The sequence below is a fragment of the Exilispira thermophila genome, assembly GCF_055389015.1.
The window spans coordinates 346,028-461,370 of sequence record NZ_AP042476.1 but is presented as its reverse complement, the minus strand read 5'-3'; the positions used below and the strand labels follow the sequence as shown (position 1 = coordinate 461,370).

The window sequence follows — 115,343 nt, the reverse complement described above, 5'->3', positions numbered from 1 at the left end:
ATTTTATCTGAACATTTAATCTGGTCTCTATTTAAAAGAGTTTGAAAAGCACCAGCGCCAAATATTCCAGGCAAATGATTACCTTTAAAAGTAAGAAATTTTTCTCTTGCACCTGTTGTTAAAATTGCATATTTTGTTTTTATTATAAAATAATGTTCTCCATTATATAAACCAACTTTTGAATCATTAAAAGCACCAATAAAATATGTTGAAGACATTATTTTTATATTATTATATTTTTTAACTTCATTTTCAAGAATTTTCGCAATTTCAAATCCTCTTGTACCAGCATAGCAATCCTCTTTTGACCCAAAGAACTTATGAGTCTGCAAAAGTAATTTTCCACCAGGTTTTTGTTTATCATCAACTATTAAAATTTTTATATCACTTTTATTTGATGCAAGTGTAATTGCAGCTGATAACCCGGCAGGTCCACCCCCAATTATAATAACATCAACCTGTAATTCATAAATTTCTGGAAAACTTTCTGGTGCAGATTTAGTTAAATTTGGCAATTCTTCAATTGAATATACTTTCATCCCTTCTGTTACAGGGGTCATACACCCTTTAACAATTTCATTATTTGCTATAACTCTACATTGATTGCACATCCCATTAGCACAAAATAATCCTTGATAATTTTTGTCGTTTGGATTTTTACCAATATTATAAATTCCATATGCAGCTAATGCTGAAGTTATCATTTCACCAGTTCTTGCTTTTAAAGGTTTTCCATTATAATAAAATGTAATAAGTTCTTTTTTGATTGGTTCAAGAATTGGATGAGAAGAAATTAATTCAGGGTTTTTCATATATTCTCCAAAACTAAACTATATTTTTGCCAAAATATATAAAAATATTAATAATTGTCAAATTTTTAATATTTGTCATTTAATTTCAAACAAATATTTTATAAAGATCTTGATATATCCAATAAAAAGAGATAGAACCTTTTTGTTAATAATAAAATTGAAATTATTGAGATATTTAAAAAATAAAGAATAAATTATATCCTAATTAAAATTTCTCTCCTTAGTACAGTTATGAATTTATTATATTTAATCTTTTATTGTATTAAATTAAAATATTTTATTTTTTTCTCTTAAGCCTTTGGCAACTGACATCCACTCGAAAAATTATAATAAGGATAGACATATAAATTTAACTTATTAATCAAATATAAAAAATTTCAATTTTATTATTAACTGCACCTACCACGAGAATTTTTCTCATTAAGACAGTTATATAATCTTTTTTTTAATACATTTAAAACATTTATAAAAGGTCTTGAAAAACCAATTGTTGAAATTTATGCAACATATATGTCTTCATATCAAAAAGAAACACAATATAATTATAAAAATGAAAAAAGTTATTCATGTTTAATGGAGCATATTGGTTCATAAAAAATGATATATAAGCATTTTTTGGTTTAATAAAATATATATGTTTTGCAGTGTGTTTATAAATTTTACTTTTTAAAATTTCTTAATTTTTTATATTTTAAAAAAGCTAAATTAAAGTGAATATTATAATAAAGGATAAATAAAATTGAATATATTATAGAATTTTAATGAAAAAAATTATAAAAACAAGGCAATACTTATAATAATTATCCTATTTTTTAAAATTATTTTAAAAAATAATTAAATTTTATCGATTTTTTCATTTTAAAAAAAGTTGTTTGAAATTTAAACAAAAAATAAACAGGATAATATACTTTGATAAAAAAGCTTTTTTATTTATAAATATCTCACTTCAATTCCATCAGTTTTATTTAATTTAAAAAATGAAACAAATCTCTTTACAGAATCGCTATCTGATTTAATTCTCTTACTTAGCTTCTTGTATTTATTTAGAAGATATTTTTCTAAGTTGCCAGGAAAAGCAAATAATGCACCGGAAGTCATGTTAAAATTTTTAAATGAGACAAGTCTAATAAACAATAAAAAATCTACAATAGCTGTTTTACTTAAGCCAGTATCTATTAGTTTTATGTTATCAGTTTTGTTTAAAATGTCTTTTAAGATTACTGTATTCTGAAGCTTCTGAATAGAAGTAATTTTAAATAAAGAAGTGTGTGATATAAGCAAAGCATCTAATACATTCTTTTCTATCTCATTTTGCCAGCCTATCTTCTCCTGATAAATTTCCAGGATACTTTTATTATCCACTATGTGTTCATTAAGAGTAAAATCCATAAAAGAGCTTATTTCATCCTTGCTATCAAATATAATCTTACCTCCATGAAAAATACCAAGTAACCTTGCTGATTTCTCAAATACATCATGGTTAACAAAGAACTTCATTATTTTATTATTTAGTTCCTTGTTAATCTTTCTATATATTTCATATTTTTCAACAAGTGTCATTGTATTCTCCTATAATAAAGTTTTATTTTGCTATTTTGTATCCTGATTTACTTAAATTTCAAACATATATATAAGAAAATCTTAAATTATGCTATAAATAAAGAGATAAGAGGATTTTTACTAAATTCACCTTTTAGGTTAAATATCCTCTATCTAAAAAAATTTAAGAAAAAATTAATATGAATGAAAAATTTGTAAAGTTTATTTTTGTTAATAATAAAATTAAAATTATTAATATCTTTTAAAATAAATAAAATTATATCCTAATTAAAATTTCTCTCCTTAGTACAGTTATGAATTTATTATATTTAATCTTTTATTGTATTAAATTAAAATATTTTATTTTTTTCTCTTAAGCCTTTGGCAACTGTAATCCAGTCGAGAAATTTTAATTAGGATATATATATTGTTTTTATTTATTTAATCATATACAATAATTTCTAATTTTATCATTAACTGCACCAACCACGGAAAAATAAATATTCTCTTTAGTCTTTGGCAACTGACATCCACTCGAAAAATTATAATAAGGATAGACATATAAATTTAACTTATTAATCAAATATAAAAAATTTCAATTTTATTATTAACTGCACCTACCACGAGAATTTTTCTCATTAAGACAGTTATATAATCTTTTTTTTAATACATTTAAAACATTTATAAAAGGTCTTGAAAAACCAATTGTTGAAATTTATGCAACATATATGTCTTCATATCAAAAAGAAACACAATATAATTATAAAAATGAAAAAAGTTATTCATGTTTAATGGAGCATATTGGTACACAAAGAATGATATATAATTTTGAATTAAGAGAGAGATAAATACAAGCCCAAAAGAAGGCATATATGATATCCTTAATAAATCACTTTCAAAAATAAATAAAATAAATAAAAGATATTGTTTGTCAGTGATTTTTCAGGGTATTAACTAAAAATTATTCATAGATAATTGTTCTGTTTTTATTACCTATTATCATATTTCATAAAGATTTAAAAAAATGTATTTTTTAGTTTGATAATTTTAAATTGATTATAATGTTATAATAGTTATAATTAATATTACATTTTATGTAATAAGAGTTATATCTTTTTTATCTTTTATTATTATAAAAAGTTATAATAATTTCAAAATTGTTCTTACCTATGTTTTGTTTCAAGCTATGATAAAAAATTCTTAAATAGATGATAAGATTTTTGTATTTGAGGTAAAAATGTATTTAGAAAAAACAATGAGACAAGATTATTTATTCACAAAAATTTTTATCTCTTCCTTTTTAATTTTTTCATTTCTTATTTTCTCATCTTGCATGTCAGTTAAAACTCAAATAAAAGATATAAATTTACTTAAACCTTATAAAAATAGCTTTTTTATCAATATTGAAATACCAGATTCAGCAATTGAGCTTCCAAACTTAGAATCTGCATAGGCAAAACCTATATTTATCTGGGTGAAAAAACTTTTGTTGAGAAAAATAATAACAACATCCACAGTAAACCATAGCAGGAAATAAAAGAGCATCATTGTAATCAGTAAAATCAGCTCCTACTTCAATAATCCAGGCAGAATTTGTATTAGAATTACCAGCAAAATGAAAATATTACAAAAATGTTTATGTAATCAAGAATAAAGTAATTAATTCAATATATATGAAAAACAGGAAAATAGAAAAATAGAGTGATTATTAATAAAAAAATAATATGAAGGAAAAAATAGTATATCAATAATTCTTTTAAACATCTAATTGTTGTAATAATAAAATTATTGTATAAGATCTTTTTAGTTTTTTTTCTTTAACTAGATTATTTCATTTATATTTATTTCATCAAACATATCAAATAATCTATCCTGGTCTTTTTTATTATCAAGATTTTTTATTAAATAATCATATTTAATTGCAATTTCCAGTTTACTAATTAAATCGGAATGAATAACATTTATATTAGAATTCCTGTGTTTTTTATCTTTAATAAAATATAGTTTATTAAAATATGGTTTATAGCATAAATTACAAAACTTTTTTAAACTCTTTAAAAAATCTTCAAATTCTTCAATTGGAAATAATTCATATTTTTCCCCTCTTACTTTTTCAAGTATTATTTTTAAATCATTGTGAGCTATTTTTTTATCTACTTCGCCTTTTACATTTTCATTCCTAAATCTATTAGTTTTAGTTTGAATATTTTCTAATTCACTTTTAATATCTACAGGCCAATCTATTTTATCTACTAGATAATTAACAGATAAATTTTCTTTATCTTTATTTCCACTTGGATCAGTAATTTTTCTAACTTCAAGCAATATTCTTTCAACAAGTATATTATTAATTATATAAAAAAAATAATGATCTGATTTTTCAAGTATTTTAGTATTCTTTTCATTTTCAAATAATTCTTTTTGAATAGAATATAATACTTCTAAATAATTAACTTTTTTACAAAATTTTTCTATTAACCTTTTATTTTTTTCACTCATATTAAAAGTAGACATATTAAACTCCTCTAAGAATCAATATTAAATATCAAAAATCTGTTAATTTTTATAAACAAGATAAAACCTATAATTATTGTTTAAGATTTATCTAATCCTCTGCTATTTATTTTTTCTTATATTCTATCCTTAAAACAACTATTTGAATTAAAATTATAAATATTATCATTTGTAAATTAGCAAAATTTAACTTTATTACAAAAAAAGAGATTATTGAAATTCCTAAGATAAGTATAGATAATATTTTGTTATTCTTTTCTTCACTTAATAAAAAAGATAAAATAAGAGGAATTGTAGGAAAAAAATATTCAATTTTACCTTTTATTGTTTTTGGTATTATGTTTTCGTAACAATTTTCACGAATTATTTCACTTATAACTAAAAAAAATTTTGAATAAATAATAAAATTAATTTTTTTCCAGTTTCTTTCTGAAGTATTTTCATATTCCATATTTATTTCTCCAATTTTTTAAAATATTCTAAGCTATTTTTATAGCAATTATTCCAAGAACAATTAAGGTGATACCTATCAACTTTTTTATTGTAAATTTTTCATCTAAATACTTTATACCCAGAACAGCACCAATTGCAACAGAAAATTCTCTTAGAGCAATTACATAACTAACATTGGCTATCTGGTATACAAATAATATTATTAAATATGTTAAAATAGATCCAATTCCAATGATAAAACTATATTTTTTATAATTTTTCCAGGCATCTATTAATTCTTTATGTTTTTTTATAATTATGTATGGGGTCATCCATAAAGCTGAAATAAAAAACATCCCCCAGATGTAAATTTCAAGATGCTTTTTTTGCTGCAAATAGAATAATAAAATGTTTTACAATGTCTATTCAAATAATATTAAAATTGGTTCTCTTTCATAATGTATGGGTAATTATTCTAAGCCACTTGTAATTTGTTATATTTTTAACATAACCTAATCATTATCTTTAAAACTTTATCTTTTTTTAATTATGCTTTTATTATTGTTTTCATTAATTTTTTTATTATATTATTTAAACCTTGTTACTTTATTATTAGATATTGGGTATATCTTTTTTACAAATATTTTTAAATTTTTATATTCACTTAATAAAAACATATTCAATCGGTTTAATAGTATTTTTAATTTTTTTTTAATGTATATATTTTGTTAAAAAAAACTAAAATTTTATTTTATCCACACATTTTGAAATTGAACCTTAAAATTTTAATATAAAAATTTTAATATTAATATTTTATTATATAAAATTAGATAGATTTAAAATTTTACAAATACTTCCCATGGCAATTTTTAAATTTTTTACCAGACCCGCATGGACATGGATCATTTCTTCCAACACCTTTATATGGGTTTTTCAATTTATGCTCAGAAGATTTAAATCTATTAATATTTAAATCTTGAGCTGGAATATTTCTATTAGCTGCTGCATATTTATTATCAAATTGTCCCAATTCATCATGCTTGTAATTAACAGGTTCATATGCATTTTCATTTAGCAATGAAACAGGTTTTTCTTTTATCTCTAATAAAAACAATGTTTTAATGGAATTTTCATGAATTCGTGTCAACATTGATTCAAATAAAGAAAAAGTTTCAAGTTTATATATTGTTAATGGATCTTTACCACTATATGATTGCAATGAAATGGCTTCTTCAAGTAAATCTACATTCTTTAAATGCTCTTTCCATACTTGATCAATTGTATTTAATAAAATTGCTTTTACTATAAATTTAGCATCTTTTTCTTCAAGTCTATTTAATTTTTCATTTAAGTTATTTAAAAGGGTTTCTTTAAGTTTTTCAATAAAATCTTCTGTTTTATATATATTTTTAAATTCTTCAATTTTAAGTTTCAAATTCAAACTATCATTTAAAAAATTAATTAATTCTTCAGCTTCTTCAGGATTTATGTTTTTTCCAATTTCTCTTTCATCAGCTTTATCCCATAAATATTCATTCAGCTGGTCCTGCATAATTTCAAATATTTTATCCTCTTCTTCAAGCACACTATCTCTTAATTGATAAACATAAGTTCTCTGTTTATTTAAAACATCATCATATTCAAGTAAATGTTTTCTTATATCAAAGTTTCTTTGTTCAACTTTCTTTTGAGCTTTTTCAATAGCACCTGAGATCATTTTATGCTCAGGTAGAGGTCCTTCCTTATATCCTATAGAACTTAGAATACTTGAAAGTCTTTCAGACCCAAATAATCTCATAAGGTCATCTTCTAAAGAGATGTAAAATCTTGAAGCACCAGGATCCCCCTGTCTACCAGATCTACCTTTCAACTGGTTATCAATTCTTCTAGCCTCATGTCTTTCTGTACCTAAAACAAAAAGTCCTCCAGCTTTTAAAACCTCTTCCCTTTGTGATTCATCATGACCACCTAATTTAATATCAGTACCACGACCAGCCATATTAGTAGCAATTGTAACCATTCCAGGTCTACCAGCATCTCTAATTATCATTGCTTCTTTTTCATGGTATTTTGCATTTAAAACCTGATGTCTTATTCCTCGTTTTTTCAACATAGCAGAGATTCTTTCAGATTTTTCAACAGAAACAGTACCAACAAGCACTGGTTGCCTTTTTTTATGTAATTCTATAATTTCTTCAACAATTGCCTGCTCTTTTTCTTTAACTGTTCTATAGATTCTGTCTGGGTGATCAATTCTAGCAATTGGTTTATTTGTTGGAATAACAACAACTTCAAGATTGTAAATTTTATAAAACTCTTCTTCTTCTGTTTTTGCAGTACCTGTCATACCAGCAAGAACATCATACATTCTAAAATAATTCTGAAATGAAATTGAAGCTAATGTCTGACTCTCCTGCTGAATAGGAACTCTTTCCTTTGCTTCTAATGCTTGATGCAATCCTCCAGAAAATCTTCTTCCTGGTAAAATTCTTCCTGTAAATTCATCAACAATTTGTACCTGCCTATCTTTTACTAAATAGTCTCTTTCCCTTTGAAACAACATGTGAGCTTTTAAAGCAACTTCAGCATGTGATAACCACTGAATATTTTCTGGAGAATAAATCGAACCATTTTGAGAAATTAGCTTTTTGTTTTTTAATTGCTCTTCAATTAATTTAATTCCATTTTCTGTTAAAATACATGTTTTATTCTTTTCATCAATTCTATAAGCGCCATCATCTAAATATCTTCCATATTCATCTTTTAAATACTCCCCTTCTTCATCTTTAGAACATTCAACAAACTTTTTACTATTCATTAAGTTAACAAGTATAGAATTCATTATTTTATAATTGTCTGTGGAACGTTCAGATGGTCCTGAAATGATCAAAGGTGTTCTTGCTTCATCAATTAATACTGAATCAACCTCATCTACAATTGCATAATAGTGAGACCTTTGAACTTTATCTTCTTTTGATAATACCATATGATCTCTCAAATAATCAAACCCAAATTCATTATTAGTACCATAAGTAATATCACAATCATATGCTTCTCTTTTAGATGTCTGGAAAGTTTTAATTTTAAGATTTTTTTCAATTGAAGAACTATCACTTGATTCAAAATCTAATTTAAAAGCTGATTCTGAAGTTATAATACCAACAGATAAACCCATATATAGATAAATTGGACCCATCCAGCTTGCATCTCTTTTTGCAAGATAATCATTAACAGTAACAAGATGGCATCCTTTCCCTTTTAAAGCATGAATATACATAGGTATTGTTGCTACTAAAGTTTTCCCTTCACCAGTTTTCATCTCAGCAATTTTACCTTCAAAAAGAACCCTGGCACCAATAATTTGAACATCGAAATGTCTTAACCCTATTGTCCTGGAAGAAACTTCCCTTATTGCAGCAGCAGCTTCAACAAATATGTCATCAAGATCTTCCCCTTTTTCTATTCTTTCTTTAAATTGTTGTGTTAAGTTTAAAAAATCCTCTCTTGAATAAGTTTTATATTTATCTTTCAAAGCATTAACCTGTTCAACAACAAGGTTGTACTGTTTAAGTAATTTTTGATTTCTATCACCAAAAATTTTTGTAATAAGACCCATATATTTCCCCTATATCTTATTTTTGTTTCTAATATATTTAAGTTTTATTATATTTAATTTCTAATATATTTAATTCTTAATAAATTTATTCTAATATATTTTATTTTATTCTAATAAATTTTATTTCTTATATATTTCATTTTTAATATATTTTTAAAATTCACTTATATAATAATATCAATAAAAATACAAAAAAAATATTGTTTTTTCAACTGTTTCTTCTTTTAAAATAGTTTATAACTTTTAGAAAAAAATAAAACAGAAAAATCTATACATTTTCAATATTTATTGTATACTTACAACACAGTGGAACAATATTACACATAAAAAGGTTTCATTGTTTGGAGATAAAAATGGGAAAAGTTTTAATTGTAGATGATGAAGCTACTATTAGAGAAGCATTAAAACAATTCTATCTTATGCAGGGGTTTGATGCTCATACTTATGAAGATGGTACAATAGCCTGGGATATTATAAAACAAAAAAGTGATGGAATAGATCTTGTTTTAACAGATCTTGTAATGCCTGGTATGGATGGTAAAACATTATTCTATAATATAAAAAAAGAATTCCCATTTATACCTGTGATAATCATGTCAGGTAAAGCTACAGTTGAAGATGCAATTACTCTTATGAAAGAAGGAGTATTTGATTTTTTTATTAAACCCTTTGATAACATTGATAAATTAATTCTTGTTTCAAAAAAAGCAATTGAATGGTCCCAGATAAAAAAAGAGAATGAAAAACTAAAAATGTTTTCTAAAAAAGAGGAAGCATTCAATAAAATAATTGGTAAATCAAAGGTAATGAAAGATATTTTTGATACTGTAATTCAAATAGCTCCTACTAAGGCTACTGTATTAATTTATGGAGAAACTGGTACAGGAAAAGAACTAATTGCAGAAGCAATCCATGAAAATTCAGGAAGAATTGGGCAACTTGTAAAAGTAAACTGTGCAGCATTAACTGAAACTTTACTTGAATCGGAACTCTTTGGACATGAAAAAGGAGCATTTACAGGAGCAATAAAAACAAAACTTGGAAGGTTTGAACTTGCAAATGAAGGTACATTGTTTCTTGATGAAATTGCTGAAATTTCTCCAACAATTCAGGTTAAACTTTTAAGGGTTTTACAAACAAAATCATTTGAGAGAGTTGGAGGTGAAAAACCCATTAATGTTGATGTTAGAATAATAGCAGCAACAAATAAAGATCTTTTACAACTTGTTAAAGAGGGAAAATTCAGGGAAGATTTGTACTGGAGATTAAATGTAATTCAAATAAAACTTCCTCCGTTAAGAGATAGAAAAGAGGATATTCCACTTCTAATAAGGCATTTTATTGATAAATTTTCAAAAGAAAATAATTTAAATGTTAATGGAATAACCCCAAAAGCATTAAAAATACTACTTACCTATCCCTGGCCTGGAAATGTTAGAGAACTTGAAAATTGTATAGAGAATATGGTTGTTATGTGCAGAAATGATATTCTTGATGTAGAAGATATTCCTTCCTATATTGTATCAGAAATAAAAAATGTTCCAGATTTTATATTTTCTGAAGAAATTGGACTTAAAGAAGATTTTTTACAGGTAAAATTCGGAACCCCATTAGATGAACTTGAAAAACAATATATTTTATTTACATTAAACAAAACAAAAAACAAAGCAAAAACTGCTAAGTTACTCGGTATTGGGAGAAAGACACTTTACAACAAACTAGAAAGGTATGGACTTGATATATGAAAAATGGATTTTCATTATTTATGGCATTTTTAGGATATACTGTCTTATCCTCGGGTTTTGTTCTTATGAAAAAAGGAATTAACTGGATAGGATGGAAAGATAAAAAAGATAAAAAGTATTATGAAAACCTTATTATATGGTTAACAGGTTTTATTTTAACAAATATAGGAGTAATTCCAAATGCTATCGCATTAAACAAACTCCCCCCTTATATTGTTTCATCTGTTGCAGGATGGGGTATAATAATTATTGTTTTTTTATCTTATTTTTTATTAAAAGAGAAACTTTACAATACAGATTTTATCTATTCTACTATTATTGTACTAGGAATATTTTTTGTTAACTTTTTTACAACAGAGTTTGAAACAAATGGATTTAATAATTTTTATTTAATATTAAGTTTTTTAATCCCGGTAGTACTTTTTATTATTGGCTTAATAAAATCATTATCAAAAAAATTAAAAAGTATTATTTTTGCTTCTGCTGGTGGTTTTGCTGCTGGAATGATGATAATATTCATTAAAATTATTGTTACAAAATTTGGATACAACATTGGAGATTATTTTTCTACTATTTATTTTTATGCATATCTTTTTGAGGGATTATTTTCATTTATTTCTTTTCAGCTAGCATACAAAAAAGGGGAAATGATTCTGGTTGGACCTACTCAATACTCCTCAAATATTTTATACCCTTTATTTGTATCTATTTTTGTATTTTCCCAGACAATATCACTAATACAGGGATTTTCAATAACAATTATTGTATTTTCAGTTATAAAAATTTTATTAAAACATTAAAAATTAAATTACAAAAAAAATAATCTAAATAAATTTTAACCTTTATGTTTATCAAGTTTAAAACTAACAAACTGTCTTCCTGATTTGCTAATGATTATTGGTAGCATTCCTAAAAACGCAAATGCAAAACTTATAATCATTACGGTTCTATAAGGTATTATTTCTCCAAGAATACCTCCAAATGCCATTCCTAAAGGTGACAAAGCCATGGATATTGTTCCAATTAAACTGAATATTTTTCCTCTTTTATTTTGCGGTACCATGACACTTAAAATCGAATTTATAATATTATTAATAAAAGCATTGGTAATCCCTACTACAAGGATTATTATTAGAATTAAATACAGTGAATTCATTAATGGAAATAAAACAGAAAATAATCCAAAAATAATTGCACTAATAGTAAAAAAAAGCAATCTTTTATTATCAGAAATATTTACAATTGACATAAAAAGAAACCCTGTAAACATTCCACCTGTCATAACAGCCATTGTATAACCATAGGCTTTTTCACCAAGATGAGGATTTGACTTAAAAAAAGGGATCATTAAAACAAATCCAGTTGCAAAAAAGAAATTTAAAAATGCAGCATTAATAAAAATTAACTTCATTCCAGGAGTATTTTTAACATAACCAAATCCCTCTTTCATATCTTGCCAGAAATTCTTTTTTTCAATTTCTTGAGGGATTTTAGGAATGTATATAAACATTTCTGTAAATGCTGAAAATATATATGAAATACCATTTATAAGAAACATTATAGGAGCACCTAATATCGCAAAAATTACTCCTCCTCCAGCATTTCCAATTATTCCTGATCCAGTATAGATCATAGAAAATATAGAATTACCTTTAACTATTTTTTCTTTTGGAATAATATCAGGAATAGATGAAGAAACTGAAGGATTAAAAAATGAAGCACAAGTACCTAAAATAATAGCTACTCCAAATACCATCCATATTTCCAGCATCCCTTTATAAGCAAGAATAGCAATTAATAAAACAAATAATCCTCTAATAAAATCCATCAAAACAATTATCCACTTTCTATCCATTCTATCAACTAAAACTCCTGCAAAGGGTGAAATTAATATTCTTGGTATTAAAGAAGTTGCCATTAATGTTCCCATTAATGCAGAAGAACCTGTTGTATTAAACACCCAGAATCCTAAAGCTATTTCATAAAAAACATCTCCAATTGCTGAAACAAGTTGCCCTTGCCATAAAAGTAAAAAATTTTTATTCCAGAGTTTGGTAATTTTTTTATTTTTCTCTTTATTTTTTTTTTCAATTTCATTTAATTCATTTTTAGCATTTTGACTATTGGTGATTAATTTACCTTGCTTATTATCATATTCATCTAAATTAGAGGTATCCGATTTTATTTCCATTATCTCTCCTTTTAATATTCTTATATTCTCTATTTTATTCTGTTGTCCAGTACTTATTTATTTTTTTATAATTTTTTTATTTTATTCTATTTTCTATTAATTATTTATTCTTTTATAATTTATTATTTTTTGGATTTAATCAAAATTAATACAGATATTAATTATGTCAATTATTTTATTAATTATTTTAACTTTATTTTCTTCTTTTTTATTATTTTTATATTATCTAATAAATATTATTTGTATTAACATTAAAATATTTTTATTTTTATAAATTTTAAAAAAATAATATTATTTATTTTTTCTTTATTTATTAAAATTTCTTTCTTTTAAAAATTGATGAGTTATAATTAAACAAAGGTAATATTTTTTATTTTTTTTTAAATAAAGACCATAAATATTTTTAAAGTTATAAAAAAGTTAGCAAAACAACTATTAATAAAAAATATAAACAAAAAAATTACAGAAATCTTATTAATAAAAAATATAAATAAAAAAATTTGAATTTTATAAATTTACTAATAAATAACAATTTATAATCAGGAGTTTTTAACAATGAAAAGGAAGAATTTTTTAAATTTTATTTCAATTTATCTTATTTTATTAATTTTCTCTTTTTTAGTATTTTTCATAGTCTCAATAAAAGCAGAAGTTAATAAATTTACTAACACTATAGATTTAAATACAGGTTCATTAAATAATTCAAATACCAATAAGATAGATGCTAAAAAATGGAAATTAATTGAAATAAAAGGTGCAATTGACCCTGCAATTACTGACTTTATTGTATATGAACTTAAAAATGTTGAAGACTACAATACTATTGTAATTAAAATGAATACTCCTGGTGGTTTACTGGATTCAATGCAAAATATAGTTGAAGCTATTTTAAACTGTAAAGTTCCAGTTATAGTATGGGTTGGACCAAGTGGTGCTACAGCAGCCTCAGCTGGTACATTTATAACTTTAGCTTCAGATGTTGCTACCATGGCACCAGCCACAATGATAGGAGCAGCTTCACCTGTTTCATTAATGGGAGGAAGCAATAGTAAAGAAGCAGATAAAACAATGGAAAAAAAAATTATGAATTTTTCTGTTACCTATATAAAAATGCTTGCTAATAAACATGGAAGAAATGCAAAATGGGCAGAACTTGCTGTAACAGAAGCAGCAAGCCTCTCATCTGAAGAAGCATTGAAAAATAAAGTAATAGATTATATTGCAAAAAATTTAGAAGATTTAAAAGTTAAAATTGATAAAAAAGAAATTAAAAAGGGAAATAATATTTTTGTATTTAATAAAAATAATATTGTGATTGAAAATAAAAAAACACCTTTCAATGTAGTTTTAAGGCATATTCTTTCTAATCCAAATATTGCATACATATTTTTAACACTTGGTGTTTTAGCTTTTATTTATGAATTTTCAACTCCTGGGGTGGGATTTGGATTAATTTCAGGCATAGTATTTTTATCTTTAGCTTTTTATTCTTTATCAGTTTTGCCTGTTAATTATGCTGGAGTCATTTTATTTTTGTTGGGAGCTGTAATGATCTTTCTTGATATTACAATTCCTTCACATGGATTATTAACGATAGGAGGGGTTATTATTATGTTTTTAGGTTCAAATTTTTTAATTAAATCAATTAATCCTATTTTTAAAGTATCAACACCTGTAATTATTGCTGTTACTGGTAGTTTTGCATTGTTCACAGCATTTGTTATTAAAAAACTTTTTGATCTAAGAAAAAAGAAAGCAATCACTGGTGATATTGGTATTAAAGGATTGGAAGGTGTTGTAAAAAAATGGGATGATGAAGATAAAATAATTTTTGTAAGAGGTGAGTTCTGGTTAGCTGAATCTAATGATGAATTAAAAACCAATGATAAAGTAATAGTAATTGATAAAAAAGGAAATAAATTGATAGTAAAAAAACAATAAAAACCCTTTCTAAAAGAAAAGTTGAACTTATGCTAATTTGAATTATTCTTTAATATAAAGAAATTAAATAAAACATTAAATTAAAATTATTTTAATAAAAAGAAAATTAAAATTATTTTAAAATATATAAGTATTTAATAATATAATTAATTAATAAAAATTATAATAATCAAATATATCATAATAAATTAAAATTTTTGTCCAGAAGGAAGGAATCAATGAGAAAAATAGGTAAGTTTTATTTTTTAGTTTTGATTGTAATCTTTTTATTTTTATTTCTAAATATTTCCTGTGTTACAACTTCAAATTCTAATACAAATAAAAATGAAAAAGAAAATAATAAACAAACTGAAACAAAGCAGGCTATCCCTGAATGGTTAAACAAATATACTCCTGAGGATGATAAGTTCTATTATTTTGTGGGTTCTTCTTCAGAACAGGATACTGAAAATGAAGCTGATGAGCAAGCTTTTAATGATGTATACAGAAAAATATTTGCATTAATAGGAATAACTGTATCATCTTCAATGGAAAAAAGTGATGTATATAAAACAAGTGAAAATAAAGAAGAATTTAAAAGTGTTTTAAAATCATTATTGAAAACAAGTTCTGAAGGGAAAATTAAAAATATTAAAGTAATTGATAGATATGTAAAAAAACTGGATAATGGGAAAATCATTGTTTACATTTACATTAGTGTTCCTAAAGAAGTTATAAAAAAAGAACAGGAAAGGCTTGAAAAGCTTTATAAAGAAAAAATAAACTCTTTTGTATTGCCTGAGCAAAAAGCAAATATAGCATTAAAAAATGGGGATATATATGAAAGTATTTATAACACAATAGTTTCAATAAAAAATGTTAGTAGTACAGATTATGAAAATAAAGAAATAGTTATTAAAAAAGGGTTGGATAGATTATATTTTTTAAGCTCAAATATAAAAACAGATTTAATTATTCCAGAAGAAAAACTAATAAGAGGAGAAAAACAAAATACCCCTTTTGTATACAAAGTTTATTTTGAATATAATAATGAAAAGATTCCTGTTAAGAATATCCCAGTTAAATTTTTCTATAAAAACTTAAATTCAAAAAATGAAATTCAATCATATGAATATGAAACCTCAACAGATATAAATGGTTTATCTTATTTTAAGTATGATAAAATACCATTTTCAGGAAAAACATTTTTAATTGCATTTATAAACATAAATGAATTGATAAATGATTTACAAGATACACTAGAAAATAATGTTTCAAATTCTATATACATAAATAAAGTTAAATCTATAAAATCAAATTTTAATGATTTAAAAATTAGAAAAGATATTGAATTTATATCCAATACAATAAACTTTAAAACAGAAATTTTTTATAGTTTTCTTGATAACAATAATACACCTATAAATGGAATTATTACTTCAGAATTTGAAGATTATCTTTCAGAAATAGGTGTACCTTTTAATATACAAAATGGAAGCACCAAAATTTATGAAAATATTGATAATTATATATCAAAAAATAAAGATAAGATATTAAAAAATGGATTTAAAAGAGTAATGGTCATTCAAGGAGTTATAACTACATTCAAAGAATATTCTGGAAAAATTGTAGCTGCATCAAACATTACGATAAAAATATATTATCTTAATAATGATACTGTAAAAACATTATCTATAAAATCAAGTGGAAATGGAAATAATAAAATTAATGCTTTTAAAGATGCAATTATTAAAGGATTAAAAAAAGCAGAAACAAAATTACTTTTATATTTGTAATTTATACATATTCAACTTATTTTTATCAAATATAATTAGAAATGGAACCCATATGAAAAAATTGTTACTAATAATATTAACAACTATAATGATTATTATTTTATCTTTATATTCATGTACTACTGAAATAAAAGATAATAGTACAATAAATGTAAACTATAAACAGGAAATGAGAAATTTTGTTAAAAATATAAGTAGTTATGCAAAATCTTTAAATCAAAACTTTATAATTATACCTCAAAATGGTGTTGAACTTATAACCTCTACTGGAGAACAATCAGGAGAAATAGATTATGAATATCTAAATGCAATTAATGGTGTAGGACAGGAAGATCTATTTTATGGTTATTATAATGATGATGAAAAAACACCAACACAGGAACATAATTGGATAGACCATTTTTTAAAATTAGCCAGAGACAATGGGAAATCAATTTTAGTAACTGATTATTGTTCAACTCATACAAATATTGATAATTCTTACATGGAAAATAATAAATCTGGTTATATTTCTTTTGCTGCAAATCATAGAGCACTTGATAATATCCCCGATTACCCTATGCCAATTTTCAATGAAAATTCTAACAACATCAACAATCTTTCTGATGCAAAAAATTTTTTATACCTTATTAATCCAGATAACATTTACCATTCATCTGAAGATTTTATTAATGCTATTAAAAATACTAATTATGATATTATAATTATGGACCTATTCTTTGATGGAAACCCTTATTCATATGACACAATAAATTCTTTAAAACTAAAATCCAATGGGGGAAAACGTTTAGTTATTTGTTATATGAGTATTGGAGAAGCTGAAGATTATAGGTATTACTGGAAATCTGATTGGGAAATTGGAAATCCCTCATTTATTGTTGATGAAAATCCTGATTGGCCTGGTAATTATGTAGTCAAATATTGGGACCCGGAATGGCAAAAAATTATATATGGAAATGATGATTCTTATTTAAAAAAAATAATTAATTCTGGATTTGACGGTGTCTATCTAGACATTATTGATGCTTTTGAATGGTTTGAAAATAATAATTATTAATTTAATTATAAAATAAAATAGATGTTAAATTAAAATTGAAAGTTAGAAATCACAATTTAAATATCACGAATTTTTCAAAAAATTTTAAAATTAAATCTTTTTTAATATGTATAAAAAATTTGTAAAAAAAGGGATTATTTGCTCAACTTCAATAGAATAAGCCCCACTATTATTTGATACTTTTCCTTTAATTATAAAATATTTGAAATATTTAAAAAGAGGATAATATTTACTATATTGATCCGGAAACAAAGTTGCTTCAAAAACCCCTTCCTTATCAATAAAAGTAGCAAAACCCATCATCTTTTTCTGTTTTGTAACTGCAGATCTTCCAATAATATAATATCCAAAGCATGAAACATTTTTATCAATTAACTTGTCAATATTTGTAGAAACATTAGACAATATTTTTGAACTAATAATTTTTTTAAGTTGTTTATATATACCATCAAGCTCTTCTGCATCAACTAAGGAACCTGTTTGTAAATTGCCATCTTCATAATCTTTAACTAACTTAAAAATAATATCCACTGGATTAACACTTATAAATGAACCAAAATATTTAAATTCATAATAAAGTGTATTGTAAAAATTTTTATTATTTTTATTGTTATCGTTGTTAATTTTATTTTTATTTTTATTATTGTTATTGTTGTTATTATTGTTCTCGTTGTTAATTTTATTGTTATTGTAATTTTTATTATTATCCTCATCATTGTTTTTTTTATTTTTTTCCCATTCCTTTACAATAAATTGCTCAATATTAAGCAAGATTCTATAAATGTTTTTTTTACAATTATCACTTTTATTATTTTTTTTGTTATTTTTATCTTTACTGTTTTTATCACTTTTATTATTTCCATCTGTTTTGCAAATTTTGTAATTTTTACCTGAATCTTTCTGTTTTAAACTAACTCCATACTCTTTTATTGTTTCATATAGACTATGAATAAGGATATATATCAATCCATTATCATTATATAAAGAATGAAAAAAATTAAGATCAAACAATTTTAATATTTTTGATTTTTCTATTTTTGTAGATAAAATAAAAGATGTTAAAGACTTAAAAGGACTGTTTTTTGATATTTTATTAATTTGAACCTTATTTAAAAAAGAATACATATCAAGACCAAGGTAAATTTTATTATCTATTACTTTTATAGATTTTGTAGAAAATGAAATATCAGGCTTTTTAATAACTATACCATTAATAATTGCCATAAAAATATATACAGCAGTTGGATAATATCCTCCATAATTATTAATTACAGCAGCAAAAAAGTAAGATGGAAAATGCCTTTTTAAATAAGCAAGTTTAACCGAAAGAATAGCATAAGAAGCTGAATGTGCTTTACAGAATGCATAACCTGCAAAAGACTCTATTTGATTCCACAAAATATTGATATATTTTTGATTAATTCCTTTTCGTAAAGCATTTTTGAAAAAATTTTTTTTAAGTTTTTCTATTTCAGCTTTTGAACGACTTTTACCTGACATTCCTCTTCTTAATACATCTGCTTCTGCTAAACTTAAACCTCCAATTTGGGTCGCAATCTTCATCACATCTTCCTGATAAATCATTATCCCATAAGTATCGGGCAAAATTTTTTCAAGCTCTGGGATAATGTACTTTACTTTATCAGGATTTCTATGATAATAAATATATTTGTTTTTCATACCAGATTCTGAAACACCTGGCCTTATTACAGAAGATGCTGCAACAAGTAATTCAAAATTATCACAATGAAGACTTTTTAAAAGGCCTCTCATTCCTGGAGATTCAATATAAAAACATCCTATTGTATCTCCTTTTGCTATCATTTTCCATGTTTCTTTATCATAAAAAATTGAAATTTTATCAAAACTCTTATTTACTCTATAATTTTCCAGAGTTTTTTGCATAAAACTTATTAAATTTTTTTTCTCTTTAAAATCATTACTTTTATATAAAACATATTGCTGTTCAATATTTTTCAGAATATCATCCAATACACCCAATGCTCTTTGAGATAATATATCTATTTTAATTAATCCAGTATTCTCAATAGAATACATATCAAATTGAGTAACTGCTAAACCTTTAGGTGCAAGTTCAATAGGTGTATAATTTGTTATCTCATCTTTTTTATAAGTATCTGATATACAAAATCCACCTGGATGAACTCCAATTGCAAATGGGAACCCTTTTAATTTTATAGAATATTTAATAATCTTATTTAACAATTCAGTATCAACATTTTCTAATATTTTTTGGTTTATTTGTTCAATAACATCTTTTAAACTTGTTCTAATGAAATGGTGAGGAATATTTTTTGTTATTATAGAAATAAATTCATCAGGTAAACCATAAAACTTTGCAACTTCTCTAAAAGATCTTCTATAACTAAAATGCAAATGAGTTGAAATCATAGCAACAAATCGTTTTTTAGTTTCATTACAAATCTTATATTTATTAACATTTTTATCATTTTTACTGTTTGTATTATTTTTACTACTATTATTATTATATTTGTCATATAAATATTTTAATACCCTATCTCTCTGTTTCCAGGAAAAATCTATATCAATATCAGGGGGGCTTGCTCTTACTGGATTGATAAATCTTTCAAAATAGAGGTTATATTTTATTGGGTCAACTTCACTTATTCCTAAAATATAAGAAATTATTGAAGAAACAGCTGACCCTCTTCCTATAAAAGAAATTTTTTTCTTTTTTGCATATTTTAACATTGAATAAACAAATAAAAAATATGATGAAAATTTCTTTTTTTTAATAATTTCAAATTCAAACAAAAATCTATCTTTTGCTTTTTTTATATTATCATTACTATAAAACTGAGGTAATAATTTTAAAACTATCTCTTTTAATTTACTATTATCGAGATTTTCATTATTAATAAAATCCATCCTTTTTTTTTCTTTTTTATAAAAATCAGGGAAGAAAAAATCATTTTTTTCCCATTTTATATCAATATTTTCAATAAAAGTTATTAGATTATTTATTGATGCTTCAAGATATTGATTGATAAGATCATTATAAGGATTAAATAATTTTTTAATATAATTAGAATCAATTTTATGATACCTTGCATAATACATTGCATCATTATTTAAATACCCTTTTTTGAAATTATGTTTTATTAATTGTTTATTACCTAAATTGCCATAATCACCATTTATATTATTAAGTATTTTTATAAACTCTATATCTTCAGTTTCAGAGTAAAAGAAACGGGAAATAAAAATTAAATCCTCTTTTTTAATCTTAAAATCATCTTTAATCTTATAATCATTATCAATATTAAAAGGGTTACTAGCTTTACTAACTTTATTAAATACTTTTAACCATTGGTCTGTAAATTTTTTAGAGGTAGATAGTTTGTAAAAAGTATAATCAAAAATGCCTAAATATAAATTTGAATAATCAGATCCAAAAATCTGCCTTAATTTCAAATATTCTTTTTTATTTAATGCAATTATTATAACTTTTTCTAAATTTCCATTTTTTTCTTTAGATAATTTTGCAATATATTCATAAGGAATTCTCCCAATATAATTTCTTTCAGTTAAAATTTTAAAAACTATTTTTCTTACTTCCCAGTCTTTAAAAAAGATGAGGATGCCACCTTCTTTTAAATTATCCGTTATTTGAACACCTATAACTGGTTTCAATCCATAAACTTTAGCACTGTTTAAAAACTCCCACAATCCATAAAAGTTATTATAATCACATAGAATAGTTACATTATTTTTATCTTTGATAGAATATTTGACAAGATCATTAACATTTAAACTACTTTTATAAAAGGAATAATATGATCTTGTTAGTATTTTTGGTAATGACTCATATTTTTTGAATATATTTTCTATATTCATATCCACTTCACCCTGCAATCTCAAGAAAAGGTTTACCAAATTTCTTATTGAGCTTATTAATAGCATATAAAATTGAATGCATTTTATTATATCCTACCTGTGCAATATCAAAAAGCGTATTGGTTTTCTTTTTAAACCTGAATTCTATAATTATTTTATCTACATTGACTTTTCGTTTTATATTTCTTTTAAACTCTATATACACTTTCTCGAACCATTTAAAATCATAAAAAAAATTTTGATTTTTAATAACAAAAACGCAAATTTTTTTATCTATATATACAACCGTAAATATAAAAGATTCAATATCGTTTAAAGCATTAATATTATTTGATGAATGATTTTGCACAATGTTAGTAGCTAAATAATTTAAAAGTTTGTTTTTAAAAAAGAGTTTAAATTTTGCTTCGTCTTTAAGATGAAAAGCCCATGGATTTTCAATAATGAGAATATTATTTTGACTACGCTTTTTAATCAAACTATAAAGGATAAAAAATAATTTATAAAACTTTTTTTTCTTTTCAGTATTTTTAAAATATTGAAATATAAATGGAAAAAGTTTGTCAAAATAAAATGCCAACTCAACGAGTTCATTTTTATTAAGTTCAGAAATATAATTTGTAAAAATTGAGATAATTATTCTGGTATCAAGTGATAACAATGTACATAAAGACCTGATGTTAGATTTAAAAAAGAAATCTGAGGAAGATAAAAATAATTTCGCAGGATCAAGTTTATCACAAAAATCATCCTCAGAAAATAGAAAAAATAATCCTTTAAAAGGGAGAAATTTACCCATCCAGAACGCAAGAAGTGGATCAGAAGAAGAAAAAATCTTAAATGAAATCTTTTTGCGGTTAAGAAAATTGCTTAAATCAATAAGTTGTTTCATATCTAAAATCTGCAAATAAAATTCAAAAACTGGATATTCCAGCTTGAAAATAGTATATGAATCATTAATAAAAGAGGATATTGTTCTATCAAACTCCTCTATGTCTTCCTTTAAACTATTAATAGAAATAAAATTGATAGGTTCATTATTGAGAGAATAATGATCTGTTTTAAAAAAAATATTTTTAAATGTATTAATAAGCAATTTTGCAAATGGAAGTGGTTGAGATTTATAAATTACATGGTTAGCAAAAGCATTGGCACTAAAAATTGATTCAATATAGCCAAATTGCTCATCCCCTTTATAAATCACAAAATCAGTATACCCCCTTAATACAGCGAGATCTTTATAGATTTCAGGGAAAGAAATATAGGTAAAATAATTAAAAGAAGACTTTATTCTATCCACATAAGAAATATACCCCAATATTTATTGGGTGTCAAGAACAAAATTATAAATCTTTTTAAATAGTGTATTTATCTTAGATACTGTATTTTAAAAGATGAGCTGATTTCACATTGAATGATATATAAACATTAATTCCTGTTTTATATACCACACTTTCAACAGGATTATGTGAAACAGCTAAGACTGTATATTTTTTATTATCAATTTCTGTTTCAATTTCATAATCAACAGTAGCTCCAAGATACACTTTTTTAACAATTTTACCTTTAATAAAAGAGTTTATATTCTGATTATCATCAATTTTATTATCTATTTTATTGTTTATTTTGTTATTAGTACCATTACTTGACTCAATAATAAGAGATTCAGGTCTTAAAAGTATCAGGGATTTTTCTCCCTCTGAGAACTCACCACTCCAGCTCAATATTTTTAAAAGTTTTCCATTTATTTTTACAATAATCTCTTTTTGATTTATCTTTTTTACTTTACATTCAAAAAAATTTGCTCTACCAATAAAATCTGCAACAAATCTATTAACTGGTCTTGAATAAATTTCAAAAGGAGTCCCGATTTGTTGTAATTTACCAAAATTCATTATTGCAATTCTATCTGATACAGTCATTGCTTCAAGCTGATCATGAGTAACATAAATACTTGTGATTTTAAAAGTTTGCTGGATCCTTCTAATTTCAAGTCTCATCTGTTCTCTTAATTTTGCATCAAGATTTGAAAGAGGTTCATCAAACAACAAAACCTTGGGTTTATTTATAATTGCTCTTGCTAAAGCTACCCTTTGCTGTTGACCTCCTGATAATTGGTCAGGCCTTCTATTATACATATCTGTTAAATTCATAACTTCCATAATATTTTCAACTTCTTTTTTTATTTCACTTTTTTTATGTCCTTTTAGTTCTAAACCAAAACCAATATTTTGTGCTACAGTTAAATGAGGAAAAATTGCATAACTCTGAAATACCATTGATGTATCTCTTTTATTTGGTGGAATCTCATTAACCATTTTATCACCAATCCATACTTCACCAGAAGTTGGTTGTTCAAATCCTGAAACTATTCTTAAAGTTGTTGTTTTTCCACATCCTGAGGGACCAAGCAAAGTTACCATTTCCCCTTCTTTAATATCAATATTAACATTATTGACCGCAACAATTTCTTTTTTTGAATCTGTTAAATTTTTAAAAATCTTTGTTATATTCTTTAATTTAACACTCATGTCCTATCCTTATTTTTTTTAAATCTTTACAAAATTAAAATTATATCAATTTACATTATAAAATATATTATAACTTTATTTACAGTTATTATTATTAATATTATAACTATTATTGATATTATAACTTATTACTATTATTAATATTATCACTATTATTGATATTATTTATATTCAATTTAATCTAAAATTTGTTTTTTATTTATTTTGTTTTTAAATTTTTAAATAAGTTTCACCTGATTGTCCATATTTTGAAACCAAAATAAATCTTATTAAAAATATAGCGAACAATATTATTACCACTAAGATAACACTAAACGCAGCTGCTGCTCCTAGTCTTCCTGATTCAACCTGAGACATTATTTGAACCGTCATAAGGTTCCATTTTGATGATACAAGAAAAATTGCTGCACTAATAGCTGTCATCGCTCTAACAAAAGAATAAATCAAACCTGAAAAAAATGCTGGAACCATTAAAGGTAAAGTAATTTTTGAAAATGTTTTTTTAGAATCAGCACCTAAATCTATAGCCGCTTCTTCAATAGAAGGATCTACCTGTTCAAGTATTGCCACACCTGATTGGATTCCAACAGGAATATATCTGAATATAAAATTTAGAAGTAATATATAGATAGTTCCTGTTAATAAAAATGGTCTTGTATTAAAAGCTAAAATATATCCAATACCTATAACTGTTCCTGGAACAGCAAAACTTAAAACAGAAGTAACTTCCATAAGTTTTTTAAATGGAAATTGTTTTCTTACAATAATAAAAGCTATAATCATACCAAGAATGCCAGAGATAGGTGTAGCTAATCCTGCTATTATAAGAGTGTCTTTTATAGCATAAAAACCAACTTCAAAAACATACTTAAAATGCTTTAAGGTTAATGAATTATCACTACCCCAAACTTTTGCTAAAGCTCCCCATAAAATAGTTGCATATACCAGTAAAATAAACAATGAAATTAAAACTAATGTTATAAATAATACCCATTTCATAAAATTACCAGTTAGTTTTGGTGAAGAAGTTGAAGGTTTTCCTGTAATTGTTACATATTGTTTTTTTGAAACCCAATATTTTTGAAGAAAAAACGCAGTAATAGATGGAATAAGTAAAATAAAAGCAAGACCAGCACCAGTCGGAAGATCAAACATCCCTGTTATCTGTAAATAAGCCTGAACTGATAAAATTGGAAATTGGCTCCCTGCTAAAATTAAAGGATTTCCAAAATCAGCTAATGTTTCAATAAAAAGAACAAGTATTGCACTTGCAATACCAGGAATTGCTAAAGGTAAAGTAACTTTTCTGAATACAGCCCATTTTGAACCACCCAGATCTAAAGCTGCATCTTCTAAAGTGGGGTTAATTGATTCTAAAACTCCCTTTAATGTGATATATGCAACAGGAAAAAATGTTAAAAGTTGTGCTATTAATAATCCTCTAAATCCATAAATTTTAAAATTATTAATTTTTAAAAGATGGGAGGTTATAAATCCATTATTTCCAAAAAGCATTATTATTGATAAAGCTCCTATAAATGGAGGAGATATAATTGGAATAATTGCCATTACATGAAAAAATTTTTTAAATGGAATATTTGTTCTTGTTATTGTAAATGCAAACAAAAATCCCAGTATAGCACCTCCAACTGCTGTTAAAATTCCCATCATTAAACTGTTTAAAAAACCTTTTCTGAAATACCAGTTTGAAACTATATAACCTAAAGTTTTTAAACTAAAAATTCCCTTATCATAGACACTAATAATAATTACTTTTAATAATGGGTAAACAATAAAAATTAGCAATGAAATAAATATAACTAATAGAGTTATAAATAAAAGAGGATCTTTTAATAATTGTCTAATATTAAATAACGACTTTTTAAAATAATTAGATTTCATAGAAAATCCTTGATAAAAATTAAGATAATTCAAACTAATTCAATATAATCCTAATAAAGAATTTATTATTAAAAAAAACACCAAATAAATATAAAAATATTTAATAAAAATATATTAAAAAAATAAATATTATTATAAAAATATTTTAAAAAGATAATCAAAATATTAAATATAAAACATTTAATGCTAAATTATAAATAAACAATAAAGAAATATTAGTATAATAACATCAATATTTAAATTAAGGAGTGCTTTCACACTCCTTAATTTAAACTAATCATTATCGTCAAATTCAAATTATTAACTTATTACAAGTTTAGATTGTCTTAAACAAAAAATAATTTGTGGCAACCAATTTTTTAATAATTAATTTTCTTTAAATTAGAGTACTTTTTTTATTTTGCAGGTAAAACTTCATTTACCCATCTTTCAACCAATCTTTTTTTATTCTGAGCTGCCCATTCACTATCAAATTGAATTATCTTTAATGATGAAAATGGAGGCATACCTTTACCTAATTTAGCAGTTCCTAAAACTGGATAAAAGAAAGTTTTTGCTTCACTTAAAGTATCCTGACCTTTTTGAGAAACCAACCAATCAACCAGAATTTGAGCTGCTTTAAGGTTTTTTGTACCTTTAATAATTGAAACAGCAGGAGATTCATAACCAACACCTTCTGATGGGAAAACAACTTTTAAAGGATAACCTTTATCAATAAATTCAAAAAATGCAGGTGTAAATTGGATACCAATTGCACATTGTCCAACAGCTACTCCCTTTGAAGGGCCTGTTCCTGAAGATGTATAAGTTTGGACATTTGGAGCTAATTTTTTCATATATTCAAATGCAGCATCTTCACCCCATAATGTAACAAGAGTTGCAACTATATTATAAGCTGTACCTGAAGATTGAGGATTTGGCATTTGAATTTGGCCTTTATATGCTGGGTTTAAAAGGTCTTTCCATGATTTTGGTATAGGGGCATTAATTTTATCTAAAGCTTCAGTATTAACTGCAAATGCCATTGGATTCATATAAAAACATCTCCAATAACCATCTTTATCTTTAAATTTAGAATCTAAAGCTTTTAAAGCATCAGAAATATAAGGTATAGTTAACCCTTTTTCTTTTGCAATTATATGATTTTCAAATGGAGCTCCAAGCCAGATGTCAGCTTGAGGATTGTTAGATTCTGCTTCAATTCTTGCTAAAGCAGGGCCAGATGATAAGTGAACAAATTCAACTTTTATTCCAGTATCAGCTGTAAATGCATCCAATATTTTTTTTGCATTTGCCTCATCAACACTTGCATAAATAACCAATTTCATTTCCTTATTCTGACTTTCTCCCTGTTTTCCAGCAATAAAAAGAAAACTAAAAATTAGAACTAAAATTAATATTGCTGAGATTAAGAATCTTTTTTTCATAAATCTCTCCTTTATTTTTTTTAATTTTATTTTTTTAATATATTTAAAAATAAAATTTATTTTATAGTAAAGCTTAAATTTTCTACAGATTTTTCATAATATAAATGATGATTTAATAATAAAACAATAATTGTATAAAAGTTTTTTTTGAATTTAATACAATTTCTTTTATTTAAATTATAATACAATATAATATTTTTATATCAAATAAATATAAGTTATAAATACTATAACTGATATTTATTACAATTAATATTAATGTAGCAATATATAAAATTTTGGTTATGGTGTTATAAAAGAAAAATTTCTTTCTTATTATTTAAATAGTATGAAATTATGTTTTGATTGTGTTTAAAAAAAATTATTTAAATTTATTATTAATTTATAGTTTATCTGTTGTAAAAAGTAATTTGAATTAATTTAATTTTTTATTATTTACTATTTTGTATGGAAGCAAAATAGGCATAAACATAAAATACTCTTCCTCATTATTATAATTTTTATTTATAAATTTTTCAATCATCTTCTTTAATTCTTTTTTAAATTTTTCTATTTCATAATTATTTGACTTTACAATAATTGCTAAATTTTCATGAGGTTTATTTATATTTTTAAGTAAACTATTAATCCCATTATTAAAAATTTTCATATTATTAAAAGAAGAAAAAACGATATTCAATTTCTTCTTATAGTAATCATAGGATTTTACCATTTCATTCAACTTTAATTTATTTAATTTGAAATACACAACTCTTTTATCTTTTATAATTTTCTCTTTACTTATGAGAATAACTCCTAATTCTATTAACTTATAAAGCACTATTTTTAGCTTAATTTGAATCATATTTAATCTATTTTTAAGGTCATCAAAACTTAATTCTCCACCAAGCAATTCAAAAATTACATCCAAAGATTCTTCACTAAAAATAAATTTTATTTCACTACTTATTTTATCAATGTGATTTTTTACCTGTACCATCTTTTCTCCTTTTCTAAATTTTAGTTTATAATTTTTATTATTTTGTCTAACTCAATGGTGTTATATATTACAAGTCCTATGTTATCTAAATTAAATATCTCTTTTGCTTTTTCATTAAATTGATTAAAATTAATAGAATTTAAATCTTCTGCATAATTATTCAAAAAATACATTTTGTTGTTAATTATAAAATTACCTGAAAACAATACTTGAGAAAAAGGATCATTAACTTTTGATTTTATTACTTTTAGCAAATCTAAATAGATTTTTTCAAAATCTTCAAAATTAAATCCATTTTCACCAATAAAATTAATCAATTTAAAAACTGATTTAGTGACTCCTTCTAATTCCTTGTCTTCAATAAAAATAACACAATAACCTAAAGCTCCATTATTGGATAAAATTTCTGTAAAACAAAAAGGATTTTCTTTTATTTCATTATCAGTTCTTTTTAAAAATACAATTTCCTTGTTTTTACTTACAAAATTTTTAAAATTATCTATATCATTAAATAATTTGATTAAATTTTTATTAAATATGTATTTAAAAATATCAGTATAAATAAAACCAGCATCATTTAATGAAAACGATTTAAATCCTAAACCCAGAATAGATTTTATATTATCATTTAACTTCTTTTTTTTTATAAATCCTGGAAAATCACCAGTTCTATTAAATATCATTTTTTTCTTTCCAGAATTAATATTAATAAAATACTTATATAGTAATTTTAAAAGCTTATTTTTATTATAATTTCCAATAATAATCAATACCATATTGTTGGTAATATAGTTATTTTGAAAATTACTCAATACTTTATCATAATTTATATTTTCAAGAGAATAAATTGTTCCATTGATTTTTTTACCGATTCCAATATTACCCCATAAAGTTTGTAAAATATCTTCTTTAATATTAAAAGGGGAAGTTTCATTTTTCTTTATCTCCTCTTCAATCAACTTTTTTTGTGATACAAAATTTTTATACTTAATATTTTCAAATAATAAAAGGGAGGCTACTATTTTTAATATTAAGTGAAAGTTTTTTTTATTAGAGGAGATAACAAAATATGTATTTTCCTTATTTGTCATACTATGAAACTTCCCCCCATCTAATTTAATCTTCTCAATTAGATGCTTTATCAAAATTTCACTACCAATTAAATGACCTTCTAATAAAACACTTCTTAACAGATTGTTTATTCCATTTGTTTTTTCATTTTCAACATTTACTGCTTGATTAACCCACAAACCAATAGCAACTTCTTTTGTATCTGCTATTTGTTTCAAAACAACTTTTAAACCATTTTCTAAAGTTATAATTTCCACATTTTCCATTAAATATCCTTTTCATTTCACACTTAACGAGTTTCAATTTAAAATAATAATTGTAATATAAATTAACCGTTTTTTGATGGTGGAGGTACATCTGGTTCAACAAAATCATCACAGATTAATACAGTACCAACTTGGTTATTTATTTTATTGAATAAATTTAGATTTTTAAAACCTAAAAACAAAGAAGAAACAAATATTGCACTTAAAACCAGCATTATAATTAATTTTTTTTTCATCTTACACTCCTTTTTAAATTAATTAAAATATTTTCTAAAATAAGATTATTTTGAATTGAAATTAAGTCAAAGATTATAATCCATTGAACTTTCAGGGGGGGGTGGTAACAAATTCATTTTTTGTCTTTATATAATTAGGTTAATATAATTATTATTGTATTTTAAAATAGTTTTTTATTTATTTATATTATAATATTTTTATTTCTATATTTATACCTAATTATATTATTTTTAATACTATTTTCAAGTTTTTTTATTCTTTTTACTTGCAATTTGAAAAATAAAAAGAATTAATTACCATAAAAATATATATGAAAAAAAAATTTTACTATTTAAAAAATTATGAAGAAGATATTGATTTATTAAACACCTTAATAAAAAATAATTTAGTGTCTCTAAATTTTGCATCAAATTTATTAAAAATTTCAAAATCCCATTTAAAAAAAATAATTGAGAAAAAAATATCCAAAACAAGTACAAATTTAAATAGAATAAAAAATTTTATTAAAGAAAAGAAATATAATTATTACTGGGAAAACCTTTTCAAACCAATATCTAATAAAGTATATGATGAACTGCATGTTAAAAATATAGATAATAAATTAATCAAAATCTATTCAAAAAAAATATTATTTTATATAAATATTTTAAAAAAAATAGAAAATTATGAACTTTTTTTTAATGAAGTGTTTTACATAAATAACAAATATAAAAGACTTATTATAACTAAAACAATAGATTTTTTAAAAAAAAATCAGTATATATTAATAAAAAAAGATATAATATTTCCAGGATTACACTTCAAAGTTTTTTATTTATCCAAGAAAACTAAGAGTTCATTATTAAACAAAGCACTATATTTATTTGAAACAAAAAAAGATTATTTTAATTGTATGTATATAACACTAATACAAAATAAAAATAAACAAACCGAAAAATATTTAATTTCATATGCATTTACTTTATACATTGAAAATAAATTTGATGAAATAATATTAATATTTAATACTTATTTCAAAGTAATTAAAAAATTAAAAAAGCAAAAATCATATACATTAAAAATTTTTTATCTCTCTATTTTAACAATAATTAATTCAAAAAAATATAAATTTATTAATACTTATATTTATACTTTTTTTTTATTTAAATATTTACCAGTAAAAAAATCTATCTTTTCTAATGTTTTTAATGATAACTATAATATTAATCTACCATACAAATTAGATAGTAAAACTAATTTAACAAATAATGAAATATCTTATACTAGCTTCTTAGCAATAGCATATATTTCAAATATGTTTTTAAAATTTGAACTTTATGAACAAGCAATATTATTTACTGACTTTATAATTTCTAAGCTTCCAAAGGAGGATTATTATTTCCCATATTTTTATCAAATTAAGTATTTATTTTTTACATACTTTGGAGATATTAATAATTTAAAAATGATTATCTATGATTATGATATGAAAAATACACCAACAGTAATAAAAGAAAAATTTCGATACAAGTATATGTTAGGTTTATTAGAAAAAGATTTACCAACACTTGAATTTTTGAATATCTATTTTTATAAAAAAGCTTCAAAAGAAAATTACAATCTAACTTATAAATTAAATGTATTGGAAAAATTTTTTTATTTTAATATTTTAAATAATAATATTAAACGAGCATTTAATTATAATGTTGCATATTTAAAAAATGTGAAAGATGTAACTTTTCACGATACATTATTATATTTCATTTTTATATTTATTTATATCCTTAAAAATAGGATATTTGATATATTTGAAGTTAATTTAAATAATTTTCTTGTAGACTTAAAAAAGGATATATACAGTAAAATTTTTACATTTGAATCAAAATTCAAATACATGACATTTTTATATAACTATTTTTCAGATATTTATTTATTTGATATTTACAAATTTAAAAATTTAACTTTACTAGAATTTTTTATTTTACTTTTTAAAAAAATAAATTTAATTTTTTCGAGGTTGAAAAAAGAATATAAAAAAGACCAAATTAAACTTATACAAAATAAAAAGGAAATATTAAATAATCTATCTATTAAAATAAAAACATTATGCTCTACCTCAAAAGAGATAAATTCTTCTAAGAGTAATCGCAATATCGATATATTAGGGTTAGTAATCGAAAAATATCCTCATGAAGTTGAAATTTTAAAATTATTTTCAGGAATCTCTAAAAATGAAGATATTTTTGCTTACACTATGGTTATTAAGGAATACAACTATATTTTTAATTTGTTAAATGATGTATTTAATGAATTTTTAAAATTCCTATATAAAAATAATATCAATAATAAAAGTCCGTTTAATTTCCAAAATAGTGTTAATAATAAAAATAGGATAGATTTTATAAAGTTACTAGAAAACCAAGAATTTAATAGGATAATAAAACAGACCAACTTTAATTTTAAATTATATATAGAAAAAAGACTTAAAAGTAATCTTGTTAAACTAGAAAATGAAAGAATAAATATACATGAAAATATTAAAAAAAGCAAAAATAACAAGTTAAATATTACAAACCAATTTTTATCAGTTTTCAATGATAATATTGAAAATGAATTTTTAAGATTTGAAAAAGCATATATGTTATATATATTTTAATATCCAGTTTTCCCTTTAACTCCAGTTACTATAGCAACAGAAGAACTAGCGCCAATTCTAGTTGCACCAGCCTGAATCATTGCAACTGCTGTTTCAAAATCCCTTACACCCCCTGAAGCTTTAACACCCATTTTAGAACCCACAGTTCTTCTCATTAAAGCTATATCATGAACAGTAGCTCCACCTTTTCCAAAACCTGTAGAAGTTTTTACAAAATTAGCACCTGCATTTTTAGCAATTTGACATGCAATTACTTTTTCTTCATCAGATAAAAAACCAGTCTCAAGTATTACTTTTAGCACAGTATTTGATCTTGTTGCTCTTCTAACAGCTTTTATGTCCTCTTCTACAAATTTTAAATCCTCTGATTTTAAAGCTCCAATATTCATAACCATATCTATCTCAGAAGCTCCTTCTTCAATAGCATTTCTTGTTTCAAAAGCTTTTGCTCTACTTGTCATTGCACCAAGAGGAAAACCAACTACTGCTGTAACTTTAATCCCTGTTCCTCTTAACTTTTTATAAACATATGGAACCCAGGAAGAATTGACACAAACAGAATAAAAATTATATTCTTTAGCTTCTTCAACTAATTTATCAAAATCTTCCTTTCTTGCATCAGGTTTTAATAACGTATGATCAATGTACCTTGCTAAATCAGCAGGTCTTTTAATTTCTTTTAATAATGGGTTTTCAAAATTTCCAGAATTTGCATCTATATTACTAATTTCTTTGCTAATATTATTTTTTATTGTATTTGCTATATCATTTTTTATATTTTGCAAGGAAGGGTTACTTTGTATCCTTCTTAGTACTTCATTTGTAATAATTTCAATTAATTTATCCTGATCCATTTTTTCCCTCTTTATTTGTTTTTTGTTTTTTAAGTCTATTCAAATAACAAAATTAGTTTTTTTACAAATTTTAAGCTTATAAATATTTTTTTTCTATTGCCATCATCTTATTAATTCTAGGCCAATGTCTACCACCTTCAAACTTTGTTTCAAGCCATGTTTTCACAATCCTTATCAGTTGTTCTGAACTATGCAAAGGACCACCAAGAGTTAATACATTAGCATTATTATGTGCACGACTATTGATTGCTGTTTTTTCATCATAACATAATGAAGCTCTTATTCCTCTCACTTTATTGCACACCATTGATGACCCAATTCCTGCACCATCAATCATAATCCCTCTATCACAATCACCATTTCTAACTTTTAAAGCCACTTTTAAAGCGTAATCAGGGTAATCACATCTTTCTTTTTTTTCAATTCCAACATCAATAACTTTATATCCAAGAGTAGTTAGATATTTTTTCAAAAACTCTTTTGCTTCATATCCACCATGGTCAGAACCTATAGCAATTGTCTTAACATTTTTAAATTCTTCCATTATTACCTCAATCAATATTTTTAATGAATTATTTTTTACTATTTTTTAAAATATTTACAACTATGTTTTTATTATTTGACATTATTTTTTATTAATGCTTTTCTTATTCTAATTTTCTATATCAATTTTATAATATTTATTATATTTAATAAATTTAGCTCCATTTTTTATCAATACTTTCAATTTTTTTATTATTTTTTTATATTTTCATTTAATTTAATTATCTAATTTCATTTAATTATTTATTTTACTTAACCACTTTTTTTTATTTTACATAATTTATTTCATCTACAATACCCACAATTACAGTTCTAATAGTATTTTCAGTATTGTCTAAAATATAATTTGCTGAACCACCTTCATCAACTATTAGCACAATATCTCCAACTCCTGCAGAAACTGTATCAATAGCTAAAATCAATTTATTTTTCTCCCTAAATTCTGGAGTAATAGGTTTAACCATTAATATTTTCCTTTTTTGATAAGGTGAAATAGTATGTGTAGATACAATATTACCAATAACTTTTCCTAATATCATAAGGTCCTCAAAAAATTAATTTACTATCAATTTAGTCAACAAATTTAATTTTTTTAATAATACTTTCTTTTAAAGCAAAAAATATTTTATAATAAAAATTTTTAACATAAATTAGATTTTACAATATTAAAATTAATGCTTATAATTATTAACCTGATCAATTATACCTATTATTGAAGCATCTGCTGGATTAAACCAATTTTTTAAAGTTTTTGCAGCTTCTTTACTTGATTCATAATAGACAATATCACCAACTCCAGCTTGAACTGTATCAACTGCAACTATCGCATCTCCAGCATTTTTTAAATTCTCATCAATAGGTTGTATTAACAAAAATTTTATCCCTTCAAAATCATCAAGTTTATGATCGCATACAACTGTACCAATAACCTTTGCAAGTTTCATATAGTGCCTTTAAACCCTTTTTATTAAATATTTTTTTTAATTATCTATAACCTGTTTTTTCATATTTATTTATTTTTTCATTTTAAAATTTCTATTTTATATTTTTATATTTTATTTTTAATATTATCTAATCTATTTTTTTATATCTTATTTTTAATTTATGTTTTTATATTTTTTATACCTAATTTTTAATTTATGTTTATTTTGTTTATTATATTTCTTATGTTTATTATGTTTTTACATAACTTATTTCTAATTTTGTATTTTTCAAATTTTATTTTTTATCTTATAATTTTTATTTTATAATTTTTATTTTAGAAAAATAAATTTTGATTAAACTATTCTAAAATACCCTTTTAAAGTACATCTTCTTTCTCTTGTAAATGTTCTAGCTCTTGTCATTCCTTCACCAGTTGGACTGGCAATTGTAAGTGTTGTAAAACCAGGGCCTTCATACCCTAAACCTGAGTAACTTGGACCATTCTTAACAAATAATGAACAATTTACTCTTTTTGCCATTTTTGATAAATTTTCAATATTTTTTGAATGCATTATAGCAGTATGTTTAAATCCAAACTCTACATCAACTGCAAAATCTATAGCTTCATCTACATTATTTACTCTAACCAAAGGGATGACAGGCATTAATTGTTCTGTCCAGACAAGGGGATGATCTTTAGGTACTTCCATTAACAAAATTTTTGTAGATTCTGGAATATCAAGGCCAATACTTTTTGCAATAAAAGAAGGATTTTTACCAATGAATTTTTTATTAGGAGCACCTTCAACTCCAGGACTACCTGGTTTTGATAAAATTATAGGTATAAGTTTATCTGCCTGTTCTTTTGTTAATTCATAAGCTCCATTTAGTCTCATATATTCTTTTAATCTATCTGCAATTGATGAAATAGCAATTATCTCTTTTTCTAGAATACAAACCACATTGTTATCAAAACCTGCCCCATTAACAATATCCTTTGCTGCTTTTTCAATATCAGCTGTTTCATCAACTACAACAGGAGGATTTCCAGGTCCAGCTGCAATAACCCTTTTTGGATGTTTCATAGCTTCAGCAACAACTCCAGGACCTCCTGTTACTACAAGTAATCTTACTTTAGGATGACTCATCATAGCTTGAGCAGATTCAATTGTAGGAGATGCTATTGTTGTAATAAGATTTCCTGGACCGCCTGATTCTATAATAGTTTTATTTAATAAAGAAATTGTATATATGGAAACATTTTTAGCAGCTGGATGAGTATTAAAAAATACAGAATTTCCTGCTGCAATCATGCTAATAGCATTATTTATTATTGAGGATGTAGGATTGGTTGAAGGTGTAATTGCACCTATTACTCCAAAAGGAGCTCTTTCAACTAAAGTTAATCCATTATCATCAGAATAAGCTAATGGGACAAGATCTTCAGTTCCAGGAGTTTTAATTGCAGCTAATTTATTTTTAATTATTTTATGTTCAACTCTACCATATCCTGTTTCTTCAACAGCCATTTTAGAAATTATTTCATTGTTTTTTAATACAACTTCCCTTATCTTCTGAATAATTGTTTCTCTATCTTCTAAAGATAATTTAATCCACTGTTTTTGCGCAATTTCAGCTGCTTCAATCGCTGAATTTATATCATTGAATACACCATTATCTGAAGATGAAGAAAACTCTACCCCTGAAGTCTTATTTATTTCTTCTACTACCTGTTTTACAATTTCTCTTATTGTTTGCTCTAAATTATCCATGGGATACACTCCCTTTTTAAAATGTTTTATGCTTTAATAGTTTTTTATTTAACTTTATTAAAATAAAATGGCTTTATTTCTGGATGAGGTCTTGGAATTATTTCACTACTATAATAAAGATTTTTTAATTTAAGCCATTCTACTGCTGTATTGGCTGCTTCTAATACAGCAAAATACTCTCCCATAATTTTAATATATGATCTTCCTCCAAGCTCTACAGACATTTTAATTTCATTTATAGTAATATTTTCAGTTTTAGCAGCAATATCTGCAGCTTGAATTCCAGAAAGTAATGACAATGATTCAATAATTCCAACTGAATCCCAATTCTCAGGTTCAACTACACCTTCTAACGCAGGGATAACCCCTTTATGCAAATTAGGTAAAAACAATTCATCAATAAGTTTGTCTTTTCTTTCCTCTTTCCCTTCTCTCAATGCATACTCAACAGAGGCAACATCACCTTTAATTAAAATTAAATATTTACCTGCAGCAATTGTTGCTGCTTTCATAACAATAATCGGAGCTTTTTTAACCATTGCATCTAATGCTTTAATTCCAGTAGCAACACTATCAAATTCTAATGCTCCCAATACAATTTCACTCATATTTTCTTTTCCATTTTTTTAAAATTTTCCACTTTACTATTCTAATGTCATCTAATATTAATTTTTTTCAATCTTTTTGCTACATCATTGTAATTATTTTCTGTAAACAATTCCACCATTTTCTTCTATTAAATCAATTATACCAATAATTAATGCATCAACTGGTTTATCATTAGTAGCTAAAGTTTGTCTTGTTGCACTTCCCTGGGAAACAAGAACTTTCTCCCTGTAACCTGCACCTAATGGGTCCAATACAACAATATAATTATCTTTAGCACCACCTTTATAGTCAAAAATTTGAATTAATTTTAAAGGATAAACAAGTCCATTATCCTTTTGAGTACTAATAATTGTACCTACAACTTCACCAATAACCATATTAATCCACTTAAAAATAAATTAATTATAACAAAATATATTTATTAATAATAAAAATAAATTAATTATAAATCAAATATATTAGTTATTAATAAAAACTATAACAATTGAGATTTATCTCACTTAGTTATCTTTACTATAGATATATTTTCCATCTTTTTCTATATTATCAACAATACCAACTATAGTAGCATCTGCAGGTTTTCCTTTTGTTGTTTCTGTCATTCTAGCACTACTCCCAGCAACATAAAAAACTATTTCACCAATTCCAGCTCCTACACTATCCATTGCAACAACAAAATCACCAGTTCCTTCCATAGTTGGAATTTTAATTTTTTCTAAAAGTAAAAATTTTATCCCTTCAATTGCTTCTGTTTTCTGTGTGGAAACAACTGTTCCAACAACTTTAGCAAGTATCATTTTTTACCTCTATTTTGTCTGTTTTTTTGACGATTGTCTACCAAGAGGTAAAACTTCATCAACATTTGAATGAGGTCTTGGAATTACATGAACAGCAACAATTTCACCAACTCTTTCTGCTGCTTTGCTTCCAGCATCTACTGCTGCTCTAACTGCTGCAACATCTCCTCTTACTATAGCAGTTACATAACCACCACCAGTTTTTTCATATGCAACAAGTTCAACTTTAGCTGCTTTAACCATAGCATCAGAAGCTTCAACCATAGCAGCAAAACTTTTTGTTTCTATCATTCCTAATGCATCTTGAAATATTTGAGCCATACTTTCTCCTTTAGATTTTCTTTTATTTTAAAATTTAATTTTTATTATTATATTTTACATTATCTTCTTACATTATTAATTTATATAATTAATTTATATTATTTCTCTTTTAATATTCTTCTTTTTTATTTTTTATTACTAGTTTAATTATTATTTTTATTATTTTTCACTATTAGCATTTTTATTGTTATTAAAATTTCCATTAATCTATTCTATATAGTTTCATTTTATATTTATAAAAGTATAATTTTATAATTTTTTTTATTGAATTTCCTTACCACTTATCTCTTCAATTCTTTTTTCAACAATTTTCTTACTTTCTAAAACTTCAGCTTCATCCCCAGCAATATAAACTCTTCCAAATTTTCCAATACCAGCTACATTAATAATATTTATATGAGAAGCTTTTTCTGCTTCATTTGCCACATAATATGCATATCCTGCTGGTTCAATTTCTAAAACATATAATGTATCACCTTTTAATACCATATTTCCGTATCTAGTTTTATTTATTAATTGAGCTTGATGATCATCTATGTTTTTTATAAGCTGGCTTGTAAGTACCCTTGGTTTTAACCTATCCGATTCTTTTAAATTTAAAGCATTTAAAATAGCTTCACCTGCCTGTCTTGTATCAGCTTGATTTGGTGAATGAATTTCTAAAAAACCAAAAGATCTTTCAACGACCTGTAATCCAGGTTTTACATTTGTTGCTTTTAAAGCAATATCAGTTAATCTATTGATTTCAATACCTGGAGCAATCTCAACAACACAACATGCTTCATTAGCAACAGGAAAATAACCTCTAGAAATTGTTGCAATAAATGAAGCCATTTGTTTCTGTAAAGAATCTAAAAATATGTATGTTCTTAATTCAACCATAAAATATCCTTATATATATATTCATTTGCTTAATAATTAAAATATACTATTTAAAATTTGTCAAATAATTAAAAATAAATTATTTATTATGAATAAACTAACTTCTTTTTATAAATATTTATTTATATTATATAAATTTTTATTTATATCATGATATTTAAAAAACATATTAATCAATAATATTTAACTTCATTATTTAATTTTCCAGTTTTCAAATATTCTTTTAAATTGTTAATTGTCTGGATTGCATTTTCTTTTACAGCTTTAGCTGTAAATCCAGCTATATGAGGAGAAAGTACAACATTATTAAGTTCCTGATATGGAAAGTTTGATGGTTCTCCAACAACTTCACCAGAAGAAGGGTATTTAAACCATGCATCAAGAACTGCACCTTTAAGATACCCATTTTTCAAATATTCATATAATGCTTTTTCATCAACACTTCCACCTCTTCCAACATTTACAAAAATTTTACCTTTCATTAATTTTAAAATATCTTCATTTATAATATTTTTAGTTTCAGGAGTTAAAGGTAAAGCAGAAAATACTATTTCAGAATCATTATCAATTGCTTCTTTTATATCATAAAAAATTTTATCATAAAATTCCGGTAATTTATCTATTTTTCTCTTTTTATATCCATAAACCTTTGCATTAAATGCCTTCATAAATTTTGCAATATAATGTCCAATTGCACCTGCACCAAGTATAGTAATGGTTTTATCCTGAATACTTTCCCATGTATCATCTAACCCTCTATTAACCCAAAATCCATGCCATTTAAGTTGCTTTAGGTCATTATGATAATCAATTACTTTATTATAAAAAGCAAGTGTAAGAGCAATCGCATGCTCTGCAACAAACCTTGCGTTCCCGTGTGAATTAGCAATTCTTATTTTCCTGGAAAAAAGGTTATTCAAGGGTAAATGATTTACTCCTGCAAATGGAACAAAAATAACTTTAAGGGATTTTGCTTTTTCTATAAAGTCTAACTGTAATTTACCACCTACAATAATTTCAATATCAGCTAAATTATTTTCAATCTCTTTTTCATCAATTATAAATTCATTTTGAGGAAACTGTTTTTTTAATTTTTCAATTTCCTGAATCCAGAAAGAATTAACTTTTGTATAAAAACCAATTTTCATAAAATATCCTCCATTTTAAATAATTAACTTTTCTTAACTATTATAATTTATTTTTTTATTTTTTCATCTCATAATTATATAATTTATAATTTTTACCTGTTTATATATTTTTATATTCATATTAAAAATATATTTTAAAACAAAACTTTACATTACTTTATATTTTGTTAAATGATTTTATATTCTTACCCAATATATTACTTTATCATTTTTTGTACTTATTTGTTTTATATTTTTTATAAAATAAGATAACTTGGAGTTTTTTGTTATATAATCTAATTTAACTATTTATTATTTTTAAAATTTAGTTAATCTTTATCAAAATTTATTATGGGATTCAGCAATGAGAAAATTTTTAAAAAAAATTTTGTTTATTTCTATATTTTTATTTTTATTATCAATAATTCCAATCTATGTTTTTTCACAGGACGAAAATTCAAATACTTCAAATAACAACAATAATAATAATGACACATCCAACAAAATACTTTCTATAAAAACAATAAATATAACAAATTTAAAAACTGGATATGGTGCAAAATCTATTTTAATAAGCCCTGATTCAAGATATGTATTTTCTATTAATCTTGAAGCAATGAATCTTTATATTTTTGATAGAGAAACAAAAAAATTAAAATATAAATTACAATTTATAGCTCACCCAGGTAAAGGCTATAATTATTCTACTCATAAATGGATAAATTCATATCAGGAAAAACCAGTAGAAGGGTATTTTACCCATGGAGGTAGATTTTTATGGGTTTCATTACATAATGCAGGTGGAATTGTATTAATTGATCTTTTAAAACTAGGTTTGTTTAAACCAGAAGATTACAATGGAACTAACTCTAATGATAAAAATACCACTAATAGTAGCAATAATAACAAGACTTCTAATAATGCTGATACAAATAACAGTACTTCTAATACAACTAAAACAGATTCAGAAAATAATAATAATAATAATAATAAAACAGAAACAAATTTTTCAAAAATAATTGATACATCGTATAATTTTAATAAACAAGCTTATTTTTATGATTTAGAAAATAATAAAAAGATAAAAATAAGTTTACCTTTCTTTAAAACTGGAACAACCCCAAAAATTATCTCTTCTACATCTGATGACAGGTATCTTTTTATTTCCAACTGGCATTCTGCAACCGTTAGTGTTTTTGATATTAGTTCTAATAAAGTAAGTAATTTTAAAAAAATAAAAGATATTAAAAGTGCAAGAATACCAAGAGGACTTGCAGTTTCAAAAGACAACAAAAAACTTTATATTGCTGATATGGGTTCGAATATTATATATATTATTAGCATTCCTGAATTTAAAAAAATTGGATATATAAAAGTTCCAGTAAACCCAAGACACCTAATAATTGATGGAAATTATATGTATGCTTCAATAAACATCAACTCTCAAATTGTCAAAATTGATTTAAATACAAACAAAATAGTTTTAAAAAATAATACAAAAAAATCTGCAAGAACTATTGCTTTATCAAAAGACAAAAAAATTGTATTTGTAACATGTTATAGAGGTGAATATGTACAGGCATTTTCTACTCAATCTTTAAAACTTATTGGAGAATGGAAATCCAGTAAAGGTCCTGTTGGGATAGATGTTTTCCAACAAAAAAATTTAATACAAGCCTGGGTGGTTAATTATAGTACAGGGATAATTAAAGTTATTGAAATAGAAGAACAACAATAATATTTATTCAATATATTTTAAATTAATATAAAAAAATAAATAATATAAAAAAATATATTTTATATTAATAAAAGAATATTAACAAAAAAAATAGGTTATAGGATATAAAATTGATTCATTTAAAAAATATATATTTTGACTATACAGGAATTCCTATTTTCGAAGATGCTAATCTATCCATTTATCGAGCAGATAGAATAGGTATCGTAGGTAAAAATGGTTCTGGAAAAACTACATTACTAAACATTATTTCAGGAAACCTTGAAATTACAAAAGGTCAAATTATAAAAGAAGGAAATATAAAAATTGGAGCTATCCCTCAAGAAATATATTTTGATAAATCTGAAACCCCTTTTTCATTAGCTAAAAAAGCTTTTGAAAAAGAAATTTCTCTGATTAAACAATTTGAAAATATTTCAGAAAAATTAGAAAAGGAACCTGATTCCAAAAAATTACATGAAAAATATGACCTTTTATTAAATGAAATAGAAAAATTAGATGCATTCAATTTTGATTATAAAATTAAGAGAATTCTTTATGCAATGGGTTTTTCACAGCAAGAATTTGAAAAAGAATTAAACAAAGCTTCTGGTGGTTTTAAAGTTAGAGCATATATTGCCTATCTATTATTATTAAAACCTGACCTTTTACTTCTTGATGAACCAACAAATTACCTGGATATTGATTCAAGAATTTTTTTAACAGGTTTTTTAAAAAATTATAATAAAGCATATATAATAATTTCTCACGATAAATATTTTCTTAATGAAGTTGTAGACAAAATTGTTCATGTTGCTAATAAAAAATTATTTACATATACTTCATCCAATTATGATGAATTTGAAAAAAAGAAAGAACTTTTATTGAAACAAGCTTACGAATTTGAAAAAAACAAACAAAAACTGGTAAAACAACTTGAAAGATTTATTGATAGATTTAGAGCAAAGAAAAACTTTTCTTCTAGGGTTAAAAATAAGATTAAACAGGTGGAAAGAATTAAAAATCAAACAATAGAAATTCCTCAAGAAAAAGATATAAATTTTTCTTTAAAAAGTTCAGGGAAAAAATTTTCAAATATCATATCCTTTACAAATGTTTCATTTGGTTACAAAAGTAATTATGATGACTTAGAAAATAATATTGATAATCTTTTACTAAAAAATATAACCTTTTCTATTATTAGAGGACAAAAAATAGTATTAATGGGGAAAAATGGGATTGGTAAAACAACATTATTGAAGTTGGCTAATAATATTTTAAAACCAACTTCAGGAGAAATAATAATACATAATAATTCAACAATTGGTTATTTTGCACAAAATATAATTGAACAACTTGATTTTGAAAAAAGTGTATTAGATGAATTTTCTGAATCTAAAAATACACAAAATATGACTGAAGGGCAGAAAAGAACATTACTCGGTGTATTTGGATTTTCAAATGAAGATGTATTCAAAAAAGTAAAAGTGTTATCTGGAGGAGAAAAAGTAAGACTTATAATTTCAAAAATATTTGTTAATGAACCAGATATTTTAATATTGGACGAACCGACAACACATATTGATATAACAACAAAAGAAGTTTTGAAAGAAAGTCTTAGAAATTTTGATGGTGCTATTTTAACTGTATCGCATGATATTGATTTTATTAAATCAGTAGGGGAAGAATTCTGGACTATAGAAAATAAAAATTTAGTATTTCTAAAATCTTTTGAAGAATATTTAAACCTTTTTCATAAAAAAGATAATATAAACAATAACAAAATACTTACTTTAAAAAACAAAAAGAAAGAATATATAACTGACAAAGTAGATATAAACATAATTAATCAAGACTATAAAAAAAGAAATTATATTGATGATATAAATAAAAAAAGCAATAATAGTCTAATAAATAAAACAAACATTAAAAATAGAAAGCCTAAAAATAATGTTAGTGAGATTAACAACAAAAATTCTACCAACAATAATTTAGACAATATAAACATTTTTAATAATACAAATTCATCAACAACCTTTAATTCTAATACAAATAACAAAGATAAAATATTGAGTAAAAATGAAATATTCAGAAAAAGGAAAGAACTTGAATTAATTGAAAATGAAATTTTACAAATAGAAGAAACTCTAAAAAAAATTACAAAAGAAATGTCAGAACAAAAAGATTTTACCGTATTAAATAATCTAAAAACTAAATATGAAGAATTACAAACAGTTTTAAAAGAAAAAGAAAATATTTATTTTGAATTAAGTGAATTACTTGAACCATATATATAACAATATAACTTTTAATATATCTTTAAAAAGTTTAAAAAAATAATAATTTTGTTTTTTCAACTTAAAAACAGAATCCATTTCTAAAGATATAAATTAAAATAATTGATTTATAAATTTAATCAATTTGGGACCTAATATAATTATACCAATAACAGCTGCAAATAAAGAGGTAATTAAAACAGCTCCTGCAGCAATATCAAGTAGCATCCTTACATAGTAATCTTTTTTTTTAAATATATGTCGTGCATAAATTTCAAACATTGTATTTATCATCTCTGCAACAATTACCAATCCTATAAGAAGTAAAAGTATGGAAAATTCTATATAATTAACTTTTAAAATAATAGCTATTGCAATTACAATAATTCCTGATAATAAATGAAATTTCAATGTATTTTCATATTTAAAACCATCAACTATCCCTCTTATTGCATAACGAAATTTGGAAATTATTTTATTGTTCATGTTTTTTCCTATAATAGATACGATTTATATCTCCAATTATTCTTATAGCATTTTCATTTTGTTTAATTTTTTTAATTAACTTCTTTTTTATCCTTTTTAATTTCGTCATTTTTCTCTATAAAGTTTGAGCCAAATTAAATAAAAAGTCTAAATTTAAAAAAATAGTGTTAATATGTGAATATAATTTAGGTTCAATTTCAAAATGAGTGGATAAAAAAATTTAAAAAAAATAATTTCTCCCCATACTAAAAAAAATAGTACAGAGAAAAAAATGCACTTAGAAAAAATTATAACTGTTTTATTTAAAATTCAAGGATCTTTATTTGACATTATAAAATTAATTGAAAATAAAATTATTATTGAAGTTAATCATAAAAATAAACCTATTTGTCTTGTATGTGGAACAGAATGTTGTATTTATGATTCAAAATATAGAGAAATTAAAATAGGATTTTTGTTGGGAAGAATTATTTATTTAAAATTTAAATTAAGAAGAGTAAACTGTAAAAAATGTAACAAAGTATTAACTGAAAAACTTGACTTTACTGATCCTAAAAAAACTTATTCAATATATTTAGGGGAAGAAATATTAAGATATAGCAAAAAGTTAGATAACAAATCAATATCACAAATAACAGGTATATCAGAATCAAGTATTTATAGGATTGATAAAAATATGCTAACTAAGAAATTTGAAACACATATTTCTAAATTGCCACAAGTAAATAAAATGAGTATAGATGAAGTATCATATAAAAGAGGGCATAAATATTTTACAGTATTTATAGATAATGAAAGGTCAAAAGTTATCTGGTTAGAAAAAGGAAGAAAACACAGTGATTGTATTAGAGGATTAGAAAGTTTAAGTAAAAGAATTGAAAACCTTCAAGTAGTAACAATGGATTTATGGAAACCTTATGAAAGTGCAATAAATAATTATTTTAAAGGGAAAGTTAGTATAGTATTTGATAAATTTCATATATCAAGATTATTAAATAAAGCAATAGAAGAAGAAAGAAGAACCTATCAAAAACAATTATCATTTAAAGAAGGGTTATTTATTAAAAAGCATATGAGATGGATAATATTAAAAAGATATTCAAAACTAGATTTAAATGGGAGACAGTACATAGAAAAATTAAAGAAATTAAATAAACCTTTATATGAAATATATCTTATGAAAGAGGATTTTTTATCTATATTTGGCAGGATATATACATTAAAAGAAGCTTTAAAGATGCTATTAAACTGGTTGAATATGGTATTATCAAGTGAATATAAATATTTAAAAAGGTTTGCAAAAAAGATAGAAAAAAGAATAGATAAATTATTAAATTGGTTTAAATATCCAATATCAAATAGTAAAGCAGAAGGGTTAAATAATGTAATAAAAACATTACTAAAAAGAGGATATGGTTATAAAGATAATAATTATCTTAAATTAAAAATATTACAAATTGCAGGAGATTTAGAATAACTATCCATACATTATGAAAGAGAACCTTTAGTTTTTACTAAAAAATACTATTTTTTAAAATTTATATCCTTAATTTTCACTTTATATTTTATTTTATTTTTATTTTAAGTATTATTTTTATTTTACTTTTAAATTCACCATACTATCAATTTTATTTTTTAATTTATTTTTTATAGTTACTATTAAATCTATATTCTTTGTTCTTTTTTTACTTTTAGCTATTAGTACATATGATGAGAATCTTTTTTTAAACTCTTGTTTATCAATAAAATAAATCCCTACTGATGGATCAACTAAAAAATAATATTGATATTAATTGCCAATACATAATGTAAAATGTTTTTCTGGTTTTTTAAAATGAACTATTATTGGTAAAAATTTATCTTCTTTTGAAATCTGTCTTAATTTATCAATACCTATTTTATAACCTTTTACTTGAAAACCATAACTAAAAAGTATATGTTTTATATCATCTAAACTTATAGTTAAATCTTTTTTTTCTTTTAACTTTTTGAAAAATCTAGCAATAAGAGTTTTTTCATCAAGGTTATAAAAATAAAAATATTTTAAGAATGTTGCAACAGTTGAAATTCCACATGAAGTATCAAAACCCTGTTTATATCCATAACAAAATCTTTTTTCTTCTTTTGATATTATTTTAAGTAATTGATTATTATAATTGACAAGATTCAAGGTAAAATCATTTAATCCTTTGCTTAATTTTTGATTATTTCGTGAAAAAAGGAAATATGATGAATAAATTAATAAAAAAACAATTAACAAAATAAATAAATTTGTTTTTATAATACTTTTTTTTACTTTTAAATACATATTTGAATCCAATACTATATTATTTTAATTTTAATTAATTATTTAATTTACTTAAAAATGATTTTGAAAATTTTTAATAAATGTTAAAAATATGTCAAGTTATTTTTGCATATTAAGAAAGATATTAAAAAAATTTGCAGGGTAAAAAACGAAATTTGATAAATTGGCAGTTTTTTTTAATATTTAAGCAATTTATCCATTTTTTATAAATTTAAATATGCTAGTTAGGTTATATTTAAGATTAAAATTCAAATTATTAATAAACTCATTTTTTTTAACAGCTAAAATTTAGACTCTTAACTTCTATTTCAATATCATTAGTTTTATTCATTTTTTACTCCAGTTTAAATATTTGTTTATTAAAAATATTGAAACAAATAAACAAATAATTATTACCAATAAAGAAATAAGTACATTATTTTCTGGTATATTAGAAAAAGTGCTTAATAACAATTCAGTAGCATAAGTTTGAGGAAAAATAAAAGATGTAATTTTTAATAATCCTGGTAATGTAGATCTCTCTACAAGAATGGGGCTAAAAAACATAGCTCCTAAATACACTATGTTAGATATTGCTGATGCAGTTGATACTCTTCTGCATGAAGTTCCAATAACAGCTCCAATACCTGAAAATGCAAAACCTATAAGTAATATATATACGATAATTAATGGATTTGGAATAATAATAAATTTTGTAAAAATCCAGCTTAGAAAAAATAAACTTATTACTCCAGGAAATCCAATAATAGTGTAAACTAATAAAATGGAAAATACAAAAATAAAAGGATTAATCCTTAAAAAAGCATAATATTCATAAGCTTTAGTTTCTTTTAAATTAGAAATCCATTGAGCTAATGAATTAATGCTTATTCCTGAAATTGAAATTATCATATTTCCTGCAATTATATGTTTTAACCTAGAAACTTCATGGATTCCATTTAAATAAAGCATATATAATATACCTAATGGTATTAAAAAAGAACTTAAAATAAGAAAAAACAGATCAGTTTTAAATCTTGCAATGTTTATTCTAAATAAAGCTTTTAAATCATTAAAAAACATATTTTTTCCTTCTTTATAATATTTTTAATAATTTTGTTTTATAATCTTTTGTATGATATCTTATATTAGTTTATTGGATCAGTTTTTGTATATTATTTCATGTTATTTTTTTGTTATCTTTTATTCTAAGTTTTATTTTGTTTAATTTTTTCATTATTTATTATACGCATATAAATATCCTCAAGAGTAGACTTTTTTATTTCAAAATCTAAAATATTGTTTTTATCGAACCCTTCTATTATTTTTTTTTGTAATTTCAAGTATCTTTCCCTTAAAATATTTACTATTACTGATTTATTTTTTAAGTACACTTCATTGCCATCAAATAATTTTAAAAATTGTTTTTGATTTTCATTATTTATATTAAATTTTATTGTAATCCTATCGTAATATAAATTTTTACATTCTTCAGGTGTTAATAATAATTTTATTTTAGAATTATTAATAAAAGCAATTTTTGTTAATATATCTTCAACATCATTCATTTGATGTGTAACTAAAAGTATTGTTGTATTGAATTTTTTATTCATATTATAAATATAATCTATTACTAATTTTTTATAGCTTATATCCATACCACTTGTTGGTTCATCTAAAATTACTATTTTTGGATTACCAATAATTGCAATTAAAAAACTTACTAATCTTAATAATCCCCCTGATAATTGGTATAAATATTCATTTTTTTTATTTTCTAATTTAAAATAGTTTATTAATTTGCTACTTAATTTGCTAGCAATTTTTTTTTTAAAACCTTTTAATACACATGTTTCTTTTAATGCTTCTTTTATTGTAAGATCCCATAGAGCAAATGAATCCTGGGATTGATATCCGATCAAATTTTTTATTTTTCTGATTGAATCAAGCTGGTTTCCAAATATCTTTATTGATCCATTAGTTGGTTTAATAAATCCAACTATTTGTTTAACTAAGGTAGTTTTGCCTGCTCCATTTGGGCCAAGAATTCCAAAAATTTCCCCTTCATTTATTGATAAGTTTATATTAGAATTTGCAATAACATTATTTTTATAAATTTTTGTTAAGTTTTTTATTTCTATTGCGTTCATAAAACTCCTTTATAATAAAAAAAATTAACTTGATAATCACTTTCAAAAAAGTAAAATAATTATTATTAAAGTTATTTATATTGTTTTTCTCGCCATTTCTAATTATATAAGAAATTTTACCTATAATGTTTTGTTTTTTTATAATAGAAATATGGTTACTATTATCACCTTTTTCTGCAATATAATTTCTAATTATATATATACATCTATGAGCAATAATATTGTTATTTTTTTTAAAAATTATAATATCTCCTTTTTTTATACATAAATTCTTTTCAAAACCCAAAATACAAAGATTTCCATTTTTAAGGGTGGGATGCATACTGTTTCCTTTTATGACTATAAATTTCATTATACTTCCTCTTTAATCTTGCAAAATTTCATAAAACCCAATTTTTTTATTATTTTTATCATTTCAAAATTTTTTTCATCTATTATTACTTTTATTTTTAAAATGTTATTATTTTTTAATATTTTTAAATAATCATAAAAAATATCAATAATATATGCACCTTTAATTAAAACTCCAAAAAATTTTATATGAAGAATATTTTTTTTATTTTTTTTAGCTAATATAAATCCTATTGGTTTTTTATTAATATTAGTATATATTTTTGAATATTTTTTATATAACAATTGATTTTCAAATAAATAAGAAATACATTCATAATTTTCATAATAGGAATGATTAGAAAATTCACTATCTTTAGAATTTTTAAAAACTTTTGTAAATAATTTTGAAAATTCTTTTATATTAGTAATATCTTCACAAAAAATATTATATTTTATTTTATATTTATACAAATAATTGTAATTTCTATTATTTATATCAATAAAAAAAATTATAGAATTTTTAATCATTTCTTATCCTAAAATTGTATTATTAAACTTCATAACAATCAAGTAAATTGTATTTTTTAAGCTTTTTTATAAAATCAATTATAATAAATTTTTCTTTTTCAAAATTTTTTATATTTCCTCCTATAAAAATCAATATTAAATATCAAAAAATCTGCCAATTTATCTAAACGAGGTAAAACCTCAAATTATTGCTTTCAGGCAACGGAATAATCTTTATTTAACAATATATCATTTGATTTTACTGGATCATATTCACAACCATTTTTTAATAATGTCCATACCAATTTACTTAATTTTCTTGAAGTTGCTATTATTGCTTTTCCGCTTCCTTTTATTTTTTTCATATTTCTATAAGATTTCATATATCTGTTTTCTCTTTCTCTTTTTACCCTTATCATACCCATTGTCATCTGTACAAATGCTGTTCTTAATTCTTGTGAACCTCTTTTAGTTATATTCCCATATCTTTCCTTGTCTGCTGAATTTTGTACCCATGGTACCAATCCACAATAAGAAGAAAGCTTTTTATATGAACTAAATTTATTTATGTCATCTATGTAAGCCCTTAAAGTAATTGAAGTTATCAATCCACATCCTGGTATTGTCCTTAGTATTCTTACTGCTTCATCTTTTTCTGTCATCTTTGAAAGCTCTTTCTCTATTTCTGATATTAAACTTTCTATACTATTTATTGTTTTTATTATCCCTGATACTATACTTTTTTTTATTGGGTCCGATATTTGTTCTATAATTTTTACCCTTCCTGTTTTTGTGTTAAGCTGTCCATTCTTTGTTTCTATACCCATTTCTAACATTATTCCATGTATTTGATTCTTTAAACTTACATTGGTCTTTTTTAATACTGACCTATGCTTTAATAAATCTCTTAAATTTTTACTATCTTCTTTACATAAATTTACTTCTGGTATCATATCTTTTGATAAAAATTCTGCTAATGTCCTTGCATCATGTTTATCTGTTTTGTTTATTGATTCATTTATTACTTTAAACTTTAAGGTATTTACTACATGTACTTTAAATCCATAATTTTCCATTTCTCTTTTAAAATATCTTGTATTTCCTGTAGATTCTACTGCTATTTCAATTTCTTCTGGTTGGGATAATTTCTTTAACAATCTTACAAATTCCATATATCCTTCTTTTTTTGTAGAAAATTTCCAATTAATATCTGCAATCCTTTGTTCTAAATTTTTTATACATACTGTCATTTGATGCTTGTGTAAATCAACTCCAACTGATAGTTTCATCTGCCTCCTCCAATTATTTTTTTTAATTGAAAGCAGATTCTTTACGATATTTATTACAGAGAATAATCCATTCTCCTATTCAATCTGGATTGTTAAAATCCGATTATTATGTTGATTCGGCTGTAGGCTCTTCATTCTCCTAAACGGTCTTTTTGACCAAATTAAATGTCGAACCTAAGCCTATCTGCTTTCAGGTTTATTTTCGTTGCCTGAAAGCAGTTTCTTTATCCCCTGCTATTGATTTTTATCACATCTCCTAAAAAAAGATATATTTCTAAAGGTGTTCGAAATTCTTGTAAAGAATCTAATATTTTCTTACCTTCCTCATTAACCTCAAATCCTTCTTCTAAATCAAGGTTAAAAATATAATTTTTTGAATCAAAACTTTGTCTATAAACATTTTTTTTTAATTTATACTTTAATTACATAAACTCCTCCATTATAATTTTATAAAAAAAACCTTTTTATTTCCAACAATGTGGGTCCTCAGCAAATATATCACCAAAATACGCAAATGCCATTGCTCTACATCCATAACAAGTTTTTAAATATTTACAATTTTTACATTTATTATTAATTTTATTCTGTTTTCTAATATCCCATATTAAATCATTACCATACCATATTTTATAGAGTGAATTATATCGAATATTTCCTATTTTTAAATTTAATCTTCTGCAAAGCATTATTGAACCATCATACAATAGATCAAAAGAATTAATTCCAATTGGACATCTTCCTCCATATTTTTCATTTATTAATTTCCATAATGATCTTCTTTTTAAAATTGAAACATATTTTAAATTTTTTGATAAACTTTCTAATTTTTCTAAAATAGATTTATACTCATTTTTTGATATTAAAATATTATTTTTAATTAATTCATTTTTAGATGGAACATATCTTGTTAATAAGTAATTAATGGGATATTTAAAATTCTCAAGAAATAAAATTAAATCTATAATATCATTATAATTTAATTTTGTAAGAACAGTTTGTATTTGAATTTTCATTTTGTATTTTATTAACAATTTAAGTTTTTCAATAATTTTATTAAATATTCCTGAGCCTCTAATTAAATCATTTGTTTTTTCTAAACCTTCTATACTTATTTGAATAAAATTAAATTTTGGTAGAGAACTTAAAAATAAACAAATTTCATCATTTAATAAAACACCATTTGTTAATATATTAATTTTTAATACGATTTCTTCTGAATCTAGAAATTTTAATAAATTAATAAATTCAGGATATACTAAAGGTTCTCCTCCAGTAATAGAAATTTCTAAAAATGAATTTAATTTAATTATAAACTTTTTAAGAAGATTATAATCACATAATAATTCTTTTAAAGTTGCTTCGTTATAATATTTATCCATATAACAATGCTTGCATCTTAAATTACATTTTTCTGTAATATGCCATTGCACATCAAAAATATTATTAATTTTTTTCATTTTTCAAAACCTTTATTAAAGTTATTATAATTTCAGAAGTAATATTTTCTATTTCATGAATAGGCCATCCCCCTGAAGATAGCATATTTTTGTAGAGATAATTGACTATTTTATAAATTACATATTCCACTCCAGGTTTAGTAATATATGAAGAAGAAGATAGAGCATTTAATATTATTGTTGAATAAATAATTGAGGTATTTCCAGGAAATTTTTTATAAGGTTTGTATCCTCCATTTCTTTCTTTATTAGATATTAATAAATTTAATGTTTTATCAATTAAAATATTTAAATCATTATATTCACAAATATTTCTATTATTGTTTAATGTTGAAAATGCTAAAAGAAAATATGCAGCTTTATATAGTAATGAATCTATACCATTAAAATCATTTTTCCAACAATCATATACAAATCTGATAGCTTTATTATAATTAATTGTATTTTTAAATTGTGGATTAATATTTGATAAATTATATATTACAAAAGAAGTTGAAGTAATTCTAGAAATATCCCCAACATATCTTCCCCATCCACCATCTTTATTTTGTGTTAACAAAAAACAATTATAAATTTGATCTACATATTTTCTTTTAAATTTTTTTATAATATAATAAGAATATATATTTTCTTCTGTATTTGTCCATATATTATTTTTTTTATAAGAATTTAAATTATTAAAGATATATTTTATAACAACATCTTTAATTTCAAATCCAGATTTTATTAAAGAATATACTACTTTAATTAATCTTGAATTTTCAATTTTCTTTTCAATCATTTTATACAAAACTTCATTTAAAAAAATTGAGTTTTTAATAATCATTTTTATTATTTTATTTTTTAGTTTCAAATAAAAACTCCTTATCTTTTTCACTAAGTTCATTATATATTTTTATTGTTAAAATACTGATTATTTTGTATAAAATACAAAAATAATTTATATTTTTTTCAAAAAAATTTTTATTTATTAATTTTTCAGCCCCGCAAAAAAATAAACATAAATTTTTATTCCAACAAGAATTACATATATTATTATTACGAAATTTGTTTAATTTTTTAAATTGATTCCATTTATTTTTAAAATTAATAAAACGAAAACATGGTAATCTATTTCCTTCCATATCAACAGAAATTTTAGATATTCCAGCTGAACAACCCTGAAATATACAAATTTTTTTATGTATTCTTAATAATAAAATATAAAATGGATTAATTTTTATTTTTATTCTGTTTTTAATATATTCAATATACAAATCTTTTAATATAGAATATAAATTAATACAATGAATAATATATTTTTTTATATCAATAAAATTAGAATCAGAAGAAAGAGGAGTAATTCTAAATTCATTAATTCCTAATTTAATTAAATCATTAATAAAATTAAAATTATTAATTTCTAAAGTTAAAGTTGTTCTAATTATTATTTTAATATTATTTTCAATTAGTTTTTTTAAATTCTTAATTATTATATTGTATGTTCCTTTTCCATTTTTAAAAATTCTGTTTTTATCATGTGAATTTAGATCTCCATCAAGGCTAATTAATAATTTAAAATTATATTTTTTAAAAATTTCAATTATTTCTTTTGAAAGAATAGTTCCATTAGTAAATACACTATATTTTATAGATTTATTAAATTTTTCAGCAAAATAGCATGTATATTTAATAATACTAAAATTTAATAATGGTTCTCCTCCAAAAAAATGAATACTTTTTAAATTATTATTTTTTTCCTTTAATTCATTTATATTATCAATTATTTTTGTTGACATATAATTTCTTTTTGAATTTTTTAAAGTAAAACAATATTTACATGACAAATTGCAATCATCAGTAACAATTAAGGTAATAGATTTTATATTTTTATTAAAAATAATTTTATTTATTTTTTTTTCTCTTTTATAAATTATTTTATTTAAAATATTATCTAAATTATTAATGCATTTGATATATGAACTACAGTTTTCAGAAAAATATTTTTTTAAGTAATAATATTGAATGGGAATATTATTTATAATTGAAAATTTCCAAATTTTAAATTTTTCTTTTTTCATATTTTTTTATTTGATATATTTTTTGAAATATGAGCATATACCTAAATAAGTATATGCTCATTAATAATATTATTTACAGTGACATTTACATGCTAAAGCAGATGCAACATTAATATCACTTTTAATTTTTTTAATTATTGGTATATTTTTAAATACAATATTAGAGTCACTTTTTATTTTTTTAATCTTTTTAATCCTGTTATTCATAATAATTAACTCCTGCAAAATTATTTTACTTTATTTTATAATATTTATTCTATATCTTAACAAATATATTTTTAAAGAAATTATGTCATCCATAATCATTATCAAAATATTTTTTTGATTTTGTAATATATTGATTGTTTTTAGTAAATGACTTTTTATATAATGAAACTAATTTTAGAAAATAATGGTGAAAAGAGATAAGAGATAAGAGATAAGAGATAAATCAATATTTATTCTCATTATTATTACCCCATATTTTATTAAACATATTGTTAAAATTATGTTAACAAAAATTTGAAATTTTTTTATTTTTTTTTTTATCTTTTTTAATATCTATATAAAAAAATAAAGTCTTTTTTGTAATATATGGACATCTAAATTAATTTTTTTTTATTTACATTAATTTAATAATACATTATTCTATTTATTTAATAGCATCTTTAAATCTTCATTTAATGTATATCTCTTATTAAATATTTATAAAAAATCTTATTTCATAAGATATATTTCTATAATTGTTTTTAATAATCTTTTTAATTTTTCTGTTCATTCCCTTACCATTTAAATTTAATCTTTAATATCTTTGCTACTTTTTTAACAATTTACACTTTTTAATTTAAATTTTAATTAAAACTGTTATAATTTCTTCTAACTGTATTTTTTTCTCCCTGTATTAATTTTTTTTAGTATGTGGAAAATTTTTTTTTAAACTTTCTTTTTATACATTTATTTTAAATTGAACTTAAAAAAAACAATCATCATTGAAATAGAAAAAAATTTGTTGAAATTTTAAATAAAAACTATAAAATTATATAAATTATATATAAATTATTTTATAAGACTTTGTATTATATAATTTTTGTGTTATATAATATTCTGAAACTTTTCAAAAATAATATTTCTAAAGGATGCAAAATATGAAATCAATTCTTATAATTGATGATAATAATGATCTATTACTATTGTTAAAAGAAACTTTACAAAGCAAATATAAAATTTTAACTTCATTATCTGGAAGAGAAGGACTTTATTCTCTAATACATAACAAACCAGATCTTATTCTACTTGATATAATGATGAAAGGCCTTAATGGATTTGATATTTTAAAATTACTGAGAAATGATCCCTATACCAAAGATACACCCATTATTATTATTTCTGCATTAAGTGAAGAAAAGATTATAGAAAAAACTAAATCTATGGGTGCAAATGGATATTTAAAGAAACCATTTCAGCTTAGCTCTCTTTTAGAAATTATTAATGGTATTTTTTCTAATGAGATCTCTCTTGAAGAATTTAAAGTTTTTTAAAAATTAGATTATTTAGTATTTAAAATATCATTTCTTATATTTTCAATTTACATTTATATTTATAGTTTTTAACCTGAAGATTTATTATTTATTTTAATTATTTACTAAATAACTAACTTTCTAAAAAATTTCTTTTATTATTTTTTCAATAAATTCTAATTTTTCAATATTTGAAATAAATTTATTTTTTATAAAAATTGTATCTTTTTTATCAGGATCTATTTTAATTGTTTTATTTTTTAAAAGTGTAACTATTTTATTTAATTTTATTTCAATTTTTGAACTATCAAAAATAATTAAAATATCCTCTTTTTCCTCAAGGATTTTTGATATTTTCTTTTTCTCTGCAATTATCCTGATCCTGTTTAAATAAAAAAGATTTTCTAATCCTTCTGGTAAATTACTTTTTTTTGATAAATTCTTTTTATCTGATAAAGATATATTTTTTAATTTTATTTTTTCTACAGTTTCATCATAAAGATTCTTTAAATCTTTTTCACTTGATAGATCATATAACTTTTCATAAAGGTCAATTTTTGATTCTTTTGATTCAAAATATTTATCATTAACTTTTGTATCTATATCCAGTTCAATTTCAGTTCTAAATCTCTTTTTTTTATCTCCTCTTTGAAGTTTTTCTACAGTTTCTTTTAATAAATCTTGATACATATAAAACCCTACACTTGATATAAATCCTGATTGTTCTTTTCCAAGGATATTCCCTGCACCCCTTAACTCTAAATCTTTTAAAGCTATTTTATAACCTGAACCTAATTCAGAATAATCTGCAATTATTTGTAATCTTTTTAAGGCTATCTCACTTATAATCATGTCCGAAGGATAAAGTAAATAAGCATAGGCAAGTTTTGATCTTCTACCAACCCTTCCTTTTAATTGATATAAGTTTGACAACCCAAATCTATCAGCTCTATCTATTATTATTGTGTCAACATCAGGAATATCAATACCTGATTCTATAATTGTAGTTGAAACTAAAACTTTATATTTTCCATTAATAAAATCTTCAATTATAGATTTTATTCTATTTTTTTTCATCCTACCATGAGCATATGTAATAGGATATTTGTACGATGTAACAGTTTTCAAATAATTAGTCATAGCATCAATTGTTTCAACTCTATTATGGACAAAAAAAACTTTTCCCCCTCTTGCTATCTCCTTTTCAATTGCATATTTTATAACTCTATCATTAAACTCTTCAAGATACACCTGTATAGGTACCCTTTGTTCAGGTGGAGTATTTATAATAGAAATTTGCATCAATTTCATTAGAGACATATATAAAGTTCTTGGAATAGGAGTTGCTGTAAGCGATAAAACATCTATGTTGTGTCTTAAAAATTTTATTTTTTCTTTAGCTTCTACACCAAACTTTTGTTCCTCATCTATTATTAAAAGTCCAGGTTTTTTGAATTCTACATCCTTTGATAAAACTCTATGAGTTCCTATTAAGATATCAATATTTCCATTTTTTACTTTTTCAATAACTTCATTCTGCTTTGATGGTTGCACCAATCTTGAAAGAAGAGCAATTTCTACAGGATAATCTTCGAATCTTTTTTTGAATCTTTTAAAATGTTGCGATGCTAATATTGTTGTTGGTGCAATTAATATTACCTGGTATCCTGCATTTACTGCTTTAAATGCAGCTCTTATTGCTACTTCTGTTTTACCAAACCCAACATCACCACAAATTAACCTATCCATAGGATATGGTTGTTGCATATCAAGTTTTACATCTCTAATTGCTTTATACTGGTCATATGTTTCTTTATATGGGAATTTTTTTTCAAATTGAATTTGTTCCTCATCATCTTCAGGAAAAGCAATACCTTTAATTTTTTTCCTCTCTTCATATAGAGAATAAAGATTTCTTGCCCAATCCTCTATTTGTTTTTTTGTTTTTTCAACAGTTTTCTTCCATGTTTTTCCACCAAGTTTATCAAGTTTAGGTTTTAATGTTCCAAATCCTACATATTTTTGAATTAAACCTAAATTTTCAATAGGCAAATATAAATCTTCATTGTCTTTATATTTAAGATGGAAAAAATCTTTTTCCTCTCCCAGGACTTCCAGTTTTTTAATACCTAGATATTGCCCTATCCCATGTACAATATGGACAACAAAATCTCCTTCCTTCAAATCAAGTTTATTTTCTAAAAATTCTGTTTTATAATTACTTGTTTTTGATTTAATTTTAATATCTAAAATATCATTTTCAGAATAAATAGCTATTTTTTTGTCTTCAAAAATAACACCTGATTTCAAATATTCTTTAATGTAATGAATCCTGGGATCTTTAAATAATAATTTAAATCTTTTAATACCATTTTCTAAAGAAGCAATATAGATTTTATATCCATGGTATAATAAGGTTGAATATTCTTTTTTAAAAATTTCTATTCTATTTTTAAATTTTTCTGGAGTCTTAGTATAAAAATTAATTTGATTTTCTTCATGATTTTCAATTATTTTTAAATTTTTATTTTCATAATTACCACTGTTATATTTATTATTATAAGAATTTTGTTTTAAATTAAATCTCTCCAATATGTTTAAATATTTAAACTTACTATTTAATAAACTATTCTTAATATCTAAAAATAGTTTTTTATAAGAAGTTAACCCCTTTATTGATAAACCATTATATGAATATATTATTGATTTTAATTCCTTTTCATAAGCTTCAAATATTTCATTTTTATCAACCAAACATACTATGTCATTGTTTTTTAAATAATCTGTTAAAAAGTTTATTTTATTTGTTATTTTATCTAAATTCCATAAAATAGCATATTCTTTATCATTTTGAATATCAAGAATATAATTTTGTAATTCTTCAGAATTAATATTTGCATCATATAAAGAGGATATAATCTTTTTTTTATCATCCTCATTAGCACTAAATTCATATAAAGGAAGTAAACTTATTCTATCAACAATTCCTAAAAGCTTTTCACTATCTTTTTCAAATTCTTTTATTGTTTCAACCTTATCATCAAAAAAATCAATTCTAACAGGGTTTTTTAGAACATCATAATATATACTTACCAATTCCCCTTTAACAGTAAAATCTCCAATTGAAGTTATATAGTTCTTTTTGGTAAAACCAAGGTCAATCAACTTTTCAATTAATTCGTCTCTATCTAATTTTTGACCTATTCTAACAATCATCTTTCCTTGAGCTAAAGACATTGGGTCTATAACAGGAAAAAGTAAAGAATAAAGAGAAGTAACAACAATTTTTTTATTTATTGATAATAATGAATTACAGGTTTTAATTCTATAAAAATTAGAAATTAAATCAATATTGTTAAACTCATATGGAAATAAAGTTATTGGATAAAATAGTTCTATATCTATATTTTTATATATTTTTAAAAAATTATTATAAAAATCTTCTGCATCTTCAAATTTATTAAATACAACTAATAGATTAGAATTTGCATAATTTTGTTTTATTTTTTTAATTATATATGGGTAAATTGTTGGAGAAGCATTGTAAATAAGAGAATTTTTATTAAATTTAATTACTTTATTTAATTTATCTACTTTATCATTTAAAGAGTTATTATAAATCTTATCAAGGTTTAAATTAAAATTTTCCATTTTTTACAGAAATTCCTCTAATTGAAAATCTAAATCTTCAGAATTTAAAGTTGAAGTGATAAAAAGATTAGGAGTTTCTTCTAAATCTATCTCTTCTATTTCTAATATTTTATCACCAAATTCATCTAAAAGAATCCTGATCACTGGTCTTAAAGGAAATTTTGGATTAGCACGACTAACAATTCCAATAATTCCATTATTTAACTGTACTATAGAACCAATTGGATATATACTCATAATTGATAAAAACACTTTTAAAATATGTGGATCATACAAATTTTTAGAAGCTGCCATAACATTCTTAATTGCCTCATGAGAAATTGTTTTTACTTTGTAAGTTCTAATTTGGGTCATTGCATCATAAGAATCTGCAATTGCTACAATTCTGGCAAATAAAGGTATATTTTCTCCAGAATTTCCAGAAGGGTACCCGGTACCATTATATCTTTCATGATGCTGCAAAGCAACCTGAGCAACTTCAGAAGGAAATCCTTCTTTTTGATTTAACAATTTATAACCAATCAGTGTATGATTTTTAACTATATCATATTCAGCACTTGTTAATTTCTCTTTTTTATTTATTACTCTTTCATCTATTTTTAACATTCCTACATCATGTAGCATTGCTCCAGTTATTAAATGTTTTATTTTAAAATGATTGAGGTCAAGTCCAAATCCTATACAAGCTGAATAAATTGCTACATTCAAGCTGTGAATTACTAAATAATTTTGTTCTGCACCCTTATACCTTGAAACTACATTTAAAATATCGTATTTTTGATTCAATACAACATCAAATATCTTATCAACAGCTTTGTTAACCAGATTTTTCTGTACTATCTTATCTAACCTTATATCAAAAAGGATCTGTCTAACATCATTTAAAATATCTACATAAATATTATAAACTGTTAAATGCTTGCTACTACCATTTTTATCTTCTTGTTCCAGCTTTTTTTCAACAATTTTGATTTCTGGTGCCAATTTTTTAGACATTTCAGCTAATTTTCTTTTTCTTTCTTCAATTGAGCTTTCTTTTTTTTCAGCATTATTTTTATCTACAACACCTTCATCCATCTCAACTTCCTTTATTTTCCATCTTTTTAATCTTTCTATATCTTCCTGTTTAATGACTGTATGTGCAGGAATTAAAACATTTTTTTCATCAATATAAATTGGTGAATTATAAACTTTTCCCACTTCAAGTTCATTAATACTTATTTTTTTTCTCACAACTTACTCCATAATCATTATAAAACTTACACTAAAATTTTTTATAATTTTCAAAAATAAAAAGATAAATATCAGCCACTATATCCCATAAATCTTCAGGTATATATTGGTTAATTTCAAATTTATAAAGAGTTTCAACAATCCCTTTTTCCTCTAATATCGGAATATTTTCCACTTTCGCAAGTTCTAATATTTTTTGAGCAAATTGATCCTCCCCTTTAGCAACAATAACAGGAGAATAATCACCCTGTTCATATTTTAATGCTACAACTTTATTTTTATTTTTCATAATAAAATTTTACTTCAATCTTATTTTTGTATTCATTATTTATATTATTATTAAATTTATTTAATTCCTTTTGCTTTACTTTAGAGCTATGTTTACTTATTAAAGTTTCTTTTTTCTCCTCTAAATGAGTTAAAAATTTTTTGTTATTTGAAAAAAAATTTATAATCAATTTTCTTTTATCTTTATAAACCAATACATTTATAAAATACTCATTATCCAGAAAAATAGCAATCTTTATTATTGAATAATCTTTTTCTTGTTTAATCTTACAATAAAATTCATTATCATCTACTTTTAAAGGGATAAAAAATCCCTCTTTAGTAAGAAAATACAAAAAATTATTAAATTCAATATTACTTAAAGATTTAGTATTATTTGATTCAATAAAATTTAATAGATTAGCATTTTTATTACCAATAATATCTTTAACAATATTTTTAAAATTATTACTTTTTAATATTTTTTCATCACTAGAATTCTGACTCTTATAAATAACTGCATTATCAATCTTTTGTAAAAATTTAAATTTATACTTTGGATAATCATTTAATAATAAAAGTTTTATTACATCTGATTTTTTAATATAAGATGGTAATTTTACCTTAAAAAAATAAGAATTACCAATTTTTATTATAAAATTATTACTATCTAATTTTTTTAAAACTAGAGCTTTGTATACTTTACCTTTAATTAAGTTACTATCTTTTGCAAAAATTTTTTTTAAAATAGCTTCATTTATGTTTCTGATCATTACAGATTTAATATTTAAATCTTATACATAGGGTCCATTATAATCTTCAGGAATAAAATTCCTGCTAATAATATCCATCATTTTTTCAACATAACTATCAATATCTTTAAGATATTTTTCACCAATGTAAACTTTCATTCTTTCCTGATAATACCCAGGTATATATGAAAATTGAGTAATTAAAAAAAGATTATCAATTGCATAAGCAAGAAAAGCTTCATCAGTATTTTTAGGGATTTCCCCTTTTTCTTTAGATATTTTTATCAATTTTTTGTAAGCATTAATAGATATACTTTCAAGTTTCTTAGATAAATCAGGAGTAAGATTGTTTGATTCTTCTGCTGTTATCTCATGATATAATCTAACTAATTCAGGATATTTTAGAGAGTAATCAATAGCAATTCTTAAAAGTTTCTCAAATTTAACTAAAGTTGGTGCTTCACTACTTATAATCTCATCAAATACTTTTTGCAAATATTGAAATCCGTATTCAACAACGCTTTTAAATAGACTTTCTTTACTTTTATATTCATTTCTAATTTCATCTACTGGGATTTTTGCAATTTTAGCAATACTTTCAATTTTTGCATTTTCAAACCCATGTATTCCAAATTCTACAATAGCAGCTTCAAATAGCTTTTTTTTATCCATAATTAAATCTCCTGATTATTTTTTATAATTAACCTAATTATATCAAAATTTTTTATTATATAAAGTTTTTATAAATTAAGTTTAAAAATATTTTTTTTCTCTTACCCTATTTATAATTCTATATTAAAAATTTTCAACAAAAAAAACTGCCTCCATTATCAGGAGGCAGCTATTTTTAAATTGCATATAGATTTTATAATAAGATTTTTTAAATTTAAATTTATTAAAATCTTTTTTCTTTAATTTTTGCTTTTTTACCTTTAAGTCCTCTAAGGTAGTACAATTTAGCTCTTCTAACTCTACCTCTTCTTTTTATTTCTATTTTATCAATGTTAGGTGAATATAAAGGAAATATTCTTTCTACACCAATACCATAAGATATTTTTCTTACAGTAAATGTTTTTGAAACACCTGCATTATTTTTAGCAATTACAACACCTTCATATGGTTGAATTCTCTGTTTCCCAGCTTCTACAACTTTATAATATACTTTAACAGTATCCCCAATATGAAAATCAGGTATTTCTTTTTGTGTATATTCCTTTGTAATTTCATCAAGAATATTCATTTTTTTCCTCCAGATATTTTTTATATATATCAGGACGTCTTTTCATTGTAATCTCTATACTCTTTTCAAGACGCCAGTTTTTTATATTTTTATGATGCCCTGACAATAATATTTCAGGAACCTTTATCCCCTCAAATACTTCCGGTCTTGTATATTGAGGATATTCTAATAAATTGTTTTCAAAACTCTCTTCTTTTAATGCTTCATCACTTAAAAAATTATCAACCTGTCTTAATACAGCATCAATAAAAACAAGTGATGCTAATTCTGATCCAGATAATACATAATCTCCTATAGAAATTTCCTCATCTACATAAAGGTCAATTATTCGTTGATCAATCCCTTCATATCTACCATTAATAATTGTAATATTATCTATTTTTGCATATTTTTTAATTAATTCTATATTTAACTTCTTTCCTTTTGGTGAAAAATATACAACAGTTCCTTTATTTTCTATTGTTTTTAAGGCATTTGCAATTGGTTCACATCTTAAAATTAAACCTTTTCCTCCTCCATAAGGATAATCATCAACTTTTTTGTGTTTTCCTAATCCAAAATCTCTTAAATTTATTAAACTGTAATTAAATATCTTTTTTTCTATCCCCTTTTTAAAAATAGAAAAATTAAGGTAAACATCATATATTTCTGGTAATAGTGTAATAATATTAAATTTCATAATTTATTTAAATTTATCTTTACTACCTTGTCTTTTTATCCTATAATCATACTATTCTATTTCATTTCCTGCTAATAGATCAAAATGATTAATTTCTAAACATTTTTTTTCTTTATCAATATTATTCACAAAATCTTTATTAAAAGGTACTATATATTCTTTAGAATTATAATGAAAAGTAAAAAAGCAATTTGCTCCATCTTCATATATATCTTTAACAAAACCTAAATTAGTATTATTAAAAATAATTTGATAATCTTTCAAATCAAAATAATAAATTGAATCTTTATCAAGCTTTTTAATATCATCTTTATTAATATATAAATAAAAACCTAAAAACTTTCTTGCATTTTCAATGTTATCAATTTCTTTAAATTTTATAATTACTCCATTTTCCTGTATTTTAACATTAGAAATGGATAAAAAAAGATCTTCTTCCTCATCAATATATACTTTTTTAATATCAAGAAATCTATTTTCAGAATAAGTAAGGGGAAGAACTTTTACTTCCCCATTTAATTTAAATAGTTTATCTATTTTGCCAATTAATATTCTTTTTTTTTCTTTTTGCATTATTTGAGATAAATATTTTTATTAATAAATTTAATTAAAAATTAATCTAATATTTCTAAAACTACTTTTTTCCCGGCCTTTGTAGCAGTAGCATTTAATAATGTTCTAATTGCTTTAGCAATATTTCCATATTTACCAATAACCTTACCAACATCATCTTTGTGAACTCTTAGCTCTAACAAAGTTAATCTTTCACCTTCAATAACATTGATATTTACATCATCTTTGTGATCAACAAGATTTTTTACAATAAATTCCACAAGCTGTTTTTCTTTCATAGATTACCCCTTAGCTATTATTAGATTTTGTTTTTCTGATTTCTGGTTTTAAAACTATCCCTTTTTTAGCTAAAATATGATAAACAGTATTGGTTGGTTGTGCCCCTTTTTTAAACCACCAATATATTTTATCAATAGTTTTTTTTCTAGCTTCATCATCATTTTCATTTTTTAAAACAACTTTTCTTTCCCAATCCTTTTCTCTAGGATTGTAAGAGCCTAATTCTTCAATAACTTTTCCATCTCTAGGACTTCTTGCATCTGCAACAACAATTCTGTAATAAGCTTGATTTTTCCTACCCATCCGTTTCAATCTAATTCTTACCATTTACAGTGGTACCTCCTTTATTCTGGTTTCACAAAAGAAATGTATAAAAATAAATATTTAAGTCAAGTTATTTATTTTTTTAATTACAAACAAATACTTCTTATTAATAACAAAATTGAAATTATTGAGATATTTAAAAAATAAAAGATATTATATCCTAATTAAAATTTCTCTCTTTAGTACAGTTATGTAATCATTAAATTTAATCTTTTATAATATTAAACTAAAATATTTTATTTTTAACTCTTTAGCCTTTGGCAACTGTAATCCAGTCGAGAAATTTTAATTAGGATATATATATATTATTTATATTTAGTAAATAAACAAAATAATTTCAATTTTATTATTATTTGCACCTACCACGAAGTCTTTATATTTGTTTAGCTTTTGGTAACTGACGAAATGTTTTATATTATTTATTAATTATAAATTAAAGAACCCCCCAACAAAGCCTGACACCTAAAACAGGAGTTAAATTCCTAAATTCCTGGAAAGCTACTCCAGGAATTAAGTTACCTATTATTTGATATCCACCATAGACAAATAAACCCATCCAGGGTGATAATTTTATACCTGCTTCTAGTGTTAATTCAGCATAAGCAGCAAAATATGTTTCTTTTATATCAATAAAATTTGAAGTGTTTAAAATACCAATTCCTCCTAAACCAAGCCATAAAAGGAGATTAAGCTGTAAAACAGAATCAATCACTCTCATTCCTGAAATAATTCCACCAAATCCACCTCCAATATCATTGTAACTAATGGATAGAGAATTATTCAATAATGCAAACCCAAAGCCTCCAAAAATATAGTCATTAAAAGAAACATATCCATATCCACCAAAATATAACAAATCATTGGATTCTTCAGGCAAATTGATTTTTGAAATCAAACTGCTTGTAGTCTGAATTCCGTAATATATACCTCCCAATGCACTAAAACCATTAGCAAAAACAGATCCTGAAAAAATTATACAAAAAATTATCAACAAGATAATATTTTTTCTTATTCTCATGAATCCATCCTTTTTTTATACAGATAAAATTAACATATTCATTAATACATTTTTCTATGTTTTCAACAAAATATATTTTCCATTATCAAATAAAAATATTTCTAAATATTTAAAGAAAACTTTAATATAATAATTACATAAATGTTTTAAAGATTATTTCCAAATTAAACAAAGAAGAATCTAAAATTATAATATTATTTTTTATTATTTAATATTGAAAATTTGATTAAAATGGGATAAAAATATTTATTTAAACAATTACTAATCTATTTTGATCTTACTATATCCTTTATCTTCATTAATCTGGATAAATTTGATCTTTCCATTTCATTTATTTTCATAGAAATATATTTTATAGCATTTTCAAGCTCAGGCATTAAAACATATTCCAGTGCATTAACTCTTCTTCTTGTAACTTCAATTTCTTTAGCTATTTCTACAACCTCTTTTTCTGTTTGAGCAAGTTTTACTAAATCCTCAATTAAATCTTCAAATATTTTTGAAGCGATATCAAGTTCAACAGATGTACTAATTGGGGAATATTGTAACCCTTCTTCACCTTCAACTATTGTTTTCAATCTTGGAACTTTAACTGACATAACATTTTTAAATTTAGCTTCAAGTTTTATTGATTTAGAAGGGATTAAAAATGCATTATCAATAATTTTATCATCCATTACAGATCGTGCAATAAGCATTGAGGAGTAAGCCTTCATTAATTTTTCTTCAACTTCTTTTCTTAAGTCTCTATAAGTATAAATAACAGTAAAAAATTCTCTAACCAGTTGATCTTGTTTATCTTTCAACAACTTATGTCCTTTTTTAGCAAGTTTTAATCTCTTTTTTAATTGCATAAGTTGCATTCTGGTTGCAGAAACTTTTATCTTCATAAATTACCCTTTAATTTTATATGTTTATTTAACTTTTAATTACATTTTTTATAGTCTTTTAAAACAATATTGTATAATCATGTATTCTTAATATATATTTGTTATTCGAATAATATTTTAATACAAATTCTATAAATTTAAAACTATTTGCTCTCTTCTTTTGCAAGTATAGGATCAAGATATTTTTCAAGATAAGCATCTCTAATTCTTTTTAATTCTCTTCTAGGTATCATCTTTAATAGATCCCAGGAAAGATCCAATGTTTCAAAAATTGTTCTATTTTCATATTCTCCTTGATTAATATATCTTTTTTCAAATTCCTCAGCAAATTTATAATAAATTTTATCAAGATCAGATAAAGCAGCTTCACCTAAAATTGCTTCAAGTTCTCTTGCTTCAATACCAGATGCATAAGCTGCAAACAACTGATTAAATACATCTGCATGATCCTCTCTTGTTTTACCCTTACCGATACCTTTGTCTTTTAATCTTGATAAAGATTGTAAAACATCAACTGGTGGATAAATAGCTCTTCGGTGCAATTCCCTTGAAAAAACAATTTGTCCTTCTGTAATATAACCAGTTAAATCTGGTATAGGGTGTGTTTTATCATCTTCAGGCATTGTTAATATGGGAATTTGAGTAATTGACCCCTCTTTCCCTTTAATTCTTCCTGCTCTTTCATATATCATTGACAAGTCAGTATATAGATATCCAGGATACCCTCTTCTTCCAGGTACCTCCTGTCTTGCTGCAGAAATTTCTCTTAATGCTTCACAATAATTTGTCATATCAGTTAATATAACTAAAACATGCATTCCTTTATCAAAAGCAAGATATTCAGCTGTTGTTAAAGCTAATCTAGGGGTAGTAATTCTTTCAATTGCAGGGTCATCCGCTAAGTTAATAAATAAAACTGATCTTTCAATGGCACCAGTTTTTTGAAAATCTTCAATAAAAAATTGTGCTTCTTCAAAAGTAATACCCATTGCAGCAAATACTACAGCAAATCTTGATTGAGATTCACCCTCTTTTTCTAAAACTTTAGCTTGCCTTGCAATTTGTGCAGCAAGTTTATTATGAGGTAAACCACTACCAGAAAAAATAGGTAATTTTTGACCTCTAACAAGGGTATTCAATCCATCAATAGTAGAAATACCTGTTTGAATAAATTCATTTGGATAATCCCTTGCATAAGGGTTAATAGGCGAACCATTTATATCTCTTTTAATTTCAGCTAAAATTTTTTCTTTTCCATCTATAGGTCTTCCCTGTCCATCAAATACTCTACCAAGCATATCTTCAGAAAGACCAATTTCTACACCTTTTCCTAAAAATCTAACTTTAGATTTTTTTATATTGATCCCTCTTGCTCCTTCAAAAAGCTGAATAAGAGCCATATCCTGATTTACTTCTAGAACTTTACCATTTCTGACCTCACCATTCTGTAATTCTATCTCAACTAATTCTTCATATTTAACATCTTTTACATTTTTAACTAACATCAAAGGACCAACAACTTCAGCTATTGTTCTATATTCTTTGATCATAATAAGTACTCCTTTCGACAATCTATCTATTCAACATATTTACTTGCAAGTTCTTTTAATTGCTTATCAATTTCTTTTTTAATATCTAATATTTTATCTACATCTTTTTCTTCTATATATTTCATTCTAGCAATTTTTTCTTTAACATCTAGAGCAATTATTTCTTTAACTGGTATATTTTGTTTTAGATATTTTATAGCTTCATCATGGAAATATAATATAATTTCTATCATATATTTAGATTTTTTTGATGATGTATATGTATCAATTTCATGAAAAGCATTTTGGTGTAAATAGTCTTCTCTGATAGATTTTGCAGTATCCATTAAAAGTCTATTTTCAGGAGATAAAGCATCAAGACCAACAAGTCTTACAATTTCTTCTAATTCTGCTTCTCTTTGTAATACTGCCATAGCTCTATTTTTATATTCAATCCATTCTTCACTAATATTGTTAATAAAAAAGTCTTTTAAACTATCAGAATATAAAGAATAAGAAGTTAACCAATCAATAGCTGGAAAATGTCTTCTATAAGCTAAGTTAGCTGATAATGACCAGAATACTTTAACAACTCTTAATGTTGCCTGTACAACTGGATCAGATAAATCACCTCCAGGAGGTGATACAGCTCCAATAACTGTTAATGCACCTTCTCTATTGTCTTTTCCAAGACAAACTGTTTTACCAGCTCTTTCATAAAATTCAGCAATTCTTGTACCTAAATATGCAGGATATCCTTCTTCACCAGGCATCTCTTCAAGTCTTCCTGACATTTCTCTCATAGCTTCTGCCCATCTTGAAGTAGAATCAGCCATTAATGCAACAGAATATCCCATATCCCTAAAATATTCACCAATGGTAATACCTGTATATACTGAGGCCTCCCTTGCTGCAACAGGCATATTTGATGTATTTGCAATCAAAATTGTTCTTTTCATTAATGGATGACCTGATTTAGGATCTTTTAATTCAGGAAATTCTAATAATACATCGGTCATTTCATTTCCACGTTCACCACAACCAACATAAATAATTATTTCAGCATCAGCCCATTTTGCTAATTGATGCTGTACAACAGTTTTCCCTGAACCAAATGGACCAGGAACACATGCTGTACCACCTTTTGCTACTGGAAAAAAAGTATCAATAACTCTCTGACCTGTAAGCATAGGTTCATAAGGATTTAATTTTTTAACATAAGGTCTAGATTTTCTAACGGGCCATTTTTGTATCATCGTAAATTCTTTGATATTTCCATCTTTATCTTTTAATTTATATACTACATCTTCAACTGTAAATTCACCTTCTTTGATTTCTACTATTTCACCTTCAATAGCTGGAGGGACCATAATATAATGTTTAATTAATATTGTTTCATCAACATACCCAACTTTTTCACCACTAACTACATATTCACCTTTCTTTTTTAAAGGTATAAATTTCCATTTTCTATCTCTATCTAATGCAGGAACAGAAACACCTCTTGTTAATAAATCACCAGCTTTTTCTCTAATAACTTCAAGAGGTCTTTGTATTCCATCATAAATATTTTCAATTATCCCGGGCCCCAATTCTACAGAAAGTGGTTCTCCAGTAGAATATACAGGATCTCCAACCCCAATACCATTTGTTTCTTCATAAACCTGAATTGAAGCTTTGTCACCTCTCATTTCAATGATTTCACCAATAAGGTGAAGATCTGAAACCTTTACAACATCAAACATATTAGCTTCACTCATTCCTTCAGCTACAATTAAAGGTCCTGCAACTTTTATAACTCGTCCAACATTCATATATTTTCCTCCACTTTACTTAAACTATGAATCCAAAAAACTACCACCTAAAGCTTTTTCAACTAAGTTTTTAACAATTTTCTGGCTTAAATTTTCCTGTCCTTTAACAGATGGTATAGCAACTATAATAGGAAATAATTTATCTCTTGTAAACTCTTCAATTTCTTCAATAAAAGCTTTATAAAAAAATTCTGTTAAAAATATTATTTTATATTCCTTTTTAAAAACAGAAAATAATTTTGGTAAATATTGTTCTTTAATAAAATTATTTTCATTAAAAAAATAAGTATCAAATCCAATGGACTTAAAACCTATTCCTGAATCTTTGTCTGCAATTACTGCTATATCAGACATATGGTTTCCTTAAAAGTTTAGTTATTTGTTCTCTTTTAAGATTATTTAATTTTCCAACATAAATAATTTTTAAATTTAACAATTCTATTTTTTTTGCATAGCAATATGCAAAAATTATTTCAAGATTAGCAATTTTATCCTGCAAATTTTCTTTTAGATATAAAGTTAAAAAATCATCTATATTCTTCTCTAAAATCGATAAATCTTTATTTTTAACATATTCCAGAATCATATCATTTAAAGAAAAATAAAAATCTTCTTTTATAAATTTTAAAGATAATGCATTTAAATCCTGATCCCATATCTCAATAAAATCTGAAAGCGAACTAATATTTTGTGGGATAAAACAATATTTGAAATCATCAATATTATTATTTGAAAGTTTAATTCTTAAAAAGTTTTTTATATTAATAAAAAATGCAGCTAAGTTAAAATAATTGAATAAAAAATCAGAATTAATTTTCTTTGAAAGAAAAATCATAAATTTATAATAAAACAAATCAGTGAGAATTTCTATTGTCTTAGAATTTGGTTTGTCCTTGAGATTTAATATTGTTTCAACAAATTCTATAATATTATTATCAATATCTTCTTTTATTCCTTCAAAAACAAGATCATATAATTTTTTGTTATTATAATATGTAAACTCTATTAAAGGTAGTTCATCAAATTCTGGGTTTTCTTCATATATAATTTTATACTTGAGCATTAATTTAAGATTATTAAAGTCATTTTGTAGATAAAATAGTTTTAATTCATCTTCATTCTCTACAAGATTTCTTACAAGTTTATAATAATGCCATCTTTCCCAATTAGCTAGTTTATCAAATGTTATATTTTCTTTTCCATTGTGCAGGCGATATCCTTTTTCAACTAAAATATTGAAAAAATTTGATATATCTAAATCCAGAATTTGCAAATAATCGCCTTCAGTTAAGAGCCGATTTTCTAGAGATCTTATTAAACCATTTGCAAATAAATAATTATCATTATCTTTAAATTTAATATCAGATAACATTTATTATTTTCCCCACTTCCTGTTCTAATTTTTCTCTTTTATCTTTAAATATAAAATCTAAAGATAAATTGGTTTCTATATCTCCATTTTTTAAAATAACACCACCTTTAATATCTCTAGTTTCATCAGATATTTTATATTTTCCCTTTAAGACTTTAAGAATTTTATCACCAAATTTCTTTTTATCTTTTTCATTAAGAATTATTTCTTCATCTTTTGTTTCTGTACCTTTTTTAATAAGGTCAATTAAAATATTGAAATATTTATTTTCATTATAATTTAAAATTTTCTCAAAAACTTCAGAAAAGATATTATTAATAATTTCAATCTTTTTTTTCAGAATAACATTTCTTTGTTCAAGCTTTGCATCAAGAATCCTTTTCCTTTCAGATTGTTCTATCTCTTTTTCTACTTTTTGGATCTCATCTTCATACATTTTTTTGATTTTTTTATCTATAGATTTTTTTTCTTTTTTAATTTTATTATCCCATTCAAGCTTGATATTTTCGATTTCTTGATTGGCTTCTTGTTCAATTTTTTTTAAAATATCTTCTAATGCCATTTTTTACCTCTAATTTTAGATTTTAAATCTAAACTATTTATTTAAATAATTAATTTAAATAGTTTTTTATTACTATTTCTTAGATATAATTTTGTTTATATTCTTTTACCCTATTATTTATAGTCTTTATATCATTTTCTTTTATTATATTATTTTTTTTATCTAAATTTTATTTTTTTATTTAACTGTATAATATTTCAAACTATCTTTATTTTTTCAATTTTTCATTTTTAATATAAGTATATATTTATTAATATTATCTATTTAAAATATCAAAAAACATTTATATTTTTCTATATATCTAAATACACTATATAACAAAAGTTTACTCAATTAAACATTTTAATCTTAATTTGAATCTAAATATATTTAACATAAATACTAATTATATATTTCTAATTCTTTATTTTACATTTAATAAAACAATAAATAATGAAATTAAGAAACCTAAAATAGCATAAAATTCAACTAATACAGCCATTACTAAACTTTTACCTGATTCACCAGGTTGTTTAGAAAGCATAGAAATACCAGCTGCACATACTTTTCCCTGATACATACCTGAAACCAAGCCACCAATTGCTATTGGAAGTCCTGCAAATAAATATAACCAACCTTGAGCTGTAGAAATATTTGTAATATTTGCCAATGTACCTGCACCAATAATATTTAATTTTAAAAGAATAAAAAATCCAATTATAAATCCATAAATACCCTGAGTACCCGGTAAAGCAATTAAAAGTAAAAATTTTCCAAATTTAGATGGATCTTCAGCCATAGCACCTGATGCTGTTCTTGAAGCATATGAAATACCCAATGCTGATCCAACTCCTGCTAGTCCTGTTGCAAGTGCTGCTCCTAATATAGCCAATGCTATTCCCATTTTTTCCTCCTACATAAATTAAATTTTTATTTTCTAATATTTTATTTGTAAAACTTTTTTCTGCTTTCTAATTTTTTTTTAACTTTTTACTATTCTAGTAAACTTATGCACCCTTCTAAATGGTTTAAATGGTTTTCCGCCACCTTCATAAAATTGTTTAAAAAATTCAACATATTGTAATCTTAAAGAATGAACAAAACCACCTAAAGCATTTATAACAAGATTAAAGGTATGACCAAAAATCAACACAATTAATGACAAAATAAATCCAACAACTGAATGTCCATCCCCTCTAACAAGCTGAGCTAAAATATTTACTACAAGAGCAATTACAGATGTTGCTAAACCTAAAGCTAACAACCTTGCATAAGATAACACATCCCCCATAAGTCCAGTGATACCATAAATAGCAAAAAATTTGTTAAGACCAACCTCAACTTTTGTTGGAGCATCATTTCCTGAAAGAATAAGTAAAAGTAAAATCCCTGTTAAAAACCCTCCCCAGGAAATTTTTATAATGACAGGTGATATATTCTGTCCAAAGAATTTCATCAATAAAATTACAATTGATACTAAAATTAGAGCATTAGAAAAGTAATCTCCAAAAGCTTTTCCAGCATATCCGTTTTTCAAATAGATATAAAAAGGAATAAGATAAGAAAACAATATCTGTATAACACCTAAAAACAAAGCTAAAACAAAAAGTTTAATAGATTGGGACATTGGGTCTAAAAGTCTAACACTATAAATTAGTTTTTGTAAAGAAGGGGATAGTAATTCTACTCTTGTCCCAAAATAACTTCCAGTTAAAACACCGGCAATCATAGTAAAAATTCCTGCTTGCATCAAAAGATTAATTAACTTTTTCCCTTCCCCTTTCATATTTCTTCCTAAAATTAATGCTGCAAGGAACAAAACAAGACCATACCCTGCATCAGTTAAACATAAAGCAAAAAAGATTGCAAAAAATGGAGCAAATAAAGGGGTAGGATCAATTTCTCCAGGTTTTGGAAGTGCATATAATTCAGTTAAAAACTCATAAGGTTTAATTATTTTACTATTTGTTAATGCAATTGGAGGTTCATCATCTTTAGATGGTTTAGAAACTTTTATCTCCAGTTGTGGATATTTTTTTCTATAATAATCAAGTCTATTTTTATCTTTATTTAATACCCATCCAGTTACATAAATAGTATAATCAGTAGAAATAAAATTCTTTTCAACTTCCCTCTTTTGATTTAAAGCAAAAATTTGATCATAAAATATTTTTAAAGTACCACTTAAAACTTCATATTTTTCTTTAATAAATTTTTCTTCTTTTTCTCTTTTATCAATTATCTCATTAAGTTTTATAAAATAATTATGTATAATATCTTTAACAAGTCCAGAATTTTCATGTATATTGATCTCTTCACCACCAAATTTTCTAATATTTCCAAAAATTTCTGAATATTTTTCTTTTTCAGTAACCAAAACAAAATAAATATTATTATCATATTCAGAAAATTTATAGTAATCAATATATTCATATTCTTCAAACAGAGCTTCAATAAGTTGCCATTTTACTTTAGAAATAACAATAAATTGAATTCTAAATTTTTCACTATCTTTAAAATATTTAACATCAACAGGTAATTCTTTAAATGGTTGTAAAAAATCTATTTTTTGATTGATTTTTGCTATTTCATCATCATACTTTTTCAAATTATCAATTGATTCAGAAAGCTCAGGAATAATTTTTTCATACCTAAATGATTTTAAAATTGATTCAAATTTTTTCTCAGTATAAACTGGAACTTCATTAGACATTGAGGACAATACACCTTTTGATTTATCCCATTTTTTAGAAAAATTTAATATTTTTTCAGTTTCATATAAAAATTTTTTTATGTCTTCCTGTTCTAAAGATTTTAGAATATCGGATGGTTCAAAATCTAAGTTTTCTTTTATTTTTTTCAAATAATCTATATCAATATGAATAAACCCATCTTTTTGAATTTCATCAATAAAATCATTTAATATTTCTTTATAAAAAATAAATTCTACTTTTGAGACTTTGCTTACAGGCATATTTTCTCCATCACTTTTATTATAATTTTTATTCAAACATATGTTTTTCAATATATTCAACAGCTTCTTTTATCTTTTTCTCTGGAATGTTCGAGAATTTGATAAGCATAGATTCAGTTTCTTGTTTAATCTTACTAATTTCATGATCTACTTCTTTTTTTTTCTTTTCAAGAAGAATTTCACCCTCTTTTTTTATTTTCTTTTTCAATTTTTCTTTTTCAGCTTTAAAATAATCTTCTAAAGCATAAAACTCTTTTTTCTTTTGTTCTTTTGTTTTCTCTATCTTATCTTTTAATTCCTGCTCTTTTTCATGTATTAATTTTATATTTTCAATTCCCATTTATTACTCCTGAAAAATATTTAAAATTATTTATTTCCTATATTACTTTATTAATACCCTTTTAACTTAATGATTCAACCTAATAATTATTCTCTATTAATAAATATAATTTCCAAATAAAAATTTTTCAATAGTTAATCTAAAAAATATTTAAAAAAAAGTATAATTAATATTTGTTAATGCAAAATAAATATAAGTTAATAATTTCATATTTCAATATTTTTTTTAATATTTTTAGTAATACTTTCAACATCTATTTTAAATTTTTTATATACATCAATGTAATTTCCTGATGGAGGATAGTTATTAATACCATAACCTGAAATATTTGCATTAATTTTATTTTTAGCAATAAATGCTAAAATTAATGAATATAATCCCGAATTAATGTTGTGGTCTTCAATAACAAAAAGATTCTTATTATTAAACTCTATAATTAAATCTTTATCTATTTCTAAAGGAGTTGAAATATTAATTAATCCAATATCGATCCCTTCCTTTCTTAAATTTAAAGCAGCTTTATACACTTCTCCAAACACTGGTCCTGCTGATACAAGGTAATTTTTATTACTTTTAATAATGATATCAGCCTTACCATATTCAAATTTATAATCTTTTCCAAAAAAAGGAGTTTTTTCATCTGTTGAAATAATTGGGGTTTTGCTTCTCCCCATTACAACAAAATAATTTCCATAGTTTTTTGCAGCATATTTTACTGCATATAAAGTTTGATTTGGATCTGCAGGTAATATTAACTTAAAATCAAATATTGTATTAGGAATTGCTATATAATTTATTGCTTGATGAGTTTTCCCATCTTCCCCAACATTAGCACCTGCATGAGTTAATACAACTTTTAAATTTGTTTCATTAATTGAATTAAGTCTTTGTTGATTAAAAGTTTCATCCATCCCGAATATAGCAAAATCTGAATAAAAAACTAAAGCTTTTTCTTTTGATAATCTACCCGATGATACAGCTGTATGATGTTCTTGAATACCAGACTGTATAAAATAATCTGAATACAATGATGCAAATTCTTTAGTTTTAACACTTCCTGATAAATCACAATCAAACACAAATGTTTTTAACTTTTTATTTTCATTAGCAATTTCTACAAGTACTTTTCCAAAAGCTGACCTGCAATCTACTTTATCCTCAATAGAATAAAAACTATTTGGTTTTTCATTTATCTCAGCTAATGCTTTTTCAATATCTTCTTTAAAATTTTTTATTTTATAGTCATTAAAATAATCTTTATAAGATAATATTTCAAATTTCATAGTTTTTCTGATTGTAAGAAAAAAGTTTATATCATCAAACCCACCTAATTCCTTTATAGCATCAACATATTTATCTATTTTTAATGTTGAACCATGATATTTTTCTTTATCTTCCATAAAAGATACACCTTTACCCATATGTGTATGAGCCATAATACAATAAACATTTTCTTTATCTTTTTTAACTATATTTAAAATTTCATAAAGATCCTCTGCATTATGCCCATCTATGTGAACCACTTTAAATCCTGCAGCTTCCCATTCTTTGTCAATATTTTGAGGCATAACACTATGAATATTACCTGAAATTTGTAATTCATTATAATCAATAATAACTGTAAGATTAGTTAAGTCAAATTTTTTTATAAATCTTCTTGCTTCACTTATCTGTCCTTTTTGTTGTTCACCATCTCCCATAAAAGTAATTACATGAGAATTGTATCCCGTTTTTTTATTAAAAAGGGCTTTTCCAGTAGCAGCTGATAGTCCCTGCCCTAAATTACCAGTATCCCATTCTATTAAAGGAATCTGATGTTCAACATGCCCGGAAAAAGGTGTATTAATATCTCTAAATCCAGAATTAATAAGCCTTCTATCAGCAATTCCTAAAACACCCAAAGCTGAATACCATCCAGGAGAAGTATGGCCATGAGATATAAAAAAAGTATCTACATCTTCAAAAAAATTATTATAATCAATTTCAAATATTATATTTAGAAGAATAAAATAATTTTTATAATAATTATTTCGTTTAACAAATATCTTGCTCAAATTGTTATCAAACTCATTTGCAAGTATATTTTCAAACATTTTTTCTTTTTCTTTATATTTTGATTCATAATCATAAAAATATTTTTCAGGATGCTTTAATTTTAAATCAATATCTATATCTTGAACTATTTCAGTTAACTCTTTTAAAAATGAAAAAACAATGTTTTTCTCTTCTAAATTTTTTTCTTCTAATAAAAATCTATTCAATTTTTCAAAAATTTTATTTCTCTTATCATCAGGTATATTGTTAATTTTGAAAACATTTGAATCCAAAATTGATGATAGATAAAAATCAATAGAAGACATCGAGCCACCAGGATGACCTGATGAAGAAACAGTTGTCATTTTTATAATATCCTGTCTTGCAATTTTTGCCAATATTCTGGTTAGGTCTGCTAAAATACTCATATTCCCTCCAATTTATATAAATTAATTGTTTAATTTTCTGTAATTTTCATTTATGTAAATTTTACAATAATCATTTAATTGTTTTCTTTGCTAACTTTATTAAAATTCAACATTAAGCTTAATTATTTTTTTTGTTTAATATTTAATTCAATTTCATCAGGATCATCTTTCATATGAGTTACCTTCCATTCTTCTTTTTCAGGATCCCAATCTCCAATATTTTTCTCATTAACTTTTATATACTTACCATGTGCCTCTACAGCCACTTCGCCAGTTGGTAAAATTAATTTGCCTTCCCCTTCAAAAAACCTACTACCATTATGTGTAACTTTAGCAATAACTTTTAATTCTTTATTTAAAGGAACAGGTTTTCTATATTTTATATGTAAATCGAGTGTAAACCCCAATGTATCTTTTTCAAAAGCACAAATTGCTCTACCAATAGTTTCATCAAGAATTGTAGCAGACATTCCACCATGCATCATACCAGGATAACTTTGATGAAATTCATGTGGGGTAAATAAGGCAACTGTTTCTTTGTTATCAAGAACAAAAAATTTAGCTTTAAGACCAAAATCGTTTTTCAATCCACAAACAAAACAATGTTTACTGTTTTTCTGTTTACTAATAATTTTATATTTCATATTCACTACCTTTACTATTATAATTTTTACAACATATTGTTATTTTATTATAATAAAGTAATCATGCTTTATATTATAATTATGTTTTAATTCTTACTTTATATTTTTCTTACTTTATATTTTATAGTAATTTATTCTATTTTATACACTAACTTTTTTAATAATAATATTCTAAGAACAAAAAATCATTTTTTTAATAATAATTTATTTTGTCTAATAAAAATATATTTTTATAATTTATATTTAACAAAAATTTATTCAATAGAAAATTCAAGCTTATTATCTTTTAAATCATCAAGGTGAGGTTTTATCTCATCAGACTTTAAAGTTAAAGAGATCATTTCTGATGGTTGTACATGTGTTAAATTAACCTTTTTGATAATTTTGGAGTTTATTTTTACAATTAGTTTTGCAAAATTTTTTACAACCATTGCTCTCATATAAAACTTATTTTTCTCATATAATGTATATTTATTTGGGACAACATATTTTATATTTGAAGAAGCTTTAACAGGATATTGAATTTCAGGTTTTTGCTTATTTAAATAGTTACTAATATATTTACCGCATCTTTCAGATTCTTCAGTAACAAAATCTACAAGGTCATGTACATGCAAAACATTTCCACATGCAAACACCCCTTCTACATTTGTCATTAATGATGCATCCACAAATGGACCATTTGTTTCTGGATTTATCTTAACCCCAATTTGTGTAGCAAGTTCTGTATCAGGAATTAATCCAACAGAAAGTAAAAGAGTATCACATTTTAGATTAAATGTTTTGTTATAGTTCAATTTACCATCCTCAATAGGTGTAATATCAACAGATTCTACTCTATCTTTTCCATAAATTTTACTAACAACATGAGATAAATAAAGTGGGATATTAAAATCATTCAAACATTGAACAATATTTCTTGTAAGACCTGAAGGGTAAGGTTGAATCTCTATAACAGCTTTAACATTTGCTCCAACCCAGCTCATTCTTCTTGCCATTATTAAACCAATATCACCAGAACCAATTATTACTACTTCTTTTCCTGGAATTAAACCTTCAATATTAACAAGTCTTTGAGCCAGCCCTGCAGTAAAAATACCAGCAGGTCGTGTTCCAGGAATTCCAATATTCCCTCTATTTCTTTCTCTACATCCTGAAGCTAAAGCAATAGTTTTTGTAATAAATTTAATTACACCATATTTATCAGAAGATGCAACAACTGTTTTGTATTCATTCTCAATATCCTGAATGCTTAAAACTGTAGTTTTTGTATAAATATCAATATTTTTTTCTGATTTAACTATTTTTTCAAATCTATAAGCATATTCAGGTCCAGTTAATTCCTCTTTAAATCGATGAAGCCCAAAACCATTATGGATACATTGTAAAAGGATTCCACCTTCTTTATCTTCTCTTTCAATTATTGCAACTTTGAAACCATTTTTTGCAATTTCAATTGCTGCAGCCATCCCAGCAGAACCACCACCTATTACAACAGAATCATAATCTTTTTTTAACATTCTCTTACTCCACATTTACAATAAAAATTATACATTTAATTCATTATAGATATCTTTATATTTAAACTTTTTAATTTATTTTTCTATAATTTATTTCTTTATAATATATTTCTCTATAATTTATTTTTAATTAAATAACTTTCTTTTCCACGTTTTGTAATCTTAAATGGGGAAATACCTGTTTCTCTTTCTAATATTTTTAAAATTTTATAAGTACAGAATCCTCCCTGACACTTTCCCATTCCTGCTCTTGTATAAAATTTAATTCCATCTAAAGTTGTATGCCCTTTTCTAATTGCTTCAACAATTTCTGCTTCTGAAACAGTTTCACATCTACAAATAATATTGCCATAAGAGGGATTATCTTTTATCAATTCATCTAATTGTTCAGGTGTAAGGTCTCTAACTTTTGGAGCATGTGAAACATAAGGATCATAATCAGGATCTTCAATGAGTTCAAGCCCATCTTTTTTAAGTAAATCTTTAACATATTCAGCAATTGCAGGGGCTGCAGTTAATCCAGGTGATTGAATACCTGCAACCTGAATAAAATGAGAAGATTTATCTGAGATGTTAATTAAAAAATCTCCTGTTTTTAAAGCTGGTCTTAAACCAGCAAAAGATGTTATTATATCCTTTTCAGAAATTGAAGGAACTAATCTTCTGGCTTGATAAAACACTTTTTCAAAATTTTTCTTTGAAGTTGAATAATCTGTTTTATCTTCAATTTCCTCAGCTGTTGGTCCTATCATTAAAGTACCTTCAACTGTTGGAATCACAAGAATACCTTTTGATATCGGAGTTGGAACTGGAAAAATTACTTTTGAAGTTAATCCTTTAGAATCCCTTGCAAGTAAAAATTCTTCCCCTTTTCTTGGTGTGATTTTAAATTCTTCTGCATTAAAGATTTTAGATATTTCATCTGCATAAAGTCCAGCGGCATTAATTACATATTTAGCATTAACTTTTTCTCCATTTTCAGAAAATATAGTATAATAGGAATCACTTTTCTCCTGTTTAATAACCTTAAATTCTTTTTTAAATACAACTTTGTTTTTAATAGCACTTTCAACTAATGCAAAAACAAGTCTATATGGCTCAACTATTCCACCAGTTGGAGCATATAATCCACCAACAACATCATCATTTAGTTTGGGTTCTAGTTCATGAATCCTTTCTCTATTGCACATTTCTATACCAATTACATTATTTTTAACTCCCTGCTCATATAAATGCTCAATAGTTTTCATCTCTTCAAAATTAAATGCAACTACAAGTATTCCACTTCTTTTAAATGGAAAATTCAACTCCTTATGTAAAGAATCATACATAAGATTCCCTTTAACCTCAAGTTTTGCTTTTAAACTTGTTAAAGGATGATGAAATCCAGCATGTATTATCCCTGAATTAGCTTTTGAAACCCCAAAAGAAACATCAATTTCTTTTTCTAATAAAACAACATCTAATTTATATGAAGATAATTTCCTTGCAATAGCAGCTCCTGTAACACCAGCCCCTATTATTGCAACATCAAAGGTGTCCATTTTCATATCGATTCCTCTTTGTTAATAATATAAGATATTTTATATATATGTTTTTAATATTTTTATAAAAAAATCCCAATTAATTTTTAGTTTTTAATATACAAAATATATCTATTTAAAATAAAAATTTATTCATATTTTGAAAAACCAGTTTAAATGTTTTTTATTTAATTTTATTTTTACAGACTTCCAAAATCAATTATTTTTGCCTTATCAATTAACAAAACATTATCTTTAATTGGAATAAAAATACTTATTGGTGCAGAAAGACCTGCAACATTTTCTTTCTTTTTTATAAAATATTTATCAATCCTTCCATATTCAGCAGTTTCTTTGTATCCTATTGTTAAATTTCTTCCTTTTATTACATAATCTATCTCAACAGGAAACTTGTAAAATTTATAATTTTGATAAGCTTTTTTATAAGAATATAATAATATATCTCTGCTTAAATATTTTTTATCTTTTGTTTTCATTGAGTCATGAACAAGAGGAAGTATAGCTTTTATTCTTTCTTTTTCATCCTCAATCATAAAAGAAACAAAAAGTTTATTAATTAAATTAATAATTTTGTCATTGGGTTTAATTTTTTCAATTGCATAAATATTAATCTGGCTATTTAGAGAAATAACAACAAAAAAGATAATAAATATACTGTATATTTTAATTTTTTTTCTTTTAATTTTATCCAACTTTACAACCTTTAGATTTAAAAAGATAGTATCATAATTATTAGATTTTTCAAATTTTAATTTTATTTTTACATTTATTGTAAATTAGAACATTAAATAAATTTAAGTATTTTTCAAAACTAGAATGTAAATAAAAATTAGAATTCCATTTTTATTTCCATAACTATGCTTCCTGGAATTTCTAGTTCTAAAGAAGCACGAGAACCTCCTGAAAACACATTTTCTGAAAGTTCATTTGCTAAATCTAAAAAATTGACAAATGTTAATGAAAAATTTATCAATAAACTTATAGTTTTTTTATTATTTTGATTTTTCAAATTATAATTTTGCTTATTAATTTTATTTTTATTTCCACTATCTTTTTTATAAACAGGAATATTAATAACTAAATCTTTTATACTTAATTTATAATCAAAATTCCATAAACTATCTTCCCTTGGCCCACCTTTTAATCCAATCTCATTTTCTGCTTGAATAGTATGATAAATTAAAGCAATCTGATTTAAACCATTTGTCATTGTATTTTCATAAGTATCATAAAATGCAAAAGGTTGTCCATCTCGATATTTAATTGTAAAACTATTCCATAAAATTCCAAACAATTTAAATGCAATTACCCCTTTTCCAACATATGCTCTATCACTATCAATTCTCCCATAACCATTAATCCAGGTATTTGGATTTGCCATAGAAAAATCAACATTCCCGATATCATTTGTTAAAGGACCATTCCCAAATGAAGTTATACCCATAACCAGATATGCAGTAAAAGATAGATCCACTAACCATTTATCTTTTTTTTCTCCCAATATTTGTAATTTAGCACCAGCATAAAAAGGTTTATCAAAAAATTTTCCTCCACCAATTAATTGTTCATTATAATTAGTTAGCAAATAATCTCTTATTTCACCTGAATTTATTTGATTAAAAAAGAAAATATCATATCCATTTTGTGAAACATATTCACCATCTTCAAGACCATAGCTTTGAATATCTTCAGAGTTCTGTTTAAAAAGGATCCAGAAAGTATTTTCAAATAGTTTCGCTAACCCTTCTAATTTAAAATTCCATTGCTTTGTAACTTTAATATCGCTTCCTATTTCAAATGAATATACAGCAGGTTGTTTTAAATTTTTATCAACAGAGATATATGAACCACCTGTTGTATTTATTAAGGTATAATCTGAAGAATCATTACCAACATAATAATAAGAATTAAAATAATCTGGATTTAAAATATTTATCAAATTAGAGGTAATATTTACAGGTGTTTTTGAAAAAGAGATAAATGGGGTAATAAAATAACTATCAAATAACTTTAAATTAAAATCAAAACCATAATCTAAAAAAACTATAGAATTTATAAATTTATTATTAAAATAGTATGAAAATTGAAAATATTGATTGATATCAAAATCCAATATTCCTAATTTAATAGTGCTTTCAATCCCAGCATTATAATTGCCAAAAAAATCAAGGCTATCATTTGAAGAAAAACTTATTTTCCCATAATCAGTACCATTATATGTTATCTTATTTTCCCAATTTGAAATAAAAGGGGCAAAATAGAGCATTTTATTATTAAAGTTTAAAAATATATAATTATTGTTTAAAAATTTTCTATTGTTTTCATTATTATTTTCATTATTATTATAGTTATTATTATTGTTATTATTATTAAAATTATTATTTTTATTGTTATTGTAGTTATTGTTATAATTGTAATTTTTATTATTATTACTTTGATTATCAATTTTATCAAAAATTGAAAAATCAAGCTTATTTTGAAAAGAAAAATTTATATTATATGTATAATAATAACCTTCTGGATAAAAGGGAAACAATCCTTCACCATCTGGATCAATAATCTCTCTAACAAAATCAATATCATTATGTTTTATTGAATATAATTTAACTAACACACTTAAATTAATTTGATCTAAAATATTACCACTCTTTTTTATTATATTTTTCTCAATTATATTTTTAAAATAAATACCACTATTATATAACTTTTTTAAATTCAAACTATAAAAAAAAGCCAATGATTTTAATATTGCAGTTTCATCTGAAGAATAATAATTTTGTGCAAATAATTTATCCTGAAACCTATATTCAAAATCAAAATTATTATTCATAACAAGGTTATTATCATTATCAATTTTAAATTTATTAAAAAAGATGTTTAAAAAGCTCCAATTTTCATAAAACAAATTTTTAAATGAACCATCGAGATTAAAGTCTAAAAATTGTCTCTGTCCTTTATTAATATCAATATTATAGGAAAACAATACAGGAAAACTAATATTATCAAAATAATTTTTATTACTAATTATATTTTTTATATTTTTATTATTATTTTTATTATTATTTTTGTTATCTTCTTTTTTAAAGTAAATTGTGTTATAATTTCCCTTTTCAAAAAAAGGAACAATAAAAGTGTTATTAAAATTAAAGTTAAAATTATAATTTACTCTTCTTCTTTCTATTGGTGGGGGAGGATTTCTTTCTACTGGAAATGGTCCTAATAAGAATGAAGGTATGTTCAAAGAAGAAATGAAATCATCTATATTTGCAGTCCATTCAATATTTTTCCCTTCAAAAGGATAAAAATAATTAAATTCAATATTTATGGTTGAACTTTTTTTATTTTCAAAAACAAGCTTTAAAAGTTTGTTAATATTGTATTCAAATGAATATAAGTTAAAAATAATTGAAGATTTATTCCCTATAAAAAATAAACTATATGTATTATTAATATCTGTGTTATTATATGCTAAGTTATTAATTAGACTATTATGATCCAGTATAAAAATATCTTTTATTAAATTGTCAGGAATTTTAATACCAGAAGAACCTTGAAAAACAACATCAGATATATCAGAATTTCCAAGATACCAGTTATTCCAATATAATGAATAACCATTTATAGATAATTTTTCAGGATCAATAAAAGAAAAACCACCAGTTTCTTCAATTAAAGGTATTGTTGTTAAAAGAATATTTTCAAAAATATTTAAAAAATAATTTGATGTAGGTAAAATATCATTTAAATCTGTAAAAATACAATTAATGAAAAGATTATTATCTGAAAAACTATTGATAGAATAAAAGTTATAAGACCATATATCATCAAAATTATCATCTTTTTTATCTTGTGCAAAACTAACATTTGGAAATGAAAAAATTAAATAGAGAAAAAAAACAATTAATACTAAACTTAACTTTTTAAATTTCAAAATATCCCCTGATATAAATTAAAACTTTAAATTAATGCCAAAAAATAGATCATAATCAACAGTTGAATGGTTTTCCCTATTTTCAGCATCATAAAATTGAGATGCAAATTTATAATAAACTGGATCATAAGTATAAGAAAAGCTAAAAATAAATGAAAGATACATGGTAAAATTAAATTTAAATCCCCCTAATATTCTATATCTTGGTTCATAAGGAATAATTTTATTTGATAATATATTAGAATCATAAATAGAAAAATGGGTAAATATTCTTAAATTATCAAATAATAAAAATCCAAAATAAATAAATCCTCCTGCACCAAATAATGGTGAACCAGGATTATCAATATTTGGTAAATCATCAGGTAAAAAATAGGTATTTCCAAAATCATATTGGTAAAGATTTATAAAACTTTCCCACTCAGCAGTTATATGAGACGGATCACCATAAAACCCTGTTTCATATTGTTGTGGGAAATTATTATATGAAGGATCATATGGGTTAATATACGGTTTTGTGAATCCATGAACTGTAAAAACTGCTTCAAACGCAAAAGTTATTTTATTTTTAATTAGCTTTTTATAAATTGTTGGCTCATTTTTTATATTATCAGCTATTTGTTTAAGTCTATTTTTTCCTACCTCGAAATAAAAAGAATATTGATGAGAATAAACTTTAGCTGGAACTGACCCTCTATTTCCTATAAGTCCAGATAAGGAAATTATATAATAAAATACATCATTATAAAATAAATTTTTATTTAAAGTTTTAGTATTATTATTTAAATCAAAATTTTTACTTTTCAATAAAATTTTAAAAATAACAGATTTAGCAGAATTCGAATCAAGCCCATCCTCTCCATTAGATGCACCAAGAGATAAATTAAAAATGGATTTTATTAAGTTAAATTTAAAAGTAATATAAAAATTTGTATCATAATAATGAATAGCATTAAAGTAATATATTGGTAACATTCTGTCACCTAAAATAAATGGGAAAAATGGTAGTCTATCATTATAAATATAATTTGAAAAATTGATCGGATAAGTTGGAAGGTCATAAATTATAGGCATATTAAAATTTTCAAAATTATAATTTAAAACAATATTCTTTTCATATGCAAAGTGAGTTGACATAAAAAAATTATTTTTGATAAAATCAATATTTAATCCTGCGTTTTTAAGTAAAATAATCTGGTGATTAAAATATTCATAAAATCTTTCTTTAGTTGAAATTTGGGGAAATATTGACAAATAAATAAATGTACTATAAGAAATATAATTATTATTATCAAGTTTATCTATATAATTTATATTAGAACTAAAGTTAAATATAGAATTAAAAGAATCTTCATTTCCAGTAATTTCAATAATTTCAGCAGTTCTATAATAAGATGTATTTTCAATATAAAAATTAATATAAAAATTATCATTTAAAGTAAATGTTAATAGATCATTAAAATTTGTTTTATTATTCGCTAATATTTCTTTTTCAGGAATTAAAAAGTAAAAAAAAATAATGATTAACCAGATTTTATATTGATAGTTTTTTAATTTACATTTTTTTTTCATAATTTTATTGTGCATATTTCTTTACAAAATTGTTTTTAATAATTAAAAATTTACAGTACTTCATTACTCTTCTTTCAATACATTGGTAGTTGTTTTGTAATATATTGTAATATTATTAATTACATCGTAATAATTTATTGTAATACTATTATATCCTAATTTATATTTATTTGGAATCAAAAACATATTTCCAGATTTAAAATATTAAATTTTTAATTTTTAAAAGTTTAAAAAATTTTAAAATTTTTTATATTTTTATATAATGTAATATTTGTAATATAACATTAAAAAGCTACAAATAAACCCCATACAAAATGATTATCAGTAAATCTGGTTTGAATAGTACCATTGACTCCATTATCAAAATACATCCCATATAACCATGTTGCTGTAAACTTGTATTCTAAATAAAATCCAAAATGTTTAAAGAATTGAAATCTAGTTCCTAAATTAAGACCAAAACCAAAATTTGGGAAACCAATTTGATAGGAGTAAGCTGACCTTTCTGTATCTCCTGTTAATTTTAATTCTGGATGTGGAATACATGGACCAAAACTTAAAGCTACATATGGTTGTATTCTACCTTCTGGAATATTTTCATCTGGAAGTAACATCATTCTATATGTAGCTGATAAAGTTACATGATTCACACCATGTGAAACATTAAAATATGCGATATAATCATGAATTGGTGCCCACATATCAACAGAATTTCCATTTTCATCAGTACCTGTTATATGAATCTGATATTCTGAATCAGATGGTACAAACACTTTAAAATGGATGAAATCAATACCAATTCCAAAATTAGGATTATTTTTAAAAAAATGATAATACCTTATACCATAATAAGGTTCTGTTGTTGCTTTTACTGCATTAACTATATCACCTTGAAATAATGGTTCAAAAAAAGCATTTGGAATAATAGAATTATCCGGGAAAAAAGATAAATCTTCCATATATACATTATGAAAAGTATAATCCCAACCTCCTTCATATGAAATATGAATTTGAGCAATTGTAGGTAATGACATTCCTCTATTGTATTCAAAATAGTTCAACCTGATATCATTACTATTATAATTTGTTGAAGAGGAAAATAAAATAAATAAACTTGAAAATAAAGTTAAAAATATATCCATAAAATTCTCCTATAAAAATCAATATTAAATATCAAAAAATCTGCTAATTTATATAAACGAGGTAAAACCTCAAATCATTGCTTTCAGGCAACAGAATAATCTTTATTTAACAATATATCATTTGATTTTACTGGATCATATTCACAACCATTTTTTAATAATGTCCATACCAATTTACTTAACTTTCTTGAAGTTGCTATTATTGCTTTTCCACTTCCTTTTATTTTTTTCATATTTCTATAAGATTTCATATATCTATTTTCTCTTTCTCTTTTTACCCTTATCATACCCATTGTCATCTGTACAAATGCTGTTCTCAATTCTTGTGAACCTCTTTTAGTTATATTCCCATATCTTTCTTTGTCTGCTGAATTTTGTACCCATGGTACCAATCCACAATAAGAAGAAAGCTTTTTATATGAACTAAATTTATTTATGTCATCTATGTAAGCCCTTAAAGTAATTGAAGTTATCAATCCACATCCTGGTATTGTCCTTAGTATTCTTACTGCTTCATCTTTTTCTGTCATCTTTGAAAGCTCTTTCTCTATTTCTGATATTAAACTTTCTATACTATTTATTGTTTTTATTATCCCTGATACTATACTTTTTTTTATTGGGTCCGATATTTGTTCTATAATTTTTACCCTTCCTGTTTTTGTGTTAAGCTGTCCATTCTTTGTTCCTATACCCATTTCTAACATTATTCCATGTATTTGATTCTTTAAACTTACATTGGTCTTTTTTAATACTGACCTATGCTTTAATAAATCTCTTAAATTTTTACTATCTTCTTTACATAAATTTACTTCTGGTATCATATCTTTTGATAAAAATTCTGCTAATGTCCTTGCATCATGTTTATCTGTTTTGTTTATTGATTCATTTATTACTTTAAACTTTAAGGTATTTACTACATGTACTTTAAATCCATAATTTTCCATTTCTCTTTTGAAATATCTTGTATTTCCTGTAGATTCTACTGCTATTTCAATTTCTTCTGGTTGGGATAATTTCTTTAACAATCTTACAAATTCCATATATCCTTCTTTTTTTGTAGAAAATTTCCAATTAATATCTGCAATCCTTTGTTCTAAATTTTTTATACATACCGTCATTTGATGCTTGTGTAAATCAACTCCAACTGATAGTTTCATCTGCCTCCTCCAATTATTTTTTTTTAATTGAAAGCAGATTCTTTACGATATTTATTACAGAGAATAATCCATTCTCCTATTCAATCTGGATTGTTAAAATCCGATTATTATGTTGATTCGGCTGTAGGCTCTTCATTCTCCTAAACGGTCTTTTTGACCAAATTAAATGTCGAACCTAAGCCTATCTGCTTTCAGGTTTATTTTCGTTGCCTGAAAGCAGTTTCTTTATCCCCTGCTATTGATTTTTATCACATCTCCTAATTGAGATTCTGACTAACAGAATTACTCTTTTACCACAAAATAGAATATAATAAAATCTAATATATTAAAATTTAGTTTATAATTTCTATTTATCAAATATACCTTTCATCTCTAAAGTGGAAAAATCTTCTAATGGAAGTTTTTCTGGTATTCCAGTTTTTTGTGATTTATAAATTGCAAGTATAATTTCCAAAGCTTTTTTCCCTTCTTTACCTGTAATATATGGTTGCTTTCCTTTAATTACAGATTCATAAAAATCTTTATAAAGGTAAGTGTGTCCATATCCATAAACAGCCTGAAAATCTCTATCCTCAAGGTTATAACCTTCACCTAAAACTTTTTCCTCTGTATCTCCAACAATTTTGGAATCCTCAAATCTCCAAGCTTCAATTTGATTAACTGCAAGGCCTCCAATTTTTACTGTTCCTTTACTTCCTGATAAAAATAAAGTTTCTTCTAAATTTTTTGGATAAATGTCAACAGTACCTTCAATAATTCCAATAGCTCCATTTTTAAATTTGACAATAGCTGAACCAAAATCCTCTGCTTTTATATCCCTTAAATATCTATTTGTTACACCATAAACTTCTACTGCTTCACCTCCCAAAAACCATTGTAAAAGATCTATATTGTGTGTACACTGGTTCATCAATGCACCACCATCAAGTTCCCATGTTCCTCTCCATTTAGCCTGATTATAATATTGCATTCCTCTATTCCATCTAATTGAAGCAACTCCATATAGCATTTTACCAAATCTTCCTTTTTCTAAAGCATTTCTTGCTTTTTGAATAGGTTCATTAAATCTATTTTGAAAAGAAACAGCTAAAAGTTTGTTTTTCTCTTCTGCTTTTTTAATCATCATATCTGCATCTTTTATAGATAAAGCCATTGGTTTTTCAACAATAACATTTAAATCATTATTAAGACAATATATTGCTATTTCAGGATGATATCCTGATTCTGTGGTAACTGCAACAAAATCAAGATCAAGTTTTGCTATCATCTCTTTATAATCTTTAAAAATTTCAGGTTTGTTAATATTTTTTGTATTTTCCCCTTCAGAAATTATCTTTTTTGAAAGTTTATCAACATATTCTTCTGCTCTTTCATTAGCTCGTTCTTCAATAACATCACAAACACCTTTCAATAGAATATTTTTATAATTATTAACAATAGCATCAACATGTTTATGAGAAATACGGCCACAACCAATAATTGCACATTTTAATTTTTCCATTTCTACCCCTTAAAAAATATTCTTTATTTTAAGAATAAATCTTTAAAAACACTTTTTTCATTAATTAACCATATTTAAATAAAAAATAAATCCTTTTCGTTAATAATAAAATTGAAATTACTGAGAAATTTAAAAAATAAAGAATAGATTCTATCATTATTATAATTTTTCTCATTAGGTCAGATATGTAATCTTTTTAATTTAATCTATTAGAACAATTAAAAGATACTAATAATATATTATTTTTTCTAACTTTCAACCCAATTTAAAATATCTTTATAAACTTCTTCCTTATTAATTTCATTTAAGATTTCATGTCTTGCATTTTCATATAATTTCAATTCAACAGATTTAATTCCACATTTTTTAAATTTATCATAAACCTGTTTAACACCTTTACCATTATCACCAACAGGATCTGAATTACCAGAAATTAATAATACTTTTAAGTCTTTATTTATTTTAAAAATATTATCAATTTTATTTATCTCAAATATCCCTTTTAAGAGATCTTGAAAAAAACCTGCTTTTGCAATAAAGCCACACCATTCATCATCAACATATTTATCAACAATTTTTTCATCTCTTGATAACCAATCAAATTCAGTTCTGTTAGGTTTGAAATTATCATTAAACTTACCAAATGAAAGTTTGTTTAAAAAAGGACTTCTTTTATTTTTACCGTTAAAAAGAATAATTAATTTTGTTATTAAATACCCTACTTGTCCTAAAATTCCAGGGTCTCCAGATGTACCTGACAATATAACTTTATCATAAAGTTTAATATAGTATTCATTGTATTTTGAAATATAATTTCTTGAAAGCATTGAACCCATACTATGCCCAAATAAAAAAACTTTTTTTTCTTTAAATAATGATTTAATAATAATATTTAGCAATAACATATCAAATAAAACTAAATCCCAACCATTGTTTATTTCATTTAAAAATAAGCTTATATCATTTCTTTCAACAATAGAATTTAATTTATTTTCAAAATTAAGATTAAAAGTTTTTTCTACAGAATTAATAAATTTTTCAAAATTGAAATTCTTTTTTAAAACTTCTACATCTTCAATATTAAAAATACCCTGTTTATCCTCAGTTTTTGCAGTTTTAAAATGCCCTCTATGATCATTTGCAAAAACTATATAACCATTATCAGTCAAAAACTTAGCAAAGTCTTCATATCTTTTAGCATGTTCAGCCATTCCATGAGATATTTGAAAAATACCTTTAATCTTTTCAAAAGCTGGATCGCTAGAATCTAAAAAATTTATTTTATCAAAATTAAAATAATCTGGACTCCAGATATAAACAAAAATTTCCTCACCTAAACCATCATTAAAAATAAAGTTTTTTTCAATCATTTAATTACTCCCACTTTTTTTAAAATTATAATTTTACTATATTTTTAATCAAATAAATTAATTCTTTTTTATGTATAATGTTATTTTTTAACTTTAATATTATTTAAAATATAATCTAATATAATTTTTATTTATTTCAAAAAATTTTTAAAACTAAATTAAAATGAAAATTTATGATATTGTTTCTATTTACTCTATAATCAAATTTTTATTATATTACTTTAAAATGGATATACAGGATTTTAATAATGGGAAAAACCCTTTTTTGTTAATAATAAAATTGAAATTATTGAGATATTTAAAAAATAGAATAAATTATATCATAATTGAAATTTTTCTCGTTAGGTCAGTTATGTAACTTTATTATTTTAATCATTTTAACATTAACCTAAACTTAATATTATATTTTTTTAGCCTTTGGCAACTGACAATCATTCGAAAAATTTCAATTATGATATAAATATATTATTTTACTTATTTAATCAAATACAATAATTTCGAATTTTATTATTAACTACACCTGCCACGAAGTCATTATATTTCTTTAATCTTTGACAACTGACAATCATTCAAAAAATTTCAATTATGATATATATATTTGTTTATATTTATTTAATAAAAATGCAATAATTTTCAATTTTGTTATTATCTGCACCAACCACGAAAAATATTGAATTAAGTTTGTTTTTTTAAAAAAGATAAAACTTGTTTTGATGTAATAGAAAACATTGATTTTAATATTGTAAAAATGAAAAATAACATTCCAAATACAAAAATAAATTTAAATAAAATATCAATAATAATATTTAAATTAATATTTGATAATGAGATATTTTGAAATGTTAAAAATATTTGTTTTAAATAAACAGGTAAAATATTTTTAATCATAACAAAAAATATATAATAAAAATACCCTAAGTAAACATATGTAAAGAAAGAAAAGAAAATAAAGAAATACCTTTCTGGGCTTTTTATTAAAGATAAAAATGTTTTTGTTTTTGCAAAGTTGTTATTTTCTTTTCCTATAAATTTTTTAAAATCTTCAAATAGATACTTAAAAAACTTTTTTGAAAAATCATGCAAATTAAATAATCCCAGTAAATCTGTTAAAATCCAGTAGCCATCCCATTTAATGAATGGATTAAAAGAATAAAGGATTGAAAAACAAATTGAACCTGAATATATAATAAAAAAATCATATTTTTTATAAAAGAAAAAAAGAAACATTGAAATTGTTGCAAATATCATTTCAATATAGAACCCACCTGCATCAATTATCAACCTTTTGAATCTTGAAAGTTCCCATACTTCTGTTACATCAGAATAAAAAACAGGCATAAAAAAATAAAACCCAAATCCAATAATAGCAGGAGTTTTATTATGATATTTTAATGCTCCAGCATGTCCAAATTCATGTAAAAAAGTTGTAAAAAATAATGCTACTGATAAATAAATATAATCAAATCCTTTTAATGAGGTCGCACTCTGGACAATCATTTTATATTTTAATATAACAATAAAAAAGCTTATTAACAATACTGGAAGGATTGAAAAATAAAAAAATTTATTAAAAAATATTTTGAATATATTTGAAATAATATTTAGTAATTTACCCTTTAATAAAGGGATTCTTAAAGAAATATAAGATTTGCTTTTTTCTTCAGAACCAATTATAAAATTGTATATTCTTTCAAATGTTGATTTAACATCATTAGATATATTTAAATGATTATAATTATTTGAAATAGTATCATTTAAAAAAATATTATTGTTTTCATAATACTTATTTTCATTAAAAACATTTTCAATTATTTTTTTCTCTTTTTCAGAAAGTATTAAATAATTATTTTTATATTTTAAAAAATAAAAATTAACTTTAAGGCTTGTATCTAATTTGGATATTATTATCTCTTTTTCTAGATATAAATTTAAAATTGTATTAATTACTTTTTCAATTGATATTAGCTGCTTATCTTTTAGTTCCATATTTTTAATCTCTTGCTTTTTCAATCAAATTTAATGTATATTCTAAAATAGTATCTTTACTTTTTAGTAAATCATCAATAGTTTGATGAACTTCAATATCTGGCAATACAGCCTTTTTGGATTCAAAATCTAAATATCTAGATGATAACTTATATAAAAGATTTGAATTTTTTAAATAATAAAAACCATCATAATAACCAAAACTACTAAATTCACCTGTATTTTCTCCTATTTTAATAGAAGGTAAATTGTACTTTTTAATAATACTTAAAAAAACAATGATTGCAGAAAAATCTAAATAATTTTGTAATACATAAATATTTTTAAAAAGTGTATTTATTTTGCTTTTATCTATTTGATAACTTTTATTAACCAAAATTACTGGTGAAAACCTAATAAAAGAAATTAAATTCTTAAATCTTTTTATTCTTTGCAATAAATTAGTATTTTTTGTTATATATATATTATAAATAGAGTTAGGATAAATATTTAAATTATATATTTTCTTCAACAACTTTTCACCTATTAAAGAATATCCACCTTCATTATCTCTAACATCAATGATAATATTATCTGCACAATATTTATCTTTAATATTTTTTAATTCCATTATATAATTAGATAAATGGTACATATATTTTGTATCACTTTCTCCAAAAGATAGTATTTTAAAATATAGAGTGTTTATTTTACTTAAATAAAAGATTTTCATATATTCATCATTTAGTATTTCAATAGGCTTATATCCAATTAAATTATTATATAAAACATTGTTCTTTTTATTTATAGTTTTTATATTATTTAAAATTAGATTTATTATTTTTTCTATATCAAAACATTTTAATTTTAAAGATAAAAATTTATTTTTTTCTTCATCAAATACTTTTATTGAATAATAATCATATTCAGGAAATAAAAATGAAAAATACATATATAAATAATTTAAAAATTTTCCATTAATTACTGAAGCAATTGAAGCATTATATGTTGGTATATTAAAATAATCATAAATTCCATCTAAAAACTCTTTTGTTTTGATACCATTTATTTCAACTACCTTTAATTTTGTATCTAAATATTTAAGTTTATTTTCATTATTATCGAAGTAATATAACAAATAAAGATTATTATTATTAAAATCATAAAATAATTTTATCAATGGAACTTTAACTTTTAAATTTTTTATATTTACTAAAATAAAAGAATGAGCATCTCTAATACTATTTAAAAAAGGATAAAAAATATTAATATATTTTTCTTTTTTAAAAACATTTGATTTATGACTTTTTATTATTGAAACACTTTCCTTATATTTTTTTATAACTTTCTTTTTAAATTTCCTATAATCATATGGATATGGATAAAATTTAAGAATAACCTCTTTTAATTGTTTTAAATCCTGTAGCACCTCTTTTTTTGTTAATTTCTCTTTTGGAATGTAAGCATTATAATTTATATTATATCTATCTAATCCCAGATAATTATATTTTTTTACTAAATGTTCATTATATTTTTTGTAAAAGTAATTATAAAAGGATTGTGAGTATAATAAATAAAATGAAGCACCTATAAATAAAGCAATTACTAAAAATGATAATAATATAATAAGTTTTTGTTTCTTTTTCATTTTATGCCCTCTTTAAATAATAAAATAATATATCTTAAAATATCTTTTAATTTAAAAGTAAAAATGATAGAAATATTAGATATTAAATCTTTTTATATTATATATCCCCCTCTTGCAATTAAAAGAGGAGGATATTTTTCAATTATTAAATATTTGTAAAATTATAATCAATTTAGTGTATCATAAACCATATACATCACATACTATTGGAATAACTGGTGGACAATCTTTTGGACATACAAACATTGTGCAACCTCCACCAACTACATCGCATTTATGATACTTAGGTGTTATTCCACTCATCTCCATTCTTTTTTCAAGTTCTTGAACAGTTAAATCCTGAACAATAACTTCTGTTAGATCCATAATTTCTTTACTCATAAAGAACCTCCACTACTTTTATTTTATTAATTTATCCTTAAAGTGGCCACTTAAAAGGATTAGTAAGTTATTTTTCTTTTACTTCTTCTTTTTTCTCTAACTTTTTATCATTATTATTTTTTTTTATATTATTATCATTATTAGTTATAATAATTTTATCATTATCTTTTTCATTTAAAAATTGAATTACTGCTTTATTTGCAATTTCTGGAAAATATTTTTCAATTTCTTCACAATCTTTTGAAAATATGGTACCTGTTCTTCTATATGCTCTAGCACTGCATCCTCCTCCACAAATTAAAGCATATTTACATTCCAAACATTGTTCCATATTTTTTACAACTCTATTATGCCAGTAACCTTTATTATCATTAAACTTCAATCCATCTTTATATGTCCCAATTACAAACTCCTTCTCACCAACTAAATCCCAGCATGGATATATATCATAAAAAGGATCAAATATATACATACTTGAATTTGCTGAACAGGATAATATTTTAAACATATATGGTGATTTTGTTTTTAATGAACCATATAAGGTATTAAATATATTTTTATGTGCAGAATTTATATCAAACTTTTCATTTGAATATCTTTTTTCAATCTCTGTTTTTAATTCATGATTTGTAAAATAATTTTTCTTATCTTTACCATCAACAGGAGATATATAAAATGAAAAATTTTTATTTTTCAAAAATCCCTTTTTATCAAATATCTCTTTTAATTCTTCTATCCCTGAAACATTTGTTTTATCCATATTAATTCTTACTGATATTCTAACACCTTTATCCAATGCAAGGTTAATATTTTCAATTATTTTATTAAATGTAGGTTTTCCACCTTCTAAAAATCTTCTTTTATTATGAATCTTTTCTGGACCATCAACTGTTATTTGAAAAAACTTAAATGTATTGCCAAGATATTTTTCATATACTTCAAGATCATAACCATTAGTAATTGCATCAAAATGGGTAAATCCATTTTCCTTAAGTTTTTCAATTGCATATTCAACAATATCATAATTTTCTTTCATAAGTGGTTCACCACCATAAAAAGAGATGGATTTAGCATCTTTATCAAGTTCCTTCATCACTTCAATTGCTTTATCTATATTTTGCCTATCCATTTTTTTATTTAACCAATCTTTTCCTTTTCTTAATAAATTTTTTTCATAACAATAAGGACATCTAAAATTACAATTATAACTAAATATTAAAAGAAAGCCTGCACCTTTTTTATAAATCTTTTCAAATTTGTTATATGCTTTTTTTAATTCTTCTTTTTCTTCAAATAAAGTTTTATCTGTTATAAAATATTTTGATTTAAAATAATCTATCTCATCTTTGTTCAATTGTTCAATCTTATTATTAATCAAAATATTTCCAAGTCTTTCTGAAACTAAAGAAATAGCTCCACTAAACCCGTGTAAAAGTAAATACTTATTAATTTTTTTAATTTTTGTTATTATTGTGTAGTTACTTACATGTAATTTTTTATAGTTTTCGATTTGTTTCATATTTTTCCCCTTATTTTAAAAATTTTTAAAATTTATTTTATTTTTCATATTTTATTTATTAATTTATATAAGAATTTATACAGAACTATCAATTATATAATTTATTTTTAATTGTCAACAGTTTAATTTATAGGTTAATTCAGAAAGGTAGGGGGACATTTTTTATTTGGAAGTTTTATAAAATTAATTGTAAGATAAAAATAATTATTAATTATAAAATATTAATTATTAAATATAAAATATACAAGTAAAATGAAGAAATGTTTTTTAGCATTTCTGTGAAATAAATAATAACACCATTCAAATTTTGATATTAAAGTTATTTACAAAAGAATTCTTACAATACATAATTTACTGTACAAAATAATTCAATAATCTAAAAATTATTAGTTAATTTTAATTATAGCTATTTTAATAATTATAGTATATATCATTTGTTATAAATTAATTTATTTATTTTATATCTATTCACTAAATAATATCCTCAAAAATAAAAACTTGATATATATCAATAACAGGTTTTTCATAAGGATGAATATTCATAATTTTTTCTATAACCTTTTTCAAATCTCTTTCAAGTATAGTAAATTCAAGTTTAAATTCATCTTCTCTACTTATTTGTCCTATTTTACCAGAAAAGGGTTTAGAACCTTTTAAAGGTCTCCATGTGCCTTTTACTTTGTAATAAGAAAAAACAAAATCATATCCTTCAAAAATAGGTGTAATTACTTGATTTAATTCCTCCATCATTGTTTCAATATACTCCTGAGGTAGATATGTAACAATTTTATATTTTTTCATGTTTACTGACCTTTGTAACTTATATGCTATCTTTCATATAAAAAAATTTTTATTTTTTATAAATAAATTTAAGAAACTATTATAATAAAGTATAAGAAAATTAATTATTTTATACACATCAAAAAAAATATAACTAATTTAAAACTAAAAACAATAAATCATTTGTTAATTGAACAAATTATATTTACTATTGTATTTTTTTAAACAATTTAAAATAACTAAAGTAGTAAAAATTGAAAAATTTTTTTTATATTCCCTTATTTTAATAATCTTTATTGGCTAACAAAATCCAATATTTTTTGAATAACATCTTTAGTATAAAATAATGTTCCAATTCTTGATGATTTAGAGTAATTGTCTTTTTCAAACCCTAATAGTGTATTATAATCTTTCAAAAGCTCTTTATCGTCACTGATAATAAAATTCTATTAGATTATATAACATTAGCTGACTTTTTATTTTTATTGAACTGCGAAAAAACATATGTTCTAAAAAATGTGTAATTCCATTATTATACTTATTTTTATAATGTGACCCTCCATGTTTTTAATCATATTAAAAACCATTATATTTTTTTTAATCGTGGAAAGATAATTTTTTGTTCTTTGTTATTTAATATGTTTTTGATTTTAAGTGATGATTCAGGAATAATTGGATAATACAATTCATTTACTTTCTTAATTAAGTATGCAATATTAACCAAAATTTTCTCTGCCTGATTTTTTTCTTGTTTCCATGGTTCATTCTTATTAAAATATTGATTCCCAAACATTACAATTTCGTTAATTTGTTTAACTGCATAATTTAACTCGAAATCTAAATAATATTGCTTGACCGCTTTTGTAAAATCATTAATTTTCTTAATAAAATTATCAGAAACACATTTTTTATTATAATTTATTGACCTTTGTTTGCTTAAATGGATTAATCTATTAATCAAATTTCCATAACTATTAGCCAAAAATGAATTATAATATTCTACTAAATCAGTTTCTCTATATGAGCAATTTTTATAGGTAGGTAAGAACCCTAACATATAAAAACGAATAGGATCACAACCATATTTCTCATATTGTTCTAATGGTGACACAATATTACCTAATGTTTTAGACATTTTTCTGCCATCAGGTCCTAAAATTGTTCCATGAACTAATATTTTTTTTGAAAATTTTAAATTCAAAGAACATAAGATTGCTTGCCAGATAGCACCTTGAAAACGTAAATTATCTGGTCCACAAAATTGATATCCAGGCCACCATTTATTAAAATTATCATTGTTTATATTATAACCAATTGATTGAATATAATTTGTCAATGCATCAAACCAAACGTATATTGTTTGAGTTGGATCATTAGGGACCTGGATACCCCAGGGTACAGTATTTCTGTTTCGGGATATGCTAATATCTTCCATAGAAGTAACAAAATTAATTAGTTCAATACGTTTAGAATATGGTTTAATGAAATCCTCATTATTATTAATGTAATCAAGTATTTCTTTTTTATATTTTGATAATCTGAAAAAATAATTTTCTTCGGAATACAATATAGGTTTAATTAAATGATCTGGACATAATCCGTCAACTAAATCCTTTTCTTTTAAAAAAGATTCACATCCTACACAATAAAGACCACTATATTGCTTTTTATAAATGTCATTATTTGATAAACATTTTTTCCAAATATTTTTAACACCTGTATAATGTTTTTTATCTGATGTTTCATAAAAAACATCAAAATTAATATTAAATTTTGAACAAAAATCAATCCATTTTATTCTTAAGTCGCTTATTAATTCTACAGGGGTAACATTATGTTTTATTGCTGTATTATATAATTTTAAACCATGTTCATCCAATCCAACATTAAAGAATACATTCTTTTCTCCATAATAATACTTAAAAAATCTGGAATAAGCATCAGCTTGAATAAATTCAAGTGCATGACCAATATGAGGTATTGAATTTGCATAAGGTAATGTTGTTGTTAAATATATATATTCCATTTTATTATTCCGTATGTTTTATTAAACATATCGTTAAATTAATGTCAATATAAATTTTAAATTTAATATTTTGAAATAAGTAAATATTTTTAAATAAAGATAAAAAGACTACAAAATATTTATCTTAAAGGACTTAAAAAAGGTAATTGAATATACATATTATATTTTAAAATATATTCATGCAAGAACTTCAAGTATTATAAAAATGCAGAAAAATATAAAAAATTTAATGATTTAAAAAATGAACAATTATATACGACAAAACTAATATTGAAAACATTGTTATACAAACAACTGACATGCTTTTACAGGAAATTTTTTTTTCCCCATTAATTAAATTTCTAACCCATAATGTTACAAAACCTGCTCCACCTAAAAGGATAAAAATTAATAGCAATTTCATTAACATTATAACCCCTCTTTTTATGATTCAATCTGTTTCTAAATTAATTTTTTTCTTGAACAATCACATCCAAATAAACCACTAATTATATTTGAAAAAAGATTCTTATCTACTTTTTTTTATATCTTTCATAAAGAATCTTATGCCAGTTCCATGCAGTTTCAATTATAATTTCAGGGGAGTCAAATTCAGGTTTCCATCCCAGAACTTTTTTTATTTTCTCAGAAGATGCTATTAAAATAGGAGGATCTCCCTCTCTTCGTTCTGTTTCAATAACTTTAAAATCCTTTCCTGTAATTTTTTTAGCAAGATCAATTATCTGTCGTACAGAAAAACCTTTACCATTACCAAGATTAAAAATCTCTTTAACTGGTTCACTGTTTCTATTTTTATTTGTTTTTTCAAGTAAATATTCTAATGCAAGAATATGAGCAGATGCAAGGTCATTTACATGTATATAATCCCTTATACATGTACCATCAAAAGTATCATAATCAGTTCCAAATATTTTAATATTTTCTCTAAAACCAATTGCTGCATCCAGAACTAAAGGGATTAAATGAGTTTCTGGATTATGCCATTCCCCAATTTCTCCATCTGGATCTGCGCCACTTGCATTAAAATATCTTAATGAAACATAATTTAACCCATAAGCATTGGAAAAATCTTTTAAAATCTGTTCTACCATAAGTTTAGATCTGCCATAAGGATTTATTGGATTCAAAATCTCATTTTCTACTATTGGAATATTTTCTGGTAACCCATAAACTGCAGCTGTGGAGGAAAATACAAAATTTTTTACATTATGGTTTAACATTGTATTTAATAAATTTAATGTATTTGCAACATTGTTATGGTAATATTTATATGGATTTTTGACAGATTCCCCAACAAATATAAAAGCACTAAAATGCATAACAGCATCAATTTTATAATTTTCAAATACTTTATTAAGTAGTTCTTTATCTGCAAGGTCACCTTTAACAAATTCACCCCATTTAATAAATTCTTTATGCCCTGCTGATAGATTATCATAAACAAGAACATCATATCCATTCTTTGATAGCATTTTACAAATATGAGAACCAATATAACCTGCTCCACCAATAACTAAAATCATAGAATCTCCTTGAAAAATTTATTCAATTTTTTAATTAAATTTTTTAGTCAAAAAATATTAAAATACCTTTTAATTACATAAATATCATATCTTAATTAACAAGAAAATATCATATTTTTTTACAAAATAAATTAAACTTTATTAAAGTTTTTAATTTTTTTTATTTATTTTATTTAAATGATATTTTTTGCATTTTGCATAAGTTCTATTTTTAGTACGTTTATTTAAACAATATTTTTTGCTTTTATTTAATTTTTATTTTATAGCATGATATTTTTTCTTTTTAATAAATAAAATAAATATTAATAATCCTATTAATGTAATTAAAAAACCAATAATAAATGAAAACCTGTAACTTATATTCTGGGTTAACCCTTTTTTTAATAGGAAATCAACAGCTGGTCCAGCAAAAAATGTACCTGCTAAACCCCAGCTTAAAAAAAATGTTGCATTATATATTGCAAATAATCTGGCTCTTTTAATTGGTGGAATCAAAATTGATACAATTGTATATGATGACGAAATAATTATTACTTCTGCAATTCCAGCAATAAAATTAAAAACATAAATTTGCCATAACTTTAAAGCTGCTGCAAATCCTATAAGATGAAGCATAGTTAATAAGACACCTGACAAAAGCAAAATTTCATCGTTTATTTTTTGTGAAGCTTTTCCAATTAAAAATCCAGTTAATATAGTTGCTAGAGATTGCATATTAACAATATAACTTAAAGTTATACTTGAAACATTGAAACCACTTTTCAAAAACAAATATTGTGTCTTTATCTGTGCTATAGAGTTTCTTCCAAAATTAATAAATGTTAAGGCTATTAAAAATAATAAAAATAGATTATAAGAAATCTTTTCCTCATTTTTTGATAAGTTATTTTCATTTAAACTATTTAATTTCTTTTTTTCAAAATATTGATCTTTTTTAATTTTAACCTTTTTTTTATTTTTTTTGTTTGCATCTTTTATTTTATTTATATTAGTAGGATTATTACTATCATTTTCTTTATATATTCCCCCTTCAGGAATAAAAAAAATTGGAATAGTTGACACTATCATGACAAATGAAGCAAAAAAGAAAAGATAACCTTTATAAAATCCCCATCCATCAAAATAATTTCCTGCTCCATTATATAATATTCCCCCAATAAGAACACCTATAATTCTCCCTATTCCACCTAAAGAAGTTAATTTTGCTTGAATAGAAGTTCTTTCATGTTCTTTATAAAAATCTGAAATCATAGCAGTCCAACCAACATTTGACATTGACCAGAATATTTCAATAAAAGCAAGCCCTCCTATAATAATAAAACCTGAAACAATTTTATTGTTAGATATATAGTGCAAATACCAGATAATCAATGTTAAAATTCCAGCTATAGTTTCTCCAATAATTATAAGAGTTTTTCTTAATTGATATCTATCTGATACTTTTCCCCATACAAACATCTGAAAAGAGGAATTGAAAATCATTGGTAATGTCGCCATTAAAGTTGTCTGTGTAACAGATAACCCTAGATAAAATCTTAAATATATAGAAAGATATGAATAAAAAAGACCTCTTCTAAACATGGCTAATATTTGAAAAGAAGAAATCTTTAAGAATAAAGTTAGAGATTTATTTTTTTTTTTATTTCTTATCTCTTTAATACTTTTTATTTCTTTATTACCAGTAAATTTATCCATAGATATCCTTTTTAAAATCTTAAACTATTTCTCATCTGAATAAATTATAGCAAAAGATAAATTATTTTTTATTTGAATTAATTATAGCAAAAGAATAGATTGTCAATTAAATAATGGAAAATATCAAAATTTATAAAAAATCTTTCCTTTTAATGAAAAGTATAACTTATTATTGGAAAATATTACTTAGAAAATAAAAAAGAGGTTGTCCCTTAAGTATCAGGACAGCCCCTCCTTTAAAATTTTATCTGTAGTTACTATAATTGATTGCATTTTTTCTTAGTATTATAAATTTAATTTAGTCTGCCATGTGGATAATTGGCATCATTCCAAAAAATGGTCTAACTACTTTTGAGTCTATTAAACTGTTAAAGTTATCTTTAGAGATTTTTATTATATTGTCATATTGTGTTTGAGTAATTAATCCAATTTGAAGCATAGCTTTGTACAATTCATTTTTAGCATTTTCTACATTCTTTAATGCAGGTAAAATACTGTTCCATTGTGAATCTGTTAATTTAAAAGAATTATAGTTATAACCATATCCTTTATTTCCACCCATGTTTTGTGAATTTCTGTATCCAGGTCTGTTTCCTTTGTTTTGTCTATTCCCCATCATAGTATTTCCATTCATAGGGTTACCATTTTTACCATACATATTTCCCATACCACCATAACCTGGCATTACTTTAATTGTTCTTGTTTTTGATATGTTTTTAAAATTTGTATCAAGTTCATCTTTCATCCCTTGAGCTTGATATTTTGAAATAATTCCAATTTCTACCTGTTTATCAAGCAAACTTTTGATTTGATCAATATAGTTTTTTAAAGCTGGATAAAAAACTTTCCAGTCAGAAGTAGATATTTTTGCTTCAATCCCCATATCTTTACCGGAAGCTTTTCCATAACCACTATCAGCCAATACACTTAAACTTACACCAATCAATAAACTAACTACCAATAAAATACTAATTACTAAATTTGTTCTTCTTTTCATTTTTTTGCTCCCAAAAATTTAATTTTTATTTAAGAGGATTTTTCTTCCCCTCATTAGTAATATTATTCCTAATTATGAAGTAATTATGAATAACAAATGAAACTGTGATGAAATTTAAATTTAAATTACTTGACTTTTTCCAATTTTATTTTATCAATCAGTCAATAATATTTAAAACAATTAGATATAAATTTTGGAGGAATTAATGGAAAATAAAGATATTTTAGAAATACTAAAAGCTTTTTCTGAATTAAATATTGAAGAGCTTGAATTAAAAAATAAAGAACTGGAAATAAAACTTTCTAAAAGTAAGAAGATAGATACTAATTATTTAACTGAACTAACAAAAACCTTATCTAATAAAGCATCTTCAGAAATTATTGAAAATTTTGCTAAAAATGAAAATAATGATCAAACTCAAACTAAAACAGAAAGAAAACCAAATGAACAAATTGTAGAAGGAATAACTGAAAAAGAAGAAGATAAAGAGGGGATTGAAGTTATTACTTCACCTATAGTTGGAACTTTTTATGAAGCTCCAGCTCCAGGTAAACCACCATTTGTTAAAGTTGGAGATAATATTTCTAAAGGACAGGTTTTATGTATTATTGAAGCAATGAAAGTTATGAATAAAATAGAATCAGAAGTTGAAGGAAAAATTATTGAAAAACTGGTAAAAAATGAACAACCTGTTGAATTTGGAACCCCTCTATTTAAAATAAAAATTATTTAATAAAAAAAACAAAATAACATTTCAAATAATTAATAACAATAAAGTGATAATTACAATGAAAAAAATAATTAAATTTTTAATTGTAAGATTATAAATTTAAAAATAGATTTAAAAAAAATTTTTGTAAAACAATAAAAAAAATGAGGTAAATATGTTTAATAGAATTTTAATTGCAAATAGAGGTGAAATTGCAGTTAGAATAATCAGAGCATGTCACGAATTAGGAATAGAAACCGTTGCAGTATATTCTGAAGTTGATAAAGAATCATTACATGTTAAATTGTCAGATCATTCTGTATGTATTGGACCAGCTCAATCAATCAAAAGTTATCTGAATATTAATAATATTTTATCAGCAGCTTTATTAAAAAATGTGGATGCAATTCATCCAGGATTTGGTTTTTTATCTGAAAATCCTGAATTTGCAAGAATTTGTGAAGATTCTGGTATAAAATTTATTGGCCCAAATTCTGATTCAATTTCAAAATTAGGACAAAAAGCTTTAGCTAAAAAAATAATGAAACAAAATGATGTGCCTGTTATACCTGGTCCAGAAGAAACCTTCACTGATGCTCATAAAGCATTAAAAGCTGCTTTAGAAATTGGATTCCCTGTAATTATTAAAGCAGTTGCAGGTGGTGGAGGAAGAGGAATAAGGGTAATTGAAAAAAAAGAAGACTTTATTCAGGTTTTTCAAGAAGCATCACATGAAGCTCATATAGCTTTCAAAGATCCAAATATGTATATAGAAAAATTTTTCAAAAACCCAAAACACATTGAATTTCAAATATTAGCTGATGAGCATAAAAACTGCATTCATCTTGGAGAAAGAGACTGTTCAACACAAAGAAGAAAGCAAAAAATAATTGAAGAAACCCCATCAACTGTTTTAACTACAAAAAAAAGAGATGAAATAGGGAGAAAAATAACAAAAGCTCTTGTAAATATAGGTTATCATAATGCTGGGACTGTTGAATTTTTATATGAAGATGGAAATCTATTTTTTATGGAAATGAATACAAGAATTCAGGTAGAACATCCTGTTACAGAAGTTGCTACACATATAGATTTGATAAAAGAACAAATAAGGGTTGCTGCAGGTGAAAAATTAAGATACAAACAACAGGATATTAAATTTTATAGTAATGCAATGGAATGTAGGTTAAATGCAGAAGATCCATCAAAAAATTTTATGCCTTTTGCAGGTAAAGTTAATAATTTAATTTTTCCAGGTGGACCTGGGATTAGAATTGATTCCCATATTTATGCAGGTTATACAATATCCCCTTACTATGATTCAATGATTGCTAAAATTATTGCTTTTGATAATTCCAGAGAGGAAACAATTGCTAAAATGATTAGAGCATTAAAGGAACTTCAAATTAATGGTATTAAAACAAATAAAGAGTTTTTACTTAAAATACTATTTCAAGAACAATTTTTGAAAGGTAATTACTCAATAAATTTTATTGAAAAAACATTATTAAAATAGTATAATAAATAATTAATTTATTAATCAATAAAAATATTTTTAAAATTAAAATATAAAATTAAAATATAAAATTAAAATATTACTTATAAAAAATTTATTTTTTATAAAAAAATAATAAAAAAATAATAAAAAAATATAATATCAAAAAATAATATAATAATTTATTTTTAATCTTTTATTTTAATGTTTATTTTATAAAAAACAATAAAATAAATAAGGAAGTTTATGGATAATTTATTACCAGATTTAATAAAAAAATTATTCACCCCTAAAAACAAAAAGAAAAAAACTAACCTTCCTGACAATCTTTTTGTACAATGTCCTGGATGTAAACAAATTATATATAGAAGAAAACTGGATGCAAATTTAGGGGTTTGTCCTGAATGTGGATATCATCACAGAATTCCAAACAAAAGATGGATTGAAATCATTTGTGATAAAAATAGTTTTGTTCCACTTTTTGATAATCTTAAAACAATTGACCCCCTAAATTTTCCAAAATATAGAGAAAAAGTTGAAACATTGTATCAAAAAAATATTGATGAAGGAATCACTACAGGTAAATGCAAAATTAATGGGATTTCTACTTTAATTGGAATTATGAATACTGAATTTATGATGGGATCAATGGGTTCAGTTGTTGGAGAAAGAGTAACTCTTTTATTTGAAAGAGGAATTGAAAAAAAACTACCAGTTATCCTTTTTACAAGATCTGGTGGAGCACGAATGCAAGAAGGTGTAATATCATTGATGCAAATGGCAAAAACATCAGCTGCAATTAAAAGATTTTCCAATCAGGGTAATCTTTATATCACTGTATTACTTGATCCTACAACTGGTGGTGTTTCTGCATCATTTGCAATGCTTGGTGATATAATATTAGCAGAACCAAAAGCTTTAATTGGATTTGCAGGACCAAGAGTAATTGAACAAACGATAAAGCAAAAGTTACCTGAAGGATTTCAAAGAGCTGAATTTTTACTTGAAAAAGGGTATATTGATAAAATTATTAATAGACATGAAATGAAAACAACTCTATATAAAATTTTAAAAATTCACAATTATACATAATTGATTTAAAAAAAAGTTTTTAGAACATAATCTTTAATAAAGAGAATAAAGGAAAATTAATGGACAAAAAAAAGGTAACTAAAAAAATAAATGAAATAAAAAAAATTTTAAAAAAAGAAAAACCAGATTTAATTCCTGAAATAGAACAGATTGAAAAAAAATTAAATAACAATCAAACCTCTTTAGATAATAAATTCTTAACTAATAATGAGCAGCAAATATCTGCCTGGGAAAAAGTAAATTTATCAAGAAAAATTGAAAGACCTAAACCTCAGGATTTTATTAATTTTCTTATAAGAGACTTTATTGAATTTCATGGTGATCGATTGTATAGTGATGATAAAGCTATAATTGGTGGAATTGGATATTTCAAAGGTATTCCTGTTACTGTAATAGGTACAAGAAAGGGAAAAGATTTAAAATCCAATATAACTTACAATTTTGGAATGCCTCATCCGGAAGGGTATAGAAAAGCATATAGGCTTGCAAAACAGGCTGAAAAATTTAAAAGACCCATACTATTTTTTGTTGATACACCAGGGGCTTATTGTGGTATTGATGCAGAAGAGCATGGTATTTCTGAAGCTATTGCAAGAAATTTATATGAATTTTCTGCTCTTAAAGTTCCAACTATAACAGTTATAACAGGGGAAGGTGGCTCAGGTGGAGCTTTAGGATTATCAGTATCAAATGTAATAATAATGATGGAAAATTCAATCTTTTCAGTTATTTCACCAGAAGGTTGCGCTTCAATTTTATTTAAAGATTCTTCAAAAGCTAAAGTTGCTGCAGAATCTTTAAAATTAACAGCAAGTGATTTATTAAAATTAGAAATTATTGATTATATAATACCAGAAGGTAAAGGGTTACATATTGACCATAACTATGGATTTAAACATCTTGAAAAACAATTACACAATACACTTATGCAACTTTTAACCCTAAACACTTCAGAACTAATTGAACAAAGATATAAAAAGTTAAGAAAAATTGGATTTTTAGAACAAAAAAGTGAATCTTTTAAAGAAAAGGTATCAAAAACCAGAAAATCATTATTTAAAAAACTTTTTTCCAATTTTAACAAAAGCAACAAAACCAGCTAATATTAATAATGTAATTACTAATTGTTTTGTTATATCTTTTCCACTTATAATATCTTCAACCGCATTTCCCATGTAGCTGTAGAAAAAAGCTTGAACTGTTGATCCTGCAGCTGAATATAAAAAATAGTCTTTTATATTAATATCTGAAATCCCACAAACAATGTTCAAACCATTGTATGGGGTAATAAAAAACAATCTTGAATAAAAAATAAAACTTTTTGAATTTTTCTCTAAAGCTGCCGATGTTTTTTGTAAAACTTTCACTTTATTTTTTATTTTAATAAAAAATTTCTTTAAAAGAAATCTTGCCCATAAAAATGCTACCATTATATTTAGAATGGAACCAATATAGGCTACAATTCCACCTAATAAAGTTCCATATAAATACCCGGAAAACAAAGATAAAAATGCTATTGGAATATAAATAAACCCAACTGATGCATAAATCAAAAGAATAATTAAAATCCCTTTAATACCATAATTATCAAAATAGTTTTTTTGAGTTAAAAAATAATCTAAATTCAAGTAAGATGCCAGATTAAAATGAAAATAAATCCAGACCAAAATTCCAATTAGTATTAAAGGGATTATTATATCTAAAATTGGTAATTTCTTTTTCATATTAATTATATCTTTATAATTTCATATTAATTATATCTTTTTAATCTTTTCACTTTAGATAATTAAATAAAAAAAATTTCTTTTTTTATAACGCTTTTGCTATGCTTTTAATCATATATGTTTTTTTATCTGATGGATTTTTAAAAGAATCTCCAACCTTTTTACCTAATAATATTTGTCCAATAGTAGTTTCATAAGAAATAATATTTTTGGTTAAATCCACATCCCATTTACCAAGGATTGTATATTCAATATCTTTGTTATCTTCTTCAATATGAATTTTGACTTTAGTACCAATATTAACCTTATCAGTTTTAACTAATTTAGGATTAATTGCAATAGCATTATTTATTTCTCCCTGCAATAAAGCAGCTTCTTCATTCAAATGTTGTAACTTTTCCCTTGCTGAAATATATTCAGCATTTTCTCTTAAATCCCCTTTTTCTTTTGCTAAAGCCATCTCTTTATTTGTAGTTGGAATTTCAACAGATATAAGACGTTGTAAATAAGCTTTCTTCTCTTCTATTGATTGAGCTGTAGAGTAAAAAGTATTTTTATCTTCAACCTCTTTTTCTCCATGGACAGATAGAATCTCTGGAAATTTATTATAAAGAATTACTTTAAATTCTCTTATATATTCTTCTTTCATATCTTTAATTCTAAAGAACATTGAAGCCATTTTCTTAACTTTATCTTTATCAGTGGTTGAATTAATAAAATTTTCTAAAACCTTATCTTTAAATAAAATTTCAATAATAGAATTAAAAATCTTTCTATTATTTGCTAATTCAATTTTTTGAATAATAGCTCTATTAGAATAATCAAGTAAGTTTATTAACAAAAGAATTATTTCTCCATCTTCAACCTCAAGATTAATTTCATAATCTGCAAAAATTAAATTTTTACAAAACCACAAGAATGTTTGAGGTTTTTCCCTATATGCTTTTTCAACCTCTTTAATCTTTGCATTTATTAAATCAATGCAACCTTCATTTATAAGAACATTTAAAACATATTTTGTTGGATATTTAACAAGATAATTTGCCATTATCTCTTTCCAATCATCTATATACATTCTTAAATAGGTAAAATATTTTTTTTCAAAAAAAGAATCATTAATAGGAAAATAAAATTTCCCATATTCAGCAATATTTCTAAATAATTGATCGGGTTTAAACGGTAATGTTATATTTAATTCAGGATATACTTTTTTCAAATCCTGCATAAAAATATAGGAAAGAATAAAATTAGGAGATACTTCTAAATCTGCAACAATAAGATTTTGAAAATATTTTAACATTATTTGAAAATTGTCATGTTGATAATCACTTCCTTCTTCTAAAAATCTTCTACAAACTTTTGCTTTATCAATAATATTATCATAAGCTTTAAATTCTTCAAGTAATGAATCTTCAAAAGAAACCGGTTTATCCCTTAAAATATAAAGATTATTTTTATTCAAAGATTTAGCAAAAAGAGGATCTGTTTTTAACTGATGTTTGGCTTTTTCCCATATTGAAGACCATTTTTTAGGGTCACAAATTTTATTAGCTGTAATAAATTTTTTCATATCTGTAGAAGTTGCTTTTCCACCTAAAGCTTTTAATACCATTTTAACAAATTTTCCTGGTTCTTTTTCAATTATTTCATTTAACTTTTCTTTTTTAGTTTTATTTAAAACAAGAACATGATCATCAGGCAATATTTTAAGGGAAGTTAAAGCCATATCAATTTTCATTCTATGATCTTTTTTACTTTCAAAATCTATAACTAAAAAATCATTATCAATATCTTTTATAAACCCAATACCTGCTTTTGTATGGTAAATCCATGTTCCTTTATCAAAAGGGATATATTTTTCAAAAATAGCGATAGCTGAATAAAGATCTTTCCATTTCATATTTAATTGAGATCTTTTTAAACAAACCTCAAATTGTGAATTGTTGCTATAGATTTTTCTATATGCTTCAATTAATTCTTCTCTTAATTGTATAGCTTTTGTGTCTTTATATTTATTCGGAATTAATTTATAAATAAGTTTTATCCCTTCAACAACAACTTTATAATTTTCTTTTGTTTTATAGTAATCAATTAGGATTTCACCTAATTTAAACCTCATAGCTTTGTAAGGGGTATTGATTTTTTCTAAAATACTAAAAAAGTATTCTTCATCTTCATCATTTAATTCAAGTAACTTCTTAAAATAGCTTTCAATATTGGTAAAATTCTTTTTTAAGATTGAATATTCTATTAATTTTTTATAGTAAAAAATTGCTTCTTCTTTATTATCAAGACTTTCAAAATATTCAGCTAATTTTTTAGTTGTTTTAATATCTGAATAATCAAGTTTTGCCAATTTTTTCCAATAATCAACTAATTTTTCCTCTTCAACTCCTTCTTTTTCTAGAATATCAATATAATCACTTAATATATTTTTAAAATTTCCATATTGAAGATACTTTTCACATAAGTATTTTATAATTCCCTGTTTATGGTTTTCTTTAAATATGTTAATTAATCTTTCAGCATAAGTTGAATCATAAGAACCATCTCTGGCAAATATTACACTAAGAAAATAAAGAGCAATAATTGAATTTCTGGATTGTTTTATATAATTTTCCAAAAAATTTACAACTTCTGTTTGAACACCCTTATTAAATATATCTTCAATAATTTTATCATAATTTGCAAAAGTACTAATTGAAAATTCAGATATGGTTGTTCTTGTCCATTTTTCCTCTTTTAAATAATCTGTAATTGTTGCAACAATATCTGGCATATTTACTCCTTTAATTATAATTTCACAATATTTTTTTAACTTATATTTTTTTTATTAATTCTTCATATAAAACAGGATTAATATTTTTAATTTTATTTAAATACTGTTCTCTTTTGTTTTTATCCTGAATTTGAATTGTAAAATATTCAACTAAAATTATGTACTTTTTAATCAAAACTGGTTCAAGATTTGATTTTGAAGTTACATCAACATAATAAATTTTTTCAAGCTCAATAATTTCCTGTTTTATTTTATTAATTTCTTGTTCAGTTAATTCTCTTCTTATATCAAAAAAATTATTAAGAATTCCATAAATAGGGACCCATTCAATTGCTTCATATTCTTCAAATCCATTTTTTTTAGCAATTTCAATAATTTCAAATATTTTATCACATGAAATTACATCAAAATCCAGTAATGTTAAACTATTTTCAAAGAAAAAAACTTCTTTAAAAAAAAGTTTTGCTATTTCAATATCACCCTTTAAATAATAGCAATCTGCCATTAAAAACATTATTTGTGAATTATGATCAAGTTTATAAGCATATTTTAATGTTTCAATCGCTTCATCATATTTTGCAATCTCTTTAAAACAATATGCAATACTTAAAAGTAAACTTATATCATTAGTATTTTTTTCTTGTTTAGCATTTAACAAATGGATAACTGCTTTATTATGAACAAAATAATGGATAGCATTTATTTCATCAACATTATGCATTTTATGTTTTTCTACATATACTAAAAACTCGCTCCATTCATTTAAATAAGCTAAACCCTTTTCATAATCATTTTTAATTTTATTTAAAACTTCAAGATGATTAATCCAATACTTAATTATTCTATGTTGCAAAAGTAAATCATCAACTTTTTTTTCTTTTGATATAGAATCTTCAATTAAAGCATAAGCTTCATTAAATTTTCCTTCCATTAATAAAGAATTAATATTTTTACCCATTTTTTTACTCTGTAAAGTTATTATTAAATAAATACTTAAAAAATGTTTTTATTTAAACAAAAATAAAACAATTAACATAAGAAAGAACCAAAAAAGTTTCTAACATTATAATATATTCAATATTATTTTTATAATATCCTTAGTATATTTTCATATAATTATTTATTATATTAAATTTGCTTTTAATAAAAGATCAAAATTAAAAAATTAAAAAAAAAATCCCTTTCATAATATAAATTTAGCTTCAGAATAATAAAAAATAAAGACAAATGATTATTATTATACTATACAGGTATACACCAATTTTCTTGGTGAATTAAGATTAAATAAAAATTATTTTTTGTCAACAATTACAACAATTCTACCCTCATATAAAACATTTACATTATCAGGATTTCCTAAAAAAATATCAATATCATTATTTGATATAATAAGATCAGTATTATTTATACCAAAAGAAGAAAGAGCAGCTATTTTATAAGGTTTTTTACCAATAACATATTCTAACTTGTTTAAAGCTAAAGGATCAGTAACATAAGTTATATATCCATATTTAAGAATATATTGCCATTTCACATTATCAAAATAGAAAAATAATTTTCTATCCTCATCCAATATTTTCATTTTCAGACATGGATTTAAATTAAATCCTCTTGCATCTATTACTAAACCTGTAAATCTTGTAGTATGAGGAAATTTTGAATTATAATTGATCTTAATAAAATAGTTTCTTTCAAGATTAATATATGAATATACATTTTCATCATCAATAGTAAATGGAAGAAAATATTTAATCTCTTTTGTATCACTTTTATATATAATATCAGATTTTCTAGAAAAATGGATATAATTATTAATGTTTAGAGTTAAATCAGGATTAGATTTTAGCATATCTATAACTTTACTTTTAGAATCAAGATATTGATAAACAATAAGATTAAAAAGGTTTTTGTATCCTTCATTTTCAGCTTTTTTTAAAGTTATTAATTCATTTGATGCAATATTTTTCATATTTTTATTTAAAGTTGCAGATCCTGAAGATTCAAAATAATGTTTAGTCCAGTTAACTGTACCATATTCACTTTGAACAACAAAATCAAAATTATCAATTATAACATTTTGAGAAATAAAAGTGGTAATTAGTAAAATTACAAATAAGAAAAGAAAAATATTTTTTTTCACCTTATTATATTATCTATTAATTAAAAAAAATCTTGACTTTAACTTTTAATTTTAATTTAAGTTCTCTTTCATAATGTATGGATAGTTATTATAAATCACCTGCAATTTGTAATAT

Annotated in this window: 97 protein-coding genes and 2 pseudogenes (1 of these 99 cut by a window edge); 15 read left to right on the top strand and 84 right to left on the bottom strand. The window is 23.5% G+C overall.

Annotated features, from left to right (window positions below; translation table 11 throughout):
- Window positions 1–812: the 5' end (the start) of an FAD-dependent oxidoreductase gene (locus tag ACZ5EC_RS01915; RefSeq protein ID WP_464303277.1), read on the bottom strand. Its footprint begins 1,357 nt before the window's first position; 812 of the gene's 2,169 nt are visible here — the first part of the coding sequence; it begins with the start codon at window positions 810–812; its stop codon lies off the left edge, out of view.
- Window positions 813–1,742: 930 nt separating this feature from the next.
- Window positions 1,743–2,372 carry a DUF7986 domain-containing protein gene (locus ACZ5EC_RS01910; protein ID WP_464303276.1) on the bottom strand — a complete coding sequence of 210 codons (630 nt, stop codon included), beginning with the start codon at window positions 2,370–2,372 and terminating at the stop codon, window positions 1,743–1,745.
- Window positions 2,373–3,588: 1,216 nt separating this feature from the next.
- Here ACZ5EC_RS01910 and ACZ5EC_RS01905 point away from each other — a divergent pair.
- Entirely contained in the window at window positions 3,589–3,804 is a 216-nt protein-coding gene (locus tag ACZ5EC_RS01905; RefSeq protein ID WP_464303275.1) for a hypothetical protein, read from the top strand.
- 368 nt (window positions 3,805–4,172) lie between these two features.
- Here ACZ5EC_RS01905 and ACZ5EC_RS01900 read toward each other — a convergent pair whose 3' ends face one another.
- From ACZ5EC_RS01900 to secA, 4 genes are all read right to left on the bottom strand, one after another.
- Window positions 4,173–4,865 carry an AbiU2 domain-containing protein gene (locus tag ACZ5EC_RS01900; RefSeq protein ID WP_464303274.1) on the bottom strand — a complete coding sequence of 231 codons (693 nt, stop codon included), beginning with the start codon at window positions 4,863–4,865 and terminating at the stop codon, window positions 4,173–4,175.
- Window positions 4,866–4,971: 106 nt separating this feature from the next.
- Window positions 4,972–5,316 (bottom strand): hypothetical protein, encoded by a 345-nt coding sequence (locus ACZ5EC_RS01895; RefSeq protein ID WP_464303273.1) that lies wholly within the window; start codon window positions 5,314–5,316, stop codon window positions 4,972–4,974.
- Window positions 5,317–5,344: 28 nt separating this feature from the next.
- The gene (locus ACZ5EC_RS01890) at window positions 5,345–5,692 is read right to left on the bottom strand and encodes an EamA family transporter (protein WP_464303272.1); all 348 of its coding nucleotides are present in this window, start codon (window positions 5,690–5,692) and stop codon (window positions 5,345–5,347) included.
- Window positions 5,693–6,141: 449 nt separating this feature from the next.
- Window positions 6,142–8,913, bottom strand: a complete 2,772-nt coding sequence (secA, locus tag ACZ5EC_RS01885; protein ID WP_464303271.1) for a preprotein translocase subunit SecA — start codon at window positions 8,911–8,913, stop codon at window positions 6,142–6,144.
- Window positions 8,914–9,266: 353 nt separating this feature from the next.
- Here secA and ACZ5EC_RS01880 point away from each other — a divergent pair, with 353 nt between their 5' ends.
- Both ACZ5EC_RS01880 and ACZ5EC_RS01875 read left to right on the top strand, forming a co-directional pair.
- On the top strand, window positions 9,267–10,658 hold the full coding sequence (locus ACZ5EC_RS01880) for a sigma-54-dependent transcriptional regulator (RefSeq protein ID WP_464303270.1): 1,392 nt from the start codon (window positions 9,267–9,269) through the stop codon (window positions 10,656–10,658).
- The gene (locus tag ACZ5EC_RS01875; RefSeq protein WP_464303269.1) at window positions 10,655–11,458 is read left to right on the top strand and encodes an EamA family transporter; all 804 of its coding nucleotides are present in this window, start codon (window positions 10,655–10,657) and stop codon (window positions 11,456–11,458) included. Before ACZ5EC_RS01880 ends, ACZ5EC_RS01875 begins: the two co-directional genes overlap by 4 nt.
- Window positions 11,459–11,493: 35 nt before the next feature.
- On the opposite strand, the gene ACZ5EC_RS01870 is transcribed toward ACZ5EC_RS01875, so the two are convergent.
- A complete protein-coding gene (locus ACZ5EC_RS01870; protein ID WP_464303268.1) occupies window positions 11,494–12,849 on the bottom strand; it encodes an MFS transporter in 1,356 nt (451 codons plus the stop codon).
- A gap of 555 nt (window positions 12,850–13,404) precedes the next feature.
- Here ACZ5EC_RS01870 and ACZ5EC_RS01865 point away from each other — a divergent pair.
- The 3 genes from ACZ5EC_RS01865 to ACZ5EC_RS01855 all read left to right on the top strand — a co-directional run bounded on the left by ACZ5EC_RS01865 (window position 13,405) and on the right by ACZ5EC_RS01855 (window position 17,622).
- Window positions 13,405–14,790 (top strand): NfeD family protein, encoded by a 1,386-nt coding sequence (locus tag ACZ5EC_RS01865; protein WP_464303267.1) that lies wholly within the window; start codon window positions 13,405–13,407, stop codon window positions 14,788–14,790.
- A gap of 218 nt (window positions 14,791–15,008) precedes the next feature.
- Window positions 15,009–16,565, top strand: a complete 1,557-nt coding sequence (locus tag ACZ5EC_RS01860) for a hypothetical protein (protein ID WP_464303266.1) — start codon at window positions 15,009–15,011, stop codon at window positions 16,563–16,565.
- Window positions 16,566–16,617: 52 nt separating this feature from the next.
- On the top strand, window positions 16,618–17,622 hold the full coding sequence (locus tag ACZ5EC_RS01855; RefSeq protein ID WP_464303265.1) for an endo alpha-1,4 polygalactosaminidase: 1,005 nt from the start codon (window positions 16,618–16,620) through the stop codon (window positions 17,620–17,622).
- A gap of 90 nt (window positions 17,623–17,712) precedes the next feature.
- Here the strand turns inward: ACZ5EC_RS01855 and ACZ5EC_RS01850 are convergent, their stop codons facing one another.
- The 8 genes from ACZ5EC_RS01850 to ACZ5EC_RS01815 all read right to left on the bottom strand — a co-directional run bounded on the left by ACZ5EC_RS01850 (window position 17,713) and on the right by ACZ5EC_RS01815 (window position 29,913).
- Window positions 17,713–21,501 carry a PHP domain-containing protein gene (locus ACZ5EC_RS01850; RefSeq protein WP_464303264.1) on the bottom strand — a complete coding sequence of 1,263 codons (3,789 nt, stop codon included), beginning with the start codon at window positions 21,499–21,501 and terminating at the stop codon, window positions 17,713–17,715.
- A 7-nt stretch (window positions 21,502–21,508) separates the two neighbouring features.
- Complete coding sequence (locus ACZ5EC_RS01845) at window positions 21,509–22,801, bottom strand: hypothetical protein (protein ID WP_464303263.1); 1,293 nt, start codon at window positions 22,799–22,801, stop codon at window positions 21,509–21,511.
- A gap of 73 nt (window positions 22,802–22,874) precedes the next feature.
- Window positions 22,875–24,032: an ABC transporter ATP-binding protein gene (locus ACZ5EC_RS01840; RefSeq protein ID WP_464303262.1), complete on the bottom strand. Its 1,158-nt coding sequence runs from the start codon at window positions 24,030–24,032 to the stop codon at window positions 22,875–22,877.
- Between the two features lie 210 nt (window positions 24,033–24,242).
- The gene (locus tag ACZ5EC_RS01835) at window positions 24,243–25,934 is read right to left on the bottom strand and encodes an ABC transporter permease (RefSeq protein WP_464303261.1); all 1,692 of its coding nucleotides are present in this window, start codon (window positions 25,932–25,934) and stop codon (window positions 24,243–24,245) included.
- Window positions 25,935–26,329: 395 nt separating this feature from the next.
- Window positions 26,330–27,361, bottom strand: a complete 1,032-nt coding sequence (locus tag ACZ5EC_RS01830) for an ABC transporter substrate-binding protein (protein WP_464303260.1) — start codon at window positions 27,359–27,361, stop codon at window positions 26,330–26,332.
- A gap of 415 nt (window positions 27,362–27,776) precedes the next feature.
- On the bottom strand, window positions 27,777–28,340 hold the full coding sequence (locus ACZ5EC_RS01825) for a hypothetical protein (RefSeq protein WP_464303259.1): 564 nt from the start codon (window positions 28,338–28,340) through the stop codon (window positions 27,777–27,779).
- Window positions 28,341–28,360: 20 nt separating this feature from the next.
- Window positions 28,361–29,677 (bottom strand): M16 family metallopeptidase, encoded by a 1,317-nt coding sequence (locus ACZ5EC_RS01820; protein WP_464303258.1) that lies wholly within the window; start codon window positions 29,675–29,677, stop codon window positions 28,361–28,363.
- A 62-nt stretch (window positions 29,678–29,739) separates the two neighbouring features.
- Window positions 29,740–29,913, bottom strand: coding sequence for a hypothetical protein (locus tag ACZ5EC_RS01815; protein ID WP_464303257.1), 174 nt, complete (start codon window positions 29,911–29,913; stop codon window positions 29,740–29,742).
- Between the two features lie 311 nt (window positions 29,914–30,224).
- Here ACZ5EC_RS01815 and ACZ5EC_RS01810 point away from each other — a divergent pair, with 311 nt between their 5' ends.
- Window positions 30,225–32,549 carry a hypothetical protein gene (locus ACZ5EC_RS01810; RefSeq protein ID WP_464303256.1) on the top strand — a complete coding sequence of 775 codons (2,325 nt, stop codon included), beginning with the start codon at window positions 30,225–30,227 and terminating at the stop codon, window positions 32,547–32,549.
- On the opposite strand, the gene deoC is transcribed toward ACZ5EC_RS01810, so the two are convergent.
- The 11 genes from deoC to ACZ5EC_RS01755 form a co-directional block, all read right to left on the bottom strand.
- The gene (gene deoC, locus ACZ5EC_RS01805) at window positions 32,546–33,403 is read right to left on the bottom strand and encodes a deoxyribose-phosphate aldolase (RefSeq protein ID WP_464303255.1); all 858 of its coding nucleotides are present in this window, start codon (window positions 33,401–33,403) and stop codon (window positions 32,546–32,548) included. The genes ACZ5EC_RS01810 and deoC overlap by 4 nt on opposite strands.
- Window positions 33,404–33,479: 76 nt before the next feature.
- Entirely contained in the window at window positions 33,480–33,947 is a 468-nt protein-coding gene (rpiB, locus tag ACZ5EC_RS01800) for a ribose 5-phosphate isomerase B (RefSeq protein WP_464303254.1), read from the bottom strand.
- A gap of 265 nt (window positions 33,948–34,212) precedes the next feature.
- Window positions 34,213–34,485, bottom strand: coding sequence for a EutN/CcmL family microcompartment protein (locus ACZ5EC_RS01795; RefSeq protein WP_464303253.1), 273 nt, complete (start codon window positions 34,483–34,485; stop codon window positions 34,213–34,215).
- A gap of 132 nt (window positions 34,486–34,617) precedes the next feature.
- Window positions 34,618–34,890 carry a EutN/CcmL family microcompartment protein gene (locus ACZ5EC_RS01790; RefSeq protein ID WP_464303252.1) on the bottom strand — a complete coding sequence of 91 codons (273 nt, stop codon included), beginning with the start codon at window positions 34,888–34,890 and terminating at the stop codon, window positions 34,618–34,620.
- A gap of 333 nt (window positions 34,891–35,223) precedes the next feature.
- Window positions 35,224–36,642, bottom strand: a complete 1,419-nt coding sequence (locus ACZ5EC_RS01785; protein WP_464303251.1) for an aldehyde dehydrogenase family protein — start codon at window positions 36,640–36,642, stop codon at window positions 35,224–35,226.
- 44 nt (window positions 36,643–36,686) lie between these two features.
- A complete protein-coding gene (locus ACZ5EC_RS01780) occupies window positions 36,687–37,250 on the bottom strand; it encodes a BMC domain-containing protein (protein ID WP_464303250.1) in 564 nt (187 codons plus the stop codon).
- 93 nt (window positions 37,251–37,343) lie between these two features.
- Entirely contained in the window at window positions 37,344–37,628 is a 285-nt protein-coding gene (locus ACZ5EC_RS01775) for a EutN/CcmL family microcompartment protein (protein ID WP_464303249.1), read from the bottom strand.
- A gap of 123 nt (window positions 37,629–37,751) precedes the next feature.
- On the bottom strand, window positions 37,752–38,048 hold the full coding sequence (locus ACZ5EC_RS01770; protein ID WP_464303248.1) for a EutN/CcmL family microcompartment protein: 297 nt from the start codon (window positions 38,046–38,048) through the stop codon (window positions 37,752–37,754).
- A gap of 9 nt (window positions 38,049–38,057) precedes the next feature.
- A complete protein-coding gene (locus ACZ5EC_RS01765) occupies window positions 38,058–38,369 on the bottom strand; it encodes a BMC domain-containing protein (protein WP_464303247.1) in 312 nt (103 codons plus the stop codon).
- 261 nt (window positions 38,370–38,630) lie between these two features.
- Window positions 38,631–39,251, bottom strand: a complete 621-nt coding sequence (locus ACZ5EC_RS01760) for a hypothetical protein (protein WP_464303246.1) — start codon at window positions 39,249–39,251, stop codon at window positions 38,631–38,633.
- 173 nt (window positions 39,252–39,424) lie between these two features.
- A complete protein-coding gene (locus ACZ5EC_RS01755) occupies window positions 39,425–40,399 on the bottom strand; it encodes a 2-hydroxyacid dehydrogenase (RefSeq protein WP_464303245.1) in 975 nt (324 codons plus the stop codon).
- Between the two features lie 343 nt (window positions 40,400–40,742).
- Between ACZ5EC_RS01755 and ACZ5EC_RS01750 the strand changes: the two genes are divergently transcribed.
- Both ACZ5EC_RS01750 and ACZ5EC_RS01745 read left to right on the top strand, forming a co-directional pair.
- A complete protein-coding gene (locus tag ACZ5EC_RS01750) occupies window positions 40,743–42,116 on the top strand; it encodes a YncE family protein (protein ID WP_464303244.1) in 1,374 nt (457 codons plus the stop codon).
- 110 nt (window positions 42,117–42,226) lie between these two features.
- The gene (locus ACZ5EC_RS01745; RefSeq protein ID WP_464303243.1) at window positions 42,227–44,392 is read left to right on the top strand and encodes an ABC-F family ATP-binding cassette domain-containing protein; all 2,166 of its coding nucleotides are present in this window, start codon (window positions 42,227–42,229) and stop codon (window positions 44,390–44,392) included.
- A gap of 93 nt (window positions 44,393–44,485) precedes the next feature.
- Here ACZ5EC_RS01745 and ACZ5EC_RS01740 read toward each other — a convergent pair whose 3' ends face one another.
- Entirely contained in the window at window positions 44,486–44,857 is a 372-nt protein-coding gene (locus ACZ5EC_RS01740; protein WP_464303242.1) for a diacylglycerol kinase, read from the bottom strand.
- Between the two features lie 271 nt (window positions 44,858–45,128).
- On the opposite strand from ACZ5EC_RS01740, the gene ACZ5EC_RS01735 reads away from it, so the two are divergent.
- Complete coding sequence (locus ACZ5EC_RS01735; protein ID WP_464303241.1) at window positions 45,129–46,334, top strand: ISL3 family transposase; 1,206 nt, start codon at window positions 45,129–45,131, stop codon at window positions 46,332–46,334.
- A 117-nt stretch (window positions 46,335–46,451) separates the two neighbouring features.
- On the opposite strand, the pseudogene ACZ5EC_RS01730 reads toward ACZ5EC_RS01735, so the two are convergent.
- The 10 genes and pseudogenes from ACZ5EC_RS01730 to ACZ5EC_RS01685 form a co-directional block, all read right to left on the bottom strand.
- Window positions 46,452–47,165, bottom strand: a pseudogene (locus ACZ5EC_RS01730) (cysteine peptidase family C39 domain-containing protein).
- A gap of 327 nt (window positions 47,166–47,492) precedes the next feature.
- The gene (locus tag ACZ5EC_RS01725) at window positions 47,493–48,227 is read right to left on the bottom strand and encodes an ABC transporter permease (RefSeq protein ID WP_464303240.1); all 735 of its coding nucleotides are present in this window, start codon (window positions 48,225–48,227) and stop codon (window positions 47,493–47,495) included.
- A gap of 125 nt (window positions 48,228–48,352) precedes the next feature.
- A complete protein-coding gene (locus tag ACZ5EC_RS01720; protein ID WP_464303239.1) occupies window positions 48,353–49,294 on the bottom strand; it encodes an ABC transporter ATP-binding protein in 942 nt (313 codons plus the stop codon).
- On the bottom strand, window positions 49,254–49,646 hold the full coding sequence (locus ACZ5EC_RS01715; protein ID WP_464303238.1) for a S26 family signal peptidase: 393 nt from the start codon (window positions 49,644–49,646) through the stop codon (window positions 49,254–49,256). Before ACZ5EC_RS01715 ends, ACZ5EC_RS01720 begins: the two co-directional genes overlap by 41 nt.
- The gene (locus ACZ5EC_RS01710) at window positions 49,646–50,155 is read right to left on the bottom strand and encodes a hypothetical protein (RefSeq protein ID WP_464303237.1); all 510 of its coding nucleotides are present in this window, start codon (window positions 50,153–50,155) and stop codon (window positions 49,646–49,648) included. The genes ACZ5EC_RS01715 and ACZ5EC_RS01710 overlap by 1 nt, the downstream gene beginning before the upstream one ends.
- A gap of 194 nt (window positions 50,156–50,349) precedes the next feature.
- Window positions 50,350–51,423: an IS110 family RNA-guided transposase gene (locus ACZ5EC_RS01705; protein WP_464301847.1), complete on the bottom strand. Its 1,074-nt coding sequence runs from the start codon at window positions 51,421–51,423 to the stop codon at window positions 50,350–50,352.
- A gap of 464 nt (window positions 51,424–51,887) precedes the next feature.
- The gene (locus tag ACZ5EC_RS01700; RefSeq protein ID WP_464303236.1) at window positions 51,888–52,880 is read right to left on the bottom strand and encodes a radical SAM protein; all 993 of its coding nucleotides are present in this window, start codon (window positions 52,878–52,880) and stop codon (window positions 51,888–51,890) included.
- Window positions 52,867–53,733, bottom strand: a complete 867-nt coding sequence (locus ACZ5EC_RS01695) for a prenyltransferase/squalene oxidase repeat-containing protein (protein WP_464303235.1) — start codon at window positions 53,731–53,733, stop codon at window positions 52,867–52,869. The genes ACZ5EC_RS01700 and ACZ5EC_RS01695 overlap by 14 nt, the downstream gene beginning before the upstream one ends.
- Window positions 53,717–54,940 carry a radical SAM protein gene (locus tag ACZ5EC_RS01690; RefSeq protein ID WP_464303234.1) on the bottom strand — a complete coding sequence of 408 codons (1,224 nt, stop codon included), beginning with the start codon at window positions 54,938–54,940 and terminating at the stop codon, window positions 53,717–53,719. Before ACZ5EC_RS01690 ends, ACZ5EC_RS01695 begins: the two co-directional genes overlap by 17 nt.
- A gap of 69 nt (window positions 54,941–55,009) precedes the next feature.
- Complete coding sequence (locus tag ACZ5EC_RS01685; RefSeq protein WP_464303233.1) at window positions 55,010–55,147, bottom strand: hypothetical protein; 138 nt, start codon at window positions 55,145–55,147, stop codon at window positions 55,010–55,012.
- A gap of 917 nt (window positions 55,148–56,064) precedes the next feature.
- Between ACZ5EC_RS01685 and ACZ5EC_RS01680 the strand changes: the two genes are divergently transcribed.
- Complete coding sequence (locus tag ACZ5EC_RS01680; RefSeq protein WP_464303232.1) at window positions 56,065–56,457, top strand: response regulator; 393 nt, start codon at window positions 56,065–56,067, stop codon at window positions 56,455–56,457.
- 120 nt (window positions 56,458–56,577) lie between these two features.
- Here ACZ5EC_RS01680 and mfd read toward each other — a convergent pair whose 3' ends face one another.
- The 43 genes and pseudogenes from mfd to ACZ5EC_RS01465 all read right to left on the bottom strand — a co-directional run bounded on the left by mfd (window position 56,578) and on the right by ACZ5EC_RS01465 (window position 105,289).
- Window positions 56,578–60,087: a transcription-repair coupling factor gene (mfd, locus tag ACZ5EC_RS01675; protein ID WP_464303231.1), complete on the bottom strand. Its 3,510-nt coding sequence runs from the start codon at window positions 60,085–60,087 to the stop codon at window positions 56,578–56,580.
- Between the two features lie 3 nt (window positions 60,088–60,090).
- Window positions 60,091–61,320 carry an HD-GYP domain-containing protein gene (locus ACZ5EC_RS01670; protein WP_464303230.1) on the bottom strand — a complete coding sequence of 410 codons (1,230 nt, stop codon included), beginning with the start codon at window positions 61,318–61,320 and terminating at the stop codon, window positions 60,091–60,093.
- Between the two features lie 31 nt (window positions 61,321–61,351).
- Window positions 61,352–61,609 carry an EscU/YscU/HrcU family type III secretion system export apparatus switch protein gene (locus tag ACZ5EC_RS01665; RefSeq protein ID WP_464303229.1) on the bottom strand — a complete coding sequence of 86 codons (258 nt, stop codon included), beginning with the start codon at window positions 61,607–61,609 and terminating at the stop codon, window positions 61,352–61,354.
- Window positions 61,599–62,360 (bottom strand): hypothetical protein, encoded by a 762-nt coding sequence (locus ACZ5EC_RS01660; RefSeq protein ID WP_464303228.1) that lies wholly within the window; start codon window positions 62,358–62,360, stop codon window positions 61,599–61,601. Before ACZ5EC_RS01660 ends, ACZ5EC_RS01665 begins: the two co-directional genes overlap by 11 nt.
- Window positions 62,361–62,381: 21 nt before the next feature.
- Window positions 62,382–63,011 carry a TetR/AcrR family transcriptional regulator gene (locus tag ACZ5EC_RS01655; RefSeq protein ID WP_464303227.1) on the bottom strand — a complete coding sequence of 210 codons (630 nt, stop codon included), beginning with the start codon at window positions 63,009–63,011 and terminating at the stop codon, window positions 62,382–62,384.
- 223 nt (window positions 63,012–63,234) lie between these two features.
- Window positions 63,235–63,579 carry a 50S ribosomal protein L19 gene (gene rplS / locus ACZ5EC_RS01650; RefSeq protein WP_464303226.1) on the bottom strand — a complete coding sequence of 115 codons (345 nt, stop codon included), beginning with the start codon at window positions 63,577–63,579 and terminating at the stop codon, window positions 63,235–63,237.
- Complete coding sequence (trmD, locus tag ACZ5EC_RS01645) at window positions 63,566–64,258, bottom strand: tRNA (guanosine(37)-N1)-methyltransferase TrmD (RefSeq protein ID WP_464303225.1); 693 nt, start codon at window positions 64,256–64,258, stop codon at window positions 63,566–63,568. Before trmD ends, rplS begins: the two co-directional genes overlap by 14 nt.
- Before the next feature lie 51 nt (window positions 64,259–64,309).
- On the bottom strand, window positions 64,310–64,831 hold the full coding sequence (rimM, locus tag ACZ5EC_RS01640; protein WP_464303224.1) for a ribosome maturation factor RimM: 522 nt from the start codon (window positions 64,829–64,831) through the stop codon (window positions 64,310–64,312).
- Window positions 64,832–64,872: 41 nt separating this feature from the next.
- Entirely contained in the window at window positions 64,873–65,109 is a 237-nt protein-coding gene (locus tag ACZ5EC_RS01635; protein WP_464303223.1) for a KH domain-containing protein, read from the bottom strand.
- Window positions 65,110–65,119: 10 nt separating this feature from the next.
- Complete coding sequence (gene rpsP / locus ACZ5EC_RS01630; RefSeq protein WP_464303222.1) at window positions 65,120–65,437, bottom strand: 30S ribosomal protein S16; 318 nt, start codon at window positions 65,435–65,437, stop codon at window positions 65,120–65,122.
- A 430-nt stretch (window positions 65,438–65,867) separates the two neighbouring features.
- Complete coding sequence (locus ACZ5EC_RS01625) at window positions 65,868–66,452, bottom strand: hypothetical protein (protein WP_464303221.1); 585 nt, start codon at window positions 66,450–66,452, stop codon at window positions 65,868–65,870.
- Between the two features lie 266 nt (window positions 66,453–66,718).
- Window positions 66,719–67,342, bottom strand: a complete 624-nt coding sequence (locus ACZ5EC_RS01620) for a V-type ATP synthase subunit D (RefSeq protein ID WP_464303220.1) — start codon at window positions 67,340–67,342, stop codon at window positions 66,719–66,721.
- Window positions 67,343–67,485: 143 nt separating this feature from the next.
- Entirely contained in the window at window positions 67,486–68,892 is a 1,407-nt protein-coding gene (locus ACZ5EC_RS01615; protein ID WP_464303219.1) for a V-type ATP synthase subunit B, read from the bottom strand.
- A 26-nt stretch (window positions 68,893–68,918) separates the two neighbouring features.
- On the bottom strand, window positions 68,919–70,685 hold the full coding sequence (locus tag ACZ5EC_RS01610; RefSeq protein WP_464303218.1) for a V-type ATP synthase subunit A: 1,767 nt from the start codon (window positions 70,683–70,685) through the stop codon (window positions 68,919–68,921).
- A gap of 24 nt (window positions 70,686–70,709) precedes the next feature.
- On the bottom strand, window positions 70,710–71,039 hold the full coding sequence (locus ACZ5EC_RS01605; RefSeq protein WP_464303217.1) for a V-type ATP synthase subunit F: 330 nt from the start codon (window positions 71,037–71,039) through the stop codon (window positions 70,710–70,712).
- Window positions 71,032–72,057: a V-type ATPase subunit gene (locus ACZ5EC_RS01600; protein WP_464303216.1), complete on the bottom strand. Its 1,026-nt coding sequence runs from the start codon at window positions 72,055–72,057 to the stop codon at window positions 71,032–71,034. Before ACZ5EC_RS01600 ends, ACZ5EC_RS01605 begins: the two co-directional genes overlap by 8 nt.
- Entirely contained in the window at window positions 72,047–72,619 is a 573-nt protein-coding gene (locus ACZ5EC_RS01595) for a V-type ATP synthase subunit E (RefSeq protein WP_464303215.1), read from the bottom strand. The genes ACZ5EC_RS01600 and ACZ5EC_RS01595 overlap by 11 nt, the downstream gene beginning before the upstream one ends.
- A 403-nt stretch (window positions 72,620–73,022) precedes the next feature.
- Window positions 73,023–73,502, bottom strand: coding sequence for a V-type ATP synthase subunit K (locus ACZ5EC_RS01590; protein ID WP_464303214.1), 480 nt, complete (start codon window positions 73,500–73,502; stop codon window positions 73,023–73,025).
- Between the two features lie 78 nt (window positions 73,503–73,580).
- Window positions 73,581–75,572, bottom strand: coding sequence for a V-type ATP synthase subunit I (locus ACZ5EC_RS01585; RefSeq protein ID WP_464303213.1), 1,992 nt, complete (start codon window positions 75,570–75,572; stop codon window positions 73,581–73,583).
- 28 nt (window positions 75,573–75,600) lie between these two features.
- Window positions 75,601–75,912 carry a hypothetical protein gene (locus ACZ5EC_RS01580; protein ID WP_464303212.1) on the bottom strand — a complete coding sequence of 104 codons (312 nt, stop codon included), beginning with the start codon at window positions 75,910–75,912 and terminating at the stop codon, window positions 75,601–75,603.
- A gap of 206 nt (window positions 75,913–76,118) precedes the next feature.
- Window positions 76,119–78,374, bottom strand: coding sequence for a transketolase (locus tag ACZ5EC_RS01575; RefSeq protein WP_464303211.1), 2,256 nt, complete (start codon window positions 78,372–78,374; stop codon window positions 76,119–76,121).
- A 122-nt stretch (window positions 78,375–78,496) separates the two neighbouring features.
- A complete protein-coding gene (locus tag ACZ5EC_RS01570) occupies window positions 78,497–79,018 on the bottom strand; it encodes a PaaI family thioesterase (protein ID WP_464303210.1) in 522 nt (173 codons plus the stop codon).
- A gap of 254 nt (window positions 79,019–79,272) precedes the next feature.
- Window positions 79,273–80,538: an NAD(P)/FAD-dependent oxidoreductase gene (locus tag ACZ5EC_RS01565; RefSeq protein ID WP_464303209.1), complete on the bottom strand. Its 1,266-nt coding sequence runs from the start codon at window positions 80,536–80,538 to the stop codon at window positions 79,273–79,275.
- 113 nt (window positions 80,539–80,651) lie between these two features.
- Complete coding sequence (locus ACZ5EC_RS01560) at window positions 80,652–82,088, bottom strand: FAD-dependent oxidoreductase (protein WP_464303208.1); 1,437 nt, start codon at window positions 82,086–82,088, stop codon at window positions 80,652–80,654.
- A gap of 173 nt (window positions 82,089–82,261) precedes the next feature.
- Window positions 82,262–82,774, bottom strand: coding sequence for a hypothetical protein (locus tag ACZ5EC_RS01555; RefSeq protein WP_464303207.1), 513 nt, complete (start codon window positions 82,772–82,774; stop codon window positions 82,262–82,264).
- Between the two features lie 137 nt (window positions 82,775–82,911).
- Complete coding sequence (locus ACZ5EC_RS01550) at window positions 82,912–86,013, bottom strand: hypothetical protein (RefSeq protein WP_464303206.1); 3,102 nt, start codon at window positions 86,011–86,013, stop codon at window positions 82,912–82,914.
- 18 nt (window positions 86,014–86,031) lie between these two features.
- The gene (locus ACZ5EC_RS01545) at window positions 86,032–87,585 is read right to left on the bottom strand and encodes a hypothetical protein (protein ID WP_464303205.1); all 1,554 of its coding nucleotides are present in this window, start codon (window positions 87,583–87,585) and stop codon (window positions 86,032–86,034) included.
- Window positions 87,586–87,869: 284 nt separating this feature from the next.
- Window positions 87,870–88,727 (bottom strand): hypothetical protein, encoded by an 858-nt coding sequence (locus tag ACZ5EC_RS01540; RefSeq protein ID WP_464303204.1) that lies wholly within the window; start codon window positions 88,725–88,727, stop codon window positions 87,870–87,872.
- 83 nt (window positions 88,728–88,810) lie between these two features.
- Window positions 88,811–89,884, bottom strand: coding sequence for an IS110 family RNA-guided transposase (locus tag ACZ5EC_RS01535; protein ID WP_464301764.1), 1,074 nt, complete (start codon window positions 89,882–89,884; stop codon window positions 88,811–88,813).
- Between the two features lie 346 nt (window positions 89,885–90,230).
- Complete coding sequence (locus ACZ5EC_RS01530; protein ID WP_464303203.1) at window positions 90,231–91,385, bottom strand: Gfo/Idh/MocA family protein; 1,155 nt, start codon at window positions 91,383–91,385, stop codon at window positions 90,231–90,233.
- A gap of 248 nt (window positions 91,386–91,633) precedes the next feature.
- On the bottom strand, window positions 91,634–92,755 hold the full coding sequence (locus ACZ5EC_RS01525; RefSeq protein WP_464303202.1) for an alpha/beta fold hydrolase: 1,122 nt from the start codon (window positions 92,753–92,755) through the stop codon (window positions 91,634–91,636).
- 675 nt (window positions 92,756–93,430) lie between these two features.
- Window positions 93,431–94,741, bottom strand: coding sequence for a hypothetical protein (locus ACZ5EC_RS01520; RefSeq protein WP_464303201.1), 1,311 nt, complete (start codon window positions 94,739–94,741; stop codon window positions 93,431–93,433).
- A 4-nt stretch (window positions 94,742–94,745) separates the two neighbouring features.
- Window positions 94,746–96,368 carry a S41 family peptidase gene (locus ACZ5EC_RS01515; RefSeq protein ID WP_464303200.1) on the bottom strand — a complete coding sequence of 541 codons (1,623 nt, stop codon included), beginning with the start codon at window positions 96,366–96,368 and terminating at the stop codon, window positions 94,746–94,748.
- Between the two features lie 180 nt (window positions 96,369–96,548).
- Complete coding sequence (locus tag ACZ5EC_RS01510; RefSeq protein ID WP_464303199.1) at window positions 96,549–96,749, bottom strand: hypothetical protein; 201 nt, start codon at window positions 96,747–96,749, stop codon at window positions 96,549–96,551.
- 67 nt (window positions 96,750–96,816) lie between these two features.
- Window positions 96,817–98,268, bottom strand: a complete 1,452-nt coding sequence (locus tag ACZ5EC_RS01505; protein ID WP_464303198.1) for a radical SAM protein — start codon at window positions 98,266–98,268, stop codon at window positions 96,817–96,819.
- Window positions 98,269–98,739: 471 nt separating this feature from the next.
- Entirely contained in the window at window positions 98,740–99,069 is a 330-nt protein-coding gene (locus tag ACZ5EC_RS01500) for a hypothetical protein (protein ID WP_464303197.1), read from the bottom strand.
- A gap of 272 nt (window positions 99,070–99,341) precedes the next feature.
- Window positions 99,342–99,464 carry a hypothetical protein gene (locus tag ACZ5EC_RS01495; RefSeq protein ID WP_464303196.1) on the bottom strand — a complete coding sequence of 41 codons (123 nt, stop codon included), beginning with the start codon at window positions 99,462–99,464 and terminating at the stop codon, window positions 99,342–99,344.
- Window positions 99,465–99,477: 13 nt separating this feature from the next.
- Window positions 99,478–99,600, bottom strand: a pseudogene (locus ACZ5EC_RS01490) (insulinase family protein); the annotation flags it as partial.
- Window positions 99,601–99,634: 34 nt separating this feature from the next.
- On the bottom strand, window positions 99,635–101,074 hold the full coding sequence (locus ACZ5EC_RS01485) for a methionine--tRNA ligase (protein ID WP_464303195.1): 1,440 nt from the start codon (window positions 101,072–101,074) through the stop codon (window positions 99,635–99,637).
- A 226-nt stretch (window positions 101,075–101,300) separates the two neighbouring features.
- Window positions 101,301–101,483 carry a hypothetical protein gene (locus ACZ5EC_RS01480; RefSeq protein ID WP_464303194.1) on the bottom strand — a complete coding sequence of 61 codons (183 nt, stop codon included), beginning with the start codon at window positions 101,481–101,483 and terminating at the stop codon, window positions 101,301–101,303.
- A 103-nt stretch (window positions 101,484–101,586) separates the two neighbouring features.
- On the bottom strand, window positions 101,587–102,597 hold the full coding sequence (gene galE, locus ACZ5EC_RS01475) for a UDP-glucose 4-epimerase GalE (RefSeq protein ID WP_464303193.1): 1,011 nt from the start codon (window positions 102,595–102,597) through the stop codon (window positions 101,587–101,589).
- Between the two features lie 255 nt (window positions 102,598–102,852).
- Complete coding sequence (locus ACZ5EC_RS01470) at window positions 102,853–104,292, bottom strand: MFS transporter (RefSeq protein ID WP_464303192.1); 1,440 nt, start codon at window positions 104,290–104,292, stop codon at window positions 102,853–102,855.
- 298 nt (window positions 104,293–104,590) lie between these two features.
- Complete coding sequence (locus ACZ5EC_RS01465) at window positions 104,591–105,289, bottom strand: hypothetical protein (RefSeq protein WP_464303191.1); 699 nt, start codon at window positions 105,287–105,289, stop codon at window positions 104,591–104,593.
- A gap of 205 nt (window positions 105,290–105,494) precedes the next feature.
- Here ACZ5EC_RS01465 and accB point away from each other — a divergent pair, with 205 nt between their 5' ends.
- From accB to ACZ5EC_RS01445, 4 genes are all read left to right on the top strand, one after another.
- The gene (accB, locus tag ACZ5EC_RS01460; protein ID WP_464303190.1) at window positions 105,495–106,022 is read left to right on the top strand and encodes an acetyl-CoA carboxylase biotin carboxyl carrier protein; all 528 of its coding nucleotides are present in this window, start codon (window positions 105,495–105,497) and stop codon (window positions 106,020–106,022) included.
- Between the two features lie 151 nt (window positions 106,023–106,173).
- Complete coding sequence (gene accC, locus ACZ5EC_RS01455) at window positions 106,174–107,514, top strand: acetyl-CoA carboxylase biotin carboxylase subunit (protein ID WP_464303189.1); 1,341 nt, start codon at window positions 106,174–106,176, stop codon at window positions 107,512–107,514.
- Between the two features lie 225 nt (window positions 107,515–107,739).
- Entirely contained in the window at window positions 107,740–108,585 is an 846-nt protein-coding gene (accD, locus tag ACZ5EC_RS01450) for an acetyl-CoA carboxylase, carboxyltransferase subunit beta (RefSeq protein WP_464303188.1), read from the top strand.
- Window positions 108,586–108,644: 59 nt separating this feature from the next.
- Window positions 108,645–109,688, top strand: a complete 1,044-nt coding sequence (locus ACZ5EC_RS01445) for an acetyl-CoA carboxylase carboxyltransferase subunit alpha (protein WP_464303187.1) — start codon at window positions 108,645–108,647, stop codon at window positions 109,686–109,688.
- Here the strand turns inward: ACZ5EC_RS01445 and ACZ5EC_RS01440 are convergent.
- The 4 genes from ACZ5EC_RS01440 to ACZ5EC_RS01425 all read right to left on the bottom strand — a co-directional run bounded on the left by ACZ5EC_RS01440 (window position 109,638) and on the right by ACZ5EC_RS01425 (window position 115,228).
- A complete protein-coding gene (locus ACZ5EC_RS01440) occupies window positions 109,638–110,309 on the bottom strand; it encodes a TVP38/TMEM64 family protein (protein WP_464303186.1) in 672 nt (223 codons plus the stop codon). The two genes, ACZ5EC_RS01445 and ACZ5EC_RS01440, sit on opposite strands and share 51 nt — an antisense overlap.
- Window positions 110,310–110,394: 85 nt before the next feature.
- On the bottom strand, window positions 110,395–113,088 hold the full coding sequence (locus tag ACZ5EC_RS01435) for a GreA/GreB family elongation factor (protein WP_464303185.1): 2,694 nt from the start codon (window positions 113,086–113,088) through the stop codon (window positions 110,395–110,397).
- Window positions 113,089–113,128: 40 nt separating this feature from the next.
- Window positions 113,129–114,046, bottom strand: coding sequence for a hypothetical protein (locus ACZ5EC_RS01430; protein WP_464303184.1), 918 nt, complete (start codon window positions 114,044–114,046; stop codon window positions 113,129–113,131).
- 333 nt (window positions 114,047–114,379) lie between these two features.
- Window positions 114,380–115,228: a hypothetical protein gene (locus ACZ5EC_RS01425; protein WP_464303183.1), complete on the bottom strand. Its 849-nt coding sequence runs from the start codon at window positions 115,226–115,228 to the stop codon at window positions 114,380–114,382.
- Window positions 115,229–115,343 lie beyond the last annotated feature (115 nt).

What these genes read in the sequence shown, in the direction of transcription:
- ACZ5EC_RS01910 (WP_464303276.1), bottom strand. Translation starts at nt 2,372, where the DNA reads ATGACACTTGTTGAAAAATATGAAATATATAGAAAGATTAACAAGGAA.
- ACZ5EC_RS01905 (WP_464303275.1), top strand. Translation starts at nt 3,589, where the DNA reads ATGTATTTAGAAAAAACAATGAGACAAGATTATTTATTCACAAAAATT.
- ACZ5EC_RS01900 (WP_464303274.1), bottom strand. Translation starts at nt 4,865, where the DNA reads ATGTCTACTTTTAATATGAGTGAAAAAAATAAAAGGTTAATAGAAAAA.
- ACZ5EC_RS01895 (WP_464303273.1), bottom strand. Translation starts at nt 5,316, where the DNA reads ATGGAATATGAAAATACTTCAGAAAGAAACTGGAAAAAAATTAATTTT.
- secA (WP_464303271.1), bottom strand. Translation starts at nt 8,913, where the DNA reads ATGGGTCTTATTACAAAAATTTTTGGTGATAGAAATCAAAAATTACTT.
- ACZ5EC_RS01880 (WP_464303270.1), top strand. Translation starts at nt 9,267, where the DNA reads ATGGGAAAAGTTTTAATTGTAGATGATGAAGCTACTATTAGAGAAGCA.
- ACZ5EC_RS01875 (WP_464303269.1), top strand. Translation starts at nt 10,655, where the DNA reads ATGAAAAATGGATTTTCATTATTTATGGCATTTTTAGGATATACTGTC.
- ACZ5EC_RS01870 (WP_464303268.1), bottom strand. Translation starts at nt 12,849, where the DNA reads ATGGAAATAAAATCGGATACCTCTAATTTAGATGAATATGATAATAAG.
- ACZ5EC_RS01865 (WP_464303267.1), top strand. Translation starts at nt 13,405, where the DNA reads ATGAAAAGGAAGAATTTTTTAAATTTTATTTCAATTTATCTTATTTTA.
- ACZ5EC_RS01860 (WP_464303266.1), top strand. Translation starts at nt 15,009, where the DNA reads ATGAGAAAAATAGGTAAGTTTTATTTTTTAGTTTTGATTGTAATCTTT.
- ACZ5EC_RS01855 (WP_464303265.1), top strand. Translation starts at nt 16,618, where the DNA reads ATGAAAAAATTGTTACTAATAATATTAACAACTATAATGATTATTATT.
- ACZ5EC_RS01850 (WP_464303264.1), bottom strand. Translation starts at nt 21,501, where the DNA reads ATGAATATAGAAAATATATTCAAAAAATATGAGTCATTACCAAAAATA.
- ACZ5EC_RS01840 (WP_464303262.1), bottom strand. Translation starts at nt 24,032, where the DNA reads ATGAGTGTTAAATTAAAGAATATAACAAAGATTTTTAAAAATTTAACA.
- ACZ5EC_RS01835 (WP_464303261.1), bottom strand. Translation starts at nt 25,934, where the DNA reads ATGAAATCTAATTATTTTAAAAAGTCGTTATTTAATATTAGACAATTA.
- ACZ5EC_RS01830 (WP_464303260.1), bottom strand. Translation starts at nt 27,361, where the DNA reads ATGAAAAAAAGATTCTTAATCTCAGCAATATTAATTTTAGTTCTAATT.
- ACZ5EC_RS01825 (WP_464303259.1), bottom strand. Translation starts at nt 28,340, where the DNA reads ATGGTACAGGTAAAAAATCACATTGATAAAATAAGTAGTGAAATAAAA.
- ACZ5EC_RS01820 (WP_464303258.1), bottom strand. Translation starts at nt 29,677, where the DNA reads ATGGAAAATGTGGAAATTATAACTTTAGAAAATGGTTTAAAAGTTGTT.
- ACZ5EC_RS01815 (WP_464303257.1), bottom strand. Translation starts at nt 29,913, where the DNA reads ATGAAAAAAAAATTAATTATAATGCTGGTTTTAAGTGCAATATTTGTT.
- ACZ5EC_RS01810 (WP_464303256.1), top strand. Translation starts at nt 30,225, where the DNA reads ATGAAAAAAAAATTTTACTATTTAAAAAATTATGAAGAAGATATTGAT.
- deoC (WP_464303255.1), bottom strand. Translation starts at nt 33,403, where the DNA reads ATGGATCAGGATAAATTAATTGAAATTATTACAAATGAAGTACTAAGA.
- rpiB (WP_464303254.1), bottom strand. Translation starts at nt 33,947, where the DNA reads ATGGAAGAATTTAAAAATGTTAAGACAATTGCTATAGGTTCTGACCAT.
- ACZ5EC_RS01795 (WP_464303253.1), bottom strand. Translation starts at nt 34,485, where the DNA reads ATGATATTAGGAAAAGTTATTGGTAATATTGTATCTACACATACTATT.
- ACZ5EC_RS01790 (WP_464303252.1), bottom strand. Translation starts at nt 34,890, where the DNA reads ATGAAACTTGCAAAGGTTATTGGTACAGTTGTATGCGATCATAAACTT.
- ACZ5EC_RS01785 (WP_464303251.1), bottom strand. Translation starts at nt 36,642, where the DNA reads ATGGATAATTTAGAGCAAACAATAAGAGAAATTGTAAAACAGGTAGTA.
- ACZ5EC_RS01780 (WP_464303250.1), bottom strand. Translation starts at nt 37,250, where the DNA reads ATGAGTGAAATTGTATTGGGAGCATTAGAATTTGATAGTGTTGCTACT.
- ACZ5EC_RS01775 (WP_464303249.1), bottom strand. Translation starts at nt 37,628, where the DNA reads ATGGTTATTGGTGAAGTTGTAGGTACAATTATTAGTACTCAAAAGGAT.
- ACZ5EC_RS01770 (WP_464303248.1), bottom strand. Translation starts at nt 38,048, where the DNA reads ATGATACTTGCTAAAGTTGTTGGAACAGTTGTTTCCACACAGAAAACA.
- ACZ5EC_RS01765 (WP_464303247.1), bottom strand. Translation starts at nt 38,369, where the DNA reads ATGGCTCAAATATTTCAAGATGCATTAGGAATGATAGAAACAAAAAGT.
- ACZ5EC_RS01760 (WP_464303246.1), bottom strand. Translation starts at nt 39,251, where the DNA reads ATGGTTGAATTAAGAACATACATATTTTTAGATTCTTTACAGAAACAA.
- ACZ5EC_RS01755 (WP_464303245.1), bottom strand. Translation starts at nt 40,399, where the DNA reads ATGAAAATTGGTTTTTATACAAAAGTTAATTCTTTCTGGATTCAGGAA.
- ACZ5EC_RS01750 (WP_464303244.1), top strand. Translation starts at nt 40,743, where the DNA reads ATGAGAAAATTTTTAAAAAAAATTTTGTTTATTTCTATATTTTTATTT.
- ACZ5EC_RS01740 (WP_464303242.1), bottom strand. Translation starts at nt 44,857, where the DNA reads ATGAACAATAAAATAATTTCCAAATTTCGTTATGCAATAAGAGGGATA.
- ACZ5EC_RS01735 (WP_464303241.1), top strand. Translation starts at nt 45,129, where the DNA reads ATGCACTTAGAAAAAATTATAACTGTTTTATTTAAAATTCAAGGATCT.
- ACZ5EC_RS01725 (WP_464303240.1), bottom strand. Translation starts at nt 48,227, where the DNA reads ATGTTTTTTAATGATTTAAAAGCTTTATTTAGAATAAACATTGCAAGA.
- ACZ5EC_RS01720 (WP_464303239.1), bottom strand. Translation starts at nt 49,294, where the DNA reads ATGAACGCAATAGAAATAAAAAACTTAACAAAAATTTATAAAAATAAT.
- ACZ5EC_RS01715 (WP_464303238.1), bottom strand. Translation starts at nt 49,646, where the DNA reads ATGAAATTTATAGTCATAAAAGGAAACAGTATGCATCCCACCCTTAAA.
- ACZ5EC_RS01710 (WP_464303237.1), bottom strand. Translation starts at nt 50,155, where the DNA reads ATGATTAAAAATTCTATAATTTTTTTTATTGATATAAATAATAGAAAT.
- ACZ5EC_RS01705 (WP_464301847.1), bottom strand. Translation starts at nt 51,423, where the DNA reads ATGAAACTATCAGTTGGAGTTGATTTACACAAGCATCAAATGACAGTA.
- ACZ5EC_RS01700 (WP_464303236.1), bottom strand. Translation starts at nt 52,880, where the DNA reads ATGAAAAAAATTAATAATATTTTTGATGTGCAATGGCATATTACAGAA.
- ACZ5EC_RS01690 (WP_464303234.1), bottom strand. Translation starts at nt 54,940, where the DNA reads ATGAAAAAAGAAAAATTTAAAATTTGGAAATTTTCAATTATAAATAAT.
- ACZ5EC_RS01685 (WP_464303233.1), bottom strand. Translation starts at nt 55,147, where the DNA reads ATGAATAACAGGATTAAAAAGATTAAAAAAATAAAAAGTGACTCTAAT.
- ACZ5EC_RS01680 (WP_464303232.1), top strand. Translation starts at nt 56,065, where the DNA reads ATGAAATCAATTCTTATAATTGATGATAATAATGATCTATTACTATTG.
- mfd (WP_464303231.1), bottom strand. Translation starts at nt 60,087, where the DNA reads ATGGAAAATTTTAATTTAAACCTTGATAAGATTTATAATAACTCTTTA.
- ACZ5EC_RS01665 (WP_464303229.1), bottom strand. Translation starts at nt 61,609, where the DNA reads ATGAAAAATAAAAATAAAGTTGTAGCATTAAAATATGAACAGGGTGAT.
- ACZ5EC_RS01660 (WP_464303228.1), bottom strand. Translation starts at nt 62,360, where the DNA reads ATGATCAGAAACATAAATGAAGCTATTTTAAAAAAAATTTTTGCAAAA.
- ACZ5EC_RS01655 (WP_464303227.1), bottom strand. Translation starts at nt 63,011, where the DNA reads ATGGATAAAAAAAAGCTATTTGAAGCTGCTATTGTAGAATTTGGAATA.
- rplS (WP_464303226.1), bottom strand. Translation starts at nt 63,579, where the DNA reads ATGAATATTCTTGATGAAATTACAAAGGAATATACACAAAAAGAAATA.
- trmD (WP_464303225.1), bottom strand. Translation starts at nt 64,258, where the DNA reads ATGAAATTTAATATTATTACACTATTACCAGAAATATATGATGTTTAC.
- rimM (WP_464303224.1), bottom strand. Translation starts at nt 64,831, where the DNA reads ATGCAAAAAGAAAAAAAAAGAATATTAATTGGCAAAATAGATAAACTA.
- ACZ5EC_RS01635 (WP_464303223.1), bottom strand. Translation starts at nt 65,109, where the DNA reads ATGAAAGAAAAACAGCTTGTGGAATTTATTGTAAAAAATCTTGTTGAT.
- rpsP (WP_464303222.1), bottom strand. Translation starts at nt 65,437, where the DNA reads ATGGTAAGAATTAGATTGAAACGGATGGGTAGGAAAAATCAAGCTTAT.
- ACZ5EC_RS01625 (WP_464303221.1), bottom strand. Translation starts at nt 66,452, where the DNA reads ATGAGAATAAGAAAAAATATTATCTTGTTGATAATTTTTTGTATAATT.
- ACZ5EC_RS01620 (WP_464303220.1), bottom strand. Translation starts at nt 67,342, where the DNA reads ATGAAGATAAAAGTTTCTGCAACCAGAATGCAACTTATGCAATTAAAA.
- ACZ5EC_RS01615 (WP_464303219.1), bottom strand. Translation starts at nt 68,892, where the DNA reads ATGATCAAAGAATATAGAACAATAGCTGAAGTTGTTGGTCCTTTGATG.
- ACZ5EC_RS01610 (WP_464303218.1), bottom strand. Translation starts at nt 70,685, where the DNA reads ATGAATGTTGGACGAGTTATAAAAGTTGCAGGACCTTTAATTGTAGCT.
- ACZ5EC_RS01605 (WP_464303217.1), bottom strand. Translation starts at nt 71,039, where the DNA reads ATGTCTGATATAGCAGTAATTGCAGACAAAGATTCAGGAATAGGTTTT.
- ACZ5EC_RS01600 (WP_464303216.1), bottom strand. Translation starts at nt 72,057, where the DNA reads ATGTTATCTGATATTAAATTTAAAGATAATGATAATTATTTATTTGCA.
- ACZ5EC_RS01595 (WP_464303215.1), bottom strand. Translation starts at nt 72,619, where the DNA reads ATGGCATTAGAAGATATTTTAAAAAAAATTGAACAAGAAGCCAATCAA.
- ACZ5EC_RS01590 (WP_464303214.1), bottom strand. Translation starts at nt 73,502, where the DNA reads ATGGGAATAGCATTGGCTATATTAGGAGCAGCACTTGCAACAGGACTA.
- ACZ5EC_RS01585 (WP_464303213.1), bottom strand. Translation starts at nt 75,572, where the DNA reads ATGCCTGTAAGCAAAGTCTCAAAAGTAGAATTTATTTTTTATAAAGAA.
- ACZ5EC_RS01580 (WP_464303212.1), bottom strand. Translation starts at nt 75,912, where the DNA reads ATGGGAATTGAAAATATAAAATTAATACATGAAAAAGAGCAGGAATTA.
- ACZ5EC_RS01575 (WP_464303211.1), bottom strand. Translation starts at nt 78,374, where the DNA reads ATGAGTATTTTAGCAGACCTAACCAGAATATTGGCAAAAATTGCAAGA.
- ACZ5EC_RS01570 (WP_464303210.1), bottom strand. Translation starts at nt 79,018, where the DNA reads ATGAAATATAAAATTATTAGTAAACAGAAAAACAGTAAACATTGTTTT.
- ACZ5EC_RS01565 (WP_464303209.1), bottom strand. Translation starts at nt 80,538, where the DNA reads ATGTTAAAAAAAGATTATGATTCTGTTGTAATAGGTGGTGGTTCTGCT.
- ACZ5EC_RS01560 (WP_464303208.1), bottom strand. Translation starts at nt 82,088, where the DNA reads ATGAAAATGGACACCTTTGATGTTGCAATAATAGGGGCTGGTGTTACA.
- ACZ5EC_RS01545 (WP_464303205.1), bottom strand. Translation starts at nt 87,585, where the DNA reads ATGAAAAAAAAATGTAAATTAAAAAACTATCAATATAAAATCTGGTTA.
- ACZ5EC_RS01540 (WP_464303204.1), bottom strand. Translation starts at nt 88,727, where the DNA reads ATGGATATATTTTTAACTTTATTTTCAAGTTTATTTATTTTATTTTCC.
- ACZ5EC_RS01535 (WP_464301764.1), bottom strand. Translation starts at nt 89,884, where the DNA reads ATGAAACTATCAGTTGGAGTTGATTTACACAAGCATCAAATGACGGTA.
- ACZ5EC_RS01530 (WP_464303203.1), bottom strand. Translation starts at nt 91,385, where the DNA reads ATGGAAAAATTAAAATGTGCAATTATTGGTTGTGGCCGTATTTCTCAT.
- ACZ5EC_RS01525 (WP_464303202.1), bottom strand. Translation starts at nt 92,755, where the DNA reads ATGATTGAAAAAAACTTTATTTTTAATGATGGTTTAGGTGAGGAAATT.
- ACZ5EC_RS01520 (WP_464303201.1), bottom strand. Translation starts at nt 94,741, where the DNA reads ATGGAACTAAAAGATAAGCAGCTAATATCAATTGAAAAAGTAATTAAT.
- ACZ5EC_RS01515 (WP_464303200.1), bottom strand. Translation starts at nt 96,368, where the DNA reads ATGAAAAAGAAACAAAAACTTATTATATTATTATCATTTTTAGTAATT.
- ACZ5EC_RS01510 (WP_464303199.1), bottom strand. Translation starts at nt 96,749, where the DNA reads ATGAGTAAAGAAATTATGGATCTAACAGAAGTTATTGTTCAGGATTTA.
- ACZ5EC_RS01505 (WP_464303198.1), bottom strand. Translation starts at nt 98,268, where the DNA reads ATGAAACAAATCGAAAACTATAAAAAATTACATGTAAGTAACTACACA.
- ACZ5EC_RS01500 (WP_464303197.1), bottom strand. Translation starts at nt 99,069, where the DNA reads ATGAAAAAATATAAAATTGTTACATATCTACCTCAGGAGTATATTGAA.
- ACZ5EC_RS01485 (WP_464303195.1), bottom strand. Translation starts at nt 101,074, where the DNA reads ATGGAATATATATATTTAACAACAACATTACCTTATGCAAATTCAATA.
- ACZ5EC_RS01480 (WP_464303194.1), bottom strand. Translation starts at nt 101,483, where the DNA reads ATGTTAATGAAATTGCTATTAATTTTTATCCTTTTAGGTGGAGCAGGT.
- galE (WP_464303193.1), bottom strand. Translation starts at nt 102,597, where the DNA reads ATGATTTTAGTTATTGGTGGAGCAGGTTATATTGGTTCTCATATTTGT.
- ACZ5EC_RS01470 (WP_464303192.1), bottom strand. Translation starts at nt 104,292, where the DNA reads ATGGATAAATTTACTGGTAATAAAGAAATAAAAAGTATTAAAGAGATA.
- ACZ5EC_RS01465 (WP_464303191.1), bottom strand. Translation starts at nt 105,289, where the DNA reads ATGAAAAGAAGAACAAATTTAGTAATTAGTATTTTATTGGTAGTTAGT.
- accB (WP_464303190.1), top strand. Translation starts at nt 105,495, where the DNA reads ATGGAAAATAAAGATATTTTAGAAATACTAAAAGCTTTTTCTGAATTA.
- accC (WP_464303189.1), top strand. Translation starts at nt 106,174, where the DNA reads ATGTTTAATAGAATTTTAATTGCAAATAGAGGTGAAATTGCAGTTAGA.
- accD (WP_464303188.1), top strand. Translation starts at nt 107,740, where the DNA reads ATGGATAATTTATTACCAGATTTAATAAAAAAATTATTCACCCCTAAA.
- ACZ5EC_RS01445 (WP_464303187.1), top strand. Translation starts at nt 108,645, where the DNA reads ATGGACAAAAAAAAGGTAACTAAAAAAATAAATGAAATAAAAAAAATT.
- ACZ5EC_RS01440 (WP_464303186.1), bottom strand. Translation starts at nt 110,309, where the DNA reads ATGAAAAAGAAATTACCAATTTTAGATATAATAATCCCTTTAATACTA.
- ACZ5EC_RS01435 (WP_464303185.1), bottom strand. Translation starts at nt 113,088, where the DNA reads ATGCCAGATATTGTTGCAACAATTACAGATTATTTAAAAGAGGAAAAA.
- ACZ5EC_RS01430 (WP_464303184.1), bottom strand. Translation starts at nt 114,046, where the DNA reads ATGGGTAAAAATATTAATTCTTTATTAATGGAAGGAAAATTTAATGAA.